Source organism: Kitasatospora sp. NPDC048715 (assembly GCF_043198905.1).
Classification (GTDB): domain Bacteria; phylum Actinomycetota; class Actinomycetes; order Streptomycetales; family Streptomycetaceae; genus Kitasatospora; species Kitasatospora lactacystinica.
This window is the reverse complement of record NZ_JBICVH010000012.1, coordinates 1-99051: the sequence shown is the minus strand read 5'-3', so window position 1 is coordinate 99051 and position 99051 is coordinate 1. Positions and strand designations below refer to the sequence as shown.

The 99051-nt window shown below is 72.8% G+C and carries 81 protein-coding genes, 1 tRNA gene and 1 pseudogene; 26 read left to right on the top strand and 57 right to left on the bottom strand.

What is annotated here, in order from left to right; all coding sequences use genetic code 11:
- Nucleotides 1-2740, top strand: a pseudogene (locus tag ACGFSC_RS23000) (hypothetical protein); the annotation flags it as partial.
- A gap of 117 nt (nt 2741-2857) precedes the next feature.
- The gene (locus tag ACGFSC_RS22995) at nt 2858-3787 is read left to right on the top strand and encodes a cellulose-binding protein (protein ID WP_359899925.1); all 930 of its coding nucleotides are present in this window, start codon (nt 2858-2860) and stop codon (nt 3785-3787) included.
- 110 nt (nt 3788-3897) lie between these two features.
- Here ACGFSC_RS22995 and ACGFSC_RS22990 read toward each other — a convergent pair whose 3' ends face one another.
- Together ACGFSC_RS22990 and ACGFSC_RS22985 are read right to left on the bottom strand one after the other, a co-directional pair.
- Nucleotides 3898-4218 carry a hypothetical protein gene (locus ACGFSC_RS22990; RefSeq protein WP_224283203.1) on the bottom strand — a complete coding sequence of 107 codons (321 nt, stop codon included), beginning with the start codon at nt 4216-4218 and terminating at the stop codon, nt 3898-3900.
- Entirely contained in the window at nt 4215-5012 is a 798-nt protein-coding gene (locus tag ACGFSC_RS22985) for an alpha/beta hydrolase (protein WP_359899927.1), read from the bottom strand. The genes ACGFSC_RS22990 and ACGFSC_RS22985 overlap by 4 nt, the downstream gene beginning before the upstream one ends.
- 93 nt (nt 5013-5105) lie before the next feature.
- On the opposite strand from ACGFSC_RS22985, the gene ACGFSC_RS22980 reads away from it, so the two are divergent.
- Entirely contained in the window at nt 5106-6110 is a 1005-nt protein-coding gene (locus tag ACGFSC_RS22980; RefSeq protein WP_359899929.1) for an ATP-binding cassette domain-containing protein, read from the top strand.
- A 1-nt stretch (nt 6111) separates the two neighbouring features.
- Nucleotides 6112-6879 carry an ABC transporter permease subunit gene (locus ACGFSC_RS22975; RefSeq protein ID WP_359899931.1) on the top strand — a complete coding sequence of 256 codons (768 nt, stop codon included), beginning with the start codon at nt 6112-6114 and terminating at the stop codon, nt 6877-6879.
- Nucleotides 6880-6898: 19 nt separating this feature from the next.
- Here ACGFSC_RS22975 and ACGFSC_RS22970 read toward each other — a convergent pair whose 3' ends face one another.
- On the bottom strand, nt 6899-7222 hold the full coding sequence (locus ACGFSC_RS22970; protein WP_359899933.1) for an ATP/GTP-binding protein: 324 nt from the start codon (nt 7220-7222) through the stop codon (nt 6899-6901).
- A 391-nt stretch (nt 7223-7613) separates the two neighbouring features.
- Here ACGFSC_RS22970 and ACGFSC_RS22965 point away from each other — a divergent pair, with 391 nt between their 5' ends.
- The gene (locus ACGFSC_RS22965; protein ID WP_359900024.1) at nt 7614-8762 is read left to right on the top strand and encodes an LLM class flavin-dependent oxidoreductase; all 1149 of its coding nucleotides are present in this window, start codon (nt 7614-7616) and stop codon (nt 8760-8762) included.
- 141 nt (nt 8763-8903) lie between these two features.
- Here the strand turns inward: ACGFSC_RS22965 and ACGFSC_RS22960 are convergent, their stop codons facing one another.
- Nucleotides 8904-9296 (bottom strand): SCO5389 family protein, encoded by a 393-nt coding sequence (locus ACGFSC_RS22960; protein WP_359828614.1) that lies wholly within the window; start codon nt 9294-9296, stop codon nt 8904-8906.
- 481 nt (nt 9297-9777) lie between these two features.
- Here ACGFSC_RS22960 and nucS point away from each other — a divergent pair, with 481 nt between their 5' ends.
- Nucleotides 9778-10437: an endonuclease NucS gene (gene nucS / locus ACGFSC_RS22955; protein WP_359899935.1), complete on the top strand. Its 660-nt coding sequence runs from the start codon at nt 9778-9780 to the stop codon at nt 10435-10437.
- A gap of 4 nt (nt 10438-10441) precedes the next feature.
- On the opposite strand, the gene ACGFSC_RS22950 is transcribed toward nucS, so the two are convergent.
- The 5 genes from ACGFSC_RS22950 to ACGFSC_RS22930 form a co-directional block, all read right to left on the bottom strand.
- A complete protein-coding gene (locus ACGFSC_RS22950) occupies nt 10442-12718 on the bottom strand; it encodes an ATP-binding protein (RefSeq protein ID WP_359899937.1) in 2277 nt (758 codons plus the stop codon).
- Between the two features lie 264 nt (nt 12719-12982).
- On the bottom strand, nt 12983-13303 hold the full coding sequence (locus ACGFSC_RS22945) for an STAS domain-containing protein (RefSeq protein ID WP_359899939.1): 321 nt from the start codon (nt 13301-13303) through the stop codon (nt 12983-12985).
- 354 nt (nt 13304-13657) lie between these two features.
- On the bottom strand, nt 13658-14527 hold the full coding sequence (locus ACGFSC_RS22940) for a 3-hydroxyacyl-CoA dehydrogenase family protein (RefSeq protein WP_359899940.1): 870 nt from the start codon (nt 14525-14527) through the stop codon (nt 13658-13660).
- Nucleotides 14528-14697: 170 nt separating this feature from the next.
- On the bottom strand, nt 14698-15348 hold the full coding sequence (locus tag ACGFSC_RS22935; protein ID WP_359899942.1) for a response regulator transcription factor: 651 nt from the start codon (nt 15346-15348) through the stop codon (nt 14698-14700).
- Nucleotides 15345-16553, bottom strand: a complete 1209-nt coding sequence (locus ACGFSC_RS22930) for a histidine kinase (RefSeq protein WP_359899944.1) — start codon at nt 16551-16553, stop codon at nt 15345-15347. Before ACGFSC_RS22930 ends, ACGFSC_RS22935 begins: the two co-directional genes overlap by 4 nt.
- Nucleotides 16554-16711: 158 nt before the next feature.
- Here ACGFSC_RS22930 and ACGFSC_RS22925 point away from each other — a divergent pair, with 158 nt between their 5' ends.
- Entirely contained in the window at nt 16712-17332 is a 621-nt protein-coding gene (locus ACGFSC_RS22925; RefSeq protein ID WP_359899946.1) for a hypothetical protein, read from the top strand.
- Nucleotides 17333-17398: 66 nt separating this feature from the next.
- Here the strand turns inward: ACGFSC_RS22925 and ACGFSC_RS22920 are convergent, their stop codons facing one another.
- The 26 genes from ACGFSC_RS22920 to ACGFSC_RS22795 form a co-directional block, all read right to left on the bottom strand.
- Nucleotides 17399-17971 carry a cob(I)yrinic acid a,c-diamide adenosyltransferase gene (locus tag ACGFSC_RS22920; RefSeq protein WP_359899948.1) on the bottom strand — a complete coding sequence of 191 codons (573 nt, stop codon included), beginning with the start codon at nt 17969-17971 and terminating at the stop codon, nt 17399-17401.
- A gap of 135 nt (nt 17972-18106) precedes the next feature.
- Nucleotides 18107-18607 carry a DUF2550 domain-containing protein gene (locus tag ACGFSC_RS22915; protein ID WP_359899950.1) on the bottom strand — a complete coding sequence of 167 codons (501 nt, stop codon included), beginning with the start codon at nt 18605-18607 and terminating at the stop codon, nt 18107-18109.
- A 148-nt stretch (nt 18608-18755) separates the two neighbouring features.
- A complete protein-coding gene (locus ACGFSC_RS22910) occupies nt 18756-19139 on the bottom strand; it encodes a F0F1 ATP synthase subunit epsilon (RefSeq protein WP_280676020.1) in 384 nt (127 codons plus the stop codon).
- Nucleotides 19140-19325: 186 nt separating this feature from the next.
- Complete coding sequence (atpD, locus tag ACGFSC_RS22905) at nt 19326-20771, bottom strand: F0F1 ATP synthase subunit beta (protein ID WP_359899952.1); 1446 nt, start codon at nt 20769-20771, stop codon at nt 19326-19328.
- A 2-nt stretch (nt 20772-20773) separates the two neighbouring features.
- The gene (locus ACGFSC_RS22900) at nt 20774-21688 is read right to left on the bottom strand and encodes a F0F1 ATP synthase subunit gamma (protein ID WP_359899954.1); all 915 of its coding nucleotides are present in this window, start codon (nt 21686-21688) and stop codon (nt 20774-20776) included.
- Nucleotides 21689-21720: 32 nt separating this feature from the next.
- Nucleotides 21721-23295, bottom strand: coding sequence for a F0F1 ATP synthase subunit alpha (atpA, locus tag ACGFSC_RS22895; protein ID WP_359899956.1), 1575 nt, complete (start codon nt 23293-23295; stop codon nt 21721-21723).
- Between the two features lie 156 nt (nt 23296-23451).
- Nucleotides 23452-24267 carry a F0F1 ATP synthase subunit delta gene (locus tag ACGFSC_RS22890; RefSeq protein WP_359899958.1) on the bottom strand — a complete coding sequence of 272 codons (816 nt, stop codon included), beginning with the start codon at nt 24265-24267 and terminating at the stop codon, nt 23452-23454.
- Complete coding sequence (locus ACGFSC_RS22885; RefSeq protein WP_359899960.1) at nt 24264-24824, bottom strand: F0F1 ATP synthase subunit B; 561 nt, start codon at nt 24822-24824, stop codon at nt 24264-24266. Before ACGFSC_RS22885 ends, ACGFSC_RS22890 begins: the two co-directional genes overlap by 4 nt.
- Nucleotides 24825-24858: 34 nt before the next feature.
- Nucleotides 24859-25101 (bottom strand): ATP synthase F0 subunit C, encoded by a 243-nt coding sequence (gene atpE / locus ACGFSC_RS22880; RefSeq protein WP_030302757.1) that lies wholly within the window; start codon nt 25099-25101, stop codon nt 24859-24861.
- A gap of 89 nt (nt 25102-25190) precedes the next feature.
- Nucleotides 25191-26003, bottom strand: coding sequence for a F0F1 ATP synthase subunit A (gene atpB, locus ACGFSC_RS22875; protein ID WP_359899962.1), 813 nt, complete (start codon nt 26001-26003; stop codon nt 25191-25193).
- 285 nt (nt 26004-26288) lie between these two features.
- A complete protein-coding gene (locus ACGFSC_RS22870; RefSeq protein WP_359899964.1) occupies nt 26289-26732 on the bottom strand; it encodes a hypothetical protein in 444 nt (147 codons plus the stop codon).
- 297 nt (nt 26733-27029) lie between these two features.
- Nucleotides 27030-28319: an MraY family glycosyltransferase gene (locus ACGFSC_RS22865; protein WP_359899966.1), complete on the bottom strand. Its 1290-nt coding sequence runs from the start codon at nt 28317-28319 to the stop codon at nt 27030-27032.
- Nucleotides 28320-28491: 172 nt separating this feature from the next.
- Nucleotides 28492-29772: a serine hydroxymethyltransferase gene (gene glyA / locus ACGFSC_RS22860; protein ID WP_359899967.1), complete on the bottom strand. Its 1281-nt coding sequence runs from the start codon at nt 29770-29772 to the stop codon at nt 28492-28494.
- Nucleotides 29773-29912: 140 nt separating this feature from the next.
- Nucleotides 29913-30554, bottom strand: coding sequence for a protein-tyrosine-phosphatase (locus tag ACGFSC_RS22855; RefSeq protein WP_355252781.1), 642 nt, complete (start codon nt 30552-30554; stop codon nt 29913-29915).
- Between the two features lie 32 nt (nt 30555-30586).
- Complete coding sequence (locus tag ACGFSC_RS22850) at nt 30587-31234, bottom strand: L-threonylcarbamoyladenylate synthase (protein WP_359899969.1); 648 nt, start codon at nt 31232-31234, stop codon at nt 30587-30589.
- 222 nt (nt 31235-31456) lie between these two features.
- Nucleotides 31457-32323, bottom strand: coding sequence for a peptide chain release factor N(5)-glutamine methyltransferase (prmC, locus tag ACGFSC_RS22845; RefSeq protein ID WP_359899971.1), 867 nt, complete (start codon nt 32321-32323; stop codon nt 31457-31459).
- Between the two features lie 58 nt (nt 32324-32381).
- On the bottom strand, nt 32382-33458 hold the full coding sequence (gene prfA / locus ACGFSC_RS22840) for a peptide chain release factor 1 (protein ID WP_359899973.1): 1077 nt from the start codon (nt 33456-33458) through the stop codon (nt 32382-32384).
- Nucleotides 33459-33590: 132 nt separating this feature from the next.
- Nucleotides 33591-33812 (bottom strand): 50S ribosomal protein L31, encoded by a 222-nt coding sequence (gene rpmE / locus ACGFSC_RS22835; protein ID WP_030057539.1) that lies wholly within the window; start codon nt 33810-33812, stop codon nt 33591-33593.
- Nucleotides 33813-33950: 138 nt separating this feature from the next.
- Nucleotides 33951-35099: an LCP family protein gene (locus ACGFSC_RS22830; RefSeq protein ID WP_359899975.1), complete on the bottom strand. Its 1149-nt coding sequence runs from the start codon at nt 35097-35099 to the stop codon at nt 33951-33953.
- 140 nt (nt 35100-35239) lie between these two features.
- A complete protein-coding gene (gene rho, locus ACGFSC_RS22825; RefSeq protein WP_359899977.1) occupies nt 35240-37363 on the bottom strand; it encodes a transcription termination factor Rho in 2124 nt (707 codons plus the stop codon).
- A 603-nt stretch (nt 37364-37966) separates the two neighbouring features.
- Nucleotides 37967-38905 (bottom strand): homoserine kinase, encoded by a 939-nt coding sequence (thrB, locus tag ACGFSC_RS22820; RefSeq protein ID WP_359899979.1) that lies wholly within the window; start codon nt 38903-38905, stop codon nt 37967-37969.
- A gap of 364 nt (nt 38906-39269) precedes the next feature.
- Entirely contained in the window at nt 39270-40370 is a 1101-nt protein-coding gene (gene thrC / locus ACGFSC_RS22815; RefSeq protein WP_049655889.1) for a threonine synthase, read from the bottom strand.
- A gap of 10 nt (nt 40371-40380) precedes the next feature.
- The gene (locus ACGFSC_RS22810; RefSeq protein WP_359899981.1) at nt 40381-41673 is read right to left on the bottom strand and encodes a homoserine dehydrogenase; all 1293 of its coding nucleotides are present in this window, start codon (nt 41671-41673) and stop codon (nt 40381-40383) included.
- 138 nt (nt 41674-41811) lie between these two features.
- Nucleotides 41812-43203 (bottom strand): diaminopimelate decarboxylase, encoded by a 1392-nt coding sequence (lysA, locus tag ACGFSC_RS22805; RefSeq protein ID WP_359899983.1) that lies wholly within the window; start codon nt 43201-43203, stop codon nt 41812-41814.
- A gap of 89 nt (nt 43204-43292) precedes the next feature.
- Nucleotides 43293-44954 (bottom strand): arginine--tRNA ligase, encoded by a 1662-nt coding sequence (argS, locus tag ACGFSC_RS22800; RefSeq protein WP_359899985.1) that lies wholly within the window; start codon nt 44952-44954, stop codon nt 43293-43295.
- 83 nt (nt 44955-45037) lie between these two features.
- Entirely contained in the window at nt 45038-45529 is a 492-nt protein-coding gene (locus tag ACGFSC_RS22795; RefSeq protein ID WP_359900026.1) for a response regulator, read from the bottom strand.
- A 179-nt stretch (nt 45530-45708) separates the two neighbouring features.
- Here ACGFSC_RS22795 and ACGFSC_RS22790 point away from each other — a divergent pair.
- Nucleotides 45709-45780: transfer RNA gene (locus tag ACGFSC_RS22790), tRNA-Arg, on the top strand.
- Between the two features lie 129 nt (nt 45781-45909).
- On the opposite strand, the gene ACGFSC_RS22785 is transcribed toward ACGFSC_RS22790, so the two are convergent.
- The 4 genes from ACGFSC_RS22785 to ACGFSC_RS22770 all read right to left on the bottom strand — a co-directional run bounded on the left by ACGFSC_RS22785 (nt 45910) and on the right by ACGFSC_RS22770 (nt 51622).
- The gene (locus tag ACGFSC_RS22785) at nt 45910-46887 is read right to left on the bottom strand and encodes a trypsin-like peptidase domain-containing protein (protein ID WP_359899987.1); all 978 of its coding nucleotides are present in this window, start codon (nt 46885-46887) and stop codon (nt 45910-45912) included.
- A gap of 130 nt (nt 46888-47017) precedes the next feature.
- On the bottom strand, nt 47018-47953 hold the full coding sequence (locus ACGFSC_RS22780; RefSeq protein WP_359899989.1) for a carbohydrate kinase family protein: 936 nt from the start codon (nt 47951-47953) through the stop codon (nt 47018-47020).
- Nucleotides 47954-48034: 81 nt separating this feature from the next.
- Nucleotides 48035-49675 carry an MFS transporter gene (locus tag ACGFSC_RS22775; RefSeq protein WP_359899991.1) on the bottom strand — a complete coding sequence of 547 codons (1641 nt, stop codon included), beginning with the start codon at nt 49673-49675 and terminating at the stop codon, nt 48035-48037.
- Between the two features lie 222 nt (nt 49676-49897).
- Nucleotides 49898-51622 (bottom strand): DUF885 domain-containing protein, encoded by a 1725-nt coding sequence (locus ACGFSC_RS22770; RefSeq protein ID WP_359899993.1) that lies wholly within the window; start codon nt 51620-51622, stop codon nt 49898-49900.
- 119 nt (nt 51623-51741) lie between these two features.
- Here ACGFSC_RS22770 and ACGFSC_RS22765 point away from each other — a divergent pair, with 119 nt between their 5' ends.
- Complete coding sequence (locus ACGFSC_RS22765; protein ID WP_359899995.1) at nt 51742-52497, top strand: TetR/AcrR family transcriptional regulator; 756 nt, start codon at nt 51742-51744, stop codon at nt 52495-52497.
- A 65-nt stretch (nt 52498-52562) separates the two neighbouring features.
- Here ACGFSC_RS22765 and ACGFSC_RS22760 read toward each other — a convergent pair whose 3' ends face one another.
- The 8 genes from ACGFSC_RS22760 to ACGFSC_RS22725 form a co-directional block, all read right to left on the bottom strand.
- The gene (locus ACGFSC_RS22760; RefSeq protein WP_359899997.1) at nt 52563-53414 is read right to left on the bottom strand and encodes a fumarylacetoacetate hydrolase family protein; all 852 of its coding nucleotides are present in this window, start codon (nt 53412-53414) and stop codon (nt 52563-52565) included.
- Nucleotides 53415-53697: 283 nt separating this feature from the next.
- Entirely contained in the window at nt 53698-54906 is a 1209-nt protein-coding gene (locus ACGFSC_RS22755; RefSeq protein ID WP_359899999.1) for a serine/threonine-protein kinase, read from the bottom strand.
- A 104-nt stretch (nt 54907-55010) separates the two neighbouring features.
- Nucleotides 55011-56000: an ABC transporter substrate-binding protein gene (locus ACGFSC_RS22750; RefSeq protein WP_359900001.1), complete on the bottom strand. Its 990-nt coding sequence runs from the start codon at nt 55998-56000 to the stop codon at nt 55011-55013.
- Between the two features lie 47 nt (nt 56001-56047).
- Complete coding sequence (locus ACGFSC_RS22745; protein ID WP_359900028.1) at nt 56048-56800, bottom strand: amino acid ABC transporter ATP-binding protein; 753 nt, start codon at nt 56798-56800, stop codon at nt 56048-56050.
- Between the two features lie 53 nt (nt 56801-56853).
- Entirely contained in the window at nt 56854-57867 is a 1014-nt protein-coding gene (locus ACGFSC_RS22740) for an amino acid ABC transporter permease (RefSeq protein ID WP_359900003.1), read from the bottom strand.
- 25 nt (nt 57868-57892) lie between these two features.
- Nucleotides 57893-58837 (bottom strand): ABC transporter substrate-binding protein, encoded by a 945-nt coding sequence (locus ACGFSC_RS22735; RefSeq protein ID WP_359900004.1) that lies wholly within the window; start codon nt 58835-58837, stop codon nt 57893-57895.
- 11 nt (nt 58838-58848) lie between these two features.
- Nucleotides 58849-59358 carry a GNAT family N-acetyltransferase gene (locus ACGFSC_RS22730; protein WP_359900006.1) on the bottom strand — a complete coding sequence of 170 codons (510 nt, stop codon included), beginning with the start codon at nt 59356-59358 and terminating at the stop codon, nt 58849-58851.
- Nucleotides 59355-60533: an LLM class flavin-dependent oxidoreductase gene (locus ACGFSC_RS22725; RefSeq protein WP_359900008.1), complete on the bottom strand. Its 1179-nt coding sequence runs from the start codon at nt 60531-60533 to the stop codon at nt 59355-59357. Before ACGFSC_RS22725 ends, ACGFSC_RS22730 begins: the two co-directional genes overlap by 4 nt.
- Before the next feature lie 674 nt (nt 60534-61207).
- On the opposite strand from ACGFSC_RS22725, the gene ACGFSC_RS22720 reads away from it, so the two are divergent.
- Complete coding sequence (locus ACGFSC_RS22720) at nt 61208-62158, top strand: amino acid ABC transporter permease (RefSeq protein ID WP_359900010.1); 951 nt, start codon at nt 61208-61210, stop codon at nt 62156-62158.
- On the top strand, nt 62155-64080 hold the full coding sequence (locus tag ACGFSC_RS22715; protein ID WP_359900012.1) for an FAD/NAD(P)-binding protein: 1926 nt from the start codon (nt 62155-62157) through the stop codon (nt 64078-64080). The genes ACGFSC_RS22720 and ACGFSC_RS22715 overlap by 4 nt, the downstream gene beginning before the upstream one ends.
- An 18-nt stretch (nt 64081-64098) precedes the next feature.
- Here the strand turns inward: ACGFSC_RS22715 and ACGFSC_RS22710 are convergent, their stop codons facing one another.
- Nucleotides 64099-65964 (bottom strand): serine/threonine-protein kinase, encoded by a 1866-nt coding sequence (locus ACGFSC_RS22710; RefSeq protein WP_359900014.1) that lies wholly within the window; start codon nt 65962-65964, stop codon nt 64099-64101.
- A 176-nt stretch (nt 65965-66140) separates the two neighbouring features.
- Between ACGFSC_RS22710 and ACGFSC_RS22705 the strand changes: the two genes are divergently transcribed.
- Complete coding sequence (locus tag ACGFSC_RS22705) at nt 66141-68420, top strand: FdhF/YdeP family oxidoreductase (RefSeq protein WP_359900016.1); 2280 nt, start codon at nt 66141-66143, stop codon at nt 68418-68420.
- A gap of 91 nt (nt 68421-68511) precedes the next feature.
- Here the strand turns inward: ACGFSC_RS22705 and ACGFSC_RS22700 are convergent, their stop codons facing one another.
- Complete coding sequence (locus ACGFSC_RS22700) at nt 68512-70065, bottom strand: NlpC/P60 family protein (RefSeq protein WP_359904446.1); 1554 nt, start codon at nt 70063-70065, stop codon at nt 68512-68514.
- Nucleotides 70066-70402: 337 nt separating this feature from the next.
- On the opposite strand from ACGFSC_RS22700, the gene ACGFSC_RS22695 reads away from it, so the two are divergent.
- Both ACGFSC_RS22695 and ACGFSC_RS22690 read left to right on the top strand, forming a co-directional pair.
- Nucleotides 70403-71584: an inorganic phosphate transporter gene (locus ACGFSC_RS22695; protein WP_359904449.1), complete on the top strand. Its 1182-nt coding sequence runs from the start codon at nt 70403-70405 to the stop codon at nt 71582-71584.
- A 26-nt stretch (nt 71585-71610) separates the two neighbouring features.
- The gene (locus tag ACGFSC_RS22690) at nt 71611-71862 is read left to right on the top strand and encodes a hypothetical protein (protein ID WP_359904451.1); all 252 of its coding nucleotides are present in this window, start codon (nt 71611-71613) and stop codon (nt 71860-71862) included.
- A 70-nt stretch (nt 71863-71932) separates the two neighbouring features.
- Here ACGFSC_RS22690 and ACGFSC_RS22685 read toward each other — a convergent pair whose 3' ends face one another.
- Nucleotides 71933-73489 (bottom strand): MDR family MFS transporter, encoded by a 1557-nt coding sequence (locus tag ACGFSC_RS22685; protein ID WP_359904454.1) that lies wholly within the window; start codon nt 73487-73489, stop codon nt 71933-71935.
- A 154-nt stretch (nt 73490-73643) separates the two neighbouring features.
- A complete protein-coding gene (locus tag ACGFSC_RS22680; RefSeq protein WP_359904457.1) occupies nt 73644-74093 on the bottom strand; it encodes a MarR family transcriptional regulator in 450 nt (149 codons plus the stop codon).
- 126 nt (nt 74094-74219) lie between these two features.
- Between ACGFSC_RS22680 and ACGFSC_RS22675 the strand changes: the two genes are divergently transcribed.
- Nucleotides 74220-75260 (top strand): ABC transporter permease, encoded by a 1041-nt coding sequence (locus ACGFSC_RS22675; protein WP_359904460.1) that lies wholly within the window; start codon nt 74220-74222, stop codon nt 75258-75260.
- Between the two features lie 130 nt (nt 75261-75390).
- Here ACGFSC_RS22675 and ACGFSC_RS22670 read toward each other — a convergent pair whose 3' ends face one another.
- The 4 genes from ACGFSC_RS22670 to ACGFSC_RS22655 form a co-directional block, all read right to left on the bottom strand.
- Entirely contained in the window at nt 75391-76605 is a 1215-nt protein-coding gene (locus ACGFSC_RS22670) for an ROK family transcriptional regulator (protein ID WP_359904463.1), read from the bottom strand.
- A gap of 18 nt (nt 76606-76623) precedes the next feature.
- Nucleotides 76624-77193 (bottom strand): GtrA family protein, encoded by a 570-nt coding sequence (locus ACGFSC_RS22665; RefSeq protein ID WP_359904465.1) that lies wholly within the window; start codon nt 77191-77193, stop codon nt 76624-76626.
- 144 nt (nt 77194-77337) lie between these two features.
- Nucleotides 77338-79788: an endopeptidase La gene (gene lon / locus ACGFSC_RS22660; RefSeq protein WP_359904468.1), complete on the bottom strand. Its 2451-nt coding sequence runs from the start codon at nt 79786-79788 to the stop codon at nt 77338-77340.
- Between the two features lie 204 nt (nt 79789-79992).
- Nucleotides 79993-80703 carry a rhomboid-like protein gene (locus tag ACGFSC_RS22655; RefSeq protein ID WP_359904470.1) on the bottom strand — a complete coding sequence of 237 codons (711 nt, stop codon included), beginning with the start codon at nt 80701-80703 and terminating at the stop codon, nt 79993-79995.
- A 617-nt stretch (nt 80704-81320) separates the two neighbouring features.
- Between ACGFSC_RS22655 and ACGFSC_RS22650 the strand changes: the two genes are divergently transcribed.
- From ACGFSC_RS22650 to ACGFSC_RS22620, 7 genes are all read left to right on the top strand, one after another.
- Entirely contained in the window at nt 81321-82058 is a 738-nt protein-coding gene (locus ACGFSC_RS22650; protein ID WP_030057574.1) for a response regulator transcription factor, read from the top strand.
- Nucleotides 82059-82151: 93 nt separating this feature from the next.
- On the top strand, nt 82152-83339 hold the full coding sequence (locus ACGFSC_RS22645) for a HAMP domain-containing sensor histidine kinase (protein WP_359904473.1): 1188 nt from the start codon (nt 82152-82154) through the stop codon (nt 83337-83339).
- Between the two features lie 233 nt (nt 83340-83572).
- Entirely contained in the window at nt 83573-87346 is a 3774-nt protein-coding gene (locus ACGFSC_RS22640; RefSeq protein ID WP_359904476.1) for a multifunctional oxoglutarate decarboxylase/oxoglutarate dehydrogenase thiamine pyrophosphate-binding subunit/dihydrolipoyllysine-residue succinyltransferase subunit, read from the top strand.
- A 243-nt stretch (nt 87347-87589) separates the two neighbouring features.
- Nucleotides 87590-89536 (top strand): serine/threonine-protein kinase, encoded by a 1947-nt coding sequence (locus ACGFSC_RS22635; protein ID WP_359904479.1) that lies wholly within the window; start codon nt 87590-87592, stop codon nt 89534-89536.
- A gap of 52 nt (nt 89537-89588) precedes the next feature.
- On the top strand, nt 89589-89768 hold the full coding sequence (locus ACGFSC_RS22630; RefSeq protein ID WP_049649445.1) for a DUF6104 family protein: 180 nt from the start codon (nt 89589-89591) through the stop codon (nt 89766-89768).
- A 212-nt stretch (nt 89769-89980) separates the two neighbouring features.
- Nucleotides 89981-90889, top strand: a complete 909-nt coding sequence (locus ACGFSC_RS22625) for a DUF4097 family beta strand repeat-containing protein (protein ID WP_359904481.1) — start codon at nt 89981-89983, stop codon at nt 90887-90889.
- Nucleotide 90890: 1 nt separating this feature from the next.
- Nucleotides 90891-91931, top strand: coding sequence for a PadR family transcriptional regulator (locus tag ACGFSC_RS22620; protein ID WP_359904484.1), 1041 nt, complete (start codon nt 90891-90893; stop codon nt 91929-91931).
- 62 nt (nt 91932-91993) lie between these two features.
- Here ACGFSC_RS22620 and ACGFSC_RS22615 read toward each other — a convergent pair whose 3' ends face one another.
- Complete coding sequence (locus tag ACGFSC_RS22615; protein ID WP_359904486.1) at nt 91994-92956, bottom strand: zinc-binding dehydrogenase; 963 nt, start codon at nt 92954-92956, stop codon at nt 91994-91996.
- A gap of 98 nt (nt 92957-93054) precedes the next feature.
- The gene (locus tag ACGFSC_RS22610) at nt 93055-94248 is read right to left on the bottom strand and encodes an NADP-dependent malic enzyme (protein ID WP_359904489.1); all 1194 of its coding nucleotides are present in this window, start codon (nt 94246-94248) and stop codon (nt 93055-93057) included.
- 584 nt (nt 94249-94832) lie between these two features.
- Here ACGFSC_RS22610 and ACGFSC_RS22605 point away from each other — a divergent pair.
- The 4 genes from ACGFSC_RS22605 (at nt 94833) to ACGFSC_RS22590 (ending at nt 98914) form a co-directional block, all read left to right on the top strand.
- Nucleotides 94833-95756 carry an ABC transporter substrate-binding protein gene (locus tag ACGFSC_RS22605; RefSeq protein WP_359904492.1) on the top strand — a complete coding sequence of 308 codons (924 nt, stop codon included), beginning with the start codon at nt 94833-94835 and terminating at the stop codon, nt 95754-95756.
- 419 nt (nt 95757-96175) lie between these two features.
- The gene (locus ACGFSC_RS22600) at nt 96176-97102 is read left to right on the top strand and encodes an ABC transporter substrate-binding protein (protein ID WP_359904494.1); all 927 of its coding nucleotides are present in this window, start codon (nt 96176-96178) and stop codon (nt 97100-97102) included.
- Nucleotides 97103-97139: 37 nt separating this feature from the next.
- Entirely contained in the window at nt 97140-98114 is a 975-nt protein-coding gene (locus tag ACGFSC_RS22595) for an amino acid ABC transporter permease (RefSeq protein ID WP_359904497.1), read from the top strand.
- Nucleotides 98111-98914 (top strand): amino acid ABC transporter ATP-binding protein, encoded by an 804-nt coding sequence (locus tag ACGFSC_RS22590; protein ID WP_359904500.1) that lies wholly within the window; start codon nt 98111-98113, stop codon nt 98912-98914. Before ACGFSC_RS22595 ends, ACGFSC_RS22590 begins: the two co-directional genes overlap by 4 nt.
- The last annotated feature ends 137 nt before the right edge of the window (nt 98915-99051 follow it).

Genomic DNA, 99051 nt, shown 5'->3' with positions numbered 1-99051 from the left:
CCTGGCCCAGCAGGAGACCACCCAGCAGCGCGAGACCGCCGAGGCCTACGCCGACCGCGTCCGCACCGAGGCCGAACAGCACGCCACCGACCTCACCGAACGCACCGCGGCCGAGACCGCGGAGGTCCGCGAGGCGGCCGACCAGCACGTCGCCGAGGTCCGCGAGGCCGCCGAGCAGTACTCCACCGAGGTCCGCGAGCAGGCCGACGCCTACGCCGACGAGCAGCGCACCACCGCCGACACCTACGCCGCGCAGACCCGGACGGAGGCCGAGCAGGCCGCCGCGGAGCTCCGGGCCCTGGCCCAGCAGGAGACCACCCAGCAGCGCGAGACCGCCGAGGCCTACGCCGACCGCGTCCGCACCGAGGCCGAACAGCACGCCACCGACCTCACCAAGCGCACCGCGGCCGAGACCGCCGAGGTCCGCGAGGCGGCCGACCAGCACGTCGCCGAGGTCCGCGAGGCGGCCGACCAGCACGCGGCCCAGGTCCGCGAGGCCGCCGAGCAGCACTCCACCGAGGTCCGCGAGCAGGCCGACGCCTACGCCGACGAGCAGCGCACCACCGCCGACACCTACGCCGCCGACGTCCGCGAGCAGGCCGACACCTTCGCCGCCGAGCAGCGCACCGCCGCCGAGGAGGCGCTGGAGCGCGCCGAGGCCACCGCCGAGCAGCGCCGCGCCGAGGCCGCCAAGGACGCCAAGGCCACCCGCGAGAAGGCCGCCGCCGAGCTGGCCCTGGCCAACGAGCAGGCCTCGACCGTCCGGGCCGAGGCCGGCCGCGAGCTGTCCGAGGCCCGCGCCACCGCCGACGGCATCCGGGCCGAGGCCACCGCCGAGCTGGAGCAGGCCAAGGCCGACCGCGCCGAGCTGATCTCCGCCGCCAAGGCCGAGGGCGCCGAGCTGGTGGCCGTCGCCGAGGAGGAGGCCGCCGAGGTCCGCCAGGCGGTGGCGGGCATGCACGAGGCAGCCGCCGAGCAGATCGCCGCGCTCAGGGCCGCCGCCGGGCAGGAGGCCGCCGAGGTCCGCGAGGCCGCCGAGCAGGACGCCACCGAGCTGCGCGTCCTCGCCGAGCGGGAGACCGCCGAGCAGCGGGAGCTGGCCGAGCGGGAGACCACCGAGCTGCGCGTCCTCGCCGAGCGGGAGACCGCCGAGCAGCGGGAGCTGGCCGAGCGGGAGACCACCGAGCTGCGGGAGTCCGCCGACGCGTACGCCGCCGAGCTGCGCGGCCTGGTGGAGCGCGAGAGCGCCGAGCAGCGCGAGCTCGTCGACCGCGAGACCGCCGACCTGCGGGCCCGTACGGAGGCCGAGACCACCGCCCTGCGCGAGCAGACCGAGCTGGAGCTGGCCGCCGAGCGGGAGGCCACCGAGAACGAGCTCGGCCGGCAGCGCGCCGAGGCCCTGGCCTACGACGAGCAGCTGCGCGCGGACGCCGAGGCCGAGCTGCGCGCCGCCCAGGAGGCCGCCGAGCAGCTGCGGGCCGACGCCGGGGCGCAGGCCGCCCGGACGGTGGCCGAGGCCGAGGCCCAGGGTGCCCGCGGCATCGCCGACGCCGAGGAGCTGGCCGCCGGTCTGCGGGCCGAGGCCGAGGAGTACGCCCTCGCCACCCGCACCCTGGCCGACGAGTACGACTCCGCCACCCACTCCCGCGCCGACGACTACGACGCCAGGACCCGGGAGGCCGCCGAGCAGTTCGACAGGGCCACCCGCGAGCACGCCCAGTCCGTCCTGGAGAAGGCCTTCGCGGACGCCGAGGCGCTCGGCGAGGACGCCCAGACCACCGCGCTGGCGACCACCGCCGCCGCGGAGGAGCAGGCGGACGCGATGGTCGCCGCCGCCCGCAAGGAGGCCGGCCGGCTGGTCGCCGCCGGCGAGGCGGCCGGTCAGGCCGAGGTCGAGAAGGGCCGTTCCGACGCGGACGCCCTGCTCGCCGAGGCCCGCCGGGACGCGACGGCGATCCGCGAGCGCGCCGAGGAGCTGCGCGAGCGCACCGACGCCGAGGTCGAGGCCCTGCACGAGCGCGCCCGCAAGGAGAACGCGGCGGCCATGAAGTCGGCCGGCGAGCGGGTGGACGCGCTGGTGACGGCCGCCCAGGAGCAGCTGACCGAGGCCGAGGAGCAGGCGGTGGCCACCGTCGCCGAGGCCGAGGACCGCGCGGCGGCGCTGGTCGCGGCGGCCGAGGACCGCGCGAGCGAGCTGACCTCGGAGGCGTCCGCGGAGGCCAGCAAGGTCCGGCTGTCGGCCGTCCGCAAGGCGGAGGGCCTGCTGAAGGAGGCGGAGACCAAGCTCGCCAACTCCACGGACCGCGCCGAGTCGCTCATCGAGAAGGCCGAGGCGAAGCTGCGGTCGTCCGAGAGCGAGGCCGAGGAGCGGCTGGACCGGGCCTCCACCGAGGCGGAGAAGCGGCTGCGGGACGCCGACGAGGCCGCGGACGAGCAGATCGAACTGGCGAAGGCGGAGGCCGAGCGGCTGCTCGCCGAGGCGACGGCCGAGGCGAAGCGGGTCACCGACGAGGGCCGGCGCGAGCTGGACGAGCTGGTGCGCCGCCGCAAGGACATCAACACCGAGATCTCCAGGGTCCAGGACGTGCTGTCCGCCCTGGAGGCGTTCGAGGCGCCGGCGCCGGTCGCCCAGGCCAACGGGGGAAGCAGCACCAAGAAGGACGGGGGCGCCAAGGCCGGTGCCGGAGTTGGCTCCCCCCGGTCGGGTGGCAATCGCTCCAAGAGCGCACCACCCGATTGAGCGGACATTGGCGGTCATTGTCCGTGAGAGAACGGCATATCGCCGTCGACACTCCGGTACCGTGTCAGGATTCCCTCAACCACCTCAGCGGTTTGACGACAGGAAGCCCAGAACCCCATGAGCGACAGTCACTCCCCTCACGGCTTCGACCTGGTGCGCCGTGGGTACGAGCGCGCCCAGGTCGACGAGCGGATCACCAAGCTGGTGGCCGACCGTGACAGTGCCTTGACCCGGATCAGTGCGCTGGAGAAGCGCATCGAGGAGCTCCACCTGGAGACCCAGTCCGCCCAGGCGGCGGTCGTGGAGCAGGAGCCCTCCTACGCCGGTCTCGGCGCCCGGGTCGAGAAGATCCTGCGACTCGCCGAGGAGGAGGCCAAGGACCTGCGCGACGAGGCGCACCGCGCCGCCGAGCAGCACCGCGAGCTGGCCGAGGCCGCCGCCCAGCAGGTCCGCTCCGAGGCCGAGAACTACGCCAAGGACCGCAAGGCCAAGGCGGAGGACGAGGGGATGCGGATCGTCGACAAGTCCAAGAGCGACGCCGCCCAGCTGCGCGCCGAGGCCAACAAGGACGCCCAGAACAAGCGCGAGGAGGCGGACGCCCTCTTCGAGGACACCCGCACCAAGGCCGCCCAGGCCGCGCTGGAGTTCGAGACCAACCTGGCCAAGCGCCGCGAGCAGTCCGAGCGGGACCTGGCCGCCCGTCAGGCCAAGGCCGAGAAGCGCCTGGCCGAGATCGAGCACCGGGCGGAGCAGCTGCGCCTGGAGGCCGAGAAGCTGCGCACCGACGCCGAGCGCCGCGCCCGCCAGACCGTCGAGACGGCCCAGCGCCAGTCCGAGGACATCGTGGCCGACGCCAACGCCAAGGCGGACCGCATCCGCAGCGAATCCGAGCGCGAGCTGGCGGCCCTCACCAACCGCCGCGACAGCATCAACGCCCAGCTGACCAACGTCCGCGAGATGCTGGCGACGCTGACCGGCGCGGCCGTGGCCGCCGCCTCGCTGCCGACCGACGACACCCTGGGCGTGCCCGCCCAGCAGTCGCGCTGACGCACGCAGGCCCCAGCGGCACCGCAGGCCCTCACCCGCCCGGGTGAGGGCCTGTCGGCTTTCGCGCCGTCATCGTCCCGGGCGCTTCCGGCCCGGTCGGGCGCGGGTCCTCACCTCGGGTAGGCGCCGTCCGGCCGCTGGTAGCCGCTGCTGAGCTGGTTGCCCTCGTCGTCGGAGACGGTGCCGAACCAGGAGGTGCACCAGACCGACACCGAGTCCGGCCAGTACTGCACCTCGAAGGGGTGCCCGGGCCCGTAGTCGCCGTACGAGGTGACGATGAAGGTCTCCCCCGGGCGCATCCAGTAGTCCTCGCCGAGCGGTTCCAGCGTGAGCTCGACCAGGCCCTCGCCCCGGTTGGTCACGGGCATCCGGCCGGTGACCTCCAGGGCGGAGAAGTCCCAGGCCGCCGCGTCCTGGCTCTCCTGGCTCATCCGGCGGCCACCCGGGCGAGCAGGGTGCGCACGACGGCGTCGAAGGCCTCGGGCGCCTCCAGGGCGCTCAGGTGGCCCACCCCGGGCAGGACGGTCAGCTCGGCGTCCGGCCGGGCCCGCAGCATCGGCTCGGCCTCCTCGGGCGCCACCAGGGCGTCCTGGGCGCCCGCCACGACGGAGACCGGCACCCGCAGGGCGGCCAGGACGTCCAGGGCGTCCGGGCGGGCCGCCATGGCCCGCTGGGCCCAGGCGACGGCGGCCGGCGGCGCGGCGGCGACCATCGCCTGCACCCGCTCCACCAGGTGCTGCGAGTCGGGCCCGAGCTGCCCGGCCGCAACCTGCTCGTCGAGCAGCAGCCGCACGCTGTCCCGCGCGGTGACGGCGGCGGCGATCCGCTCCCGGTTGGCCCGTACCGCGTCGGTGTCGGCGGTGGCCCGGGTGTTGGCCAGCAGCAGGCCGGCCAGCCGGTCGGGGTGGCGGCGGGCGAAGGCCAGCGCCACGTAGCCGCCCATGGAGAGCCCGGCGACCACCGCGCGCTCGATCCCGGCCGCGTCCAGCAGCAGCGCGAGGTCGTCCGCGACCGGGTCCAGCGAGGGCTCGTCGGCGCCCAGCACAGTGCCGCCGAACCCCCGCTGGTCGGGGGCGAGCACGCGCGCTTCGTCCCCGGTCAGGCCGGGCAGCGTGTCCAGTTGGGACGACCACATCGAGGCGTTCAACGGAAAGGCGTGCAGCAGCACGAGTGGTGTTCCGGTACCGCTCTCGCGGACCGACACTGCGGAGGGGAGCTGGGTCATGCGTCCAACCTATTCCGGCACGCCCGGCGGGCCCACTCAGCGGGCCGCGATACCCCCTTTGTCCTAGCCTGGCAAGGAAGTGAGGGAGCGCGAATGATCGAGTTGCACGACCTGACAAAACGTTACGGCAAGACGCTCGCGGTGGACCGGCTCAGCTTCCAGGTCCCCCGGGGCGTGGTGACCGGCTTCCTCGGCCCGAACGGCGCCGGCAAGTCCACCACCATGCGCATGATCCTCGACCTCGACCGCCCGACCGCCGGCCGGGTGACCATCGACGGCAGACGGTACGGCCAGCTCAGCGAGCCGCTCAAGTACATCGGCGCGCTCCTGGAGGCCAAGGCCGTCCACCCCGGCCGCACCGCCCGCGACCACCTGCTCTGGCTCGCCCAGAGCAACCGCATCCCCGTGCGCCGGGTGGACGAGGTGCTCGCCCTGGTCGGCCTCACCCCGGTCGCCCGCAAGCGGGCCCGCGGCTTCTCGCTCGGCATGGGCCAGCGCCTGGGCATCGCCTCCGCCCTGCTCGGCGACCCGGAGATCGTCATGTTCGACGAGCCGGTCAACGGCCTGGACCCGGAGGGCATCCTCTGGATCCGCAACCTGATGAAACGCCTCGCCACCGAGGGCCGGACGGTCTTCGTCTCCTCCCACCTGATGAGCGAGATGGCCGTCACCGCCGACCACCTGGTGGTCATCGGCCGCGGCCGGCTGCTCGCCGACCTGCCGATGCCGGAGTTCATCCGGCGCAACTCCCGCTCCGCCGTACGGCTGCGCACCCCGGAGCCCGAGCGGCTGCTCGACGTGCTGGCCGAGGCCGGCCTGCGGCCCGAGCCGGGCCCGGACGGCTCCCACGAAGTGGTCAACGGGGACATCGCGCGGCTCGGCGAGCTGTTCGCCGGGCACGGCGTGGTGCTGCACGAGCTCAGCCCGCAGCAGGCCTCGCTGGAGGAGGCCTTCATGCAGATGACGGCCGACTCGGTGGAGTACCACGCGGGCGACGGACCGGGCCGGGACGCGGCCGGCGCGCCCACCGAGTGGGGCGCCGGCTGGAAGGCGGACGGCGCCCGGCCGACCACCACCGCACGGCAGGAGGAGAACTGAGATGGCGTCCTTCCCGGCGATCCTGCGCTCCGAGTGGACGAAGATCCGCAGCGTCCGCTCGACGGTCTGGACGCTCGCGCTGACCTTCGTCGTCACGGTCGGCATCGGCGCGCTGCTGTCCCTGCTCACCAACAACAACTTCACCGAGTTCCGCCGCGACGACCTGTCCCCGTTCGACGCCACCGGGACGTCCTTCTCCGGCATCATGCTCGGCGAGCTGGCGATCATCGTCTTCGGCGTGCTGGCGATCGGCAACGAGTACAGCAGCGGCATGATCCGGGTCACCCTGGCCGCCGTCCCGCAGCGCGCCACCCTGCTCACCGGCAAGGCGGCGGTGCTCGGCGCCCTCGCCCTCGCGGTCTCGCTGGTGACGGCCTTCGTCACCTTCTTCGTCGGCCAGTCGCTGCTCGGCACGCACTCCACCACGATCGGCGAGCCCAACGTGCTGCGGGCGGTGTTCGGGGCCGCGCTGTACCTGACGATGCTCTGCCTGTTCTCGGCCGGCGTCACCACGATGCTGCACAACCAGACGCTCGCGCTCGGCGTGCTGGTGCCGTTCTTCTTCCTGCTCTCGCCGATCCTCTCGGCGGTGCCGAAGGTCAAGACCCTGGCCCACTACTTCCCCGACTACGCGGGCTCGCGGATGCTGCTGGTGTACGAGCAGCACGGCCAGCCGTACGGGCCGTGGACCGGCTTCCTGATCTGCCTCGCCTGGACGGCCGCGGCGCTGGTCGGCGGTGCGCTGGTGCTCAAGAAGCGCGACGCCTAGCGGGACCCGGCCGGACCCGTCAGTACCGCGGAGCGCCGCGGCCTCGCAGGACGTTGGAGGCCCGGCGCTCCCGCGCTCCCCAGCAGGCGCGGTGCCAGTGCCGCCGGTCGTCCACTCCCGCGCCGTACTGCGGCCAGGCCACCACGTGGCCCACCCCCGGCGGGATCTCCTGGTCGCAGCCCGGGCAGCGGTAGAACCGACCCGCCGTCCCGGCGACCGTCTGAACCACCCAGTCCTCGCCCTGGTAGCTCTCGGTGCGGCGCAGCGAACCGCCGACCGGGGCGGTCGGCTCTGCGCTCTCGTGCGGGGCGGCGCTCTTGATCCGGTTGCGGCGCGGCGACACGGCGGACTCCCTCTCCTCCTGGGCTCTGGATCGTTCCAGCCTACGGCCGGGCGGGCCCCCCGCACGGCCACTACCACGGCTCCGTCCGGCACTTCGGTGTTTTTGCCGAGATCCACCCGATCATCGGGGAAATCGGGAGTTCCGCGTGCCATTGGCACATGACATCGGATACCCACAGGGGGAGAAGGCGGGGCCCGCAGACCCTGCGCGCACCCGAGGAGGCCCAACGATGAGCAAGACCAGCGCCCGCGCCGAGAGCGGCCGGCCCCTCGGGGTCCGGCCGGTCGCCCCCGGTCCGACGCTGACGTCCGTCCCCCCGGTCACGGCCGTCGTGGGCCGGCCGCTGCCGGCGCCCCAGCGGGCGGGCGCGCTGCCGCCGTCCACCGGTCCGGTGCGGGTCGGCCTGTTCCTGCTGTCCGCGCAGTTCCCCGGGCAGAGCCACGGCGAGGCGCTGGAACGCACCGTCGAATCCGCCGTCGAGGCCGAACGCGCCGGGCTGGACAGCGTCTGGCTGGCCGAGCACCACTTCGTGCCGTACGGGGTCTGCCCGGACGCCGCCACGCTCGCCGCGATGCTGCTCGGCCGCACCCGCCGGATCGGCGTCGGCACGGCGGTCAGCGTGCTCTCCACCCGCCACCCGGTGGGGCTCGGCGAGCAGGCCGCGCTGCTGCACCTCACCTCCGGCGGACGGTTCACGCTCGGGGTGGGCCGCGGCGGGCCGTGGATCGACCTGGACGTGTTCGGCGGCGGCGTGGACGCCTTCGAGAAGGGCTTCCCGGAGCGGCTGGACCTGCTGCTGCGCTGGCTGCGCGGCTCCCGGGTGGGCGCGGACGGCCCGCAGTTCGCCTTCCCCGAGGTCGCCGTGGTGCCGCGGGCCACCGAACCGGTGCGGCGGCCGGGCCTGAGCAGCTGGCTGGGCCTCGGCGGGCGGACCGGCCCGGTGCGCTTCCCGCGCCAGCGCCGGGACGACGAGGGCCTCGGCGAGGAGCTCACCGCCTCCGGACGGCCGGTGGCCGGGCCGCCCGTGGTGGTCGCCTGCACCTCGCCGGGCGGGGTGCGGCTGGCCGCCGAGCGCGGCCTGCCGATGCTGCTCGGCATGCACTCCGGGGACGACGACAAGCTGCGGATGCTGGAGCTGTACCGGACCGCCTGGCTGGCCGCCGGGCGCGGCGAGGAGCAGCTGCGCCGGATCGGCCGGCAGCACGTCGCGGCCGGGGTGGCCCAGGTCGACGACCGCGCCGCGGCGGCCCGGTCCACGCTGCTGAACGCGATGCCCGGCTGGTTCGAGTACGGGCTCGGCGCCCACCGCACCGTGGACGGCCGCGAGCGCAAGATGCGCGATCCGCGCCAGTACACCGAGCTGCTCTGCGACCTGCACGCGGTGGGCACCCCGCGGCAGTGCGCCGACCGGCTGCTGGCCACCGCCGAACGCACCGGCATCCGGCGCTTCGCCCTGCTCGCCGAGGGCAGCGGCGACCAGGAGGCGACCCTGCACAACATCGCCCGGCTCGGCTCGGAGGTGCTGCCGCAGCTGGGCTAGACGTGCCCGGCGGAGGACAGGCCCGGCGGGGGGACGTACCGGACGGGGGACGTGCCGGGCGGGGGGACGTGCCCGGGCCGCCGCCCCTCCCCCCGCACCGGGGGACGGGGGCGGCCGGCGCCGCAGCGGGTTGCGGCGGGGTCAGCAGTCCCGCAGTTCCTCGGACTGGTTGAGCAGCTGCTCCCGGACCGAGGTGAAGCGGTCGTACCGCGCCTCGTTGGCGTCCGACGGCAGGAACACCGCGACCCGGTGACAGTTCTGGAAGGCCAGCCGAACCCCGAAGTGGCGCTGGAGAGCGCCCCGGATGGCGTCGCTGGCGAGCGCGCGCAGCAGCTGGCCGCGGGCCTGCTCGCTGGGCGGCGGCACCTGGTTGTCGGCGAAGTCGGTGCCGTCGACCTTCGCCTGGGCGACCAGCGAGCTGATCAGGTCCCAGGCGTAGGGCAAAGAGACGCGGACGCAGTCGACGAATTCCCGCTCGTCGACCTCGCCCCGCTCGGCCTTCTCCAGCAGGGCCGGTGAGACGTCGAGCGACATGGATTCTCCTCTCGCGGTCCACCCGCGCGGCGCCCGGGTGGTCGTGCGTAGGTCAAGCTCACAGTGAGGGTGGCGGATTCGCATGGGGTGTCCGGAACACCGAGGGACAGGGGTTTCCGGCACCTTCGCGACAGCGGCGGCACCACGGGACGTGACGCCCTGGATACCGAACGCGCTCAGAACAGCGTGGCAGTCAACGGCGCGGCAGGCCGGTCATTCCTGCGGATTGCTTCGGAAATATGTTGCGGTGCACCGGATTGGCCGGATCCCGTCGGATCGTTCATCTGAAGTCTCCATCCCCGTTGACAGCGATCCCGCGAGCGTGCCGTCACACACCGTAGCGACTTGAGGGTGGGGGCGCCAGACCTCGACGGGGCGGTGGCGGGAGCGCAGGACCTCCATGTTGGCCGGGTTCGCGCTTTCTTCACCCAGCCGTCGCGGAATCGCATCAACTGGCCCCGGTGGGCTAGCGTGGTCGACCGTGCGTCTCGTAATTGCCCGCTGCTCAGTCGACTATGCCGGTCGGCTCTCCGCCCATCTGCCCTCCGCCACCAGGCTGATCCTGGTCAAGGCCGACGGCAGCGTCAGCATCCACGCCGACGACCGCGCCTACAAGCCGCTCAACTGGATGTCCCCGCCGTGCGCCCTCAAGGAGGCCGACGGGGTCTGGACGGTGGAGAACAAGGCCGGCGAGAAGCTCATCATCACGCTGGAGGAGGTGCTGCACGACTCGTCCCACGAGCTCGGGGTCGACCCCGGCCTGATCAAGGACGGCGTGGAGGCACACCTCCAGGAGCTGCTCGCGGACCGGATGGAGGTGCTCGGTGCCGGCTGGTCGCTGATCCGCCGCGAGTACCCCACCGCGATCGGCCCGGTCGACATCCTCTGCCGCGACGCCGACGGCGCCACGGTGGCCGTCGAGATCAAGCGCCGCGGTGAGATCGACGGCGTCGAACAGCTCACCCGCTACCTCGAACTCCTCAACCGGGACCCGCTGCTGGCCCCGGTCAAGGGCATCTTCGCCGCGCAGGAGATCAAGCCGCAGGCCCGCGTCCTGGCCACCGACCGCGGTATCGGCTGCGTGGTGCTGGACTACGACGAGCTGCGCGGCATCGACGACGACAAGCTCAAGCTGTTCTGACCGCTCAGGACGGACTGGACGACGGGCTGGACGTGCCGGTCGGACCGGCCGAGCCGCTCGGCGACGAGCTCGGTTTGGCGGTCGTGGTGGACGGCTCCGGCGACGGCGAGGTGCCGGTGCCGCCGCCGGGCTGAGTGCCGCCTCCGCCGGTGCCGCCCGCGCCCGGACCGCCGGGGTTCGGCCCCGGCGGCTGCTGGCCCGGTACGGGCGGCTGCTGCGGGGCCTGCGACCCGCCCGCCCCCGGCGAGGAGCTCGGCCTCCTCGTCGGCGAGGCGCTCGGCGAGTGCGAGGCACTGGCGCTCGCGGACGGCGCCGGGCTGCTCCCCTGCGTCGGCGCACCGCCCGGTCCGGCACCGGCCGTCGTCGGCCCGGCACTGCCGGACTGCTGCGGGAACGGCGGGTCCTGGGTGCCGCCGCCGTCCAGCCGACCGTTGTTGTGCGGGTCCTTCCCCCTGACCTCCTCCGGCCCGCTGAAGCTCATCGCCACCGCCGCGCCGAGGACCCCCAGGGTCAGCACCGCGGTGGAGACCACCGCCACCCGCCGGCGCCTGCTGGACTTCAGGCGGGCCGGCACCCGGGCCGCGATCTTGCGGATCACCGGGGCGCGGCCGGGCGCCGCGACGGGCGCGGCGGCCGGCAGCTGCCGGCCCTCGGCGCGCAGCAGGTCGAGCATCCGGCGTGCGGCGGCCACCCCGCGCTGCTCGCCCGCGGTGGCCCGCAGGGTGAGCGCGGTCTCCAGTTCGGCGACGGCCCGGGAGGGCTGCCGGACGCAGATCGCGTGCACGCCCGCCTCGTGGTGGAACCAGGCCTGGTCGACCGCCGAACCGGTGCGGCGGGCCGCCTCCAGACCGAGCTGGAGCACCCGCTCCCAGGCGCCCCAGCGCAGCGACAGCGCCAGCGCGGGCGCCGCCGCCCGGGCGAGCCGGACCACCGCGTCGTGCCGTCCGGCGGTGCGGTCGGCGAGCAGCACGCCGACCATCACCTCGGCCTCGGCGGCGACCTGTTCCAGCGTCACCGAGCTGTGCCCCACCCACCAGGCGAAGTGCTGGGCGGCCCCGTCGACGGAGCCCCGGGCGGGCCAGTGCGGGAGGAGCAGGTCGAGCGCGCCGGCGGTCAGCCGGTGGTGCCCGCCGATGGACACCGCCAGTCCGGCGTCGGCGAGTTCGGCGAGGGCGGCCTCGCCCTGCCCGACGTCGATCAGCGCCGGCAGGTGCGGCGCGGTGGGGCATTCGCCGCCGAGCGCGACGGCGAGCCGCAGCACGGCCTGCGCGGGCTCGCTCAGCCCCTCGGCGAGCCGGACCGCGGGCGAGGCGGTCTCCGCCACCGAGGGCAGCGGGACGGTGAGCCGCAGCGCGTTCTCCCGGATCGCCGGGTCCTCGTCCTGGACGGGCTCGTCGACGGCCCCGAAGACGTCCATCCGGTCGTCCTCGGCGGCCACCAGCGCGTCCACCGAGACGTCCCGCTGGCGCAGCAGCGCGGCGGCCTGGACGAAGCGCAGCGGCAGGCCCTCGGACTCGAACCAGAGGTCCACCGCCCAGGCCTTCTCGGTGACGTCCAGCGGCCGTCCGGCCAGCCGGGCGGTGAGGGCCAGGCAGGCGGAGCGGGAGAGTCCGGCCACCAGGTGGTCCTGGAGCCGGGAGCCGGGGGGCAGCGGCGGGCCGTCCGGGGCGGCGGAGATCAGGAAGGCGCAGCCGGGGGCGGCGGCGAGCAGTTCCTCCAGCTCGGCACCGGAGGGCTCGGCGGCGTCGATCACCACGATCGCGCCGACCTCGGCGAGGTGGAAGGCCAACTGCCCGGGGTCGGGGCGGTATCCGGGGGCGTGGTGGGTGGCCGCGAAGAGGTCCTGGAGCAGGTCGGCGCCGGTCCGGCGGTGGCCGCAGAGCTGCACCACGCCGTCGGGGGCGAGGTCGGCGGCGGCCTCGGCGACGGCCGACAGCAGCGCGCTGCGGCCCGAGCCGGCCTGGCCGACCAGGCGTATCGAGCGGCCCTCGGCGAGCAGGGCGAGCAGTTCGGCGGTGTCGGTCTCGCGGTCGAGCATCGGCAGATCGGCGGGCCCGGCGCCGAGCGCGAGCGGGCCGACCGCGCGGCCGACGCCGCCGACCGGACCGCGGGCGGGCTCGCTGCGTCCGGTCCGGCGCGGACGGGGCCGCCACTCCTCGGGACAGGTCCTGGCCTCGGAGCCGTCCGGGGCGCCGACGCCCACCAGCAGGGCGCCGGAGACCAGTTCGCCGCCGCGGGTGCGAACGGCCTCCTGCCGGAACTCCCCGGATGGCTGTGCCACGTTCTGCTCCGCATCGTGCTCGGCCGTCGGCGCCCCGCGCCGCCCGGCTGACGTCCCGGTGGCGGCCGCGGCCGGGCTGGAGGCAGCCCCGGCGGCCGTCTTCTGACGGGCAGACTCTTGCACATCCGGCCCCGGCCGTGCAGAGCGGTCCGTGGCCGACGGCCGGTCCGCGGCGCTGACCAGGGGCGTTGCGCGGACGGACCGGGGGTGCGCAGGCGCACGGTCCCGGCGCGCGGCGCGGTGGGGGCCGTGGGGCCGCGGGAGCTAGAGAGCGAACCCGTGCGCCTCGGCGGCGCCGTCGACGGCCAGGATGCGGTGCAGCTTGGTGGCCACCAGCAGCCGCTGCAGCTGGGCCGGGACGGAGCGCAGCACCAGCCGGCGGCCGATCCGGCCGGCCCGCCGGTGGGTGCCCATGATCACGCCGAGCCCGGTGGCGTCCCAGAACTCCAGCCGGCCGAGGTCGAGTACGAGGTCGCCGAGGCCGCCGTCCACGGCCTGGTGCAGCCGGGCCCGCGCGTCGGCGGCGGTGCGCACGTCGAGGCGGCCTTCGATGGCCAGCGCCGTGTGGTCGCCGGTGATGCGCATGCTCTCCTCCTTCGCCTGGACGGCCTGGTGCGGGGCGGGTCCGCCCCGGCCGTGCCGGGAGCGGGAGCGGGGGGTGCATACGGGCGGGCCGAAGCCCCACACCCGGACCCGGGCGGAATGCCGGGTTCCCTCATCTGACGGTGAACCGGCTCCGCAGGTTGCTGGTTTTGGCCAGATCTGAAGCAACTTCACCCGTCCGAGGGAATATACGCAGGTCGGCCCCACACCTACGCTCGATTACCGCCCAAATCACCCGTCTGCGGCACCCGGCGTGAGGAAACTCACCCGGCCCTGCGGGGCGGGCCGTACGATGCTCCGATCGCACGGCCCGGCCGGTCGTTCAGCCCCGCCGGCTCACTTGCCCTCGTACGGGTAGAAGCCGCGGCCGCTCTTGCGGCCCAGGTCACCGGCGGTGACCATGCGCGCCATGATCTCCGGCGCGGCGAACTTCTCGTCCTGGGTCTCGGTGTAGATGTTGCGGGCGGCGTGCAGCAGGATGTCCACGCCGGTCAGGTCGGCGGTCTGGAGCGGGCCCATCGCGTGGCCGAAACCGAGCCGGCAGGCGGTGTCGATGTCCTCGGCGGTGGCCACGCCCGACTCGTACAGGCTGGCGGCCTCGACGACCAGCGCGGTGATCAGGCGGGTGGTCACGAAGCCGGCCACGTCGCGGTTGACCACCACGACCTCCTTGCCGACGCCCTCGGCGTAGGCGCGGGCGGTGGCCAGCGTCTCGTCGCTGGTCTTGTAGCCGCGGACCAGCTCGACCAGCTTCATCATCGGGACGGGCGAGAAGAAGTGGACGCCGACGACCGACTCCGGGCGCCCGGTGGCGGCGGCGATCCGGGTGATCGGGATGGCGGAGGTGTTGGAGGCCAGGACGGCGCCGTCCTTGGCGAGCTTGTCGAGCTCGCGGAAGACGGCCTCCTTGACCTCCAGCTGCTCGAACACGGCCTCGACCACGATGTCGGCCTCGGCGACGGCGCCCAGGTCGGTGGTGGTGGTGATCCGGCCCAGCGCGGCCTCGGCGTCCTCGGCGCTCAGCCTGCCCTTGGCGACGAACTTCTCGTAGGAGGCGCGGATGCCGGCCAGGCCCCGCTGGAGCGCCTCCTCGGTGACGTCCCGCAGCACCACCGGGTGACCGGCCTGCGCGGACACCTGGGCGATGCCGGCGCCCATCAGGCCGGCACCGATCACGGCGATCTGCTTGCTGGACGCATTGCTCATGGCTGGGTCTCCCGATGCCGTCGCCGCCCCGCGGGCGGGCCCTGAAGGCGGCTCAGGGCAGGGGTCGCCGCCAGAGAGCCGCATCGCTCGTTTTTCCGGGACTCTAATGCCCAAATCCCCCGCGCAATAGCAATCGGGAGTGTGATCTGCAACCGACGTGAAACAGGTGATCAGACGGTCAGTCCGAGGTCCTGCGCCAGGATCGCCGCCTGCACCCGGCTGCGCAGCCGCAGCTTCGCCAGGATCCGGCTGACGTGCGTCTTGGTGGTCGCCTCCGCCATCTCCAGCCGGGCCGCGATCTCCCCGTTGGACATCCCGGCCCCGATGCAGGCCAGCACCTCCCGCTCGCGGCCGGTCAGCGTCCCCACCGCGGCCCGGGCCTCCGGTCCGACCGGCCGCTCGGGGCGGGCGAAGGCCCCGATCAGCCGTTTGGTCACCGAGGGCGCCAGCATCCCGTCCCCGCGCGCCACCGTGCGGATGCCCTCGATCAGGGTGTCCGCCTCCAGGTCCTTGAGCAGGAACCCGGACGCGCCGGCCCGCAGTGCGCCGTAGACGTACTCGTCCAGGTCGAAGGTGGTCAGCACGAGCACCTGGCCGGCCCCGGCGGCGACCACCTCGCGGGTCGCCGAGACGCCGTCCAGCCGGGGCATCTGCACGTCCATCAGCACCACGTCCGGCCGCAGCTCCAGGGCCAGCCGGACGGCCTCCTCGCCGTCCGCGGCCTGCCCGACCACCTCGAACTCCGGCTCGGCGCGCAGGATCATCACCAGCGCCGCGCGTACCGCCGCCTGGTCCTCCGCCACCAGCACCCGGATCGTCATGCCCGCCCCTCGTTCCCCCGGGCGCGCGGCAGCACCGCGCGCACGCTCCAGTACCCGCCCTTCGGCCCGGCCTCGAAGCTGCCGCCGAGCAGCCCGGCCCGTTCCGCCATGCCCACCAACCCGGCCCGGGCACCGGGCAGTTCACGGCCCGGACCGCCCCGGTACGGGCTGTCGACCGAGATCCGCAGTTCCTCCGGCGCGAACTCCAGCCGCAGGCTGACCAGTCCGGGCCCGGCGTGCTTGAGGGCGTTGGTCAGCGACTCCTGGACGATCCGGTACGCGGCCAGCCCGACCGGCACCGGCACCTCCCCGCGCTCGCCGCGCTCGTCCAGCGCGAAGTCCAGCCCGACGTCCCGGCCGGCCGCCCGGGCCTTGGCCAGCAGGGCGTCCACCGCGGCCAGGTCGGGGGCCGCGTACGACTCGTCCACCTCTCCCCCGCCGCTGTCCCGGAGCAGTCCGATCATGCGACGCATTTCGGCCAATCCCTGGACGCTGTTCTCCCGGATCACCGCCAGCACCTCCACCAGGGGATCGTCCTGGGGCAGGTTCCGGCGCCGGGCCACCGACTGCGCACCGGTGGCGTGGATCGCGATCGCCGACAGGTGGTTGGCCACCACGTCGTGCAACTCCCTTGCCATCCGGGCTCGTTCGGCGCCGATCGCCTCCCGCCGGTCCATCTCCGAGAGCAGCGCGGTCTGTTCCGCGCGCAGCCGCTCGGCCTCCGCCTCCTGCCGGTGCTTGCGCACCACGTCGCCGCTCCACACCGGGCCCAGGAAGACCAGTGTGCTGACCACGACGATCAGCAGCGCGAGCGAGGTGCCGCCGTAGACCGCCGCCAGGGTGGACAGCGCCAGCACCGTGGCCCCGCCGGACAGGTGCAGCACCCGGGACATCCGCGGGGTGCCGTAGATCACCGCCGCGTACAGCAGGTCGGTGTACATGATCAGCGTGGCCACCAGGTTGCCGGCGAACACGCTCGCCGCGAAGGCCAGCCCGCCGAGCGACACCGCGAGCACCGGCCTGGTCCGCCGGACCAGCTCCAGCCCGGCCATCACCAGCAGCGTCGGCACCACCGCCCACGGCGGCACCCGGTCGGCCCGGTCGTACACCCCGAAGGCGATCAGCACCGCACCGCCGAGCAGCCCGGCGAGGGCGATCAGCTGGTCCTGTCGGCGCGGGGGGAGCGCGGGGAACGGGAGGGGCACGTCCCCATCACATCATCCCCGGCGGCCGGCCCGGCTCCGGTCCACGAAGGAGCCCGCTACATCGAAAGGTGCAGGCCGGACCGGCACCGCGCGACGACGACAGCGGCACGCCCCCCGCACGAGGCTGGAAGCACCACCGAAACGCCCGGGAGCAGAACGTGATCGTCACCCTCATCGTCGCGGCCGAGATCTCCTTCTGGATCCTGCTCAGCCTCGGGCTGACCGCCCGCTACCTCCTCCGGTGGCGCCGCACCAGCACCGCGCTGCTGGTCGGCCTGCCGGTGGTGGACCTCACCCTGTACGCCCTCACCGTCCTCGACCTGCGCGGCGGCGCCACCGCGAGCTGGACGCACGCCCTGGCCGCGAGCTACGCGGGCTTCTCGATCGGCTACGGCCCCTCGCTGGTCCGCTGGGCCGACCGGCACTTCCTGCACCGCTTCGCCGGCGGCCCCAAGCCGCTGCCCTCGCCCAAGTACGGGCCGGAGCGGACCAGGTACGAGTGGCAGATCGCCGGCCGGACCGTCGTGTCCGCCGCGGTCACGCTGAGCCTGATCACCCTGCTCGTCCCGCTCTCCGCGGGCTCCGCCCACTTCGGCACCTTCCTCCAGTGGTACCTCAAGCTGGGCATCGCCGCCGTGGTCAACGTGATCGTGGCCGGCTGCTACTCGCTCTGGCCCAAGCAGCCGCCGGCCGGCGTGGTGGTCGAGGACGGCCGGGTGGTCACCGGGAAGACCCTCGCCGGCAGCGCCCCCGACCGCACCCCGGCCGACCGGCCCTGAGCCGCCGAAGCCCCGTCCTCGGACTCCCACGGGGGAGCAGTCGGAGGACGGGGCTTCGGCATGTTCCTAGCGGTTCTCGCCCGGGACCCAGAGCACGTCCCCGCGCTCCTTGTTGGCCACCCGGGCCAGGATGAACAGCAGGTCGGACAGCCGGTTGAGGTACTTCGCGGTCAGCGGGTTGACGCTGTCGCCGTGCTCCGCGATCGCCGACCAGGTCGAGCGCTCGGCCCGCCGCACCACCGTGCAGGCCAGGTGCAGGTGGGCCGCCCCGGGCGTACCGCCGGGCAGGATGAAGCTGCGCAGCTTCTCCACCCGCGCCAGGTACTCGTCGCAGTCCGTCTCCAGCCGGTCGATGTAGGACTGCAGCACCCGCAGCGGCGGGTACTTCGGGTCCTCCACCACCGGGGTGGACAGGTCGGCGCCGACGTCGAACAGGTCGTTCTGGACCCGGACGAGCACCGCCGTCATGTCCTGCGGCAGCTCACCGACGGCGAGGGCCACGCCGATCGCGGCGTTGGCCTCGTTGGCGTCCGCGTACGCGACCAGTCTCGGATCGGTCTTGCTGGTCCGGCTCATGTCGCCGAGCGCGGTGGTGCCGTCATCGCCGGTACGGGTGTAGATGCGCGTCAGATTGACCATGCGGCCAGAGTAGCCGCCGGGTTAGGCGCCGTTAACCCCGCCTCGGAAGCCCCCGGGCGTGTCGGCGGGCCGCTGCGCGACATCGACCCTCCCCCGGCCTCCGGTCGGGGGCACCCCCGTCCGGGAGTCCCGTCGCTACGCGACGTTGACCCTCTGGCCGGGCGGGGCGGCCTCCAGCCAGGCCAGGAAGCCGGTCAGCGCGTCCTCGCTCATCGCCAGCTCCAGCGGCGAACCGTTGTGCAGGCAGCGCAGCACCACCGAGCCGGACAGCAGCGCCAGCTCCTCCTGGCCCTCCGGGTAGCGCCGGCCGAGCACCTCGATCTCCCGGCGCGGCAGCACCTTGCGCGGGCGCGGGGCGTACGAGAAGACCCGGAACCACTCGATCGAGTCACCGCTGTACCGGCCGATACCAAAAACCCACCCCTTGCCGTCGGTCGGGGGGACCGGGGCTGAGGTGGGTTTGCCGTTCTCGTCGAGGTCGGGCTGCGTCGAGGCGTCGGCCGGCATTTTGAGCCGGTAACTGCAGTCGAAGGTGCCGCCGACCCGCTGGATCAGGCGGCGCCGGACGGCGAAGGCCATCAGCCCGATCACACCCAGGGCCACGACCGCCGCACACACCACAAGCGCGAGGACCATGCTCACCCACCTCCTCGCTACCCGCGTTCCCCGTAGCGGTCGTATCAAGCGACCGCGCTGACCTACCAACTACGACGACAGTCCCGGGGTCACGCTCACGCGTCCCCGGGACCGTCGGTCGACCCCGCCAAGCCGGGGTCCGGCGCACTCAGACGTGGGCCTTGAGGCCGCGCGCCGCGAACAGACGGACCTCGGCGCGCCGCTCGGCGTGCTCGTCCAGGTCCGACTTGGCCTTCTCCAGTGCGCGCTCGGCACGCGCGACATCGATCTCGTCCGCCAGCTCGGCGATCTCCGCGAGCAGAGACAGCTTGTTGTCGGCGAAGGAGATGAAGCCGCCGTGCACCGCGGCGATCACGGTGCCGCCGTCCACCGTGCGGATGGTGACCGGACCGGTCTCCAGCACGCTCAGCACCGGGGTGTGGCCCGGCATGATGCCGGTGTCACCGGAGGCCGTACGGGCGACGACGATGGTGGCCGCACCGGACCACACCTTGCGGTCGGCTGCGACCAGCTCGACGTGCAGCTCAGCCAACGTGGGCTCCTAGGCTCATGCAACGCCCGATTACTCGGGAGTTTCGGTAAGAATAACGGCCCCGCGCCTCCGGCATGAAACCGGCGGCACGGATTTGACCGGAATCACAGCCGATGTGCCGCGAGGGGTGGTCCCCAGGCTCGGGGGCCACCCCTCACGGTCACGCACAGCTGCTACCGGCCGCGATTACTTCTTCGCCAGCTCGGCGGCGTTCTTCTCGAGGTCCTCGATGCCACCGCACATGAAGAAGGCCTGCTCCGGAACGGAGTCGTACTTGCCGTCCGCGATCGAGTTGAAGGCCTCGATCGTCTCGGACAGCGGCACGGTCGAACCCTCGACACCGGTGAACTGCTTCGCCACGTAGGTGTTCTGCGAGAGGAAGCGCTCGATGCGGCGGGCACGGTGAACCGTGACCTTGTCCTCCTCGGACAGCTCGTCGATACCGAGGATCGCGATGATGTCCTGGAGGTCCTTGTACTTCTGCAGGATCCCCTTGATACGGATGGCCGTGTCGTAGTGGGTCTGCGCGATGTACCGCGGGTCGAGGATGCGGGACGTGGAGTCCAGCGGGTCGACGGCCGGGTAGATGCCCTTCTCCGAGATCGGGCGCGACAGAACGGTCGTCGCGTCCAGGTGGGCGAAGGTGGTGGCCGGCGCCGGGTCGGTCAGGTCGTCCGCGGGGACGTAGATCGCCTGCATCGAGGTGATCGAGTGACCGCGGGTCGAGGTGATGCGCTCCTGCAGGAGGCCCATCTCGTCGGCCAGGTTCGGCTGGTAGCCCACCGCGGAGGGCATGCGGCCGAGCAGGGTCGACACCTCGGAACCGGCCTGGGTGAACCGGAAGATGTTGTCGATGAAGAGGAGCACGTCCTGCTTCTCGACGTCACGGAAGTACTCCGCCATGGTCAGCGCGGACAGCGCGACGCGCAGACGGGTGCCCGGCGGCTCGTCCATCTGGCCGAAGACCAGCGCGGTCTTGTCCAGAACGCCCGAGTCGACCATCTCGTCGATGAGGTCGTTGCCCTCACGGGTGCGCTCGCCGACACCGGCGAACACCGACACACCACCGAAGTTCTCGGCGACGCGGTAGATCATCTCCTGGATCAGAACGGTCTTGCCGACACCGGCACCACCGAACAGACCGATCTTGCCACCCGTGACGTACGGGGTGAGCAGGTCGATGACCTTGATGCCGGTCTCGAACATCTCGGTCTTGGACTCGAGGTCCTTGAACTCCGGGGCCTTGCGGTGGATCGGCCACCGGACCTGGACCTGCGACTCGAACTCGTCCTTGTCGACGTTCAGCACGTCACCGAGGGCGTTGAACACCTTGCCCTTGGTGATCTGGCCGACCGGGACGGAGATCGCCGCACCGGTGTCGGAGACCTGCGAACCACGGACCAGGCCGTCGGTCGGCTGCATCGAGATGCCGCGGACCATGCCGTCGCCGAGGTGCTGGGCGACCTCGAGGGTCAGGGTCTTCTTGCCCGTGCCGTCGGGGTTGTCCACCTCGACGTGCAGGGCGTTGTACATGTCCGGAATCGCGTCGACGGGGAACTCCACGTCGACGACCGGGCCGATGACCCGCGCGACGCGGCCCGTCGCCGTGGTCGGCTCAACAGTGGTGGTCATACTCATTCGCTCCCGCGGCTAGCGTCGGCGAGGGCGTTGGCACCGCCGACGATCTCGCTGATTTCCTGGGTGATCTCGGCCTGACGGGCCGAGTTGGCAAGCCGCGTGAGCGACTTGATGAGCTCGCCGGCGTTGTCCGTCGCGCTCTTCATCGCGCGGCGGCGGGCGGCGTGCTCGGAAGCGGCCGACTGCAGCAGCGCGTTGTAGATCCGGCTCTCGACGTACCGCGGCAGCAGGGCGTCCAGGACGCCCTCCGCCGACGGCTCGAAGTCGTACAGCGGGAAGATCTCCGACTTGGCCGGCGTCTGGTCGCTGAGCTGGACCTCGTCCAGCTTCAGCGGCAGCAGCCGCGCCTCGACCGCGTTCTGCGTCAGCATCGACACGAACTCGGTGGAGACCAGGTGGAGTTCGTCCACACCGCCGGTCTCGGCCGTGAAGGCCTCGATCAGGTCGGCCGCCACGGTCTTCGCGTCACCGTACGTCGGCTTGTCCGAGAATCCCGTCCACGAGCCCTCGATCGCCAGACCGCGGAACGTGTAGTACGAGACGCCCTTGCGGCCGATGATGTACGCCACCACGTCCTTGCCCTCGGACCGCAGGCGCTCGGCGAGCACCAGCGAAGCCTTGATGGCGTTGGTCGAGTAGCCGCCGGCCAGGCCGCGGTCCGCCGTGATCAGCAGGACCGCCGCGCGCTTGGCGTTCGGGTTCTCGGTGGTGAGCGGGTGCTTGGCGTTGGACCGGGTGGCCACCGCCGTCACCGCCCGGGTGAGCTCATCGGCGTACGGAGTGGAGGCGGCCACCGCGCGCTGCGCCTTGACGATGCGCGACGCGGAGATCATCTCCATCGCCTTGGTGATCTTCTTCGTCGCGGTGACAGAGCGGATCCGGCGCTTGTAGACCCGAAGCTGTGCTCCCATGGGTCGTTACGTCCTTTCCCTCGCTACCGGACTCAGGCCTGCTCGGAGAGCAGCTTGCCGTCAGCGGTCTGGTAACCCTGCTTGAAGGCCTCGATCGCGCTGGTCAGCGCGTCGACGGTGCCGTCGGCCAGCAGACCGGTCTCGACGATGCCGGCGAGCAGGTCCTTGTGCTGCAGGCGCACGTGGTCCAGGAACTCGCGCTCGAAGCGGCGGATCTCGGCGACCGGGACGTCGTCCAGCTTGCCGTTGGTGCCGGCCCAGATGGAGACGACCTGCTCCTCGACCGGGAACGGCTGGTACTGGCCCTGCTTCAGCAGCTCGACCATGCGCGCACCGCGCTCCAGCTGGGCCTTGGAGGCCGCGTCCAGGTCGGAACCGAAGGCGGCGAAGGCCTCCAGCTCACGGTACTGGGCGAGGTCCAGACGCAGGCGGCCGGCGACCGAGCGCATGGCCTTGATCTGGGCGGAGCCACCGACGCGGGAGACCGAGATACCGACGTTCACGGCCGGGCGGATGCCGGCGTTGAACAGGTCGGACTCCAGGAAGCACTGGCCGTCGGTGATGGAGATGACGTTGGTCGGGATGTACGCCGAGACGTCGTTGGCCTTGGTCTCGATGATCGGCAGACCGGTCATCGAGCCGCCGCCCAGGGCGTCGTTCAGCTTCGCGCAGCGCTCCAGCAGGCGGGAGTGCAGGTAGAAGACGTCGCCCGGGTAGGCCTCGCGGCCCGGCGGGCGGCGCAGCAGCAGGGAGACGGAACGGTAGGCCTCGGCCTGCTTCGACAGGTCGTCGAAGATGATCAGGACGTGCTTGCCGTCGTACATCCACTCCTGGCCGATGGCCGAACCGGTGTACGGGGCGAGGTACTTGAAGCCGGCCGGGTCGGAGGCGGGAGCGGCCACGATGGTGGTGTACTCCAGCGCGCCGGCCTCCTCCAGGGCGCCGCGGACGGACGCGATGGTGGAGCCCTTCTGGCCCACGGCGACGTAGATGCAGCGGACCTGCTTCTCCGGGTCGCCCGAGCGCCAGTTGTCGCGCTGGTTGATGATCGTGTCGACGGCCACCGCGGTCTTGCCGGTCTGGCGGTCACCGATGATCAGCTGGCGCTGGCCGCGGCCGATCGGGGTCATCGCGTCGATGGCCTTGATGCCGGTCTGCAGCGGCTGCTTGACCGACTTGCGGGCCATGACGCCGGGGGCCTGCAGCTCAAGGGCGCGGCGACCGGTGGCGGCGATGTCGCCCAGGCCGTCGATCGGGTTGCCCAGCGGGTCCACGACGCGGCCGAGGTAGCCGTCGCCGACCGGAACCGAGAGGACCTCGCCGGTGCGGCGCACGGTCTGGCCCTCTTCGATGCCGCCGAACTCACCGAGGACGACGACACCGATCTCGCGGGTGTCGAGGTTCAGCGCGAGGCCGAGCGTGCCGTCCTCGAACTTCAGCAGCTCGTTCGCCATGACCGAGGGCAGGCCCTCGACATGCGCGATGCCGTCCGCCGCGTCAGTGACCGTGCCGACCTCTTCCACAGAAGCGGCGTCCGGCTGGTACGACTGGACAAAGTCGGCCAGCGCGTCCCGGATCTCCTCCGGACGGATCGTAAGCTCCGCCATCAGGCTTCCCTGCTCTCCTAGTTTGCGATCCTCGGCCCGCCATTGAGGGCCGCAAGTATTCGACTCTCGGCCGGGTCTTCCGAACCGGCCGTACGATGTGCCGGCTCCTTGGGGAGCCGGTTTCCCGACCGAGGGTCGGATGTGCTGCTTCGGTGCTCAGCCTTCGAGCGACTGGCGAGCGCCTTCGAGGCGGCTCGACACGGTGCCGTTGATGATCTCGTCGCCGATCTGCACCTGGACGCCACCGACGACCTCGGGGTCGACGTCGATGTTCAGGTGGACCTGGCGGCCGTACATCCGGCCCAGAGCACCGGACAGGCGCTCCTTCTGGGTGTCCGACAGCGGCACCGCGGTGGTGACCAGGGCCACCACGCGGCCGCGGCGTGCGGCGGCGAGCTTCGAGTAGGACTCGAGGCCCTGCTCCAGGCTACGGCCACGCGGCGCGTTGACGAGGGCGGTGACCAGCCGGACGGTGCCGGCGTTGGCGCGGCCGCCGAGCAGCTTCTTGATCAGCTCGGCCTTCGCGACGGCTCCGGCCTTCGGCTCGGTCAGCGCGGCGCGCAGCTCGTGCGCGCCGCTCACCACCCGGCCGAAGCGGAAGAGCTCGTCCTCGACGTCGTCCAGGACGCCGGCCTTGTCCGCGGCGATGATCTCCGCGTACGCGGAGAGCTGCTCGGTCGCGTCCACCAGGTCGCGCGAGCCCGACCAGCGGGAGCGGACCAGGCCGGAGACCAGGTCGACGGCCTCGCCGGAGACCTGACCGGTCAGCAGCGAGGTGACCAGCTGGGCCTTGTCCTGGCCGGACCGGGACGGGTCCGTCAGGACTCGGCGCAGCGACACCTCACGGTCCAGCACGGCCGTGACGGCGGTGAGCTCCTCGGCGAGCTTGGCCGCGTCCACCGAGGTGGAGTCGGTCAGGCTCTCCAGGTTCTGCCGGCCGGCAGCGAGGGCCTCACGGCTGGCGCCGATCACTTGGCCGCACCCTGAGCAACGGCGGCCTTGGCCTCCAGCTCGTCCAGGAAGCGGTCGATGACGCCGCTCTGCCGGGCGTGGTCCTCCAGGGACTCGCCCACGATGCGGGACGCCAGCTGGGTGGCCAGCGAGCCCACGTCCTGACGCAGGGCGGCAGTGGCCTGCTTCTTGTCCGCCTCGATCTGGGCGTGACCGGCGGCGACGATGGCCTCGCGCTGGCGCTGGCCCTCCTCGCGCATCTCGGCGAGCTGGGCGGCACCCTGCTCGCGAGCCTGCTCGACGATGCGGGCAGCCTCGTGGCGCGCCTCGGCGAGCTCGGCGCGGTACTGCTCAAGCAGGGCCTGGGCCTCCACCTGAGCGGCCTCGGCGCGCTCCATGCCGCCCTCGATCGCGTCCCGGCGCTCCGACAGCACCTTCTCGATGCTGGGGAGGAGCTTCTTGCCAAGGATGCCGAAGACGATGAAGAAGCAGAGCAGGCCGATGATGATCTCGGGCCATGCGGGCAGAAGGGGGTTCATGATCTCCCCCTCCTCCGCGAGGTGAGCCGCGATGCTCATATCTGGACCTTCCTCGAAGGGTCTACGGCGGGGATTACTTGGGGCCCTGGCCGAAGACGAACGGCATGACGATGCCGATGAGGGCGAGCGCCTCGGTCAGCGCGAAGCCGATGAACATGTTGGAACGGATCAGGCCGGCGGCCTCGGGCTGACGGGCCATCGCCTGGACGCCGTTGCCGAAGATCAGACCGACGCCGATGCCGGGGCCGATCGCGGCGAGGCCGTAGCCGATCGAAGCGACGGAACCGTAGACGCCGACCTCAGCGAGCATGCTCATTGCAATGTGTCCTTTGCGGGGATGGTGTACCGGTGGTGATTGGCCACCGGGCGTTCCGGGGGTGGTTCAGGAGGGCCGAGGGCCCAGGCTCAGTGCGCCTCTTCCAGGGCACCGGCGATGTAGCTGCTGGCCAGCATCACGAAGATGTAGGCCTGCAGGAACTGGACCAGCAGCTCGAAGGCGGTCAGGCCGACGGCGACGACGAACGAGGCCGAGCCGTACAGCGCGCCCAGGGAGGGGCTGAGCAGGTACCAGGAGGCGACGGAGAACATCACGACCAGCAGGTGGCCGGCGAACATGTTCGCGAAGGCTCGGACCGCGAGCGTGAACGGGCGCACGAAGATGTTCGAGAAGAACTCGATCGGCACCAGGATGAACATGACCCAGCCGGGGATGCCCGAGGGCCAGCAGAGGTTCTTGAGACCGCCGACGAAGCCGTGCTTCTTGAAGGTCAGCGTCATGTAGGTGATCCACACGACCGCCGCGAGGCCGGCCGGGAACGCGATCGCCGCCGTCACGGGGAACTGTGCGAACGGGATGATCGACATGATGTTCATCAACCAGATGAAGAAGAACATCGAGACCAGCATCGGGACGTACTTCTCGCCCTTTTTGCCGATCGTCTCCAGGACGATGGAGCGCTTGACGAAGTCGTAGCCGATCTCACCGACCAGCTGCAGCTTGCCGGGGACCAGGCGCGGCTTGGCGAAGGAGGCCCAGAAGAACACGACGACCAGGAGCGCGACGATGATCGACAGCAGCATCGGCTTGTTGAAGTCGACGCTGCCGATCGAGAAGATCGGCTCGAACTGGAACTCGTTCAGACCCGGGGCCGGGAAGCCACAGCCAGCGTCCCCGAAGTGGCAACTGCCTGAGGCGAGGGACGTGAGTTCAGCACTCACCGCGGACTCCTTCGTCGTGACGCATGGATACGGCAACCTCGGTGTGTCGGCGTGGCCTGCGGCCACGGAACGGCACTGGAACTTGATGGGTTTCTCGCCGACCCCGCGCGCCGGCGCACTGCACCACAGCGGGATCATCGAAGAATGCGCGGATCCGGGGGGCGATCCGTCCGCTGTCCGGACAGACCTGGCCTCTTCCCGTACTCCGTTGTTGCGACGGACGATAGCAGCCCGTCAGCGCGGCATAAACACCGCCCCCCTCATTGGGGGGACAGCTGGGCCTCGTCACTGTTGACGCCCCTTGTCGGAGGGCTTGTCGCCCTTCTTTTCGGAGGCGTCGGGGTCGACGTAGAAGGTCTTGGCCTTGAGCGCACCACGCACCTGGAAGCCCGTCCAGATCAGGGCGCAGCCGAGCAGGGTGAAGGCGAAGGCCTGCCGGTTGAAGAGATCGGTGTTCTTGAAGACCGCGAGCACGATGCCGACCAGCAGGATCTGCGTGGTGTACACCAGCAGCGCCGCGGCCATCATGATCTGCGGGTTCGACCTGGTCAGCCGGTCGAGCGCGAACTGGCCGGAGGCGAAGAAGGCCATCACGAGCAGCGCGCCGAAGAGGGCGCCGAGCAGGCCCTTCCCCCCGGCGACGGCGAAGGAGATCGCCATGGCGATGATCCCGGCGGCCGCAGTGGGAATCGCGGCGCCTCGGAGGATCCGGGCGTCGGTGGACGGCATGTCGGCAGCTCCGGCGGCATGTCGATGTGGCGGGGGACGGGCACAGCGGTGGCGGGTGACACCGGACCGAGGCATCGCCGCGGGCCGCCCATCGGAACGGCGGGCCCGGTGAGGGAGACCGACAGGGACGGAAGTCATCCACCTGTCAGGTCTTTCGGCGTGTTCTCGGTACTCGTGAACGGTATCACAAACTATTTGATGAGAGCTTTACCATGAATATGTGGCACCTGTCACACCAACGGCGCAACGGATCCGCCATTCGAGTGAACGCCATCCGATGGACCCTCAACTCCCTTGTCAGTGGCGACCGGTGGCCTTGTGGTGGGGGCCGACCGCGGTGGAGCCCACGCCCGAGTCCCGGCCGGCTTCACCGAGGAGTTGCTTGTCCTTCGCCGACAGTTCGGCCATCGGACCGCTCTGCTGCCGACGGTAGCGCGGGGGGACGAACGACTGCACCGCCCGCGGGGCGCGCGGCCGGAACCGCGGGGTGAGCAGCACCACCAGGCCGACCAGGCAGAGCCCGGCGAGCGTCAGGACGACGGTGCGGCCGGTGTTGGTCACCGAGAAGGCCACCGAACCGAAGGCGATCAGCGCGGCCCAGAAGTACATGATCAGTACGGCGCGGCTGTGCGAGTGACCCACCTGGAGCAGCCGGTGGTGGAGGTGGCGCTTGTCCGCGGCGAACGGGGACTGGCCGGCCCAGGTGCGGCGCACCACCGCGAGCAGCAGGTCGGCCAGCGGCAGCGCGATGACCGTCAGCGGCAGCAGCAGCGGGATGTAGATCGGCACCAGGGCGTGCACGGCGGCGGTCTGCGAACCGGTCTCGTTGCTGATCAGGTCCGGGTCGACCCGGCCGGTGATCGAGATCGCGGCGACGGCCAGCATCAGGCCCAGCATCATCGAGCCGGAGTCGCCCATGAAGATCCGCGCGGGGTGCATGTTGTGCGCCAGGAAGCCCAGGCACATGCCGATCAGCAGCACGCTGAACAGCACGGCGGGGGCCGCGTCGGTGATCGTGTAGCCGTACCAGAGCCGGTAGCTGTACAGGAAGAAGGCCATCGCGGCGATGCAGACCATGCCGCCGGCCAGGCCGTCCAGGCCGTCGATGAAGTTCACCGCGTTCACCATGACGACGACCAGGGTGACCGAGATGACCATGCCCTGGGTCGGACTGACCGCGACCGGGCCGACACCGGGCACCGGGAGGGTGATCACCGTGACGCCCTGCCAGACCATCACGCCGGCGGCGATCATCTGGCCGCCGAGCTTCACCAGCGCGTCCACGCCCCACTTGTCGTCGAGGACCCCGAGCAGGAACATGATCCCGGCGCCGGACAGCAGCGCGCGGATGTCGGTGCCCTGGGAGAACACCTTGCTCAGGTTGTCGAGCTGGGAGGCGACCAGGATGCCCGCGCACAGTCCGCCGAACATCGCGATGCCGCCGAGCCGCGGCGTGGGCTCGCGGTGCACGTCGCGGGCGCGCACCGGCGGCATGGCGCCGGCCGCTATGGCGAACTTCCGGACCGGGCCGGTCAGCAGGTAGGTGACGGCGGCGGTGCAGAACAGCACCAGCAGATACTCACGCACCACTGGCCTCCTGCATCACTGTCGAACGGGGAAGTACCGAAGGTACTCCCCTGCCTTCCCGGGGTTCGAGGTGCGTCGCCACGGCACACACCTTATTGAGTCGGACGCCGGGACCGTGCATCGCGGTTCGCCCTCCCGGGTAGGAGATCCGGATACCCGCGGAGAACCTCCGTCAGCCACGGTCGGCGAAGGCCAGCGCCAGCTCCCGGACCCGCGCCACGGCGGGGGCGACCGCGCCCCCGTCGAGCACCCGGGCGATCAGCCCGGCGATCTCCGTCAGCTCGGCCTCCCCCATCCCCTGGCTGGTCACCGTGCCCGTGCCCAGCCGGATGCCGGAGGCCTCGGCGGCCGGCGCCGGGTCGTACGGCAGCGCGCACTTGCCGAGCAGCAGCCCGGCCGCCGCGCAGCGCCGCTCGGCCTCCGCTCCGGTCACCCCGAGCGGGCTCACGTCGGCGGTCACCAGATGGGTGTCGGTGCCGCCCGTCAGCGGGCGCATCCCGGCCTCCGCGAGCCCGCCGGCGAGCGCCCGGGCCCCGGACACCGCCCGCTGCGCGTACGCCCGGTACGCGGGCCCGGAGGCCTCCGCGAGGGCCACCGCCTTGCCGGCCACCTCGTTCATCGCCGCGCCGCCCTGGCTGAACGGGAACACCGCCCGGTCGATCCGCTCGGCCAGCTGCGCGGTGCACAGCAGCAGCCCGCCGCGCGGACCGCGCAGGAGCTTGTGGGTGGCCGCCACGGTGACGTCCGCGTACGGCACCGGGGAGGGCGCCACCCCGGCCGCGATCAGCCCGGTGGTCTGCGCGGCGGAGGCGATCAGATAGGCGTCCACCTCGTCGGCGATCTCCCGGAACGCCGCCCAGTCCGGGTGCCGGGGGTGCGAGATCGAGCCCGCCACGATGGCCTTGGGGCGGTGCTCCCGGGCCAGGTCGCGGACCTGGTCGAGGTCGATCAGCCCGTCGCTCTCGCGCACGCCGTAGCCGGTGAAGGCGAACCAGCGCCCGGAGAAGTTGGCGCGCGAGCCGCAGCTGAGGTGGCCGCCGTGCTCCAGCGACATCGCCAGCACTCCGTCGCCGGGCCGCAGCAGTGCCGCGTACGCCGCCAGCATCGCCGAAGTCGCCGACCGCGGCTGGACGTTGGCGTGCGGGGCGGCGAACAGCTCACGGGCCCGGTCGATCGCCAGCAGCTCGGCGGCGTCCGCCAGCGCGCAGCCGGTGTGGTGCCGGCGGCCCGGGTAGCCCTCGGCGTACTTGTCGATCAGCGGGCCGGTGAGCGCCGCCAGGACGGCGGGGGTGGTCAGGTTCTCCCCCGCCAGCAGCTGGATCGTTTCGGCGCGCCGCTCGGCCTCCGCGGCCAGCAGGTCGGCCAGCTGGGGATCGGCCCGGTGCAGCGCCTCGGACACCCAGGGGCGCCCGGTCGTCGTGGTGGGGTCGGTCGCGGCATCGGTGACGGTCATGGCGGGGCTCCCGGGCGCTGCGGGGACTGTGTCACCCAGCGTAGGACCGCCGACCGCGCCCGGCCCGCCGAACCACGGCCGGACGGCCCCATTCAGCGCCTCGGCGCCCGCCCGCGGGCCGTCGGCACGGCGCGGGGACGTCAGCGCGGCGCGGGGACGCCGGTGAGCGCGGTGACCACCGGGTCGACCGCGTGGAATATCTCCTCGCCGCAGTTGCGGAACATGCCGATCGGCGCCCCGTACGGGTCGTCCAGCTCGTCCGACTCCGGCGTGGCGGCCAGCAGCCAGCCGCGCAGCGCGGCGGCCGCCCGGACCAGCGCGCGGGCCCGCTCGGTGACGTCGGCGCCGCGCCGGGGATCCGGCAGGGTGCCCGGGTCTATCGTCCGCACCAGGCGGGTGAACTCCTTCAGCGTGAAGGTGCGCAGCCCCGCCTCGTGACCCATCGAGATCACCTGGGCGCGGTGGTCCAGCGTCGCGGTGAGCACCAGATCGGCCTCGACCACGTGCTCGTCCAGCAGCTCGCGGCCGGTGAAGCCCCCGCTGTCGGCGCCGTACTCGTCGAGCACGGTCGCGGCGTGGTCCTCCATCGGCGCGCCCTCGTGGCCCCAGGTGCCGGCGCTCTCGACCAGGATCCGCCCGGCCACCCGGGGGCTCAGCCGGGTGTCCAGCTCACGCCGGGTCAGCCGCTCGGCGATCGGCGAGCGGCAGATGTTCCCGGTGCAGACGAACAGGATCCGGAAGTGGTCCAGCGGCCTGGGGCCCACGCTCAGGTACGGCGCTATGCCCGGCCCGGCGTGGAGCGAGGCGGTGGGCGTCAACTGCCGGCCTCCAGGTCGGGGACGACCTCCCTCAGCTGCTCGACACTGATCGCGCCGGCCCGCAGCAGGACCGGGACCTTGCCGGTGACGTCGACGATCGACGAGGTGGCGGAGTCCTCGGCCGCCCCGCCGTCCAGGTAGACCGAGATCGCGTCGCCGAGCTGGGCCTGGGCCTCGTCGCAGGTCAGCGGGGGCGTCCCGCCGATCCGGTTGGCGCTGGAGACGGCCAGCGGGCCGGTGGCGTTCAGCAGCTCGATGGCGACCGGGTGCAGCGGCATCCGGACCGCGACGGTGCCGCGGGTGTCGCCGAGGTCCCAGCGCAGCGAGGGCTGGTGCCGGGCGACCAGGGTGAGCCCGCCGGGCCAGAAGGCGTCGACCAGCTCCCAGGCCTGCTCGGAGAAGTCGGTGACCAGGCCGTGCAGGGTGGTCGGCGAGCCGACCAGCACCGGCGAGGGCGTGTTGCGGCCGCGGCCCCGGGCGGCCATCAGCTCGGCGACGGCCTCCGGGGAGAAGGCGTCCGCACCGACCCCGTACAGGGTGTCGGTGGGCAGCACGACGAGTTCGCCGCGGCGGACGGCCGAGGCGGCCTCGCGCAGACCGGTGGCGCGGTCCCCGGCATCGGCACAGTCGTAGCGGCGGCTCATCGGTGCGGTCCCCTTCCGGAGTGGCTCATGGCAGTCACTACGGCCGCCACTGTGGTCACAGCGCGGCCTTGCGCGCTGTCGTACAGCGCTTGGTGTTCACGACCCGACCCTCCGGGCGGTCGTACTGCGCCCGACTGTTCACGACCCGACCCTCCGGGCGGTCGTACTGGGCCCGATTCTTCACGACCCGACCCTCCGGGCGGTCGTACTGCGCCCGACTGTTCACGACCCGACCCTCCGGGCGGTCGTGAAGCGCGGCCGGTTGTTCAGGTCGCGGTGGTCGGCGGTGTCCGTCCAGCCGTGTTCCTCGTTGAAGATCCACGGCACCTGGCCGCCCTGCTGGTCGGCGTGCTCGATGACCACCGCGCCGCCCGGGCGCAGCAGTCGGGCCGCGACCCGCTCGATGCCGCGGATGGTGTCCAGGCCGTCCTCGCCGGAGAACAGCGACATCTGCGGGTCGTGGTCGCGGGCCTCCGGCGCGACGTACTCCCACTCGGTGAGCGGGATGTACGGCGGGTTGGAGATGACCAGGTCGAAGCGGCCGTCCCAGGAGCGGTCGTCCTCGAAGGCCCTGGTGGCGTCACCGGCGTGCAGGGTGACCCGGGCGCGGTCCGGGCTGGCCTCGATGTTGCGCCGGGTGTACTCCAGCGCGCCCTCGTCCAGTTCGAAGGCGTGCACGGTCGAGCGCGGCAGTTCCTGGGCCAGGGCGAGGGCGATCGCGCCGGAGCCGGAGCACAGGTCCACCACCAGCGGCTCGGCCACGTCCATGTCGCGCACCGCGTCTATCGCCCACTCGACGACCGTCTCGGTCTCCGGCCGGGGCACGAACACCCCGGGGCCGACCTCCAGTTCGAGGTAGCGGAAGAACGCCCGCCCGGTGATGTGCTGGAGCGGCTCGCGCGCCTCGCGGCGGGAGACGGCCTCCCAGTAGCGGGCGTCGAAGTCGGCGTCCTTCACCGTGTGCAGCTGGCTGCGCTTGACGTTGTGGACGTAGGCGGCGAGCTCCTCCGCGTCGAAGCGCGGCGACGGCACGCCGGCCGCGGCCAACCGCTGGGTGGCCTGGGCCACCTCGGCGAGCAGCAGGTTCATCCGTACGACCTCTTGTTTCTCCGGCTCCGGGCGAAACGCGGGCTGGGGCGCGCCGGTCTCAGTTCTCTTGGGCCGCGGCGAGCTTGGCCGCCGCGTCCTTGTCGACGCAGGACTGGATCACCGCGTTCAGGTCGCCGTCCAGGACCTGGTCCAGGTTGTACGCCTTGAATCCGGTGCGGTGGTCCGAGATGCGGTTCTCGGGGTAGTTGTACGTGCGGATCCGCTCGGAGCGGTCCACGGTGCGGACCTGGCTGCGGCGCGCGTCCGAGGCCTCCCGCTCGGCCTCCTCCTGCGCGGCGGCCAGCAGCCGCGAACGCAGGATGCGCATCGCCTGCTCCTTGTTCTGGAGCTGGCTCTTCTCGTTCTGGCAGGACGCCACGATACCGGTCGGCAGGTGGGTGATCCGGACCGCGGAGTCGGTGGTGTTGACCGACTGGCCGCCGGGGCCGGAGGAGCGGTAGACGTCGATCCGCAGGTCGTTGGCGACGATCTCGACCTCGACCTCCTCCGCCTCGGGGGTGACCAGCACGCCCGCCGCGGAGGTGTGGATGCGGCCCTGCGACTCGGTGGCGGGGACGCGCTGCACGCGGTGCACGCCGCCCTCGTACTTCAGCCGGGCCCAGACGCCCTGGCCGGGCTCGGTGCTGCCCTTGGTCTTCACGGCCACCGAGACGTCCTTGTAGCCGCCGAGGTCGGACTCGTTGGAGTCGATGAGCTCGGTCTTCCAGCCGACCCGCTCCGCGAAGCGCAGGTACATCCGGAGCAGGTCGCCGGCGAACAGCGCGGACTCCTCGCCGCCCTCGCCCGCCTTGATCTCCAGGATGACGTCCTTGTCGTCGCTCGGGTCGCGCGGCACCAGCAGCAGCCGCAGCTCCTCGGTGAGCTCGTCCCGGCGTGCCTCGGAGTCCTTCACCTCGGCGAGGAACTCCGGGTCCTCGGCGGCGAGTTCACGCGCGGCCTCGATGTCCTCGCCGGCCTGCCGCCACTGCCGGTAGACCCGGGTGATCGGGGTCAGCTCGGCGTACCGCTTGGCCAGCTTGCGGGCGTTGTTCTGGTCGGCGTGGACGGACGGGTCGGCCAGCCTCGTTTCGAGGTCGGCGTGCTCGACGAGGAGCTCTTCGACTGCCTCGAACATGGGGTGGCCTTCTTCCCGGGGACTCGGAAACGTGTGGGGGGTGGGGAACTCGCGGGGGGACGCGAACGGCGCCGGCCCCCAGCGCCCCCGACAACGAGTACGGGGGCACCGGGAACCGGCGCCGAGGGAGCGCTAGGCCTTCGCGCTGTGCTGCTTGCCGAAGCGGGCCTCGAAGCGGGCCACGCGGCCACCGGTGTCGAGGATCTTCTGCTTGCCGGTGTAGAACGGGTGGCACTGCGAGCAGACCTCGGCGCGGATCTCGCCACTGGTCTCGGTCGAGCGGGTGGTGAACTCGGCACCGCAGGTGCAGGTCACACGGGTGACCACGTACTCGGGGTGAACGTTGGGCTTCAAGGGGTTCTCCTAGGTTTCGGGAGGGCACCGGGTCGGCGGCTGGAGCGCCGCACGTGAACCGGGACCGACGGACCAGTCTGCCAGGACCGGCCGCATCTTCCCAAACCGGGTCGCGTTCCGGGATATTCCGGGCGCCCCTCAGTGTGCCGTTCCGGCCTTCGGGGTGGCCTTCGGGGTGGCCTTCCCGGTGCCCCGCGCGGCCGTCGAGGGGGCCGCCGAGGGGGTGGCCGTGGGAGCCGCCTGGGCGGGGTTCTCCGGCTGCGCGGAGACGACCGCCGACGGGAACGCCTGGTCGGCCTTGAGCGCCCCCCAGACCTGCCCGGCCTGCGGCTGCTGCTCGACCACCCGGTTCGGGTCGCCGGGGGCCGTCTCCACCGGCAGGGTGACCATGCTCAGCTGGTCCGGGCCTATCCCCTTGAGCTCCTGGGCGAGCCCGACCAGCGAGTTCACCGAGCCGAGCGCGGAATCGGTGGTGATGCTCCTGGTCACGGTGTCGCCGATCGACCACAGCTTGACCGGGTTGGTGAGCATCCCGTTCCCCCCGACCTGCTGCAGCAGCGACTTCACCATCTGCTTCTGGAGCTCGATCCGGCCGAGGTCGCTGCCGTCGCCGACGCCGTGCCGGGTGCGCACGAAGGCCAGTGCCTGCCGGCCGTCCAGGTGGTGCTCGCCGGGCGGCAGGTCGAGCCCGCTGTCCTTGTCGTGGATGGCCACCGCGGTGGTCACGGTGGCCCCGCCCATCGCGTCCACGACCCTGGCGAAGCCGGCGAAGTCGATCTGCAGGTAGTGGTCCATCCGCAGCCCGGTGAGCTGCTCGGTGGTCTTGACGGCGCAGACCGCTCCGCCGCTCTCGAAGGCGCTGTTGTACATCGCGCGCTTGGCGCCGGGCACGGTCCGGCCGCTCGGGTCGGCGCAGTCGGGGCGGGTGACCAGGGTGTCGCGCGGGATCGAGACGACCTGGGCGCGGGAGTGGTCCTGGTTGATGTGCACCACCATCGCGGTGTCCGAGCGGGCGGTGTCGCCGGTGTCCCCGCCCGCGATCGAGCCGTTGTCCCCGCCGCGCGAGTCGGAGCCGAGCACCAGGATGTTGAAGGAGCCGTCGGTGGCGGCCGGCGGCCGGGCGTCGCCGAGCCGGGCGTCGATGTCGACGCTCTTGATGTTGCCGTTGAGTCTGAACCAGGCGAAGAGGGCCGCGCCGGCGCCGAGGACGACGAGCGCGACGAACGCGCAGGCGGCCGTCCGCAGGACTCTGCGGCGGCGCCCTGGAACCCTCTTGTGTTCGGCCATACGGTCCAGAGTAAATCGGACAACATGATCCAAACGCCCTCAAGTTGTCCCGACTCTGGAACAAACCGGGCCGGACGCACGGAACCCCGGACCGCTCGCGCGATCCGGGGTTCCGTGCTCGGACAACCGTCCGGCTACGGTCAGTCGTTGGAGCCGGGGGTGGTCTTGGCGATCTGCATCAGGAACTCGGCGTTGCTCTTGGTCTGCTTCATCTTGTCCAGGAGCAGCTCGATCGCCTGCTGCGAGTCGAGCGCGTGCAGCACCCGGCGCAGCTTCCAGACGATGGCCAACTCCTCGCTGCCGAGCAGGATCTCCTCCTTGCGGGTGCTGGAGGCGTCCACGTCGACGGCCGGGAAGATGCGCTTGTCCGAGAGCTTCCGGTCGAGCTTGAGCTCCATGTTGCCGGTGCCCTTGAACTCCTCGAAGATCACCTCGTCCATGCGCGAGCCGGTCTCGACCAGCGCGGTGGCCAGGATGGTCAGCGAGCCGCCGTTCTCGATGTTGCGCGCGGCACCGAAGAACTTCTTCGGCGGGTACAGCGCGGTCGAGTCGACACCACCGGACAGGATGCGGCCGGAGGCCGGCGCGGCCAGGTTGTAGGCGCGGCCGAGACGGGTGATCGAGTCCAGCAGGATGACCACGTCGTGGCCCAGCTCGACCAGGCGCTTGGCGCGTTCGATGGCCAGCTCGGCGACGGTGGTGTGGTCCTCGGCCGGGCGGTCGAAGGTCGAGGAGATGACCTCGCCCTTCACCGACCGCTGCATGTCGGTGACCTCTTCCGGACGCTCGTCGACCAGGACGACCATCAGGTGGCACTCGGGGTTGTTGTGGGTGATCGCGTTGGCGACCGCCTGGAGCACCATGGTCTTGCCGGTCTTCGGCGGCGCGACGATCAGACCGCGCTGGCCCTTGCCGATCGGCGACACCAGGTCGATGATCCGGGTGGTCAGCACGCCCGGGTCGGTCTCCAGGCGCAGCCGCTCCTGCGGGTAGAGCGGGGTGAGCTTGTTGAACTCGGGGCGGCCGCGGCCGCTCTCCGGGTCCATGCCGTTGACGGAGTCCAGCCGCACCATGGCGTTGAACTTCTCGCGGCGCTCGCCGTCCTTGGGCTGGCGCACCGCGCCGGTGATGGCGTCGCCCTTGCGCAGGCCGTTCTTGCGGACCTGGGCGAGCGAGACGTAGACGTCGTTCTGGCCCGGCAGGTAGCCGGAGGTGCGCACGAACGCGTAGTTGTCGAGGATGTCGAGGATGCCCGCGACCGGGATCAGGACGTCGTCCTCGCCGATCTGCGGCTCGGCGGGGCCGGCCTCGAAGCCCTCGCGGCCGCGACGGCCACGGCGGTCGCGGTAGCGCCCGCGCCGGCCACGGCGGCCGTCGCCGAACTCGTCGTCGTCGTAGCCGCCCTGCTGGACCTGCGGCTGCTGGACCTGCTGGGTCTGGCGGCCCTGCTGCTCGGCCTGGCCGCCCTGCTGCTGGCCGCCGCCCTGCTGGGACTGGCGGTCGGTGCGGTCGGTGCGCTCGCGGCGGTTGCGGCGGTCGCGGCGCGACTCGCGGCCGTCGGCGTCCTGGGCCTCGCCGGCCTCCTGGCGCTCGGTGCGCTCGGTGCGCTCGGGGCGGTCGGGGCGGTCGCCGCCCTCGCGGCGCTCGCGCCGCTCACGGCGGTCGCGACGGCTCTCGCGGCCGTCCTCACGGCCCTCGAAGCCGCGGGTCTCGGCCGGGCGGGCCTCGGCCTGCTTCGGCTCGGCGACCGCGACGGTGGCGGCCTCGGCCGGGGCCTCCGCGACCGGGGCGGTGGGCGCGCCGGCGGCCGAGGTGGCCCGGCGGCGGGTGCGCTCGGTACGGGCGGGCGCGGCGGTCTCGGCGGCGGCCTGGACCGGGATCTCGATCTGGGCCTGCGGCTCGGCGGCGGCCGGAGCCTCGGCCGTCTTGGCGGCGGCCTTGGTGCGGCGGGCCGGCTTCTCGGCCGGGGCCTCGGCGTCCGCCTTGGCGGCGGTGCGCTTGGCGGCCGGGGCGGTGCCACCGGCGGCGAGCAGCGGGTCCCCGCCGCTCTTCTCCTTGATGGTCTCGATCAGCTGGCTCTTGCGCATGCGTCCGGTACCGGTGATGCCAAGGTCCGCGGCGAGCTTCTGCAGCTCGGCCAGGACCATGCCGTCCAGGCCCGCGGCGGCGCTGCGGCGGCGCCGGGCCGGGGCAGCGGGGGCGGCGGCTGCGTCCGACGCCTCGGCGTCCGGGCGCGCGCCCATCAGATCGGTGGAGTCGCTCACTAAGGGTCCTTCCCTGGAGCGGACGTCGGCCTGTCTGGCTCGGCGACCGGTTGTGCTGTCCTGACCAACGCTCGACTGCGTCGGTCCGAGGCGGTGATCCCTCGAATGGCGGGAGCCCGTCGAGGGAGAGCTACGTACGAGGTGCGGTGCTTGAAGCACGGTGGTGCTGAGTGGCGCGTGGGCCGGTCGTGTGTCGACCTCCCCTGAGGGCGTAACCCCCACGCTCCCTGCGAATCCCGGGCCCCCGTCGCGTGACGGTGGCCCGCGCTCCGCCCGTCCTGGCCTCAAGGTGGGAGGCCGCGGGTGGGAGTCAGGTGCCGTCACGGCTTCGGGATGCGGCCGCGTGTCGCGCAGGCAGGCTGCGTACGCGCTGCGGTGGGCTCCCGGAGAATCGTCGCCCCGTGCATCGCCGGGACTCCACTGCCGTGGAGTGCTGGGATCGGGACGCGGCGCACCTAGCCCCGGAGGGCACCTGGTGCAGCAATGAGGTTAACACTACCGACCCCCTCAGACATTCCCCAGCCTTGCGCTTGCCAATCGTGTCCGCCGGACCCGGCTCGGCAGGGTGCCGGCGCCGGGTCCCGAGCGGCCCGTTCGGGCTGCTCAGACGTCCAGCGGGAGCACGACGGCCCCGGTGCGGTCGACGTCCAGCCGGTGCGCGGCGAACGCCGGGTCGCCGCCGTGGCCGTGGTGCCCGGCGAAGGAGAGCACCTTGTCGGCGCCCGCCTCGTCGGTCAGCGCCAGGACGGTCGGGCCGGCCCCGGAGATGACCGCGGGGACGCCCTCGGCGCGCAGCGCGCCGACCAGGGCGGCGCTGTCCGGCATCGCGGAGGCGCGGTAGTCCTGGTGCAGCCGGTCCTCGGTGGCGGCGAGGAGCAGCTCGGGGCGCCTGGTCAGCGCCTCCACCAGCAGTGCGGAGCGGCCGGCGTTGACGGCCGCGTCGGCCAGCGGGACGGTCCTCGGCAGCAGTCCGCGCGCGGTCTCGGTGAGCACTTCGCCGGCCGGCACGAACACCACCGGGACGACCTGCTCGGACGGCTCCAGCGCGACCGCCTTGGCCGACTCCTCGTCGGTCCAGGCGATGGTGAAGTTGCCGCGCAGGCAGGCCGCGACGTTGTCCGGGTGGCCCTCCAGCTCGGAGGCGAGGGCCAGCAGCGCGTCGTCGTCCAGCGCGGACGGGCCGCCGATGGTCACCGCGCGGGCGGCCACGATGCCGGCGCAGATGGCGGCCGAGGAGGAGCCGAGGCCGCGGCCGTGCGGTATCCGGTTGGCGCAGACCACTTCGAGGCCCCGCGGCTGGCCGCCGAGCCGGTCGAAGGCGGCGCGCATCGAGCGGACCAGCAGGTGGCGCTCGTCGCGCGGCAACGTGTCGGAGCCCTCACCGGCGATGTCGACGGAGAGGCCGGAGTCGGCGACCCGGACGACGACGTCGTCGTACAGACCCAGCGCGAGCCCGAAGGCGTCGAAGCCCGGGCCGAGGTTGGCGCTGGTCGCGGGAACCCTGACCCGGACGGCGGCGGCACGGAACGCAGGACCGGCCATGCGGTGGACTCTCCTGGGGAAATCGGGCGGCGCGGAGCGCGTCGTCGGTGCGAGGGCGGGGAACGGACCGCGGCCCCTCGGGGGGCGGGCGGTCGCGACGGTCGGCGCGGCCCGGACCCGCCGGGCCCGGGGCATGTGCCACACGGCCGAGGCCAGAGTATCGAAGAGAGGTTCCCCAGCGGTACACCCCGTGGGCCTTCGATCTGGTGTGTTGCCGGTTCTGGCCGGAATGCACACCCCCCTCCGTCAAAGGGAGGGGTGGAAACGGATCGCAATGCGCAGCCCAATTGACACAAAAGTGTCAGTCGGGAACTCCGACGGGCCGACCCCCGAAAGGGTCGGCCCGTCGACGTGCCGGCGCCCGTTACCGGTCGAGCAGTCCGAGGCTGCGGGCGGCCGCCTCCGGGTCGATCGGGACGATCTGCGGCTGCGGCGCGCCGGCCACCGCCCAGTCCGGGTCCTTCAGGCCGTTGCCGGTCACGGTGCAGACGATCCGCTGGCCCGGGTCGACCAGGCCAGCCTCCGCCTTGGCCAGCAGACCGGCCACCGAGGCGGCCGAGGCCGGCTCCACGAAGACGCCCTCCTGCGAGGCCAACAGCCGGTAGGCGGACAGGATCTGACGGTCCGTCACCTTGTCGATGAGGCCGCCGGACTCGTCCCGCGCGGCGAGCGCGAAGTCCCAGGAGGCCGGGTTGCCGATCCGGATCGCGGTGGCGATGGTCTGCGGCTTGAGCACCGGCGCGCCGTCCACGATCGGGGCCGAGCCGGAGGCCTGGAAGCCCCACATCCGCGGGGTGCGGGTGGCGAGGCCGTCCGCGGCGTACTCGCGGTAGCCCTTCCAGTACGCGGTGATGTTGCCCGCGTTGCCGACCGGCAGGACGTGGATGTCCGGGGCGTCGCCGAGCATGTCGACGATCTCGAAGGCCGCGGTCTTCTGGCCCTCGATCCGCACCGGGTTGACCGAGTTGACCAGCGCCACCGGGTACTTCTCGGACAGTTCGCGCGCGAGGGTGAGACAGTCGTCGAAGTTCCCGTCGACCTGCAGGATCCTGGCGCCGTGCACCAGCGCCTGGCCCATCTTCCCGAGGGCGATCTTGCCCTGCGGGACGAGCACCGCGGAGACCATCCCGGCCCGCACCGCGTACGCGGCGGCGGAGGCCGAGGTGTTGCCGGTGGACGCGCAGATGACCGCCTGCGCGCCCTCCTCCTTGGCCTTGGAGATGGCCATCGTCATCCCGCGGTCCTTGAAGGAACCGGTCGGGTTGGCGCCCTCGACCTTGAGGTAGACCTCGCAGCCCGTGCGCTCGGAGAGCACCTGGGCGGGGACCAGGGGCGTGCCGCCCTCCAGCAGGGTGACCACCGGGGTGGCCGCGGTGACCGGCAGGCGGTCCCGGTACTCCTCGATCAGGCCGCGCCACTGGTGGGTGTGCGCGCCTCGGACGACGTTCTCGGCAACGGCGTTCATGGCTGGTTCCTTATTCCCCTTCGACCCTCATGATGCTGGCCACGTCCCGCACGCTGTCCAGCGCGCGGAGCTTGTCGACCGTCGCCGACAGCGCGGCGTCGGTGGCACGGTGGGTGACCACGACGAGCGAGGCGTCGCCGTCGCGGCCCTGCTGGCGCACGGTGTCGATGGAGACGCCGTGCTCGGCGAAGACGGACGCGACCTGCGCGAGCACGCCCGCGCGGTCGTCCACGTCCAGGCTGACGTGGTAGCGGGTGACGACCTCGTCCATCGGCTTGGCCGGCAGCCGGGTGTACACCGAGTCACCGGGACCGGTGGCGCCGGCCAGCTTGTTGCGGCAGACCGCGACCAGGTCGCCGAGCACCGCGGACGCGGTCGGCGAACCGCCCGCGCCCGGGCCGTAGAACATCAGCCGGCCGGCCGCCTCGGCCTCGACGAACACCGCGTTGTACGCCTCGCGGACGGAGGCCAGCGGGTGCGACAGCGGGATCATCGCCGGGTGGACGCGCGCGGTGACGGACTCGCCGTCCGCGGCCCGCTCGCAGATCGCGAGCAGCTTGACCACGCAGCCCATCTCCTTGGCGGAGGCGATGTCGGCCGCGGTCACCTCGGTGATGCCCTCGCGGTAGACGTCCGCCGCGGTGACCTTGGTGTGGAAGGCGATGCCGGCCAGGATCGCGGCCTTGGCGGCGGCGTCGAAGCCCTCGACGTCGGCCGTCGGGTCCGCCTCGGCGTAGCCCAGCGCGGTGGCCTCCTCCAGTGCCTCCGAGTAACCGGCGCCGGTGGTGTCCATCTTGTCGAGGATGAAGTTGGTGGTGCCGTTGACGATGCCCAGCACCCGGTTGACCTTGTCGCCCGCGAGGGACTCGCGCAGCGGACGCAGCAGCGGGATCGCGCCCGCCACCGCGGCCTCGTAGTACAGGTCCACCCCGGCCCCGGCGGCCGCGGCGTGCAGCTCGGTGCCGTCCTTGGCGAGCAGCGCCTTGTTGGCGCTGACCACCGAGGCGCCCTGCCCGAAGGCGGACAGGATCAGCGATTTGGACGGCTCGATGCCGCCCACCACCTCGACCACCACGTCGATGTCGCCCCGGTTGACCAGGGCCTCGGCGTCGGTGGTGATCAGGTGCTCGGGGACGCCCGGGCGGGTCCGCCCGGCGCGGCGGACCGCGATCCCGGCCAGCTCGACCGGAGCACCGATGCGAGCGGCGAGGTCGTCGGCCGTCGTCGTCATGATGCGCGCCACCTCGGAGCCCACCACACCACAACCCAGCAACGCCACCTTCAGCGGGCGCGTACGCATCATCCGACTCCGCTCTGCATTCATCAGCTTCGGTAATTTCCGGCGGGTTTTCCTGGACCGCCGGGAACTTCGGTCCGTACCAGTCTCCGGGACTTTCCGTACGGATCTACGGTCGTTCCATGATCTGAGACAAGGATTTCGTCATCCGATATCCAGACGCAGGAGATCCTCCTCCGTCTCGCGCCGGACGATCACCCGCGCCGCACCGTCCTTGACGGCGAGCACGGGGGGCTTGAGGGCGTGGTTGTAATTGCTCGCCATCGAACGGCAGTAGGCGCCGGTGGCGGGCACCGCGATCAGGTCGCCGGCGGCCAGGTCGGCCGGCAGGAAGGCGTCCCGGACGACGATGTCGCCGGACTCGCAGTGCTTGCCGACCACCCGCACCAGCATCGGCTCGGCGTCGCTGGTGCGCGACACCAGGGCCACCGAATACTCGGCGTCGTACAGCGCGGTGCGGATGTTGTCGGACATCCCGCCGTCCACGCTGACGTAGGTGCGCAGGCCCTCCAGCGGCTTGACGGTGCCGACCTCGTACAGCGTGAACGCCGTCGGGCCCACGATCGCCCGGCCCGGCTCCACGCTCAGCCGGGGGGTGTCCAGGTTCGCGGCGGCGCACTCGCGGCGGACGATGTCGGCCAGCGCGGCCGCGATCTCGGCCGGCTCGCGCGGGTCGTCCTCGCTGGTGTACGCGATGCCGAGGCCGCCGCCGAGGTCGATCTCGGGCAGCTCGACGCCGTGCTCGTCGCGGATCCCGGCCAGCAGGCCGACCACCCGGCGGGCGGCCACCTCGAAGCCGGCCATGTCGAAGATCTGCGAGCCGATGTGCGAGTGGATGCCGCGCAGCTCCAGGCTGTCGTGGCCGAGCACCCGGCGCACCGCCTCGGCGGCCGCGCCCCCGGTGAGGGACAGGCCGAACTTCTGGTCCTCGTGCGCGGTGGCGATGAACTCGTGGGTGTGCGCCTCGACGCCGACGGTGATCCGGATCAGCACCTGCTGGCGCACGCCCCGGCGGGCGGCGATCGCGGCCAGGCGCTCGATCTCGTCGTAGGAGTCGACCACGATGTGCCCGACGCCGGTCCTCACCGCGTGTTCGAGCTCGTCCGCCGACTTGTTGTTGCCGTGCAGCGCGATCCGCCGCGGCGGCATCCCGGCGGCCAGCGCGACCGCCAGCTCGCCCGCGCTGCACACGTCGAGGTTGAGGCCCTCCTCGTGCAGCCAGCGCACGACGGCCTTGGAGAGGAACGCCTTGCCGGCGTAGTAGACGTCCGCCTCGGTGCCGAAGGCGTCCCGCCAGGCGCGCGCCCGGGAGCGGAAGTCCTCCTCGTCCAGCACGTAGGCGGGGGTGCCGAACTCGGCCGCCAGCCGCTTGACGTCGACGCCGCCGACGGTGGCCACGCCCTCGGCGTCGCGGGCGACGGTGCGCGACCAGACCTTGGGGTCGAGCGCGTTCAGGTCGGCGGGCGGGGCCTGGTAGTGCCCCTCGGGCAGGACGTCGCCGTGGCGGGGGCCTGCCGGGTGTGCGGAGCGGCTCATCTTCGTAGATCCTTCGAGACCTATGGCGAGGGGCGGCGACGGTCCCCGTTGACCGTCAGCCGCCCCCGCTGTGCGCTTGGGGGTGGTGCCTACATCCGCTCGGGCGCCGTCACGCCCAGGAGCGTGAGGCCGTTGGCGAGCACGGTGCGCGTCGCCTCGACCAGCCAGAGGCGGGCGCGGTGCGTGTCGTTGAGCTCCTCGTCGCCCTTGGGCAGGAACATGCAGTTCTCGTACAGGCGGTGGTATTTGCCCGCGAGCTTCTCCAGGTACACGGCGACCCGGTGCGGCTCGCGCAGCTCGCCGGCCGTGGCCAGCACCCGCGGGAACTCCGCGAGGTGGCCGAGCACGTCGGACTCCCACTCGGTGGCGAGCAGCTCGGGCTTGAACTGCTCGACCGTGCCCTTGTCCACGCCCAGCTCGGCGGCCTTGCGCGCCACGCCGCACATCCGGGTGTGCGCGTACTGGACGTAGAAGACCGGGTTCTCGTTGGTCTGGCTGGTCAGCAGGTTGATGTCCAGCGTGATCGTCGAGTCCGTGGAGGAGCGCGCCAGGGTGTAGCGGGCGGCGTCCACGCCGATCCACTCGACCACGTCGTCGATCGTGATGATGTTGCCGGCCCGCTTGGACATGCGGACCTCTTCGCCGTCGCGAAGCATCTTCACGAACTGGCCGATCTTCACCTCGATGTTGCGGTTCATGTCGTCGCCCGCGCAGGCCGAGATGGCCTTGAGGCGGTTGACGTACCCGTGGTGGTCGGCGCCCAGCATGTAGAGCGCGACCTCGGCGCCGCGGTCCCGCTTGGACAGGTAGTACGCGGCGTCGGCGGCGAAGTAGGTCTTGTCGCCGTCGGCCTTGATCAGGACGCGGTCCTTGTCGTCACCGAAGTCGGTGGTGCGCAGGAAGACCGCGCCGTCCTGCTCGAAGACGTGGCCCTGCTCGCGCAGCCGGTCGATGGCCTTCTCGACCGCGCCGGAGTCGTGCAGCGTCTTCTCCGAGAACCACACGTCGAAGTGGGTGCCGAACTCGTCCATCGAGCGCTGGATCTCGGACACCATGAGCTTGAGGCCCTCGGTGCGGAAGACCTGCAGCTGCTCGTCCTCGGGCAGGTCGAGCACGCCCGGGACCGCGTCGGTGAGCGCCTTGGCGATGTCGACGATGTACTCGCCGACGTACCCGCCCTCGGGCACCTCGCGGCCGTTCGCGGCGGCCTGCAGCGAGGCGGCGAACTTGGTGATCTGCACACCGGCGTCGTTGAGGTAGTACTCGGTGGTGACGTCGGCGCCGGAGGCCCGCAGCACGCGCGCCAGCGAGTCGCCGACGGCGGCCCAGCGGACGCCGCCGATGTGGATCGGGCCGGTCGGGTTGGCGGAGACGAACTCCAGGTTGATCTTCAGGCCGCCGAGGGCGTCGTTGCGGCCGTAGGCCTCGCCCGCCTCGACGATGGTGCGCGCCAGCGCACCGGCGGTGGCGGTGTCCAGGGTGATGTTCAGGAAGCCCGGACCGGCGATGTCGACCTTGGCGACGCCGGTGATCCCTCGCAGTCGCTCGACCAGCAGCTCGGCAATGGCTCGCGGCGGCTTGCCGGCCGCCTTGGCGAGCTGGAGGGCCACGTTCGTCGCGTAGTCGCCGTGGTCCCGGTTCTTGGGCCGGTCGACCGTCACGTGCTCGGGCACGGCGACGGCCAGCTCGCCCGCCTCGACGGCGGAGCTCACTGCGGCCTGGATTGCCTGGGAAAGGTCTGCGGGGGTCACGACGCCAAGCGTAGGCGAGACGGGGTGCCCGCCCGCCACTCGGTTTACCGGTTGAGACGCCGGAGTGCCGTCGTTACGGGGTCTCAGCCGCGCTCGGTGCGCTCTGTTCGCTCAGGGCGAACTGCGGCGGCGGCTTCACCGGCCCTGTCGCCGGCCTGCTCGCCGTCCTCTGCGCCGCCCTGCTCGCCGAGCGGCCCGCCGGGGTGCCCGGTGAGCCGCATCAGGCGTCGCACCAGGGCCACCAGGTCGGCCGGATCGAAGGGCTTGCCGAGGTAGCCGTCCACCCCGACCGTCTCCCCCAGGTCGAGGTCCGCCGGGGTGCAGGCGCTCACGATCGCGATCGGCAGCCGGCTGGTGTCCGGGGTGGCGCGCAGCCGGGCCGCCGTCCGCAGGCCGTCCAGCCGCGGCATCACCACGTCCAGCGTCACCACGTCCGGCTGCACCCGGCGGATGACCTCCAGGCACTCGGCGCCGTCGGCGGCGGTCACCACCTCGAAGCCTTCGAGCTCCAGGTTGACCCTGATCAGCTGGCGGATCACCTCGCTGTCGTCCACCACGAGGACCCGCCCGGACACTCCCGACACCTCACCGAGGGTATCGGCGGCCCCGCCGCCCCGTCCGGCCTTTGGGCACTTCCGCTCCCCCGCCCGCCGGGGCCGCCGCGACGATCTTCGGGGAAACCCGTGCACGGGCCGCGTCCGAAGCCTGGTAGTGTTCTCCACGTCGGAAGCGCGAGCGACCGACAGGCCAACAGGCCCCCGTAGCTCAGGGGATAGAGCACCGCCCTCCGGAGGCGGGTGCGTAGGTTCGAATCCTACCGGGGGCACTCACGCAGTGATTGCGAGAGTGTAACCAGGGCCCAGATCAGTGGAGTTGATCCACGATCTGGGCCTTTGTCGTGTTCCGGGCCGGACCGGACCGGACCGGGCCCGGCGCGGAACCGGGCCCGACGGGCTCAGGAGGCGGCCGCCTCCGCCCGGGCGTACAGGTCCGCGATGGTGTGGTCGAAGTAGGCGCTGTAGGAGACGTCGTCGGTGTCGCCGCCCTGCTGGTAGCCGCCGATCGCGCCGATCACGTCACCGGTGGCGGTGTTGATCCAGGGGCCGCCGCTGGTGCCGGACGGGTAGGCCGGGCAGTGCACCACCCGCTGGTAGGCGCTCTGCTGCCCGGTGGCGTTGGTGCACAGCAGGGGCGTCTCGGAGTCGGCGGGGTAGCCGTAGAGCCGGACGGTGGCGTCGAACGGCTCGTCGGCGCCCAGCCGGTTGCCGCCGACCACGTCCTCGACGTTGCGGCCGTTGCTGGGGGCCGTCTCCAGGATCGCGAAGTCCTCGTCCACGTCGCCCTTCTGGGCCCAGCCGGCGGTGGTGTGGATCGCGGTCACCTGCCAGGTGCCGTACGGGGCGGAGCCGTCGCGGTAGCCGGGGGCGAAGGTGACGCCGTCGGTGCTGCTGAGGCAGTGCGCGGCGGTCAGCAGCAGGTTGGCGGTGGCGCTGTGCAGCACGCTGGCGGTGCAGAAGTGGTTGCCGGCCGCCAACGCGCCGCCGAACAGCGCGCCGACGGTCCCGGCTTCACGGTCGCCGGCCGGGGCCGGGCCGGTGGTGCCGAGGGCGACGTCGGAGGCGGCGGGAGCGGCGGAGGTGGCGGCCGCGGTGGAGGGGTCGACCGGCGGCGGGGCGGCGGTCGGGGTCGCGGGCGCGGGCGTGGAGGACGCGGGGGCCGCGACCTGGGTGGCCGCCGCCGGATCGGTGGCCGGGGCGGGCACGGTGGCGGCACGGGTGCTGCGGGCCGCCTTCCCGGCGGCCGTCGCGTCCGACAGGTCCAGCCCGTGCGTCCCGCTCAGCAGGGCGGCGACCGCCACCGCGGACAGCACGGTGAACAGGGACGGGGCCAGGAGTCTGCGGCGGCGCGACCTCTGGCGGCTGTGCTTGCCCATGCCTGTTTCTCCTGCCGGGGCGATCGGGGGCGGCGTTCGGTCAACGACTATGCCGCCTCAGCCTGGTAGGGGCGTGACCGGCTCCTTGGAGCTCGATGAGAAACCCGCCACCCGGCCGCACCCCCCGGCGTCACGGGCCGGCGAGCACCGCATCCAGTTCGGCGGCTCCGACGAAGGCGGTGTGCGTCCCGGCGGCGGTGCAGGCGAAGGCCCCGGCCACCGTACCGGCCCGGGCGCAGTCCAGCGGCGAACGGCCCTGGAACCAGGCGTACAGGAAGCCCGACACGAAGGCGTCCCCGGCGCCGTTGCTGTCCACCACCGGGCGGCCCGGGTCGACGGCCGGCAGGTGGCGGGGCGCGGGGTCGTCCCGGGTGAGCAGGTGGCAGCCCCCGGCACCGGCGGTGGCGACGACCACCCGCGCGCGCCCCTCGGCGAGGATCGCGCGCATCACCTCCTCGTGCCGGCCGGGGCAGCCGGCCGCGGAGAGGAAGACCAGGTCGGAGCCGAGCGCGTACGCACGGCGGTACGGGTCGACGCCGTCCCAGTCGTGCAGGTCGGTGGAGGTGGTGCGGCCGAGGCGGTGGAGGTCGCCGTACATGTCCCGGTTGACGCCGGTGATGGACAGGTGGACGTGCCGGCTGCGCTCGGCGTACGGCAGGTAGAGGTCGCGCGGCAGCCGCAGGTCGGCGGGGTGGCGGGCGTCGAAGAAGGAGAACCGGCGGCCGGCCGCGTCCACCAGGTTGACCCCGCGCGGGGTGCCGTGCGGGCTCACCAGGTGCGCGAAGTGCAGGCCGTGGCGCGCGTAGTGGGCGCGGATCAGGTCGCCCTGGGCGTCGTCGCCGAGGAAGTCGATGAACGCGGTGCGCAGGCCGAGGTGGTGGGCGCCGAGGGCGACGCCGTTGCCGGTGTGGCCGACGTAGTCCCGCACCGGTTCGACGAGCTGCGAGTCGCCGGGCGGGATCTCCAGCCGCTCGACCCGGACGATGGTGTCCACGCCGGCGCCGCCGACGACGAGCAGGTCGAACTCGGGCTGCGCGGCTCCGGGCGGCACGTTCTCGGACAGCACGGCGGCGCCTCCTTGATCCCTGGACGGTGGCCAGGAGTCAAGCAGGCGCCGGAGGTTGACTGCAAGACCTTGCTGCAAATTTCAATCGATCGACGGCCGCTCCGCTCCGGTCTCCGCCCCGGCCTCCGCCCGCCCCTCGCCCGCGGGGCGGACGTTGGCCCTGACATCGGCCGCGGCCGCCGCCCGCAGGCCCGTCGGACGACCGTCCCCGGCCGGTACGGCCGCAGCCGGCGCCTCCGCCCCGGAGGCGCCGCCCTCGACGGCGGTGGCCTCACCGGGCGCCGGCCGGTGGTTGATCATCAGCACCGCGACCAGCGCGGCCGCCAGCAGGACGCCCATCGCCACCCAGGTCGCGACCACGTAGCCGTGCACCGCGCCCTCGGCCCGCACCGCCGGGTCGGAGGCGATCCGGGTGGCCAGGAAGCTCGCGGTGGCACTCGCCGCGATCGTGTTCAGCAGCGCCGTGCCGACCGAGCCGCCCACCTGCTGGGCCGAGTTGATGGTGGCCGAGGCCGCGCCGGTCTCGTTCGGGGCGACCCCGAGGGTGGCCAGGCTCATCGCCGGCATGAACACCAGGCCCATGCCGAAGCCGAGGAGCAGCTCGGCGGGCAGCACCATGCCGGCCCACGCGCTGTCCACCCGCATCTGGGTCAGCCAGGCCATCCCGGCCGCGGCGAGCAGCAGCCCCGGGCCGATCAGGTTCCGGGACGGCACCCTGGTCATCAACCGGGCCGCGACGCCCGTCGAACTCAGCACGATGGCGGCCGTCATGGGCAGGAAGGACAGGCCGGACATGATCGGCGAGAAGTGCTTGATGGCCTGCAGGTAGTAGGTCAGGAACAGGAACAGGCCGAACATGCCGACCATCGCCAGGCCCACCGAGAGCGCGCCGCCACCGCGGTTGCGGTCGGCGACGATGTGCAGCGGCAGCAGCGGGTGCGCGGTGCGCCGTTCGACCAGCACGAAGGCCGCGAGCAGCGCCACGCCCAGGACCAGCGAGCCGATCACCAGGCCGTCGCCCCAGCCCCGGCTCACGGCCTCGGAGGTGCCGTAGACGATCGCCAGCAGGCCGCCGCAGCCGAGCAGTGCCCCGGGCAGGTCCAGCGGCATCCGGCGGCCCTTCCCGACGTGGTCGCGCTTCAGCACGTTGAACGCCGCGAAGGCGGTGACGACGGCGATCGGCACGTTGACGAACAGGCACCAGCGCCAGTTCAGGTACTCGGTCAGCAGCCCGCCGGCGATGAAGCCGATCGCGGAGCCGCCGCCGGCGATCGCACCGAAGATGCCGAAGGCCGTACTGCGTTCCCGCGGATCGGAGAAGGTGGTGGAGAGCAGCCCCAGCGCGGAGGGCGCGAGCAGGGCGCCGAACGCCCCCTGGAGGGCACGGGCGCCGAAGAGCATGGCCGGCCCGACCGCCGCGCCGCCGAGGGCGGAGGCGAGGGCGAAGCCCAGCAGGCCGACGGTGAAGACGCGCTTGCGGCCGAAGAGGTCGCCCAGCCGGCCGCCGAGCAGCAGCAGACCGCCGAAGGCGAGCGTGTAGGCGGTGATCACCCACTGCCGGTCGGCGTCCGAGATGCCCAGGTCCCGCTGGGCGGACGGCAGTGCGATGTTCACGATGGTGATGTCGAGCACGATCATGAGCTGGGCGGTGGCGATGACGGCCAGCGCCCACCAGCGGCGGCGGTCCGCGTCCTCATGACCGGTGACGGTTTGCGCAGTCACTGATCGAGCCTTCCGGAGTGGGGCGGAGAGGTCACGCAGTCGCCTTCCAGCCAAACTCCGCTCCGGACGAATGGCAAGGAAAAACCTCACCAAATCGGACTCGGGGGACAAAAGAACCAGGCCCCCGGGACTCCGGACCGAGTCCCGGGGGCCTGGTTCCCGGCCCCTCGGCCACCGCCGGCGCCGCGCCGTGCCCGACGCGCGCCCGACGGCGCACGGCCGTCAGAGCGCCGAGAGCTCCTCGACCAGGTCGTCCAGGCCCAGCGAGCCCTGCGAGAGCGCCGCCATGTGCCAGGCCTTGAGGTCGAACTCCTCGCCGCGCGCCTCGCGCGCCGCCTTCGCCGCCGCCCGTCCGCGCAGCCAGGCGCGCTCGCCGAGCTTGTAGCCGATCGCCTGGCCGGGCAGGCCCAGGTAGCGGACCAGCTCGCTGTCCAGGAACTCGGCGGACAGGCCGCAGTACAGGCCGAAGAACTCCCGGGCGTCCTCCGGGGCGACCGGCTCGCCCGGCTTGTACGGGGAGTCCGCCGGGAAGTCCAGGCCCACGTGCATGCCGATGTCGACGATGACCCGCAGCGCGCGCATCATCTGCGCGTTGAGGTAGCCCAGGCGGTGGCCCGGGTCGGTGAGGTAGCCGAGCTCGTCCATCAGGCGCTCGGCGTACAGCGCCCAGCCCTCCAGGTTGGCGCTCACCCCGCCGAGGCTCACCTGGTAGGTGGAGAGCCGGTCGGCGACGTAGTTCCACTGCGCGAGCTGGAGGTGGTGGCCCGGCACGCCCTCGTGGTACCAGGTGGAGACCAGGTCCCAGACCGGGAAGCGGTCCCGGCCGACCAGCGGCAGCCAGGTCCGCCCGGGGCGGCTGAAGTCCAGCGAGGGCGCGGTGTAGTACGGCGCGGCGGCGCTGCCGGCCGGGGCGATCCTCGACTCGACCCGGGTGACCGGCTCGGCCAGGTCGAAGTGGGTGCCCTGGAGGTCCCGGACGGCCTGGTCCATCAGGCCCTGGAGGTACTCCCGGGTGGTCTCGGCGCCCTCGATGGCCGGGCCGTCGGTCTCCAGCCACTGCATCGCCGCCAGCGGGCCCGCGCCCGGCAGGACCTTCTCGGCCTCGACCTCCATCTGCGCCAGCAGGTCGTGGAACTCGCTCCACGCCCAGGCGTAGGCCTCGTCCAGGTCCAGGTCGGCACCGGTCCAGTAGCGCACCCAGCGGACGTAGCGCTCCCGGCCCGCGGTGTCCGGAGCGCCGGCCGCGGCCGGACCGTACACGTCGCGCAGCCAGTCGCGCAGCTCGGCCAGCGCCTCGGCGGCGGCCACCGCGTGCTTCGACAGCTCGGGCCGCAGGGCCTCCGGCGCCCCCTGGACGAACTGGCCGAACCAGGCACCGGGCACCCGCTCGTCGGCCGGCGTGTCCTCGCCCAGCCACTCGGCGAACTGCCCGAGCACCGTGGTCACCTGGCGCGGGCCGGACAGCAGGCCGCGCTCGACGCCCTCGGCCAGCGTCCGCCGGTACTGCTCGAACGCCACCGGGATCCTCGCCATGCGGCGGCCGACCACCTGCCACTCGGCCTCGGTGTCGGTCCCCATCAGGGTGAAGGACTCCCGCAGGTCGTGCACCGGGGAGCCCAGGTTGCGCAGCGAGCGGAAGCTCTCCCCGGCCTCGTGGACGGCGAGTTCGGCGGACAGCCGCTCGCGCAGCAGCCGGGCGCAGCGGCGCTCGGCCTCGTCCTCGGCCGCGCCGGCCCGCTCGGCCTCGTCGAGCTTCGCCAGGGTGCGGCGGGCGAGGTCGGCCAGGGCCTCGGGGCCGGCCGGGGAGAGGTCGGGCAGCCGGTCGTCATCGAGGTTGAGGCCGAGGTACACCGCGGTCAGCGGGTCGAGCTCGGCCAGTTCGCGGACGTGGTCGTCGGCGATGCGGCGAGGGGTGGCGCCGTCGGCGGTGATCAGTTCTTCACGCATTCCGACATCATTTCGTGGCGCGGCCGCATTGCAACCCCTTTGCGAGTGGGGTTCGCCTGCGAAAATCCGTTCGGCGCGACAGGATCGGATCGGCCCGGCGCCCATTACGCTTGGCCGCCATGGAAGCCAGCCCCACCTCGGCAGGTCAGGCGCCCGTCCCGGCCGCGTCCGAGCCGCGTCCGCGCCGCACCGGCTACCGACGGCTGCCGGTCCAGCAGCGGCGCGAGCAGCTGATCTCGGTCGCCCTGGAGCTGTTCGCCTCCCGGCCGCCCGAGGAGGTGAGCCTCGACGACGTCGCCGAGGCCGCCGAGGCCTCCCGCCCACTGGTGTACCGCTACTTCGCGGGCGGCAAGCAGCAGTTGTACGAGGCCGCGCTGCGCACCGCGGCGGACGAGCTGACCAGCCGCTTCGCGGTGCCGGTGCGCGGGACGCCGTCCGAGCAGCTGTCGTCGGTGCTGGACGGCTACTTCGCCTTCGTGGCCGAGCACGACGCGGGCTACTCGGCGCTGCTGCGCGGCGGTTCGGTGGTGGAGACGGCCCGCACCTCGGCGATCGTGGACGACGTCCGGCGGGCGGCGCTGCGGCGCACGCTGCGGCACCTGGGCGTGCGGGAGGCCGGGCCGCGGCTCACGCTGCTGGTGCGCTCGTGGATCGCGGTGGTCGAGGGCGCGTCGCTGAGCTGGCTGGACGAGGGGCGCGCACTGCCGGTGACGGAGCTGCGCGACTGGCTGGTGGACCAGTTCACCGCGATGGCCGCGGCGACGGCGCTGCACGACCCGCAGACGGCCGAGGTGCTGGCGGGGGTGCTCGCGCTGGAGGGGCCGCGGCCGCAGCGGGCGGAGCGGCTGCGGGCGGTCCTGGGCGGCGCTTCGTAGCGCGCGGTTCCGGGTCGCGGCGGCCCTCCCGACCCCCGTGCCAAGGGTCGGGGCGGCCTCGGCCGTTATGCCTTGCCGAGCACCTGGCGCTGGCGGCCGAGCCCGTCGATCTCGATCTCGACCACGTCGCCCGGGGCGAGGAACGGCGTGCCGGGCCGGCCCAGGGTGACCCCGGCCGGGGTGCCGGTGATGATCACGTCGCCGGGCTCCAGCACCATGAACCGGCTCGCGTAGCGGACCAGTTCGAGCACCGGGAAGACCATCTCCGCGGTGCTGCCGTGCTGCCGCTGCTCGCCGTTGACCCAGAGCCGCAGGGTCAGCGCCTGCGGGTCGGCCACCTCGTCGGCGGTGACCAGCCAGGGCCCGAGCGGGGTGAAGGTCTCCGCCGACTTGCCCTTGTCCCACTGGCCGCCGCGCTCGAACTGGAAGGCCCGCTCGGTGACGTCGTTGGCGATCGTGTAGCCGGCGATCACCCCGGCCGCCTCGGCGTGCGAGTCCAGGTAGCGGGCGGTGCGGCCGATCACGACGGCCAGTTCGGCCTCGTAGTCGGTCTTCTCGCCGCCGCGCGGCACCAGCACCTCGTCGTACGGGCCGACCACGGTGGAGCTCGGCTTGAGGAAGATCACCGGCTCGGCCGGGATCGCGGCCCCGGCCTCGGCCGCGTGGTCGCGGTAGTTGAGCCCGATGCCGACCACCTTGCCCGGCCGGGCCACCGGTGCGCCCACCCGCAGGCCGTCGAGGTCCACCACCGGCAGGAGGCCGGAGGCCGCCTCCCGGGCCAGCGCGGCCGGGTCCAGCCCGGCCAGGAAGGCCCCGTCGAGGTCGCGGGCCCGCCCCGAGAGGTCGTACGCGGTGCCGTCCTCGCCCAGGACGACCGGGCGCTCGGCGCCCGCGGGTCCGACGCGCAGGAGCTTCATCGATCCGTCACCAGCCTTTCGTCGCAGCTCACCGGGGCGGCGCGGACGCCGCTCCCGTGTCCGGCAACGAGGTATACCAACGCGTCCGGGTCGCGGACCAGACCGTCCCGATGGGCGAAATCCTCCCGGTTCCCGCCCGGGCCGCGGCCCGGGCTCGGCGGCCCGCACGGTTGACACCCGGCGGGCGTCCGGCCCACGGGCCGACAGTGCGGGTCGGCGGAGCGGGTCGACGGAGCGGGCCGACAGTGCGGGCCGGCGGTGACTCCGGGCCGCGCGGAACGCCTCAGTCGCCCGGCGCGCCGCCGAGCAGCGCCCCCAGGCTCAGCGCCCGCGGCCGGCCCGGGCCGAGCCGGGCGGCCTCCCGCTGCCAGTGCGCGAGGTCGCGCCGCGCGTCCGCCCGGGCCTCCGGGGTGGCGCCGGGCACCTGGGCCAGCTCGTCCAGCAGGGCGACGGCGGCGCCCGGGCTGCCGTCCCGGGCCAGCCAGAGGGCCAGGTCGTGGCAGGTGCGCAGGGTGCGCGGGTCGTCCGGTCCGCAGATCCGGGCGAAGTCGGGCACGAGCGCGGTGAGGATCTCGACCGCCTCCGCCGACTCGCCGGCCTCGCCGTGCCGCCAGGCCCGGTCGGCCCGCCGGCGCAGCTGCTCCGGGCTGGGGTCGTCCGGGCGCAGCATCCCGGGCCGGACGACGCGCAGCCGCTCCAGCACCTCGGCGGCCCCGGCGGGCCGCTGCTCGGGCCGCTTGGCGAGCAGTTCGGCGATCAGCGCGCCCAGCGCGGGGTCCTTGCTGCGGACCCGGGACGGGACCTCCTCCAGGTGCCGGTACATGTACTCGGCGGCCGAGGCGGCGCGGAACGGGCGCGCGCCGGTGCAGACCTCGTACAGCATGATGCCGAGCGCGTAGAGGTCGGCCCGGCCGTCCACCACGCCGCCGGACCAGCACTCGGGCGCCAGGTACGGGACGGTGCCGACCACGTTGCCGGTGGAGGTGAGCCGGACGGTCTGGGTGACCAGTCGGGCGATGCCGAAGTCCAGGACCTTGGCCCGCTCCCCGTCCTGCGCGATCATCACGTTCTCGGGCTTGATGTCCCGGTGGACGATCCCCGAGCGGTGCGCGGCGTCCAGTGCCTTGCACACGTGCCGTATCCAGCGCAGCGCCTGCTTGTGGTCCGGCCGGCCGTCCTTGAGCACCTCGGACAGCGCCCGGCCGCGGACCAGCTCCATCACCAGGTACGGGATCTTCCCGGAGCCGGTCTCCGTCCACCCGTAGTCGTACACGGTCACGATGTGCGGATTGTTGAGGCCGCCGGCCGTCCGGGCCTCGCGGACGAACCGGCTGACCGCCTCCCGGTCGGTGGCGTGCTCGGCGAGCAGCACCTTGACCGCGACCTCCCGGTCGATGGTCGTGTCGGTGGCCCGCCAGACCACGCCGAACCCGCCCCTGCCCAGCTTCTGCTCCAGCCGGAAGCGACCGCCGAGCACCTCGCCCTTCTCCATGCCCTCCCCCAACTCGACCGCGCCCGCCCGGCATTCGCCGTCGGGAGGGGGTCACCATAGCGGCGGGCGGGAACGAACGGGTGAACGTCCCCGGGTGGGCCCTCCTACGGCTTGGGCCTGGGCAGCCCGGGCGGGTTGATCTCCGAGTTCGGCACGGCCTCGTTGTCCAGGCCCCAGCGCTTGAGCACCTGCCCGTACGTGCCGTTGCGGATCAGTTCGTCGATCGCCCCGTTCAGCGCCTTGACCAGCCCGTTGTCCTTCCGGGTGGTCGCCGCGATCTTGCCGAGGACGTCCGCGCCGCCGCCCGAGTAGGTGCCGACGACCTCGGTCTCGCCGGTCTGCACGGCGTGGAAGGCCAGGCTGGGGTTGGGGCCGGTGTAGACCTCGATCCGGCCGGAGGCGAGCGCCAGGTAGTACTCGGTGCCCTGGAAGTACTTGATGTCGATCGGCTTGAGCCCGTTCCTGACGTTCTCCTCGCTCCAGGAGACCAGCAGCTTCTCCTGGTTGGTGCCGGTGGCGACGCCGACCGCCTTGCCCGCGAGGTCCTTGGGGCCGGTGACCTTCAGGCCGCCGCCCTTCTTCGCCTCGAAGCCCAGGACGTCCAGCCGGTAGGTGGCGAAGTCGTACTTCTCCTTGCGCGCCTCGGTGACGGTGATGTTGGAGACGCCGACGTCGTACTTGCCGCTGTCCAGACCGACGAAGATGTTCTCCCAGGAGACCGGGTTGAACTCGACCCTGAGGCCCAGCACGTTGCCGATCAGGGAGGCGAGGTCCGGCTCGACGCCGATGATCGTCCGGTCGTCGTTGGCGTAGAAGTCCAGCGGCGGGGTGGTGCCGATCGAGTCGACGACGGTCAGCGTCCCCTTCTTCCTGATCTCCTCCGGGACCAGCGCGGCGATCGCGTCGACTTTGGGCGTGGTGACCCGGTTCTGGTCCGGCGAGAGGTTCACCACCGTGCCGTCCGGCGCGGTGCTGCCCCTGGCCGGGGCGAGTTCCGCCGACGCGCCCGTGGCGGAGCCGCCGCAGCCGGCCAGGGCGAGGGCGGCGGCGAGCGCGCCGGCGGCGGTCACGAGGGCGCGACGGGGTAGGGACATGGCGGAACTCCTGCTCGGTGAAGGGGGGTTGTTCGGAGAAGGGAGGGTCAGAGGACCTTGGCCAGGAAGGCCCGGGTGCGCTCGTGCCGCGGCCGGTCCAGGACCTCGGCGGGCGGGCCCTGCTCGACCACCACGCCGCCGTCCATGAAGACCACGGTGTCGGCGACCTCGCGGGCGAAGCCGATCTCGTGGGTGACCACGATCATCGTGGTGCCGCTGCGGGCGAGGTCCTTGATGACGTCCAGCACCTCGCCGACCAGCTCCGGGTCGAGCGCCGAGGTGGGCTCGTCGAACAGCAGCACCTTGGGCTCCAGCGCCAGCGCCCGGGCGATCGCCACCCGCTGCTGCTGCCCGCCGGACAGCTGCCGGGGGTAGGCGGCGGCCTTGTCGGCCAGCCCGACCCGCTCCAGCAGCGCCAGCGCCGCCGCCCTGGCCCCGGCCTTCGGGCGGCGCAGCGCGGCGACCGGCGCCTCGACCAGGTTCTCCAGCACGGTGAGGTGCGGGAACAGGTTGAAGTTCTGGAACACGAAGCCGATGCCGGTGCGCTGGCGCAGCACCTCGCGCTCCTTGAGCTCGTACAGCCGGTCGCCGGAGCGGCGGTAGCCGATCAGCTCGCCGTCGATGGCGACGTGGCCGCGGTCCAGCTTCTCCAGGTGGTTGATCGCCCGCAGCAAGGTGGACTTGCCGGAACCGGACGGGCCGAGCACCACGGTCACCGAGCCGGCCGGGACGTCCAGGTCGACCCCGCGCAGCACCTCCAGCCGGCCGAAGCTCTTGTGCAGGCCGCGGACCCGCACCATCGGGGCGGCCGGGGCCGGGCCGGGAGGGTTCGGATCGGGCTTCGTCAGCGTGGTCACGACTGTCCTCCGGGGGTACGGGCGGCGGCGGGCCGGGTGCGGTCCGGCAGGCTCCGGGCGAAGGCCCGGACGCGCTGCCACGGGGTGGGCGGCGGGGTGCGCTCGGCGCCGCGGGCGAAGTGGCGCTCGACGTAGTACTGGCCGATCGAGAGGGCGGTGGTCAGCAGCACGTACCAGACGGTGGCGACCATCAGCAGCGGCACCACCCGGCCGGTGCGGCCGTAGACCACCTGGGCCTGGTAGAAGAGTTCGCCGATCGCCATCACGTAGACCACCGAGGTGCCCTTGAGCAGGGAGATCACCTCGTTGGCGGCGGCCGGGAGGATGCCGCGCATCGCCTGCGGCAGCACGATCCGCCAGCCCTGCCGCCAGCGCGGGATGCCGAGCGCGGCGGCGGCCTCCCGCTGGCCGGCGTCCACCGCGATGATGCCGCCGCGGATGATCTCGGCGGCGAACGCGGCCTGGTGCAGTCCCAGGCCGAGCACCGCCGCACCGAGCGCGCTGAGCACCCCGACCGTCTCGACCTCGCCGAAGGTCGGGCCGAACGGGATGCCGATCCCGAACCGCTTGTACAGGTAGGAGAGGTTGAACCAGAACACCAGCTGGACGATCAGCGGGATCGAGCGGAACACCCACACGTAGGCCCAGGCGATGGAGCGCAGGATCGCGCTGCGGGACAGCCGCATCGCGGCCACCGCGGTGCCCAGCACGAAGCCCAGCACCGTGCCGTAGGCGGTGAGTTCGAGGGTCCGTCCGATCGCCCGGAGGATGGTGTCGGCGGTGAAGTAGAGCCGGAACGTGGCCCAGTCCCAGCCGGGGTTGGTGGCCAGGCCGTGGGCGAACTGGGCGAGCACGACCAGCGCGGCGATCCCGGCGGCCCAGCGCCAGGGGTGGCGGGCGGGCACGGTCCGCAGGCCGGCCAGTGCGTCGAGGTCGAGGTCGGGGGCGGCCGGGGCCGGGGCCGGCCTGGTCCCGGTGGTGACGGTGGTGACGGTGGTGGTGACGGTCATCGGAGGTCTCCTCGGTGGCCGGCGCTCAGGCGTGCTCGGGCGGGCTGATCCGCGATTCCTCGATCGCCGACTCGGCGACCCCCCACTTGCGCAGGATCCGCTCGTACGTCCCGTCCTTGATCAGCTGGTTGACCGCCGCCTGGAGGGCCGGGGCGAGCTTCGAGCCCTTCTTCAGGGCGAAGCCGACGTCGAGGCGGTGGAACTCGTTGAGGAAGCGGGTCCCGGAGGCCTCCTGCGCGGCCTGGTGGCGCAGGCCGTTGATGGTGGACATCTCGATGTCCACCCGGCCCTGCTGGAGGCTGGTCAGCAGGGCGCCGCTCTCGCCGAACGCCTTCACCTCGTACGGCTTCTTCCCGGCGTCGGCGCAGACGTTCTTCCGGCTGTTGAGGGTGGTCTCGAAGGTGGTGCCGGCGCCGGTGCCGATGGTCAGTCCGCACAGCTGGACCAGGTCGGTGACCGGCTGGACCGCGGTGTTGTCCTTCTTCACCGCGAACCCCTGGCCGTCGTCGATGTAGGTGACGAAGTCGATGGTTCTCAGCCGGGCCGCGGTGACCCCGAAGTTGCCGGTGCCGACGTCGTACTTCCCGCTGTCCAGGGCGGGCAGGATGGTCTCGAAGGCGGCCTGCTCGCGCTGCACGGTCAGGCCGAGCAGCCTGGCCACCGCGTCGGTGAAGTCCACGTCGATCCCGGCCGGCTTCCTGTCGGCCTGGTCGGTGTAGAAGGCGCTGGGCGGCGCGCCGAAGGCCGAGCCGAACTTCAGCGTGCCGGCCCTGCGGACCTCCTCGGGCAGCAGCGCGGCGGCGGACTCCGAGGTCCTGAGGCCGGAGACGAGGTCCTCGGTGGCGGTGGCGGCCGGACCGCCCGCCGCCGCGCCCGCGATCTTCGGGTCCGAGCCGCAGGCGGCCAGGGCCAGGACCGGCAGCAGGACGGCGGTCGCGAGCAGGCGGCGGCGGACGGTGGTGGTTCTCACGAGGGGCCCTTTCAGGAGGTCGTGGTCAGAACGGGCAGGTGCTTCTCGAAGGGGAGCGGCCCGATGGTCAGGGGGTCGGCGGAGACGTCGAACAGCGGGGTGTAGCCGGCCGCCAGGTAGAGGTTCCTGGCCTCGGGCTGGCGCGGGCCGGTGGTGAGGTGGAAGCGGGTGTAGCCGGCCGCGGCCGCCGTCCGCTCCAGCTCGGCCAGCACCCGGCGGGCCAGGCCCCGGCGCCGGTGCGCGGAGTGCGTCCACATCCGCTTCACCTCGGCGGTGCGGTCGTCGTAGCGCTTGTACGCGCCGCCGGCCACCGGTTCGCCGTCCTCCAGCAGGAGCAGCAGCACGCCGTGCGGCTCGGCGAAGTCCCCGGCCGGGTAGCGGGTCATCTCCTGGTGCGCCTCGGGGCCGTACCGGGTGACGTACTCGTGGGTGAGCTCGCGCAGCAGCGGCTCGACCAGCGGATCGTCGATCGTGACCCTGCGGAACTCCCACCCGTCGGCCGGGCCCGCGCCCGCGCTCACGCCTGCACCGCGATCAGCTGGTGGCGGTCGCGCTCGGCCCGCTCGGCCTTGGCGGCCCTGGCGGCGTCCCGCTTGGCGACCTCCTCGCGGACGATCGGGATGACGTACCGGCCGAAGTCGATCGCGTCGTCCAGCAGGTGGTAGCCGCGCGCGGAGAGGATGTCCACGCCGAGGTCGTAGTAGTCGAGCAGCGCCTGGGCGACCGTCTCCGGGGTGCCGACCAGCGCGTTGGAGTTGCCCGCCCCGCCGGTGGCCGCGGCGGTAGGGGTCCACAGGGCGCGGTCGTAGCGCTCGCCGGCCTCGGCGATCTCGATCAGCCGCTGGGAGCCGACGTTCTCGGGTGCCGCGGTCCCGCGCGTCCCGGCCTCGCGCGTCCCGGTCGCCGGGTTCGTCCCCGCCCGGTCGGTGCCCCGACGGTCCCGGATCGCGGCCACCGTCCGGTGCGCCTTCTCCCAGGCCAGCTCCTCGGTCGGCGCGATGATCGGCCGGAACGCCACCTGGATCCGCGGCACGTCGGTGCGCCCGGCGGCCCGGGCCGCCTCCTTCACCCGCTCGATCTGCTCGGCGGTGCGGGCCAGCGGCTCGCCCCAGAGGCAGTAGACGTCCGCCTCGGCGCCGCCGGCCGCGTAGGCCGCGTCGGAGGAGCCGCCGAAGGAGACCCCCGGGCGCGGCTGCTGCACGGGGAAGACGTCCGAGACGAAGTCGTCGAAGCGGTAGTGCGGGCCCTCGTGGTCGAAGGGCTCCCGGCTGGTCCAGGCCTTCTTGACGATGCCGATGTACTCCCGGGTGCGCTCGTAGCGCTGGTCCTTGGTCAGGAAGTCACCCTCGCGCTGCTGCTCGTGGTCGTTGCCGCCGGTGATGAAGTGCACGGTCAGCCGGCCGTCGCTGATCCGGTCGAGGGTCGCGAAGGTCTTGGCCGCGAAGGTCGGGTAGGAGACGTTCGGCCGGTGCGCCAGCAGGATCTGGAGGCGCTCCAGGTGCGAGGCGAGGAAGGCCGCCGCGGCCGACGGCTCCGGGGCGCCGGCCGCGTAGGCGAAGAGCACCCGGTCCCAGCCGTGGTCCTCGTGCGCCCGGGCCAGCCGCAGGGTGTAGTCGCGGTCGAAGGCGGCGGTGGTGCGGGCGGTGGTCTCCGAACCGTCGCCGGTGGCGGCGATACCGAGGAATTCGACGGGCATGGCGGAACCTTTCGGGTGGGCGGGACTCCGGTGGACTGCGGGTGGGCAGGGGGTGCCGCCCGGCCGGAGGCGGGGGCGCCGGAGGCGGCCGCGGCGGGGCGGCCGTCGAACACGTGACGGTGGACGTGACGGTGGAAACGGCGACGGGAGGGGACTGCCGGAGTGCGGGAGGACCGGAGTGCGGAGGGGCCGGAGCGCAGTGCGAAGTCGACGGCGGCAGCGAAGGCCTGACGCGTCGCCGGTCGCCGACGACGGATCCGGGCCGCGACGGGGCGAACCGAGGGAGGGCTCCCCGCCGGGAGATCAGGCCGGACGGACGGCCCGCTGCCGGGTCAGCCGCGACACGCCGCGGACCACACCCGACCGAAGTCGATGTGGTCGCGGCTGACCAGGGGCTGCTCGGCGTACATGGCCTCAAGTTGAGCAGTCGGCCGATCGGTACGTCAACCATCCATCATTGCCGCACTGTTGCGATCTCCTGTCGCTTTTCCGACGCGCCCCGGCCGGGCCGTCCGCCGTCCCGATCACCCTTGACAGCCGTCGATCGCGCATGCGTACGATCGGCGCGGAGTGCAGTGCAATGCGCCGGCCGTGTTGAGGGACACGGGCCGCGCCCGCGTACGTGACCACCGCCGTACATCTCCCCGCCCGCACTCCGCCCAGGAGCCGCCGCCATGGCCACCCCGCAGGACGTCCTGCCCGCCCCCTCACTCGACCGCCCCGACGCGCCGCCCGCCGCCGAGGCCCGGATCGTCGCCCGCCGCAAGCCCGGCCAGTGGGCCGCCGCCGCCGTCGCCCTGCTGCTGGCCGCGATGGCGGTCAACTCGGTGATCCGCAACAAGGCCTTCCAGTGGAGCGTGGTCGCCGACTGGTTCACCGCCCGGTCCGTGCTCGACGGACTCGCCCTGACCCTCTGGCTGACGGCCGTCACCCTCGCCCTCGGCTTCGTGCTCGGCACCCTCCTCGCCACCATGCGGCTGTCCGCCAACCCGGTGCTGCGCACGCTGAGCTGGGTCTACATCTGGGTGTTCCGCTCCACCCCGCCGCTGGTGCAGCTGCTGTTCTTCTTCAACATCGGCGCGCTCTACCCCACCCTCGGCCTCGGCGTCCCGTTCGGCCCCGAGTTCGTCACGGTCAGGACCGTCAACCTGATGGGCCCCACCCTGACCGCCGTCATCGGCCTCACCCTGCTGGAGACCGCGTACGCCGCCGAGGTGATCCGCGGCGGCATCCTGTCCGTCGACCGCGGCCAGCTGGAGGCGGCGTCCGCGCTCGGGCTCGGCCGGTGGCGGGTGCTGCGCCGGATCGTGGTGCCGCAGGCGATGCGGGCGATCGTGCCGACCGCCGGGAACATGCTGATCGGCGCGCTCAAGGGCACCAGCATCGTCAGCGTGCTGGCCGTCTCCGACCTGCTCTACTCGGTGCAGCTGGTCTACCTCCAGTCGTACCGGGTCATCCCGATGCTGATGGTCGCCACCATCTGGTACCTGGTGGTCACCACCCTGCTGTCCGTCGGCCAGTACTACGTGGAACGGCACTTCGCCCGGGGCGCCACCCGCGACGGCCTGCCGCCCACCCCGCTGCAGCGGGCCCGCGCGGCCTTCGTGAAGGTGGTGCGGGCATGACGGCGCTGGTCATCGTCGGCGCCGGCCCGCGCGGCACCGGGCTACTGGAGCGGATCGCCGCCAACGCGGCCGAACTCCTGCCCGAAGACCGCCCGTTGGCGATCCACCTGGTCGACCCGTACCCGCCGGGCGCGGGCCGGATCTGGCGCCACGACCAGTCCCCGCTGCTACGGATGAACTCCATGGCCGAGGACGTCACCATGTTCACCGACGAGCGCTCCACCCTCGAAGGGCCGGTCCGCCCCGGCCCCTCGCTCGCCGAATGGGCCGCGCGGCAGGAGGAGTTCGCGCCCTACCGGGAGGTCGCCGACCCGGCCGTCCGGGCCGAGCTGCGCACCCTGGCGCCCGGGGACTTCCCCACCCGCCGGGCCCAGAGCGCCTACCTGGACTGGGTGTTCCGCCGCGCCGTCGCCGAACTGCCGGCGCACATCGCGGTCACCGTCCACCGCGACACCGTCCGGCGGATCGAGGGCCCGGCCGACGGCCCGCAGAGCGTCCACCTCACCGACCGGACGCTCACCGCCGACCACGTCGTGCTCACCCTCGGCCACCTCGACTCGGCCCCGCACCCGCGCTTCGCCGCCGACGCCGCCTTCGCCGCCCGGCACGGCCGCTTCCACCTCCCGCCCGCCCACTCCGCCGACGTGACCGCCGAACTGGCCGCCCTCGCCCCCGGCGAGCAGGTGGTACTGCGCGGCCTCGGCCTCGCCTCGGTCGACCTGGTCACGCTGCTCACCGAGGGCCGCGGCGGCCGCTTCGAGCCGATCGGGGACGGGCCCGCGCTGCGCTACCTGCCGTCCGGCCGCGAGCCGGTGCTCCACCTCGGCTCCCGGCGCGGCGTCCCGTACCACTCCAAGACCGGCTACCGGCTCCAGGGGCCGCCCGCCCCGCTCCCCCGGTACTTCGACGAGGCCGCCGTGAACACCGTGCTCGCCACCGGCGGACAGCTCGAACTGCGGCGCGACTTCTGGCCGTTGATGGCAAAGGAGATCGCCTTCGGGCACTACCACGAGCTGTTCCACGCCCACCCCGGGCGCACCGCCCTGCCCTGGCCGGAGTTCCTCCACCGCTACGACCGGCACCACTGGTACGGCCCCGAACTCGCCGCCCTGATCGCCGAGGCCGTCCCCGACCCGGCCGACCGGATCGACTTCGAACGGCTCGACCACCCGCTGGCCGGGCTCGAACTCGGCACCGACGAGGAGCTCCAGGCGCACCTGCGCGAGTACGTCACCGCCGACGCCGACCGCCGCGCCGACCCGGCGCACAGCGCCGACCTCGGCGCCTTCCTCGGCCTGCTCTCGCTGTTCGGCCAGCTCCCCCGGGTGATGGCGAGCGGCCGGCTCACCGCCCGGTCGATCGCCGAGGAGGTGGACGGGTGGTTCTTCGGCTACTTCAGCTTCCTCGCCTCCGGCCCGCCCGGCTTCCGGCTGCGCCAGCTGCTCGCCCTCTCCGAGGCCGGGGTGGTGCGCTTCCTCGGCGCGGACGTGCGGATCGAACGGGACGAGGCGAGCGGCACCTGGCGGGCCGGCGGCGCCACCGTGCCCGGCCACCGGGTCACCGCCACGGCGCTGGTCGAGGCGTACCTGCCCAAGCACGCGCTGGCCCGCACCCTGGACCCGGTGCTGCGCGACCTGCACCGCACCGGACGGATCGTCGAGGAGGTGGTCACCGACCCCGACTACACCCACCGCTCCGGCCTGGTCACCATCACCCCCGCGGACAGCCGGCTGCTCGACCCGGCCCTCGGCGGCGCCCCGCACCCCCGCCGCACCGCCCTCGGCCCGCACACCAGCCTGCGCGCGGCCGCCGCCTTCGCCCGCCCGCGCACCAACGCCCCGGGCTTCCGGCAGAACGACGCCGCCGCCCGCGCCCTGCTCCACGCCCTGGCCGCCCTCCCGGCGCCGGCCCTGGCGGGCTGAGCGCCGTGGCGACGGCGCTCAGGCCCCGAAGATCTCCTCCACCAGGTCCTCGTCCGAGACGTGGTCCGGTGCGTCGAACACCACGTCCGCGACGCCCTTCAGGCCGATCCCCCGGTCCAGCGCGTCCATGCAGGCCCGGGCCTCCTCGTCGGTGGCGAAGTCCCACAGCCGCAGCCGCCGCACCAGCACCAGCGCCTCCATCGGGCTCATCCGCGGCGTGCGGCGGCGCTGCCCCGGCCCCTTGCGGCCGGCCTGGGCCAGCTGCTGCTGGTAGCCGGCCAGGTCCCGCCAGGCCTGCACGGTGCTCGGGTGGTGCTCGCCCAGCACCCGGGCGAGGTCCGGCAGCAGCCCGTGCAGCTGGAGCACCGCGCCCTGCGGGTCGCCCCGGTTGGCCCGGTGCAGCGCGAGGTCGTGCCGGGCCTTCAGGACCCGCGGGTCGTACGGGCCCCAGGCGGCGTGCAGGTCGGGCAGCAGCTCGTTCATCAGCCGGATCGCGGTGACCGGCGCACCGCTCTCGCCGACGCACCAGACCAGGTGGTAGCGGGCGCCGAGGGTGTCCGGGTCGACCGGGCCGAGCGCCGCGCGCATGTCGTCCACCAGGGCGGTCAACAGCCGGACGGCGCCGTTCAGGTCCCCGGTCCGGCTGAGGTACCAGGCGAAGTCCCGCCAGGTGCACAGGGTGTCCCGGTCGCTCCGGCCGAGCAGCGTCACGCACTCCTGGGCGAGCGTCTGCAGCAGCATCGCCGACTCGCCGGCCGTCGCCGCCCGGTAGGCGGCGGACCGGCGCTCGCGCAGTGCGGCCCGGACGGACTCGGCCGGCGGCGTGGCCGTCACCGGCGGCGTGGTCAGCGGGGGCAGCACCGACGGGACGGCGGGCGGCGCGGCGGGCCCGGGCGCGGGCGGCAGGGCGGGCGCGGGCAGCGCGGCGGGCGCGGGCGAAGGCGCGGGCGCGGGGACGACCGGCAGGGCGCTCGGCGGCGGTGGCACCACCGGCCCCGGACGCTCCACCACGGTCGGCGCCGGCGGCCGCGCCGAGGCCGCCCGGCCGCCCGGCCAGTCGGCCAGCTCGGCGAGCCGCCGCTCGACCGAACGGGCGTCGGCCGGCCGGTCCGCCGGATCCTTCGCCAGCAGCTCCGCGACCAGCCCGGCCACCTGCGGCGGCAGCCCGAACTGCGCCGGGTCCAGCGGCGCCGGCGCCTCGTTGAGGTGCTGGTACATCAGCACCGGCGTCGAGTCCCCGCCGAACGGCCGTGCCCCGGTGAAGAGTTCGATCAGGACGCAGCCCAGCGCGTAGAGGTCGGCCCGCCCGTCCACCCGGCCGCCGGTCCAGCGCTCCGGCGCCATGTACGCCGGGCTGCCGACGATCGTCCCGGTGGTGGTCAGCCCGCCCGCGCCGGTGTCCAGCTGGGCGATGCCGAAGTCCAGCACCTTCAACTGCCCGGTGTCGGTGATCATCACGTTGTCCGGCTTGATGTCCCGGTGCACCATGCCCGCGTCGTGCGCGGCCGCCAGCGCTCCGCCGATCTGCCGCCCCCAGCGCAGGCTGAGCGCGGGCTCGGGCACCCCCGCCCGCAGCACCTCGGTGAGGGTGCGGCCGGTGAGCAGCTCCATCACCAGGTAGGTGACCTCCTCGCCGCCGAGCTCGCACTGCCCCAGGTCGTGCACCGTGACGATGTGCGGGTGCGAGAGGTTGCCGGCCGCACCGGCCTCCCGGACGAACCGCAGCGCGGCCTTCGCCCGGTCACCGCCGCGGTGCCCGATGACCTTGACCGCCACCGGCCGCCCCATCCGGGTGTCCCGGGCCCGCCACACCACCCCGAACCCGCCTTGCCCGAGCTTCTCCACCAGCTCGTACCGGCCGTCCAGGACGTCCCCGACTCGCACGCGCCCTCCCCTCCCGCCATGACGCCCAGACTCTACCGACGCAGTCCACCGCCCTTCCCCCCGCCGTCGCCCCTCCCCTCCTCCTCTCCCCCGGACCCCGGCCAGGTGGAAGGATGCAATCGAATCCCCGCGCGAACGCGGCGGTGCGAACCCAGCAGAGCCCGAGGAGAGCGGCCATGGCCAAGCAGGCCCCGCAGAGCGACCCGGCGCAGGACGCCCCCGAGGTGTCCGCGCCCCAGCACGCGGCCGCCGGACTGCCCGCCGTCGGCCACAGCCTGCGGATGGCCGCCGAGCAGATGGGCGCCCGCCGCACCCTGGCCACCCTGCGCAAGGTCAACCAGCAGAACGGCTTCGACTGCCCCGGCTGCGCCTGGCCGGAACCGGACAAGCCGCACACCGCCGAGTTCTGCGAGAACGGCGCCAAGGCCGTCGCCGAGGAGGCCACCGAGCGGCGCGTCCACGCCGACTTCTTCGCCGCCCACCCGGTCGCCGACCTGGCCGAGCGCTCCGGCTACTGGCTGGGCCAGCAGGGCCGGCTCACCGCGCCGATGCTGCTCGACGAGGGCGCCACCCACTACACGCCGGTCTCCTGGGACGACGCCTTCGCGCTGATCGCCGAGGAGCTGAAGGCCCTGGACACCCCGGACGGCGCCGCCTTCTACACCTCCGGCCGGACCAGCAACGAGGCCGCCTTCGCCTACCAGCTGTTCGCCCGCCGGCTCGGCACCAACAACATGCCGGACTGCTCCAACATGTGCCACGAGTCCTCCGGCTCGGCGCTCACCGAGACGCTCGGCGTCGGCAAGGGCAGCGTCAGCCTGAAGGACCTCTACCAGGCCGACCTGATCATCGTGGCCGGCCAGAATCCGGGCACCAACCACCCCCGGATGCTCTCCGCGCTGGAGCGCGCCAAGCGGGCCGGCGCCACGATCGTCAGCGTCAACCCGCTGCCGGAGGCGGGCCTGGAGCGGTTCAAGAACCCCCAGCACGCGCGCGGGCTGGCCGGCCAGGGCACCAAGCTGACCGACCTCTTCCTGCAGATCCGCCTCGGCGGCGACCTCGCGCTGTTCCGCGCGCTGAACCGGATCGTCCTGGAGCGGGACGGCGTCGACCGCGACTTCGTCGCCGAACACTGCTACGGCTTCGAGGAGTTCGAGGCCCAGGCGCGCGGGACCGACCGCGACGAGGTGCTCGCCGCGACCGGTCTGCCCTGGGAGCAGATAGCAGAGCTCGGCGAGCTGGTGCTGAGGTCCGAGAAGATCATCGTCTGCTGGGCGATGGGCCTCACCCAGCACAAGCACGCCGTGCCGACCATCCGCGAGGTCGTCAACTTCCTGCTGCTGCGCGGCAACGTCGGCCGCCCCGGCGCCGGGGTCTGCCCGGTGCGCGGGCACAGCAACGTCCAGGGCGACCGGACGATGGGCATCTTCGAACGCCCCACCGCCGCCTTCCTGGACGCGCTGGGCGAGGAGTTCCGCTTCGAGCCGCCGCGCGAGCACGGCCTCGACTCGGTGGACACCATCCGCGCGATGCGCGACGGCAGGGTCGGGGTCTTCTTCGCGATGGGCGGCAACTTCGTCGCGGCCACCCCGGACACCGAGGTCACCGAGGCCGCGATGCGCCGCTGCCGGCTGACCGTCCACGTCTCCACCAAGCTCAACCGCTCGCACGTGGTCACCGGCGCCCGCGCCCTGATCCTGCCCACCCTGGGCCGCACCGACCGGGACGTCACCGCGCGCGGCGCCCAGTTCGTCAGCGTCGAGGACTCGATGGGCCAGGTGCACGCCTCCCGCGGCGGCCTGCGCCCGCCCGCCCCCGGGCTGCTCTCCGAGACCGCGATCGTCTGCCGGCTCGCCCGCGCCGTGCTCGGGCCGCAGGACACCGTGCCGTGGGAGGACTTCGCCGCCGACTACGACACCCTGCGGGACCGGATCGCCCGCGTCGTGCCGGGCTTCGAGGACTACAACGAGAAGGTCCGCCGCCCCGGCGGCTTCACCCTGCCGCACGGCCCCCGGGACACCCGCACCTTCCCGACCGCGACCGGCAGGGCCAACTTCTCCGTCAACCCGCTGACCGCCCCCGAGGTCCCGCCGGGCCGGCTGCTGCTCCAGACGCTGCGCTCGCACGACCAGTACAACACCACCGTCTACGGCCTCGACGACCGCTACCGCGGCATCAAGGGCGGCCGCCGGGTGGTCCTGGTCAACCCCGCGGACGCCGACGAGCTCGGGCTCACCGACGGCGGGTACGTCGACCTGGTCGGCGAGTGGAGCGACGGCGTGGAGCGACGCGCCCCGCACTTCCGGGTCGTCCACTACCCCGTCGCCCGCGGCGGCGCGGCGGCCTACTACCCCGAGACCAACGTCCTGGTGCCGCTCGACTCCACCGCCGACATCAGCAACACGCCGACCTCCAAGGCCGTCGTGATCCGCTTCGCCCCCGACAGCGGCGCGTAGCCGCCGGCCGCCCCGGGCGGCACAGCACGCGGGCCGCCCCACGTCCGGTGACGTGGGGCGGCCCGCGTGCTGCGGTGTCGGTGCCGCGGTGTCAGTGCGTCGGCGTGCCCAGCGGCAGCGTGGCCGTCGCGCTGCCCGGGGCCGAGGCGGTCGCCGAGCCGGTGCCGCTCGGGCTCCCCGTCGGGGTGCCCGTCCCGGTCGGGGTGGGCGTGCCGGTCCCGCTCGGGGTGCCGGTCCCGCTCGGGGTGCCCGGCCCGGTCGGCGTTCCGGTCGGGGTGCCGGTCGGGGTCGAGGTGGGCGTGCCGCCGGACGGCGTCCCCGGGTCGGTCGGCGTACCGGTGCCGCCCGGCGTGGTCGGCGTCCCGCCCGGCGTCTGCGGCACGGCCGGCGGCGTCACCTCGCCGCCGGGGGCCGGCGTGGCCGGCACCTGGTGGGCCGGGCTCGGCGCTATCGGCGTGACGGCGTCCCAGCCCGACGGGAGGTCGGGCACCTTCCAGGCGCCGCCGGCGTCGTCCGCCGCGCCGGACGGGTCGGGACGGACGGCCCCGAGGATCGGCATCGAGCCGATCGGCGAGATCTTGATGAACGCGCCGGGCCGCGGCGCCTGCACGATGAGCCCGCCGCCGATGTACATCCCGATGTGCGAGGCGTCCTGGAAGTACACCACCAGGTCGCCGGGCCGCAGCTGGTTGAGCGCCACGTGCGGCAGCTGCGCCCACTGCTCCTGGCTGGTGCGCGGGATCGGCTTGCCCGCGTGCAGCCAGGCCTGCGAGGTGAGGCCCGAGCAGTCGTAGGCGTCCGGGCCGGTGCCGCCCCACAGGTACGGCTTGCTCACCTGCGCCAGCGCGAAGGCGATGGCCGCGCGCCCCTGCTGGGAGGGCGTGCGCTCGCCCTTGCCGAGCGCCCCGGAGGCGAGGAACGCGAGCTGCGCCTCGTCCGCCTTGGCCTTCTCCAGCTGCTCCAGCTCGGTCCGCTGGGCGCCGGTCAGCGAGGAGACCATCTGCTCGACCGCCGTGAGGTCGGCGGACGCCTTGGCCTTGGCCGCGTCCTGCTGGACGACCAGCGTCCGGGCGGTCGCCAGCGCCTCCTCGGTCTGCTTCTTCAGCCCGTCCAGCGCGTCCCGGTCGCTCTTCAGCTTGTCCAGGAACTCCGACTGCGAGCGGCTGGCCGAGGCGAGCAGCTCGGCGATGACGACCGCCTCGTACGGGTCCTTGGAGAGCAGCAGCTCCGCGTAGGCCGACGCGGCCCCGTTGCGGTACTGCGCGGCGGCGAGCTGCGAGGCGATGTCGGTGCCCGCGTCGACCTGCTTCTGCTGGCGGTCCAGCCGGCCCTGGAGGTCGGTGAGCGCGGTCTGCTGGTCGGCCGCCTTGGCGACCGCGCCGTTGTACTGCTCGGTGGCGGCCTCGGCGCTCTGGTAGAGCCCGTGCAGCCGGTCGAGCAGCGGGCCGAGGGTGGCCTTGGCGGCGGCGAGCGGGTCGGCGTCGGCGGCGATCTGGCCGGCTCCCGGGTCGGGCGCGGCCCAGGCGGCCTGGGCGCCCACCGGCAGTGCGAGGGCCGCGGCCGCGAGGACGGCTCCGCAGCGCAGCGCCGCCCGCACCCAGGGCCGTACGCGTGCCGTCTCCGCTCTCTGTCCCGCCCCGCCCATGGCCTGGTCCTCCCCGCCGCGCACTGCCCCTGTCCCGGCTTCCCGGATCCCGCAGATCCTCCCACGGGTTACTCGCCGGAAACAGGGCGCATGCGGACCGGGAGGTTAATTCTCGATGGACCTGTGAGACAGCTCTCAGCAAACCGGGTCGAACCGGCGCGTTCTTCGCTAATGTCCAGTTCAGCGCGCCGTATGTCACCTCGATGAAATCCAGTGGTCACTGCGAGTCAACCATTGGAACCACGATTCCCGGCCCAGTTCACCTTCCGTTTACCAAGCAGACCTACGGTCGCGACGTCACCAACGTCCGTGCGACAACTACGACGATTGTTTGGGTATGGAACACATCTCGTTCCTGGTAGCCGTTGTGATCATCACGGCGCTCGCCTTCGACTTCACCAACGGGTTCCACGACACCGCCAACGCGGCCGCCACCGCGATCGCGACCGGAGCTCTTCGCCCGAAGGTCGCGGTCACCATCGCGGCCCTGCTCAACTTCGCGGGCGCGTTCCTGTCCGTGAAGGTCGCCACCACCATCTCCGGCGGCATCGTCAACGAGAAGGCCGGCGTCCATCCCGAGATCATCTTCGCGGCCCTGGCCGGCGCCATCCTCTGGAACCTGCTGACCTGGCTGCGCGGGCTGCCGTCCAGTTCCTCGCACGCGCTGTACGGCGGCCTGATCGGCGCCACGATCGTCGGCGTCGGCATGAACGGCGTCAACTTCGACACCGTGGTGACCAAGATCCTCATCCCCGCGGTCGCCTCCCCGTTCGTCGCCGGCCTGGCCTCCTGGGGCGCCACCAAGCTGGCGTACGTGATCACCCGCAAGGGCGACTCCGCGACCACCGAGAAGGGCTTCAAGACCGGCCAGATCTTCTCCTCCTCGCTGATCTCGCTCGCCCACGGCACCAATGACGCCCAGAAGACGATGGGCATCATCACCCTCACCCTGGTCTCGGTCGGCGCCCTGCCGCACGGCGCGCTGCCGCCCACCTGGGTGATCGTCTCCGCCGGCGCCGCGATCGCGCTCGGCACCTACATGGGCGGCTGGCGGATCATCCGCTCGATGGGCAAGGGCCTGGCGGACATCCGCCCGCCGCAGGGCTTCGCCTCCGAGTCGGCCGCCGCGACCGTCATCCTGACCTCCTCGCACATGGGCTTCGGCCTCTCCACCACCCAGGTCTGCTCCGGCGGCATCATGGGCGCCGGCCTCGGCGGCCCGAAGGGCGAGCTGCGCTGGAGCCTGGTCCGCCGCATGGTCTACACCTGGGGCCTGACCCTGCCGGCCGCCGCCGTGGTCTCCGGCGGCGCCGCCCTGCTGGCCGAGCAGGGCAGCTGGGGCGTCGCCCTGGTCGGCGTCGTGCTGGTGGCCGGCGCGGGCGCGATGTGGGTGATCTCCCGCCGCCAGCCGGTCGGCGCGGACAACGTCAACGACGTCGACGTCACCCCGGTCGAGGTCGCACCGGCCGGCGCCGCCGCGAACACCCCCACCCCCGCCTCGACCACGGTCGCGGCCTGAGCGCCGCAGGCTGAGGAGCACTCACCATGCACATCAAGTGGAACGCCCTGGCCCAGACCGCCGGATTCAGCTTCGGCATCACCGTCGCCGTCGTCTGCGTCTTCGCGCTCGGCATCCTGGCGCTGTCCCGCCGCGAGGCCGCCCTGGTCGCCGCCCGTGAGGGCGGGGGCGCCGGGGCCGCGGGCGGCGGCAGGCTCGCCCTGGCCGGCGCCTGCGTCTGCTTCGCGCTGTGCGGCGGGGCCGTCCTCTACGGGCTGTCGCTGATCGCCGGCAAGTAGCCGCACCCAGCACGACGGGCCGGGGAGTGCCTTCGCACTCCCCGGCCCGTTCGCGTATCCCGGCGGCCGGTCAGCTCTCCTGGGTGGTGGTCCTCAGCGCGGTCTCCCGGATGAACAGCACGGTGACGAAGGCCAGCGCCGCGAACGGGGCGGCGCACAGGAAGATGGTGCCGACGCCGTGGCCGAAGGCGTCCGTCACCAGCGGCACGATCGGGGCGGGCAGCTTGGCCAGGTCCGGGATGCCGCCGCCGGAGGCCGCGGGCGACGCCGGGACGTGCGCCGCGGCCAGGTTCTCGGCCAGGTAGTGGGAGACCTTGTTGGACATCAGCGCGCCGAGCGCGGAGACGCCCATCGCACCGCCCATGGTGCGGAAGAAGGTGACCACCGAGCTGGCCGCGCCGAGCTCGTTGCGGGGCACCGTGTTCTGCACCGCGAGCACCAGGTTCTGGCTGGTCAGGCCGAGGCCGACGCCGGTGATCGCCATGTAGACGGAGAGCAGCACGTAGCTGGTGTCGGCCCGGGCGGTGCCGAGCAGCGCGAAGCCGACGGCGAGCAGCGCGGTGCCGGAGACCAGGTAGGCCTTCCACTTGCCGTACTTGGTGATCAGCCGGCCGACGACCGCGGAGGAGACGGCCAGGCCGAGGATCATCGGCAGGGTCATCAGGCCGGCCATGGTCGGGGACTTGGCGCGGGCCAGCTGGAAGTACTGGCTGAGGAAGGTGGTCGCGCCGTACATCCCGACGCCGACCAGCACGCTGGCCAGCGCGGCCAGGGTGACGGTGCGGTGCTTGAAGAGGCTCGGCGGGATGATCGGCTCGGCGGCGCGGCGCTCGATCACGACGGCCAGGGCGCCCAGCAGCACGCCGCCGCCGACCATGGCCGCGGTCTGCCAGGAGAGCCAGGCGTAGTTCTTGCCGGCCAGGGTGATCCAGATCATCAGCAGGCTGACCGAGCCGGTGATGACCAGGGCGCCCAGGTAGTCGATCTTCGCCTTGCGCTTGACCACCGGAAGCTTGAGGGTGCGCTGCACCACCAGGATCGCGACCAGCGCGAACGGGATGCCGACGTAGAAGCACCAGCGCCAGCCGAGCCAGGAGGTGTCCACGATGACGCCGCCGATCAGCGGTCCGCCGATGGTGGCGAGGGCGAAGACGGCGCCGAAGTAGCCGCTGTAGCGGCCGCGCTCGCGCGCCGGGACCATCGCGGCCAGGCAGATCTGGCCGAGCGCCACCACACCGCCGGCGCCGATGCCCTGGAGCGCGCGGCAGGCGATCAGCTCGCCGGTGTTCTGCGAGAGGCCGGCCAGCGCCGAGGTGCCGATGTAGATCAGCAGGGCGATCTGGAGCAGCAGCTTCTTGCTGACGAGGTCGGAGAGCTTGCCCCAGATCGGGGTGGAGGCGGTGAGGGTGAGCAGGGCCGCGGTGATCACCCAGGTGTAGGCGGACTGGCCGCCGTGCAGGTCGGCGAGGATGTGCGGCAGGGCGTTGGAGACGACGGTCGAGGAGAGCACGGCCACGAAGAGGCCGAGCAGCAGGCCGGAGAGCGCCTCCATCACCTGCCGGTGCGTCATCTGTTGACTGTCGGCCGCTGCGGCGGTTCCGCTCGCGGCCTCGGTGGTCACGGTCATCTGGGTCCTTCGGCGAGCGCGCGGGATACGCGGATCATGAAATTTCGTTGCCGTAAGCAACCATAAGACTGGATGGTTGAATTAGGCAACTTTCTTCAAGGGAAAGTAAAGCCCTCGCCCACGGGCCCCGGAGGCCCGCGCGACCGCCGCCGGATCACTCGGCCGGCGGCTCCCCCAGCACGTCGTTGAAGCGGTGCAGCAGTTCCGCGAAGCGGGTCACGTCCTCCGACGACCAGCCGTCCATCACCTCGCGCACCCGCCGCATCCGGACGCCCTGCGCGGCCAGGTAGCGCCGCCGCCCGTCCTCGGTGAGCGAGACCAGCGCGGACCGGCGGTCCAGCGGGTCCGTCTCCCGGGCCACCAGGCCCAGCTCCTCCAGCGTCCGGATCTGCCGGCTCACCGTCGCCTTGCCGACCGAGAAGTGCACGCCGACGTCGGTCACCCGCACCGGCCCGGCCTGCTCGACGTAGCCGAGCAGGCTGTACGCCATCCCCTCCAGTCCGGGGTGCACCCGCCGTGAGAGTTCCGCCACTCTGGCCCGGCCCCGCCGGAACATCAGCGCGACCTCGCGCTCCACCGCCACCAGGGCATCCTCGTCGCTCACCGCGCCAGTATCGCGCAGCGGCGCCGGCCGCGGCCCGGCGCGGGAGGTGCGACAAGCCAACTACTTCATGGTATGAAGTATCGGTTCTGGAAGTACCGTTTTTCCCCGTTACGCAAGGAGATGTGGATGGCAGCCCCGGGGCAGGGTTTCCTCGCCGAACTGAAGAGTGCGGTCACCCCGCGCGCGGCACTGCTCGTGATCGGCGTGCTGCTGCTCCAGCTCGGCTTCATCACCTCGTACATCGGGGCGCTGCACAAGCCGGCCCCGCAGAACCTCTCCATCGCGGTGGTCGCCCCGCCGCAGGTCGCCCCCAAGCTGGTCGGCGCGCTGGAGTCGGTGCCGAACGACGCCGTCAAGGCCCTCACCGCGCCGGACGCCGAGACGGCGACCCAGCAGATCAAGGACCAGAAGATCTACGCGGCGCTGGTCGTGGACCCGACCGGCACCCAGGACACCCTGCTGGTCGGCGGCGCCCGCGGCCCGTCCGCGGCCAAGGCCGCCGAGACCATCACCACCGCGATCGACCAGAGCCAGGGCCGCACCGTGAAGGTCCAGGACGTGGTGCCGCTCGCCAAGGGCGACACCAACGGCCTCTCCGCCTTCTACCTGGTGATCGGCTGGTGCGTCGGCGGCTACCTGGTCGCCTCCATCCTGGGCATCAGCGCGGGCTCCAAGCCGGCCAACGTCCACCGCCTGGTGATCCGCCTCGGCGTGCTCGCGCTGTACTCGATCGGCGCCGGCCTGCTCGGCACGGTGATCGCCGGGCCGGTGCTGGACGCGCTGCCGGGCTCGATCCTCGGCCTGAGCGCCGTCGGTGCGCTGGTGGTGTTCTCGGTCGGTGCCTTCACCATGGCGCTCCAGTGCCTGTTCGACGTCATCGGCATCGGCATCGCGGTGCTGATCTTCGTGGTGCTCGGCAACCCGAGCGCGGGCGGGGTCTACCCGGCGCCGATGATGCCGCCGTTCTGGCGGGCGATCAGCTCGTGGATCCCGAACGGCGCCGGCACCAGCGCGGCCAAGTCGGTCGCCTACTTCGACTCCACCAACCTGGCGCTGCCGATCCTGGTCCTGGTGGTCTGGGCGCTGATCGGCATCGGCGTCGCCCTGCTGGCCGTCCTGCGCGGCCCGCGCTCCGGCGGCCGCGCGCTGGTCCCCACCGAGGACTGAGCCGCCCGCTCCCGACCCGTCACCGGGCCCCCGGCCGCCACGGCCGGGGGCCCGGCGCGCGTCCCGGGCCCGGCGCGCCCCGCGGGTTCGGCCGGGGCGGCCGGGTCGGCCACGACGGCCCGGACGCCTCTCACCCCGCCGCGAGCGGCCCCGGGTCGGCCACGATGGCCCGGACGACCCGCACCGCCGCGCCCAGCAACGGGCCCCGGCGGCCCAGCCGGGAGACCGTCAGCCGGTCCTCCGACCAGGGCCGCACCGTCACCCGGGCGGCCAGTTCGGCCCGCATCGCGGGCAGCAGCCAGGGCGCCAGCCGGGCGTAGCCGCCGCCCAGCACCACCTCGGCCGGATCCAGCAGGTTGACCGCGCCGGCGGCCGCGGTGCCGAGCGCGGCACCGGCCCCGGCCAGCGCCGCGAGGGCGGCCCGCTCCCCGGCCCCGGCCCGGTCGGCGAGCAGCGCCACCCAGTCGCCCCGGGCTCCGGCCAGACCGGCCGCCCGCAGCACCGCCGCCTCGCCCGCGTACTGCTCCAGGCAGCCGTTCGCCCCGCAGGCGCAGCGCGGCCCGTCGGGGTGGACCGGCACGTGGCCGAACTCGCCGGCGAAGCCGCCGGCCCCGCGCAGCAGCCGGCCGCCGACCACGATCGCCGCGCCCACCCCGGCCTCGGCGGAGACGTACAGGAAGTCGTCCGGGCCCGCGCCCAGCCAGCGCTCGGCCAGTCCGCCGAGGTTGGCCTCGTTGTCCGCCTCGATCGGCAGCCCGGCCAGGCCGCCGCCGGCCGTCCGCAGCGCCGGGCGCAGTGCGGCGGCCAGCGGGACGTCCTGCCAGTCCAGGTTGGCGGCCCGCTGGAGCACCCCGCCGGAGCCGCCGACCAGCCCGGGCACGGCCAGGGTGAGCCCGGCCGGGCGCAGCCCCGACTCGGCGACGGCCTCGTGCAGCAGGTGGGCGAGGTCGGCCATCACGGCGGCGGGCTCGCGCCCGTGGTTGGAGACCTCCCGGCGCCGCCAGGCGCGCACCTCCCCGCGCAGGTCCACCACGCAGGCGCCCAGGTGGCGCACCCCGATCTCGGCGCCGAGGCCGCCGGGCCCGTCCGGGTTGAGGCCGAGCGCGGTGCCGGGACGGCCGACCTTGCCGCTGGGCGCGGCGGGGCCCTCCTCGACCACCAGGCCGGCGGCGATCAGCTGTTCGGCGAGCGAGGAGACGGCGGCCCTGGTCAGGCCGGTCCCGGCGGCCACCTCCGCGCGCGAGCGCGGTCCGCCCGCGATCGTCCCGAGCACCAGGGCCAGGTTGGCCCGGCGCATCCCCTGCTGGCTGGCGGGCCCGGTCCGGACCGGGTCCGGCTCACGCATAAGCCTCACCTCGCCCCTTTACGGCACATCCGGTGGCATCCCGGGTGCAGCGTAGTCGGGTTCCGGGGGCACCGTCGCCGGCACCGGGACGGGCTCGGCCCGGGTCCGCCCGGCGGGCGGGACGAAGACCCACCGGCGCATCGCCCGGTAGCGGAACAGCATCGCCACGAAGGTGCCGACGACCATCCCGCTGAGGAAGTCCGCGACCTCCTGCTCGAAGGGCCCGATGTACGGCTCGCGCAGGTCCAGGAGGTAGCGGGAGACCACCAGCGGCACGTCGTTGACGGCGATCGCCACGGCGCTGACCAGGACGAACATCAGCACCCCGCGCTTGCGGCCGGCGGCCCGGAAGGCCCAGCGGCGGTTCAGCACGTAGGAGACGACGGTGCCGATCACGGTCGCGACGGTCAGCGCGACCACCGGTTTGCGCTCCAGCACCGTGAACTTGAGCTCGAAGTTGATCACCGTGGTGAGCACGAAGCAGCCGCTCCCGACCAGCAGGAACTTCACCAGCCGGCGGTGGCGCACCAGGAAGGGGCGCAGCCGGTCGGGCACCCGGGCCAGGGCGCGCTGCGTGGGGGACGGCATCTCCGCAGTCTCGCACGCGGGGGTGCCGCCGGCCCTTCAGATCGCCGGTGGCCCGTTCGGGTCGCCGGCGGCCGTCGGACCGGCGGCTCCCGGAGCGCCGGTGCGTGGCCCGGGCCGCCGGTGCGGGCGGCCCGGGGCCGGCGGTCAGGCGGCCACCAGCACCGTGGCCCCGGCCGGCTCCAGCGCCAGCTCCAGCACCTCCCGCACGTCCGCCACCGGGTGGACGGTGAGCCGCTCCAGCACCTCGGCCGGGACGTCGTCCAGGTCGGCCTCGTTGCGCCTGGGGATGATCACCGTGGTGACCCCGGCCCGGTCGGCGGCGAGCAGCTTCTGCTTCACCCCGCCGATCGGCAGCACCCGCCCGGTCAGCGACACCTCGCCGGTCATCGCCACGTCGGTGCGCACCCTGCGGCCCGAGAGCAGCGAGGCCAGCGCCGTGGTCATGGTGATGCCGGCGCTCGGCCCGTCCTTGGGGACGGCCCCGGCCGGGATGTGCAGGTGCACGCCGCGGTCCCGCAGCGAGGTGACCGGCAGCTCCAGCTCGGCGCCGCGCGAGCGCAGGTAGGAGAGCGCGATGTGCGCGGACTCCTTCATCACGTCGCCCAGCTGTCCGGTGAGGGTCAGCCCGGTGCCGCCGGTCTCGGCGTCGGCCAGCGAGGCCTCGATGTAGAGGACGTCGCCGCCGGCGCCGGTCACCGCGAGGCCGGTGGCCACGCCGGGGACGGCGGTGCGGCGCTCGGCCGGCTCCTGGGCGGACTCCGGCACGTGGTGCGGTCGGCCGATCAGGGCGCGCAGGTCCTGCGGGCCGACCCGGGCGGGCAGCTCGCGCTCGCCCAGTTCGGCCTGCGCGGCGATCCTGCGCAGCACCCGGGCGATCGAGCGCTCCAGGGTGCGCACGCCCGCCTCCCGGGTGTACTCCCCGGCGAGGCTGCGCAGCGCCGACTCGTCCACGGTGACCTGCCCGCCGCCGAGACCGGCCTTCTCCAGCTGGCGCGGGAGCAGGTGGTCGCGGGCGATGGCGACCTTCTCGTCCTCGGTGTAGCCGTCCAGCCGGACCAGCTCCATCCGGTCGAGCAGCGGCTCGGGGATGGCCTCCAGCACGTTGGCGGTGGCGAGGAAGACGACGTCGGAGAGGTCGAGCTCGACCTCCAGGTAGTGGTCCCGGAAGGTGTGGTTCTGCGCCGGGTCCAGCACCTCCAGCAGGGCGGCGGCCGGGTCGCCCCGGTAGTCGGAGCCGACCTTGTCGATCTCGTCGAGCAGGACGACCGGGTTCATCGAGCCGGCCTCCTTGATCGCCCGCACCAGCCGGCCGGGCAGCGCGCCGACGTAGGTGCGCCGGTGGCCGCGGATCTCCGCCTCGTCCCGGACGCCGCCGAGCGCGACCCGGACGAACCTGCGGCCCATGGCGCGGGCCACCGACTCGCCGAGCGAGGTCTTGCCGACGCCGGGCGGGCCGACCAGGGCCAGCACCGCGCCGCCCGCCCGTCGCCCGCCGGTACCGCTCGTGGGAAGCGCTCCGCGCTGCCCCTCCCGCGGGCCGCCGACCGGCCCGAGCCCCTGGTCGGCCCGGCGCTTGCGGACGGCCAGGTACTCGACGATGCGGTCCTTCACGTCGTCGAGGCCCGTGTGGTCGGCGTCCAGCACCGCGCGGGCGCCGGCGATGTCGTACTCGTCCTCGGTGCGCTCGCTCCAGGGCAGTTCCAGGACGGTGTCCAGCCAGGTCCGGATCCAGGAGCCCTCGGGCGACTGGTCGGAGGAGCGCTCCAGCTTGTCGACCTCCTTGAGCGCGGCCTCGCGGACCTTCTCGGGCAGGTCGGCGGCCTCGACCCGGGCGCGGTAGTCGCCCTCCTCGTCGGCCGCCTCGCCGTTCAGCTCGGCCAGTTCCTTGCGGACGGCCTCCAGCTGGCGGCGGAGCAGGAACTCCTTCTGCTGCTTGGCCACGCCCTCCTCGACGTCCTTGCGGATGGTGTCGTTGACCTCCTCCTCGGCGAGGTGGTCGCGCAGCAGGGTGAGCGCATACTCCAGTCGGGCGACCTGGTCGGCCTCAAGCAGCACCTTGAGCTTCTGCTCGGCGGTGGCGAAGGGCGCGTAGCCGATGTTGTCGGCGAGCTCGCCGACGCCCTCGATCTGCGCCACCCGGTCGACGATCTGCCAGGCGCCGCGCTTGCGCAGCCACTGGGTGGACAGCGCCTTGTACTCCTTGACCAGCTCGGCGGCCCGGCCGGCCACCGGGGTGCCCACCGAGGACTCCCGGAACGGCGTGGTCTCCACCCAGAGGGCGGCGCCGGGGCCGGTGGTGCCGGCCCCGATCCGGACCCGGCTCACGGCGCGCACCAGCGCCGCCGGATCGCCGTCCGCCAGCCGGCCGACCTGCTCCACGGTGGCCAGGGTGCCGGCCGCCGCGTACGAGCCGTCCACCCGCGGGACCAGCAGGACCTGCGGCTTGCCGGTGCCGGTGGCGGCGGCCCGGGCGGCCTCGACCGCGGCGCGCACCTCGGCGTCCTTCAGGTCCAGCGGCACGACCATGCCCGGCAGGACGACCTCGTCGTCGAGCGGCAGCACGGGCAGGGTGAGCGGTGTGGACGTCGATGCCATGATCTCTCCCCAGTCAGTGAACTTGAGTCGACCTGACTAAGGCTTGGCGGCCGCCGGATGTTCCCGGCGCTCTGTTCGCCGTGAGCGAACACATATCGGGCCGGGAAGCCCGCGCCCGACTCCGTCAAGAGAGGGGTGGGCGCACCTCGGGGAATCCCGGCAGGAGGCCCCCGGGGCCCGGACGGCCCCGGCCGGACGGCGGCGTCAACGCGCCGTCCACACCCGCGCGGGCGCACCGCCGGCGGCCGTCGCGACGGCCGGACGCGGCCGGGGCGGGCGCCGCTCCGCCCGGCGCAGCCAGCGCCACAGCGCGACCCCGGTGAGCACCGCGGCCGGGTGCCCCACCCCCGTGATCACGTCCTTGTCGGTGGCGATCTGCTGGGCGATCATCAGCCCCGCACCGCCCAGCGCGAGCAGCCGCCCGCGCCAGGAGAGCAGCCCGGCCACCGCGCCCAGGCAGGCGAGCACGCCGTAACTGACCCCGATGTCCAGGTAGTCCATCGCCTCGGGCGCCATCCGCCCGGTCTCCACCGCGATGATCACCACCCCCTGGGAGAGCAGCGTGGCCGCGACGTGCCCGACCGCGAACACCGCCGCCGCCCGGGCCGGACCGACCCGGCGCTCCAGCGGGGCGAGGGTGAGGGCGAATCCCCACAGGTAGGGCATCCACACCTCGCCGGCCACCCAGAATCCGCTCAGCACAAGAGCACGCAAAGGATGCTGGAGCAGGTTGTGCCCGTCCGAGCTGGAGGCCTCCTGCAACCGCTGGACGAGTTCCGGGTCGGCGAGCTTGGCGAAGGTCGTGGTGGCGCCCACGACGGCGAGGTACCCGAGCGTGAAGGGCGTGCTCCGGGGTGTCGGCACCCGCTCCAACAGCCACTGGAGGACGCCGGTGCGCAGCCCGAGGCGGAGCATTCCGTAGGGCGCTCCCGCACCCCCGCACCCGTCGGCACTCCGTCCGAGTCCCGCCATGCCGCCTCCGCTCCACGCCGCAGCCACCGGCTCCCCGCCCGGGCCCAACGTACCGGCGCGCGCCGCGGGTTCCGCCCGGTCGGGTGTTGTCGTGGCCACGGTACGTCGAGGTTCTGAGAGGCACCTGGGAAAAGCCCGTGAAGAACACCGCCGTAGCGGACGGCGGGATTCCCGACATTGGTCCAGACCTTCTCCCCCGCAACGCGGCAGTAGGGCCTCTGACCGGCGACTTGGCGTCAACTGAACTGCATACGTACCGTTACGCAGTGAAAATTCGCCGGGTAAGGTATCGGCCCGTGCCCACTCGTGCAGTGGGTCCGAGGGCGGCCCGACAGCCGGCCCACGGGCCGGAAACGTCCGGTCCACCTGCCGGGAAGCATCCGCTGTCCGTACGCTGCGAAGTGCGCGGGAGAAGTGGGCGGCCGACCATCCGTCCTCGGCTCCCGATCGCGCGACGGGACGGCGGACCCGGCACAGTCCACGACGGAACAAGACTACGAGCGGAGCCCCGCCATCCCCACAGGTGGCCGGCCCGCAGCCCTGGGGGCGGTGGCGTGACCGTGACAGAAATTCAGCAGGACAACCACAACACCGGTGGCACTGTGAGCAGCCAGCGCAGAGTCCTGGTGGTGGAGGACGAGCCCACGATCGCCGAGTCGATCGCCGCCCGGCTGGGCGCCGAGGGCTTCAAGGTCGCCGTGGCCCACGACGGCCCCGGCGCGGTCGACGGCTTCCACACCTGGCAGCCGGACCTGGTGGTCCTCGACATCATGCTGCCCGGCTTCGACGGGCTGGAGGTGTGCCGCCGGATCCAGGCCCAGCGCCCGGTGCCGGTGCTCATGCTGACCGCCCGCGACGACGAGACGGACCTGCTGGTCGGCCTCGGCGTGGGCGCGGACGACTACATGACCAAGCCGTTCTCGATGCGCGAACTGGCCGCCCGCGTCAACGTCCTGCTGCGCCGCGTCGAGCGCGCCCAGCAGGCCGCCCGCACGCCCGCACTGGGCAGCCTGCGGTTCGGCGAGCTGGAGATCGACCACGTGCAGCGCCGGGTCCGGCTGGCCTCGGGCGACGTCCACCTGACGCCGACCGAGTTCGACCTGCTCGCCTGCCTGGCCGCCCAGCCGCGCGCCGTGCTCACCCGCGAGCAGCTGCTGGCCGAGGTCTGGGACTGGACCGACGCGTCCGGCACCCGCACGGTGGACAGCCACGTCAAGGCGCTGCGCCGGAAGATCGGCGCCAGCTGGATCCGCACCGTCCACGGAGTCGGCTACGCCCTGGAGGCCCCGCTCTCCTGACGGCATCGATCGGGCGACGGGCCACCGGGGGGCCCGTGTCCGGACGACGCCGTGCCACCACGCGGGGGGACGACGCGGGGACCACAGGGGACAATGACCTTTCCACAGCAACGCAACGGGGAATCCGACGGCACGCGGCAGCAGAACCTGGCCGCCCGCGCCGCCCGCCGGGTCTGGGCCGACATCCGGCCGCTCGATCCGGTCCGCTCGATCAAGGGCAAACTCACCCTGCTCGTGATCGTCTCCGTGTTCCTGGCCACCGGGATGGTGGTCGTGGCGATCCGGTCCGAGACCCAGATCCGGATCATCATGGTCTTCTCCATGATCGCCTCGCTGCTCTTCATGCAGTTCCTCGCGCACGGGCTCACCGCCCCCCTGCGCGAGATGACGGCCGCCGCCCGCGCGATGGCCTCCGGGGACTACACCCGCCGGGTCGAGGCGGGCTCGCGCGACGAGATCGGCGAGCTGGCGGCCGCGTTCAACGCCATGGCCGCCGACCTCCAGGCCGCCGACCGGCACCGCCGCGAGCTGGTCGCCAACGTGTCGCACGAACTGCGCACGCCGATCGCCGCGCTGCGCGCCGTCCTGGAGAACGTGGTGGACGGCGTCGTCCAGCCCAATCCGGCCACCCTGGGAGCGGCGCTGGAGCAGACCGAGCGGCTCGGCCGGCTGGTCACCCACCTGCTCGACCTCTCCAAGATCGACGACGGCGTGGTCGACCTGGACGCCCGCCCCTTCGAGGTGCGCGAGTTCCTGGACGGCGTGCTGCGCGGGGTCACCGTGGACGGCGCCACGGCCGGCGGCGCCTTCTCCCGGCGCGGGGACGTCCGGCTGGCCCTGGAGGTCAGCCCCACCGGCCTGACCGGCGTGGCGGACCCGGAACGGCTCCACCAGGTGGTCGCCAACCTGGTCGACAACGCCTGCAAGCACTCCCCGCCCGGCGGCACCGTGACGGTGCGGGCGAGACCGGAGGGCGAGGAGGGCGGCCTGCTGCTGGAGGTCGAGGACGAGGGCCCCGGCATCCCGCCGGCCGACCGCACCCGGGTCTTCGACCGGTTCAGCCGCAGCGGCACCGCGACCGCCGCCGGACCGGGGGCGGACGGCGGCACCGGCCTGGGTCTGGCCATCGCCCGCTGGGCGGTGGACCTGCACGGCGGGCGGATCGCGGTGGCCGAGTCCCCGCGCGGCTGCCGGATCGAGGTCCGGCTGCCCGGACCGCACCCAGGTGACGGTCGGGACATTTGTCACAGATCCGACACAGAGGCATACGAAGATCGTTAGAGGATTCGACCGAGTTTTTGTCCGGTTTGGTCCTGGTATGCCCACTGATCGGCACCGATCGGTTCCCCTCAGATGCGGCTTTCTAACGCACTTTTTCAGCCAAAGTGCAGGTCAGCACTGTGATCTGGGCGACGCCTGGGCCCCGGGGACTGCGCGATCACTGGTCAGGGGCGTAGCCTTAATCCCCGCTGTCCAAACATCCCAAAAGGAAGCGGAAGAGGGCGGTTGCCGCCGTGTCGCCACAGTCCCCTGAAACCCCCAACAGCTCGGCAAGCTCCACTGGCTTCGGCCCCAATGAGTGGCTCGTCGACGAGATCTACCAGCAGTACCTCCAGGACCCGAACTCGGTCGACCGAGCCTGGTGGGACTTTTTCGCCGACTACAAGCCCGGTACCGAGGTGACCCCAGTGACCCAGGCCGCGACCCAGGCCGGCTCCGCGCCGACCCCTGCCGCTGCCCCCGCGCCCGCTGCTGCTCCGGCCGCGCCCGCCGCGGCTGCTGCTCCGGCCGCGCCCGCCGCCGCCCCGGCTGCTCCGGCCGCCCCGGCCCCGGCCGCCGCTCCGGCTCCGCTCGCCGCCGCGCCCGCCGCGCCCCCGGCTCCCAAGGCCGCCGCCCCGGCGCCGGCCGCGGCCGCCGCGACCGCCGGCCCCGAGCTGATCCAGCTGCGCGGCCCGGCGAAGGCCGTCGCCACCAACATGGACGCCTCGCTGGAGGTGCCGACCGCGACCTCGGTCCGCGCCGTGCCGGCGAAGCTGTTGATCGACAACCGCATCGTCATCAACAACCACCTGCAGCGCGCCCGCGGCGGCAAGGTCTCGTTCACCCACCTGATCGGCTACGCCCTGGTCCAGGCCATCAAGGCCGCCCCGGGCATGAACTACAGCTACAAGGTGGAGAACGGCAAGGCCTTCCTGGTCAAGCCGGAGCACGTCAACCTCGGTCTGGCCATCGACCTGGTCAAGCCGAACGGCGACCGCCAGCTGGTCGTCGCGGCCATCAAGAAGGCCGAGACGCTCGACTTCTTCGGCTTCTGGCAGGCCTACGAGGACATCGTCCGCCGGGCCCGCGCCAACAAGCTGACCATGGACGACTTCACCGGCGTCACGGTCTCGCTGACCAACCCCGGCGGCATCGGCACCGTGCACTCCGTGCCGCGCCTGATGCAGAACCAGGGCACCATCGTCGGCGTCGGCGCCATGGAGTACCCGGCCGAGTTCCAGGGCTCCGCCCCGGAGACCCTGTCCCGCCTGGGCGTCTCCAAGATCATGACGCTGACCTCGACCTACGACCACCGCGTCATCCAGGGCGCGGCGTCCGGCGAGTTCCTGCGCGAGATCCACCGCCTGCTGCTCGGCGAGAACGGCTTCTACGACGAGATCTTCGAGTCGCTGCGGATCCCGTACGAGCCGGTCCGCTGGGCGACCGACGTCGCCACCACCCACGACGACGAGGTCAACAAGACCGCCCGCGTCATGGAGCTGATCCACTCCTACCGGGTCCGCGGCCACCTGATGGCCGACACCGACCCGCTGGAGTACAAGCAGCGCAAGCACCCCGACCTGGACGTCACCACCCACGGCCTCACCCTGTGGGACCTGGAGCGCGAGTTCGCGGTCGGCGGTTTCGGCAGCCAGAAGATGATGAAGCTCCGCGACATCCTCGGCCTGCTGCGCAACACCTACTGCCGCACCGTCGGCATCGAGTACATGCACATCCAGGACCCGAAGCAGCGCAAGTGGCTGCAGGAGCGCCTGGAGAAGCCGTACGCGAAGCCCGAGCGCGAGGAGCAGCTGCGGATCCTGCGCCGGCTGAACTCGGCGGAGGCCTTCGAGACCTTCCTGCAGACCAAGTACGTCGGGCAGAAGCGCTTCTCGCTGGAGGGCGGTGAGTCGCTGATCGCACTGCTGGACGCGACCATCGACGCCGCCGCCGAGCACCGCCTCGACGAGGCCGTCATCGGCATGGCCCACCGCGGCCGCCTGAACGTGCTCGCCAACATCGTCGGCAAGCCGTACGGCAAGATCTTCGGCGAGTTCGAGGGCAACCTCGACCCGAAGTCGATGCACGGCTCCGGTGACGTCAAGTACCACCTGGGCTCCGAGGGCACCTTCACCGGCCTGGACGGCGAGACCATCAAGGTCTCGCTCGCCGCGAACCCCTCCCACCTGGAGACGGTCGACCCGGTCGTCGAGGGCATCGCCCGCGCCAAGCAGGACATCCTGGACCAGGGCGGCACCACCTTCCCGGTGCTGCCGATCCAGATCCACGGCGACGCGGCCTTCGCCGGCCAGGGCGTCGTCGCGGAGACCCTGAACATGTCGCAGCTGCGCGGCTACCGCACCGGCGGCACCGTGCACGTCGTGGTGAACAACCAGGTCGGCTTCACCGCCGCCCCGGCGTCCTCGCGCTCCTCGATGTACTGCACCGACGTGGCGCGCATGATCGAGGCCCCGATCTTCCACGTGAACGGCGACGACCCGGAGGCCGTGGTCCGCGTCGCGCGGCTCGCCTTCGAGTTCCGCCAGGAGTTCCACAAGGACGTGGTGATCGACCTCATCTGCTACCGCCGCCGCGGTCACAACGAGGCCGACAACCCGTCGTTCACCCAGCCGCTGATGTACGACCTGATCGACAAGAAGCGCTCGGTGCGCAAGCTGTACACCGAGGGCCTGATCGGTCGCGGCGACATCACCATGGAAGAGGCGGAGCAGGCGCTCCAGGACTTCCAGGGCCAGCTGGAGAAGGTCTTCGCCGAGGTCCGCGACGCGGCCCAGGCGCCGGCCGACACCACCACGGGCAAGCCGGTCGCCGACTTCCCGGTCTCCATCCAGACCGGCATCTCCCAGGAGATGGTCAAGCGGATCGCCGCCTCCCAGGTCAACCACCCGGACTGGCTGACCGTCCACCCGCGCCTGCTGCCGCAGCTCCAGCGCCGCGCCGGCTCCGTCGAGGACAACACCATCGACTGGGCGATGGGCGAGACCCTCGCCATCGGCTCGCTGCTCATGGAGGGCCACCCGGTCCGCCTGGCCGGCCAGGACAGCCGCCGCGGCACCTTCGGCCAGCGGCACGCCGTCCTGATCGACCGCAAGACCGGCGAGGACTACACCCCGCTGCAGTACCTCACCGAGGACCAGGCCCGCTACACCGTCTACGACAGCCTGCTGTCGGAGTACGCGGCCATGGGCTTCGAGTACGGCTACTCGCTGACCCGCCCGAACGCGCTGGTCATGTGGGAGGCGCAGTTCGGCGACTTCGTCAACGGCGCGCAGACCGTGGTGGACGAGTACATCGCCTCCGCCGAGCAGAAGTGGGGCCAGCACTCCGGCGTCACCCTGCTGCTGCCGCACGGCTACGAGGGCCAGGGCCCGGACCACTCGTCCGCCCGCCCGGAGCGCTTCCTCCAGCTGTGCGCGCAGAACAACATGACGGTCGCCATGCCGACCCTGCCGTCGAACTACTTCCACCTGCTGCGCTGGCAGGCGCACAACCCGCACCACAAGCCGCTGGTCGTCTTCACCCCGAAGTCGATGCTGCGTCTGAAGGCCGCGGCGAGTGCGACCGAGGAGTTCCTGTCCGGCTCGTTCCGCCCGGTCATCGGCGACTCCACCGTCGACCCGGCGCAGGTCCGCAAGGTGGTCATCACCGCCGGCAAGTTCTACTACGACCTGGCGGCCGCCCGCACCGAGCGCGGCGTCACCGACACCGCGATCGTCCGGGTCGAGCGGCTCTACCCGCTGCCGGTGGCCGAGCTCCAGGAGGAGCTGGCCCGCTACGGCGACAACGTCCAGTTCGTCTGGGCGCAGGAGGAGCCGGCCAACCAGGGCGCCTGGCCGTTCATCGCGATGAACCTGGTGGACCACCTCCAGGTCGTCATCGGCCGCACCGGCGGCGACGCCCGGCTGCGCCGGGTCGCCCGCACGGCGGCCTCGTCCCCGGCGGTCGGCTCGGCCAAGCGGCACGCCGCCGAGCAGCAGGCACTGGTCGAGGAGGTCTTCGCGCTCTGACGAGCCGAAGCCCCGCGGTCCGAAACGCCCGTGGCCCCGTCCTCCCCTTCGGGAGGGCGGGGCCACGGGCGTTGGTGCCCGCCGCCCGTTCGGTTCCAGCTCTGCAACCAATCCGGAACCGCCGTGCGCGGACTCCTGACGGATCGATAGGTTATGGCTCGCCGTCCGGCGACCGGGCGCCCGTCCACGCGCCCCGGCCGCCGCGGCCGTACCGCCTCACCGCTCTCCCAGGGGGATCACCGCATGACCGCCGACACGCCTCGGGACGCCGGAAAGCTTCCTCCGGTCTTCCAGCCGCTCCTCCCGGACGACCCCCGGGAGGTCGGCGGCTACCGGCTGTTCGCCCGGCTGGGCGCCGGCGGCATGGGCCGGGTCTACCTCTCCTACACCCCGGGCGGGCGCCCGGTGGCACTCAAGGTGGTGCGCCCGGAGTTCGCCGAGGACGGCGAGTTCCGCCGCCGCTTCGCCCAGGAGGTCAGCAGCGCCCAGCGCATCCACGGGCTCTACACCGCGCAGGTGATCGACTCCGGCGGCCTGGACGGCGACGCCCCCTGGCTGGTCACCGCGTACGTCCCGGGCCCGTCCCTGCAGCAGGTGGTGCGCGAGAACGGCGCCCTGCCGGTGCGCACCGTACTGCTGCTGATGGGCGGCATCGCCGAGGCCCTCCAGGCGATCCACAGCGTCGAGGTGGTCCACCGCGACCTCAAGCCCGCCAATGTGCTGGTCGCCGGGGACGGCCCGCGGGTGATCGACTTCGGCATCGCCCGGGCCGCCGACGCCACCGCGCTGACCGGCACCGGCTACCGGATCGGCTCCCCCGCCTTCATGTCCCCCGAGCAGGCCCAGGGCCGCCCGGTCACCCCGGCCACCGACGTCTTCGCGCTCGGCGCCCTGGCCGCGTACGTGGCCGGCGGCACCGCGCCGTTCGGCGACGGCCCGGACACCGCGGTGCTCTACCGGGTGGTGCACGAGGAGGCGGACCTCACCGCCGTCCCGGCGGACCTGCGCGAACTGATCCAGCGCTGCCTGGCGAAGTCCCCGGAGGACCGCCCCACACCCGCCGAGATCATCCAGGTCGCCCGCAACCACCCGGAGGTCGGCGGCCAGCTGCGGTTCGGCGACGACTGGCTGCCGCGCGAGGTCAGCACCGAGATCACCCGCCGCTCGGACCTCCCCAGGACCCCGCCGACCCCGCTGCCGGCCGCGCCCGCCACCCCCCCGACCCCGCTGCCAGCGATGCCGGCCGTTCCCCCGCCGCCCGCCGGCGCGCCGACCCACCCGGCCACCGCGGCCCACCCGCCGCAGCAGCCGGCGACGCCCCCGTCCGGCTTCGCGCCGCCGCCGGTCGGCTCGTACGGCGCCCCGCAGCCGCCCACCGAGTCGCCGACCGCACCGGTGCTGCCCACCCCGCCGACCGTCGGGTTCCACCGGCCGGAGCCGGCGTCCCACGACACCCCGCCGCCCGGCCCGGCGGTGACCGCCGCCCCGGCGCCCGCGCCCGCCCCGGAACCCGCGCCCGCGCCCGCGCGCAAGGGCGGGGTGTCCTGGAAGGTGCTGCTCACCGTCGCCCTGGTGATGGCGGTCGGCGGCACCGCGGGCGGTGTGGCGCTGATGAAGAAGCTGGACGACGGCAAGGGGTCGGCGGCCGGGCCGGCCCCCGAGGTCACCGTCACCAGGACCTCCGACCCGCTGCCGCCCGCGACCACCCCGGCGGCCCCCCAGAGCCAGAAGCCGAGCGCGGCCCCGACCACCCCCGCGCCCACGCCCACGCAGCCGTCCGCCTCCACGGCATCCGGGACCCCGCTGCCCGGCGGCGCCTACGTCGCGGTCTACACCGACCGGGAGCTCGGCTCGCCCGGCCACGACTACGGCTTCGAACTCGCGGCCGGCAAGGTGGGCCCGTCCGGGGGCTCGGCCACCTTCATGGACCCGGACAGCTCCGGCCCCAGGGTGGACACCGACTTCGACCGGTACATCAGCCGGGACGGCTCGCTCACCCCCGAGCAGTGCTCCTCGGCCATCGACCAGAACCCCACCGCCAAGCTCACCTGGGCGGACGTCCCGCCGGGGCGGGTGTTCTGCGTGCGCAACCGCAAGGACCGCAGCGTCGCGATCGTCAAGATGATCAGCCACGAGACGGGTACCGACGCGGTCCGCATCGCGCTGAGCTACTACCGCTACAACGGCTGATCGGCGCCGGACTATCCTGACCGGGTCAATCCCCATCGGACCGGAGCGAACCGTGTACTTCACCGACCGAGGCATCGAGGAACTGGAGAACCGGCGCGGCGAGGAGGAGGTCACCCTGGGGTGGCTGGCCGAGCAGCTGCGCACGTTCGTCGACCTCAACCCGGACTTCGAGGTCCCGGTCGAGCGGCTGGCCACCTGGCTGGCGCGGCTCGACGACGAGGACGACGAGTGACCCGGTGACGGCCGCCGCGAGGCCCGGGAGGCAACCGCCTCCCGGGCCTCGCGCGTGTTCGGGCACGGAGCCCCGCCGTCCCCGTAGGGGAGGTCTCGGGGACGGATCGGGGTCGGTATCGGGGGCCGGCACGCTTGACTCTGCCAGCACGCGATATATCGTCTTTAAAAGAGAACGCGATACATCGCGATCCGCGACGGGAGGCGGCAGAGATGAGCCAGTGGACGGTCGAGGACACCGAGAGGATCACCTTCGACGAGTCGGTGCGCACGCTGCACGTGCGGACCATCGAGGGCACGGTGAACGTGGTCGCGGCCGAGGGCCCGGCCCGCCTGGAGGTCACCGAGCTGGTCGGCGACCCCCTGCACGTGACCCTGGTGGACGGCGTCCTGACGGTCACCTACAAGGACATCAACAGCTGGGGCGAGTTCGGCGACTGGCTGAAGTCGGTCGGCTCGGTGAAGAACTTCTTCGGCTCCTTCAAGCGCAAGCGGATCGCCGGCGTGACCGTGACCGTCCCGGCCGACGTCGAGGTCAAGGTCGGCACCGTGTCGGCGCACGCCACCGTCAGCGGCGTCAGCGGGCACGTCTCGGTGCAGAGCGCCAACGGCGACACCACCCTCGCCGGGGTGACCGGCCGGATCGAGGCCAGTACCGTCACCGGCGACGTGGACGCCCAGGCGGTCGGCGGCCGGCTCAAGGTCAACACCGTCTCCGGGCAGCTCACCGTGATCGCCGGCACCGCCGACCGGATCCAGGCCAACACCGTCACCGGGGCCGTCACCCTGGACCTCGACGTGGCGGGTGAGACCGACGTCAAGGTCAACACCGTCAGCGGCGCGGTCGTGGTCCGGATCCCCTCGCTGGCCGACGCCACCGTCGAGGCCGGCTCCACCAGCGGCGACGTCTCCAGCACCTTCGAGGAGCTCCAGATGAGCAGCACCTGGGGCGCCAAGAAGATCTCCGGCCGGCTCGGCGAGGGCCGCGGCAGCCTCCACGTCACCACCGTCTCCGGCGCGGTGACCGTGCTGCGCCGCCCCGACTCGGAGGAGGAGGGCCCGGTGGTGGTCAAGGAGCTCCCGGCCGGCCCCGGCACCCCGAACCTCACCAAGGAGGCCTGAGATGACCCCCGTGTTCGGCCACGGCCGGCTCCGCCTCTACCTGCTGAAGCTGCTGGACGAGGCCCCCCGGCACGGCTACGAGGTCATCCGGCTGCTGGAGGAGCGGTTCCAGGGCCTGTACGCCCCTTCGGCCGGGACGGTCTACCCGCGGCTGGCCAAGCTGGAGCAGGAGGGCCTGGTCGCCCACAGCACCGAGGGCGGCCGCAAGGTGTACCGGCTGACCGACGCCGGACGCGCCGAACTCGAAGCCCGTCAGGTCGAGTTGGAGGAGCTGGAGGTGGAGATCCACGACTCCGTGGCCCAGCTCGCCGGGGCGATCCGCGAGGACGTCCGGGACAGCGCCAAGGACCTGCGCGAGGAGCTGTGGAACGCCGCGAAGCAGGCGCCCCGGCCGGAGCGCGCCGAGGGCGGGGACCCGTGGGCCGGGCCCTGGGGGGACAACGAGTCCTGGCAGCGCGCCAAGGAGGAGTTCGCCCAGTTCAAGCAGCAGGCCAAGGAGCAGGCCAAGCGCGCCCGGGAGCAGGAGAAGGCCGCCAAGGCCAAGGCGAAGGCCGCCGAGGCGGAGGCCCGCCGGCTGCGCGAGCAGGCCAAGGCCTCCCGCACCGCCGCGCAGCAGGAGGCGCTGCGGATCAAGCGGCGGGTCGAGCAGCAGGTGCGCGAGCACGCCGCGAAGGGCGACTGGCCGACCGGGCTGGCCGAGGGCCTCTCGGAGCTGACCAAGGGCCTGGCCGGGCTGGCCGACGCGGCCCGCTGGGGCCACGGTGCGCAGGAGGAGCCCTCCGGGTCCGCCGAGCGGATCACCGTGTCCCGGATCGACCTGGACAAGGACGGGCCGGCCGCGGACGCCGCGGCCGACCTGCCGCCGTGGGCCCGCACCGACCCGGCCGGGGACCCGGCCCGCGAGCTGGAGCGGCTGCTCGACCGCTTCCGCGACCAGGTCCGCGACGCGGCCCGGGACGGCGGGGTGAGCGCGGACAAGCTGGCCGAGGCCCGTACGGTGCTGGGCGCCGCGGGCGAGCGGCTGAAGCGGCTGCTCGGCTGAGCCGGCGGTCCTGAGGGTGACGGCCCGGTGCCCCTGTTCGGGGGCGCCGGGCCGCCGCGGCGTCAGGGGGTGAGGACGATCTTCCCGAAGACGTCGCCCCCGGCCAGCCGGGCGAAGCCGTCCCGGGCCTCGGTCAGCGGCAGCACCGAGTCGATCACCGGCCGGACGCCGGTGTTGGCGCAGAACGCGAGCAGTCCGGCCAGCTCCTCCTTGGTGCCCATGGTCGAGCCGACCACCTTGAGCTCCAGGAAGAAGATCCGGTTCAGCTCGGTGGAGCTCGGGTTGGGGCCGGAGGTGGCCCCGGAGATGACCACGGTGCCGCCCGGGCGCAGCGACTTCACCGAGTGCGACCAGGTCGCGGCGCCGACCGTCTCCAGCACGGCGTCCACCCGCTCGGGCAGCCGGGCGCCGCTCTCGAAGGCCGCGTCGGCACCGAGCTCCACCGCCCGGGCGCGCTTGGCCTCGTCCCGTCCGGTGACCCAGACCCGCAGGCCGGCCGCCTTGCCGAGGACGATCAGCGCGGTCGCCACTCCGCCGCCCGCGCCCTGCACCAGGACGGTGTCCCCGGGCTTGACCCCGGCGTTGGTGAACAGCATCCGGTAGGCCGTCAGCCAGGCGGTGGGCAGGCAGGCGGCCTCTTCGAAGCTCAGCCCGGCGGGCTTGGGCAGCAGGTTCCAGGTGGGCACCGCGACCCGCTGGGCGAAGGTGCCCTGGTAGCGCTCGGTCAGGATGGAGCGCGGCTCGTCCGGGCCGACCCCGTGGCCGCTCTGGCCGATCACCGAGTGCAGGACCACCTCGTTGCCGTGCTCGTCGACGCCGGCGGCGTCGCAGCCGAGGATCATCGGCAGCTTCTCGGCGGGCAGGCCTACCCCGCGCAGCGACCACAGGTCGTGGTGGTTGAGGCTGGCGGCCCGGACCGTGACCACGCTCCACCCGGGACGGGCCTGCGGCTCGGGGAGGTCGCCCAGTTCCAGCCCGCTCAGCGGGTCGGCGGCGTCGATACGTGCGGCGTAGGCAGCGAACATGCCCCGGACGATAGCCGCGACGGCCGGGGCCGGGAACCACGCGGAGGTGTGACGCGTGTCCCGGCCCCGGGCCGTTCGGCGGATGTCCGGTCGGATCGTCAGATCCGCGCCACGCCCTCCGCCCGGGCGGCCTCGGCGACGGCCTTGGTGACCGCCGGCGCGACGCGCTCGTCGAACGGCGAGGGGATGACCTTCTGCGGCGTCAGCTCGTCGGCCACGACGCCGGCCAGCGCCTTGGCGGCGGCGAGCTTCATGCCCTCGGTGATCCGGGAGGCGCGGACCTGGAGGGCGCCCGCGAAGATGCCCGGGAAGGCCAGCACGTTGTTGATCTGGTTCGGGAAGTCGCTGCGGCCGGTGGCGACCACGGCGGCGTACTTGTGCGCGACCTCGGGGTGGATCTCCGGGGTGGGGTTGGCCATCGCGAAGACGAACGCGCCCTCGGACATGGTCGCGACGACCTCCTCCGGCACGGTGCCGCCGGAGACGCCGATGAACACGTCGGCGCCGGCCAGCGCGTCGGCCAGCGAGCCCTTGAGGCCGGTGCGGTTGGTCCGCCCGGCGATCTCGGCCTTGACGTCGGTGAGGTCGCCGCGGCCCTCGTGGACGACGCCCTTGCGGTCGCAGACCGCCACGTCGCCGATGCCGGCCGCGACCAGCATCTTGGCGATGGCGATGCCGGCCGCGCCGGCACCGGAGATGACGGCCCGCAGCGAGCCGATCTCACGGCCGGTCACCTTGGCGGCGTTCCACAGGGCGGCGGTGGTGACGATCGCGGTGCCGTGCTGGTCGTCGTGGAAGACCGGGATGTCCAGGGCCTCCTGGAGCCGGCGCTCGATCTCGAAGCAGCGGGGCGCGGAGATGTCCTCCAGGTTGACGCCGCCGAACGAGGGCGCCAGCCGGACCACGGTCTCGACGATCTCGTCGACCCCGGTGCAGGCGAGCGCGATCGGCACCGCGTCCACGCCGCCGAACTGCTTGAACAGGATCGCCTTGCCCTCCATCACGGGCAGCGAGGCCTGCGGGCCGATGTCGCCGAGGCCCAGCACCGCGGTGCCGTCGGTGACCACCGCGACGGTGTTGGCCTTCCAGGTGTAGTCGTTGACCAGCTCCGGCTGCTCGGCGATGGCCGTGCAGACCCGGGCGACACCGGGGGTGTAGGCGAGGGACAGGTCGTCCGCGTCGCGCACCGGGACGGTCGCCCGGATCTCCATCTTGCCGCCGCGGTGGAGCGCGAAAACCGCGTCGACCGGATCGTCGGTGTCCTGGGTGCTGCTGATGATCTCCGCTGCCACGATGACCTCTTCGTCATTGATCTGGCGAGGACGCGCGGCCGACGGGCAGGACGACCCGGCCGGAAACCGGAAACCGGGTACGCCGAAGCGGACCCGGGGTCAGGGTCGGGGCGCTGCCGTCGGGCGGCGCCCTCGGATGAGGGTTTTATGGGGTCTTGTGTTGTCCGCGTTGTGCTTCCGGGCCGAGCGTAGGTCGGACGAAGGCATCGCACCTATGCCTTTTCGTCCTCGTCACGTGCGGTTCATCGCCGTGCCGTCGCGTCACAGGGCCCGGCGTCGGAAGCGCCGGGCACCGGCGGCGGCAACGGCATGAGCGCACGCGCACCCGCAGGAGTGAACGCAGATCCGAAGGGGAGTCGGCGCCCCGGATACGGAGCCGCGTGAGGACTTCCGTTCCCGGGCACCCCGAGCCTGTCGGGGCTCGTCGGTCTGGTTCGAGCGTTCGGGGGTCACCCGGTAACGAATTCTGACACACCCGCCGCCGGGCCCGGCAGGCCGGGATGGCAGGATCGCTTGTCCGCCATTTCGCGTACACCCGCGCGACACCGTGGCGGCCGCTCGTCCCTCCCACAGGAGCCTCCCTCATGCTTCACGTCCGCCATGCCCGTCGTCCGATACCGGCCGCCGCCGCCCTGGCCACCGCCGGTGCCCTGCTGCTGACCGGCTGCGGCGGCGGGCAGGCCGCCTCGGACGACCCGGTCAAGGACCTCCGCGGCAAGCTGCCGAACGCCCAGCGGACGGCCGGGGCGCTGCGGGTCGGCATGGACGTCAACTACGCCCCGGTGGAGTACCGCGGCCCGGACGGCAAGCCGGCCGGCCTCGACCCGGAGCTCGCCGCCGCCCTGGGCCGGATCCTCGACCTGCGGGTCGAGTTCGTCGACACCCCCTTCGACAAGCTGGTGCCGAACCTCCAGGCCAAGCAGTACGACGTGGCGATGTCGGCGCTCAGCGACACCCGCCAGCGCCGCGACGCCCTGGACGAGAACGGCAAGCAGACCGGCCCCGGCGTGGACTTCGTGGACTACTTCATCGCCGGCACCTCGATCGTCGTCCCGAAGGGCAACCCCAAGGGGATCAAGGGCCTGGACGACCTGTGCGGCAGGACCGTCGCGCTCCAGCAGGGCACCACCCAGGACGAGATCGTCACCCGCCAGGTGGCCGTCTGCGCCCGGGCCGGCCGCCCGCTGACCCCCCACAAGCTGGACAGCGACACCAAGGCGCTGGCCGAGGTCGCCTCCGGCGCCGCCGCGGCCGGCCTGAACGACTTCCCGGTGGCCGCCTACGCGGCGAAGACCACCGACGGCGGCGGCCGCTTCGAGGTGACCGGCGGGCAGTCCACCTCCAACCCGTACGGGATCGCGGTGCGCAAGGACGACGGGCAGCTGCGCGACGTGCTGGCCAAGGCGATCGACCAGCTGATCCGCAGCGGCGAGTACGACAAGATCCTGGCCAAGTGGAACGTGAGCGCCGGCGCGGCGCAGAACGCGGTGGTCAACGGGGGCATCTGATCCGGCGGGCGACGGGCGCGGGTGCGGCACGGACCGGTCTGCATACGTATGCGCAGGGTGACAGGGGCGCGGAATAAGTCCGAATAGCGGACAGTGCGACCCCTCGTTATCCGATTTTGATCTGGATGAGGGCCACCTGACTGTCATCAGATGGCAGGATTCCCCCCATCTCGGATCGAGCCGGCCACTGGTCGAGGCCGTCCGGTCAACGTCCACCTCGGCGGAGGGTGGCGGAAGCAGTACCGCGTACGACCCCGGGCGGCTCCCCCCGCGCCCGGGAAACTGCACGACCCGGCCTGCACGTACGACGACGTACGGCGACACGCACCCGTACCGAGCCGCGCGGCTCGCCGGTCCGGTGCGCCGCTCCCGCGGCGCGCTCCGCCCGACCTCTCTCCCCCAGGATGGAGATCCCCCTCATGACCACCCGTACCCAGCGCAGCCGGCTCCTCGCAGCCGGTGTGGTCGCCGCGTCGGTCTCCCTCGTGCTGACCGGCTGCAGCAGCAGCAAGAGCGACGGCGGCGGCGCCCCCAACGCCTCCGCCACCGTCAACGAGGTCAAGGCCGACCCCAAGCTGGCCTCGCTCGTCCCGGAGGACGTCAAGTCCGCCGGCAAGATCGTCGTGGGCGCGGACGCCTCGTACGCCCCGGACGAGTTCAAGGACGACAGCGGCAAGATCATCGGCATGGACGTCGACCTGGCCAACGCCATCGCCGCCAAGCTCGGGCTGAAGGCCGAGGTCCAGGACTCCGGCTTCACCGCGATCATCCCCGGCATCCAGTCGAACAAGTTCCAGCTCGGCATGTCGTCCTTCACGGACAACAAGGAGCGCGAGCAGATCGTCGACATGGTCACCTACTTCAACTCCGGCAGCGCCGTCGCGGTGAAGAAGGGCAACCCGGAGAAGGTCGACCCGAAGGACCTCTGCGGCAAGAAGATCGCCGTCCAGACCGGCACCACCCAGGCCGACGAGATCAAGGACACCCGCGACCCCGACTGCGCCAAGGCCGGCAAGCCGGGCATCCCGAACGGGGGCGACAAGTTCGACCTCCAGACGGACGTCACCAACGCCGTGGTGTCCGGGCGCGACCAGGCGATGATGGCCGACTCCCAGGTGATCGACTACGCGATCAAGCAGTCCGGCGGCCAGCTGGAGAAGGTCGGCGAGACCTACGGCACGGCCCCCTACGGTGTCGCCCTGGCCAAGGGCTCCAAGCTGACCCCGGCCGTCCAGGGCGCCGTCCAGTCGCTGATCGACGACGGCACCTACAAGCAGATCCTCACCAAGTGGGGCGTCGAGGCCGGCGCCATCTCCACGTCGGCCGTCAACGGTGCCGTCAGCTGACCCTCGTACGCTCCATCTTCTCCCCCGAGGCCACACCGTGAACTCTTTGGACAAGGGGACGGCGGAGAAGGGGCGGCCTGACATCATCAAGGCCGTCCCCGTCCGCCACCCCGGACGCTGGGCGGGCGCCGTCGTCATCGCCCTGCTCGCGGCGATGCTGCTGAGCGCCCTCCTCACCAACCCCGCTTTCAAGTGGGACATCGTCGGTCAGTACCTGTTCCACGACAGCATCATGCACGGCCTGCTGGTGACGCTGGAACTGACCGTGCTCGCCATGCTCATGGGTGTGGTCGGCGGCATCATCCTCGCGGTGATGCGCCTGTCCCCGAACCCGCTGCTGGCCGGCGTCGCGTGGGTCTACATCTGGATCTTCCGCGGCACCCCGGTGCTGGTGCAGCTGGTGTTCTGGAACTTCCTCGGCCTGATCTGGGCCAAGCTGTCGATCGGCGTCCCGTGGGGGCCCGAGTTCTGGTCCGAGCAGACCAACGTGCTGATCCCGACCTTCGTCGCCGCACTGCTGGGCCTCGGCCTCAACGAGGCCGCCTACATGGCGGAGATCGTCCGCGGCGGCATCCAGTCGGTGGACGAGGGCCAGAGCGAGGCCGCGCACGCGCTCGGCATGAGCCGGTTCCAGACCATGCGCCGGATCGTCCTGCCGCAGGCCATGCGGGTGATCATCCCGCCGACCGGCAACGAGACCATCTCGATGCTCAAGACCACCTCGCTGGTCTCCGTGATCTCCCTGGAGGAGATCTTCCGGGCCGGCCAGGTCATCTACTCCCGGAACTACCAGAACATCCCGCTGCTGATCGTGGTCAGCCTCTGGTACCTGTTCTTCACCTCGGTGCTGACCATCGGCCAGTACTACATCGAGCGCCACTACGCCCGAGGCTCCAACCGCACCCTCCCGCCCACCCCGCTGCAGCGACTGCGGGGCCTGTTCGCCGGGAAGCCCGCCCCGAGGACGACCGCCGACGTCGTCCCGGGGATCGAGGGAGGTGGTCACGCATGACCGATCTGACCAAGACCCCCGCCGACGCCGCGGCCCCGGCCGAGCCCATGGTCCGCGCCGAGAACGTGCACAAGTCCTACGGCCCGGTCGAGGTGCTCAAGGGCATCGACCTGGAGGTGGCGAAGGGCGAGGTGTTCTGCCTGATCGGCCCCTCCGGCTCCGGCAAGTCGACCTTCCTGCGGTGCATCAACCACCTGGAGAAGATCAACGGCGGCCGCCTCTGGGTGGACGGCGAGCTGGTCGGCTACCAGCAGAAGGGCGACCGGCTGCACGAGCTCAAGGACCGCGAGGTCGCCCTCAAGCGGCGCGACATCGGCATGGTCTTCCAGCGCTTCAACCTGTTCCCGCACATGACCGCCGTCGAGAACGTCATGGAGGCGCCGGTCCAGGTCAAGGGCGAGAGCAGGGCCGACGCCCGCGAGCGCGGCATGGTCCTGCTGGAGCGGGTCGGCCTCGCCGACAAGGCGAAGAACTACCCCTCGCAGCTCTCCGGCGGCCAGCAGCAGCGCGTGGCGATCGCCCGCGCGCTGGCCATGAAGCCCAAGCTGATGCTCTTCGACGAGCCGACCTCCGCGCTCGACCCGGAGTTGGTCGGCGACGTCCTCGACGTCATGCGCGGCCTCGCCGAGGAGGGCATGACCATGGTGGTCGTCACCCACGAGATGGGTTTCGCCCGCGAGGTCGGCGACGCGCTGGTGTTCATGGACGGCGGTGTGGTGGTCGAGTCCGGCAACCCCCGCGAGGTGCTCACCAATCCCCAGCACGAGCGCACCAGGGCCTTCCTGTCCAAGGTGCTCTGAGCCCGTACCGTCGGGGGCCCGCCGGCGGGGCCCCGCCGGCCCCCCCCCCCCCCCCCCCCCGGGCACCCCCCCGCGGGGCCCCCCCGGGATATGGGGGGGGGCGGCCGCCCCCGGCCCCACCACGCCCGTCCCCCGGG

What these genes read in the sequence shown, in the direction of transcription:
- thrB (WP_359899979.1), bottom strand. Translation starts at nt 38,905, where the DNA reads ATGGCCGGTCCTGCGTTCCGTGCCGCCGCCGTCCGGGTCAGGGTTCCC.
- ACGFSC_RS22590 (WP_359904500.1), top strand. Translation starts at nt 98,111, where the DNA reads ATGACCGATCTGACCAAGACCCCCGCCGACGCCGCGGCCCCGGCCGAG.
- ACGFSC_RS22665 (WP_359904465.1), bottom strand. Translation starts at nt 77,193, where the DNA reads ATGCCGTCCCCCACGCAGCGCGCCCTGGCCCGGGTGCCCGACCGGCTG.
- ACGFSC_RS22635 (WP_359904479.1), top strand. Translation starts at nt 87,590, where the DNA reads ATGACCGCCGACACGCCTCGGGACGCCGGAAAGCTTCCTCCGGTCTTC.
- ACGFSC_RS22715 (WP_359900012.1), top strand. Translation starts at nt 62,155, where the DNA reads ATGACGGCGCTGGTCATCGTCGGCGCCGGCCCGCGCGGCACCGGGCTA.
- ACGFSC_RS22885 (WP_359899960.1), bottom strand. Translation starts at nt 24,824, where the DNA reads ATGAGCATCGCGGCTCACCTCGCGGAGGAGGGGGAGATCATGAACCCC.
- prfA (WP_359899973.1), bottom strand. Translation starts at nt 33,458, where the DNA reads ATGTTCGAGGCAGTCGAAGAGCTCCTCGTCGAGCACGCCGACCTCGAA.
- thrC (WP_049655889.1), bottom strand. Translation starts at nt 40,370, where the DNA reads ATGAACGCCGTTGCCGAGAACGTCGTCCGAGGCGCGCACACCCACCAG.
- atpE (WP_030302757.1), bottom strand. Translation starts at nt 25,101, where the DNA reads ATGAGCATGCTCGCTGAGGTCGGCGTCTACGGTTCCGTCGCTTCGATC.
- ACGFSC_RS22705 (WP_359900016.1), top strand. Translation starts at nt 66,141, where the DNA reads ATGGCCAAGCAGGCCCCGCAGAGCGACCCGGCGCAGGACGCCCCCGAG.
- ACGFSC_RS22850 (WP_359899969.1), bottom strand. Translation starts at nt 31,234, where the DNA reads ATGAGCCGCCGCTACGACTGTGCCGATGCCGGGGACCGCGCCACCGGT.
- atpA (WP_359899956.1), bottom strand. Translation starts at nt 23,295, where the DNA reads ATGGCGGAGCTTACGATCCGTCCGGAGGAGATCCGGGACGCGCTGGCC.
- ACGFSC_RS22760 (WP_359899997.1), bottom strand. Translation starts at nt 53,414, where the DNA reads ATGAAGCTCCTGCGCGTCGGACCCGCGGGCGCCGAGCGCCCGGTCGTC.
- atpD (WP_359899952.1), bottom strand. Translation starts at nt 20,771, where the DNA reads ATGACCACCACTGTTGAGCCGACCACGGCGACGGGCCGCGTCGCGCGG.
- ACGFSC_RS22725 (WP_359900008.1), bottom strand. Translation starts at nt 60,533, where the DNA reads ATGCCCGTCGAATTCCTCGGTATCGCCGCCACCGGCGACGGTTCGGAG.
- ACGFSC_RS22615 (WP_359904486.1), bottom strand. Translation starts at nt 92,956, where the DNA reads ATGTTCGCTGCCTACGCCGCACGTATCGACGCCGCCGACCCGCTGAGC.
- ACGFSC_RS22770 (WP_359899993.1), bottom strand. Translation starts at nt 51,622, where the DNA reads ATGCGTGAAGAACTGATCACCGCCGACGGCGCCACCCCTCGCCGCATC.
- ACGFSC_RS22670 (WP_359904463.1), bottom strand. Translation starts at nt 76,605, where the DNA reads ATGCGTGAGCCGGACCCGGTCCGGACCGGGCCCGCCAGCCAGCAGGGG.
- ACGFSC_RS22765 (WP_359899995.1), top strand. Translation starts at nt 51,742, where the DNA reads ATGGAAGCCAGCCCCACCTCGGCAGGTCAGGCGCCCGTCCCGGCCGCG.
- ACGFSC_RS22830 (WP_359899975.1), bottom strand. Translation starts at nt 35,099, where the DNA reads ATGGCCGAACACAAGAGGGTTCCAGGGCGCCGCCGCAGAGTCCTGCGG.
- ACGFSC_RS22940 (WP_359899940.1), bottom strand. Translation starts at nt 14,527, where the DNA reads ATGAGCAATGCGTCCAGCAAGCAGATCGCCGTGATCGGTGCCGGCCTG.
- ACGFSC_RS22720 (WP_359900010.1), top strand. Translation starts at nt 61,208, where the DNA reads ATGGCCACCCCGCAGGACGTCCTGCCCGCCCCCTCACTCGACCGCCCC.
- ACGFSC_RS22625 (WP_359904481.1), top strand. Translation starts at nt 89,981, where the DNA reads ATGAGCCAGTGGACGGTCGAGGACACCGAGAGGATCACCTTCGACGAG.
- glyA (WP_359899967.1), bottom strand. Translation starts at nt 29,772, where the DNA reads ATGACCGTCACCGATGCCGCGACCGACCCCACCACGACGACCGGGCGC.
- prmC (WP_359899971.1), bottom strand. Translation starts at nt 32,323, where the DNA reads ATGAACCTGCTGCTCGCCGAGGTGGCCCAGGCCACCCAGCGGTTGGCC.
- ACGFSC_RS22945 (WP_359899939.1), bottom strand. Translation starts at nt 13,303, where the DNA reads ATGCGCATCACCGGCGACCACACGGCGCTGGCCATCGAAGGCCGCCTC.
- ACGFSC_RS22990 (WP_224283203.1), bottom strand. Translation starts at nt 4,218, where the DNA reads ATGAGCCAGGAGAGCCAGGACGCGGCGGCCTGGGACTTCTCCGCCCTG.
- ACGFSC_RS22870 (WP_359899964.1), bottom strand. Translation starts at nt 26,732, where the DNA reads ATGCCGTCCACCGACGCCCGGATCCTCCGAGGCGCCGCGATTCCCACT.
- ACGFSC_RS22960 (WP_359828614.1), bottom strand. Translation starts at nt 9,296, where the DNA reads ATGTCGCTCGACGTCTCACCGGCCCTGCTGGAGAAGGCCGAGCGGGGC.
- ACGFSC_RS22755 (WP_359899999.1), bottom strand. Translation starts at nt 54,906, where the DNA reads ATGGAGAAGGGCGAGGTGCTCGGCGGTCGCTTCCGGCTGGAGCAGAAG.
- ACGFSC_RS22685 (WP_359904454.1), bottom strand. Translation starts at nt 73,489, where the DNA reads ATGACCGTGACCACCGAGGCCGCGAGCGGAACCGCCGCAGCGGCCGAC.
- ACGFSC_RS22675 (WP_359904460.1), top strand. Translation starts at nt 74,220, where the DNA reads ATGGCAGCCCCGGGGCAGGGTTTCCTCGCCGAACTGAAGAGTGCGGTC.
- ACGFSC_RS22935 (WP_359899942.1), bottom strand. Translation starts at nt 15,348, where the DNA reads ATGACGATCCGGGTGCTGGTGGCGGAGGACCAGGCGGCGGTACGCGCG.
- ACGFSC_RS22995 (WP_359899925.1), top strand. Translation starts at nt 2,858, where the DNA reads ATGAGCGACAGTCACTCCCCTCACGGCTTCGACCTGGTGCGCCGTGGG.
- ACGFSC_RS22975 (WP_359899931.1), top strand. Translation starts at nt 6,112, where the DNA reads ATGGCGTCCTTCCCGGCGATCCTGCGCTCCGAGTGGACGAAGATCCGC.
- ACGFSC_RS22785 (WP_359899987.1), bottom strand. Translation starts at nt 46,887, where the DNA reads ATGGGCAAGCACAGCCGCCAGAGGTCGCGCCGCCGCAGACTCCTGGCC.
- lysA (WP_359899983.1), bottom strand. Translation starts at nt 43,203, where the DNA reads ATGAGCCGCTCCGCACACCCGGCAGGCCCCCGCCACGGCGACGTCCTG.
- ACGFSC_RS22605 (WP_359904492.1), top strand. Translation starts at nt 94,833, where the DNA reads ATGCTTCACGTCCGCCATGCCCGTCGTCCGATACCGGCCGCCGCCGCC.
- ACGFSC_RS22750 (WP_359900001.1), bottom strand. Translation starts at nt 56,000, where the DNA reads ATGTCCCTACCCCGTCGCGCCCTCGTGACCGCCGCCGGCGCGCTCGCC.
- lon (WP_359904468.1), bottom strand. Translation starts at nt 79,788, where the DNA reads ATGGCATCGACGTCCACACCGCTCACCCTGCCCGTGCTGCCGCTCGAC.
- ACGFSC_RS22700 (WP_359904446.1), bottom strand. Translation starts at nt 70,065, where the DNA reads ATGGGCGGGGCGGGACAGAGAGCGGAGACGGCACGCGTACGGCCCTGG.
- ACGFSC_RS22980 (WP_359899929.1), top strand. Translation starts at nt 5,106, where the DNA reads ATGATCGAGTTGCACGACCTGACAAAACGTTACGGCAAGACGCTCGCG.
- ACGFSC_RS22740 (WP_359900003.1), bottom strand. Translation starts at nt 57,867, where the DNA reads ATGACCGTCACCACCACCGTCACCACCGTCACCACCGGGACCAGGCCG.
- ACGFSC_RS22645 (WP_359904473.1), top strand. Translation starts at nt 82,152, where the DNA reads ATGACCTTTCCACAGCAACGCAACGGGGAATCCGACGGCACGCGGCAG.
- ACGFSC_RS22695 (WP_359904449.1), top strand. Translation starts at nt 70,403, where the DNA reads ATGGAACACATCTCGTTCCTGGTAGCCGTTGTGATCATCACGGCGCTC.
- ACGFSC_RS22985 (WP_359899927.1), bottom strand. Translation starts at nt 5,012, where the DNA reads ATGACCCAGCTCCCCTCCGCAGTGTCGGTCCGCGAGAGCGGTACCGGA.
- ACGFSC_RS22810 (WP_359899981.1), bottom strand. Translation starts at nt 41,673, where the DNA reads ATGATGCGTACGCGCCCGCTGAAGGTGGCGTTGCTGGGTTGTGGTGTG.
- ACGFSC_RS22690 (WP_359904451.1), top strand. Translation starts at nt 71,611, where the DNA reads ATGCACATCAAGTGGAACGCCCTGGCCCAGACCGCCGGATTCAGCTTC.
- ACGFSC_RS22600 (WP_359904494.1), top strand. Translation starts at nt 96,176, where the DNA reads ATGACCACCCGTACCCAGCGCAGCCGGCTCCTCGCAGCCGGTGTGGTC.
- ACGFSC_RS22920 (WP_359899948.1), bottom strand. Translation starts at nt 17,971, where the DNA reads ATGGTCAATCTGACGCGCATCTACACCCGTACCGGCGATGACGGCACC.
- ACGFSC_RS22620 (WP_359904484.1), top strand. Translation starts at nt 90,891, where the DNA reads ATGACCCCCGTGTTCGGCCACGGCCGGCTCCGCCTCTACCTGCTGAAG.
- ACGFSC_RS22745 (WP_359900028.1), bottom strand. Translation starts at nt 56,800, where the DNA reads ATGGTGCGGGTCCGCGGCCTGCACAAGAGCTTCGGCCGGCTGGAGGTG.
- ACGFSC_RS22655 (WP_359904470.1), bottom strand. Translation starts at nt 80,703, where the DNA reads ATGCTCCGCCTCGGGCTGCGCACCGGCGTCCTCCAGTGGCTGTTGGAG.
- ACGFSC_RS22915 (WP_359899950.1), bottom strand. Translation starts at nt 18,607, where the DNA reads ATGGTCCTCGCGCTTGTGGTGTGTGCGGCGGTCGTGGCCCTGGGTGTG.
- ACGFSC_RS22900 (WP_359899954.1), bottom strand. Translation starts at nt 21,688, where the DNA reads ATGGGAGCACAGCTTCGGGTCTACAAGCGCCGGATCCGCTCTGTCACC.